Below are 115,343 nucleotides of genomic sequence, written 5' to 3'. Positions count from 1 at the left end.
CTTTTTAAAACCGTTACGATTAGGCAATCCCGTTAATTCATCAAAATAAGCCATATGTTCGATCGTCATTTCAGCACGTTTTCGTTCGGTAATGTCAATTAAAATCGAGTTAAAATCAATCAGTTCCTTTTGTTCATTTAAAAAAGGAATTCCTCGATCATGAATCCATCTGATTTCCCCATCAGGTCTGATGATTCTGTACTCGCTTGTTGCGACGATTCCGTTTTCAATTTCATGTGCCCTTTTAATAACTACCTCAATGTCTTCAGGATGTATGACCTTTTTCCATAAATCAGCGTCATCATAAAAAGCCTTTAATGGATAGCCATACAGTTTTTCAATGCCCGGAGTTATTAGCAGTTTGTTAGTCTGCAAGTTATGAGACCAGATGGCAACATCGATACTGTCAAAAATGTTTTGTAATTTCATGTTACTCGTTTCTAGCAGACTGAATGTTTTTTTATGTTTTTGAATTTCATCTTCCAGATTTACTGAATACACATCTTTACGGTTTAGTATTTTATAAACAAATATTGCTCCTGCAATAGATATGACAATATTGAGCATATAAAACATATAGAATTGGCTGTAGATTAACCCTATTGTACCCGCAATCTGAACGCTGAATAACATTGCAGAGATGCTTATCCATTTCTTCGTATTAGAGTGTCTTACTTCCATGTTGGCCTCCAGGGTTATAAAGGTATATCCTTTTTATCGGTTAACCACTCACATACTTTACTTTTCGTAACAAAAAAATCCCTTCTGCTCATTTAATGAACAGAAGGGATTTTCTTAATCCTGGTTATACTCCAGCATTCCGCCGGACATATTTATCACTTTATACCCTTTATCTTGCAGAAAAAGTGCTACATTCTCACTTCTTCTGCCTGATCGGCAAATGATAATATGTTCTTCATTTTTATCAATCTCATTCAATCGATCTGGAATTTCTCCCATTTTTATATGAGCTGCTTCTGGAATCTTTCCTTCTGCTATTTCCTCATCCTCACGCACATCAATCAATGAAATCTTTTTCCCATCTTTTAAAAGGCTTTTAACTTCAGATGGAGATATTTCTTTTAGTTCATAATCCATGAAATGTACCTCCTTTAGTTGGCTACAATATTTACAAGTTTGCCTGGAACAGTAATTACTTTTCGAATCGTTTTTCCTTCAATGCTTTGTCGAACAATCTCTTCTTTAAGTGCAGCTTGTTCCATTTCCTGACCGCTGATGTTTGCAGGAATTGTCATTTTTGATTTTAATTTACCATTCACTTGAACAACAATTTCAACTTCATTTTCAACTAACTGTGCCTCATCCCAAACTGGCCAAGATTCATAAGCGATACTCGACACTCCGCCTAGTTTCTCCCAAAGTTCTTCACAAATATGCGGAGCAATCGGAGAAAGCATTTTTACAAATCCTTGAATTAGAGTCTTAGGAAGTACTTCTTGTTTATTCGCATCGTTAATAAATACCATAAGCTGCGAGATTGCAGTATTAAATCGCAATGCCTCAAAGTCTTCCGTTACTTTTTTAACCGTAATATGGTATAGACGAGTAAATGCATCTGTGCCCTTTGCATCTTGAATAGCCGGATTCAAGCCATCACCGTTTTCAGCTGCTAACAATCTCCAAACACGGTCAAGAAATCTTCTAGCACCGTCAAGACCAGTTGTACTCCATGCAATAGAAGCATCCAGCGGTCCCATGAACATTTCATATAATCTTAATGTATCCGCACCATGGCTAGCTACAATTTCATCTGGATTAACAACGTTGCCTTTTGATTTACTCATCTTTTCATTGCCTTCACCAAGAATCATCCCTTGGTTGAACAAACGCTGAAACGGTTCTTTTGTCGGAACGACACCTAGATCGTAAAGTACTTTATGCCAGAAACGAGCATAAAGAAGGTGTAGTACTGCATGTTCAGCTCCGCCAATATAGATATCAACAGGAAGCCAGTGATTCAATTTCTCTTTTGAAGCCAGCTCTTCGTTGTTTTTTGGATCAATATATCTTAAGTAGTACCAACAGCTGCCTGCCCATTGAGGCATCGTATTCGTTTCACGGCGGCCCTTTTTACCTGTAATTGGATCAACGACATTTACCCAATCTTCTACATTCGCCAGTGGTGACTCACCTGTCCCTGATGGTTTAATTTCTTTAACAATCGGAAGAACAAGTGGAAGCTCATTTTCTGCAACTGCTGTCATTGTGCCATCTTCCCAATGAATGATCGGAATAGGTTCTCCCCAATAGCGCTGACGGGAGAACAGCCAGTCGCGAAGACGATAAGTGATCTTCTTCTCGCCTTTATTATTCTCAACAAGCCATGCATTCATTTTTTCAATTGCATCTATTTTTGACATTCCATTCAAGAAGTCAGAATTTACATGATCGCCGTCTCCCGTATAAGCCTCCTCAGCAACGTTACCGCCTGAAACAACTTCCACAATCGGAAGTTCGAATTTCACTGCAAACTCGTGATCTCTCTCATCATGTCCAGGAACAGCCATAATGGCTCCTGTTCCATAGCTTGCTAGTACATAATCTGCAATCCAGATCGGCAGTTTAGCACCTGTTACAGGGTGAATCGCATATGCACCTGTAAAGACGCCTGATTTTTCTTTATTCAATTCCGTTCTTTCTAGATCAGACTTTGTTTCGATTTGTTTTTTATAACTTGTTACTGCTTCATTCTGCTCATCAGAAACGATGGCTTCAACAAGCTTATTTTCAGGAGCAAGTACAAGGTACGTCGCTCCAAAAAGTGTATCAGGTCTTGTTGTAAAAACCGTGATTTTATCAGAGTGTCCATCAATATCAAAATGAACTTCTGCACCTTCAGAACGCCCGATCCAATTGCGCTGCATGTCTTTCAGGCTTTCCGGCCAATCCAGTTCATTTAGATCCTCAAGCAAACGATCAGCATAGGCAGTTATTTTAAGCATCCATTGTCTCATAGGCTTACGGACAACAGGATGACCTCCGCGTTCGCTTTTCCCGTCGATTACTTCTTCATTCGCAAGAACTGTACCTAATGCTTCACACCAGTTAACAGGTACTTCATCAACGTAAGCAAGTCCTTTTTTGTACAACTGAATAAAAATCCATTGGGTCCATTTGTAATAATCCGGATCTGTTGTATTCACTTCTCGGTCCCAGTCGTAAGAGAATCCAAGTTCTTTAATCTGTCTCTTAAACGTACTGATATTTTGTTTTGTAAACTCTGCAGGATCATTGCCTGTATCTAATGCGTATTGTTCAGCAGGAAGACCGAATGCGTCCCACCCCATCGGATGAAGGACATTGTAGCCTTGCATCCGTTTCATTCGTGATAGAATATCCGTTGCAGTGTATCCTTCTGGATGGCCGACATGAAGTCCAGCTCCTGATGGGTATGGAAACATATCTAGCGCATAAAATTTTTGTTTGTCGTATTCTTCTTTCGTTTGGAAAGTTTTATTTTCTTCCCAAAAATGCTGCCATTTTTTCTCGATCGTTTTGTGGTTATAATACATAACCGATCCTCCTTCATAGACCTTTAATCAATAAAAAATAAAAAAACCTTTCACCCCTAATAAAAATTAGGGACGAAAGGTTAGATCACAAAATTATGAACCTGCCGCGGTACCACCCTGATTAACGCAAGAAATCACGTTCTCTCAAAACAAACCTTAACGCGGCGGGACGGCAAGAATTACTTTATTCATACTTGCAACTAAAGGGTGAGTTCAAAAAAGTCCGGGTTGACTCGCAGCATCCGCCAACTCTCTAGTGCTCCATTCTTTTTCTACTAATCCCTATCATCGTTATTAACGAATAATAGATGTTAATTTGTATTTTATGAATTCTTTTTGAAAATGTCAAGGCTGTTCCAATAATTATATCCTATTTTTTCCTTTTTTTTAAACTTTTAAATCGATAATGGCTGGGCAGACTCTTTTTGAGCTTTGATTGTTTGACGGTTCTTGCTGTAGACTGTTGTCAATGCAAAGGCGATAACTAGTAATCCAATAGACGTCTTAAACAGGATATCCATGTTAAACAAATCAGTTATCATTCCACCAAACAATGGTCCTATCATTCTGCCTCCTGTTGCTGTACTGTTCACGACCCCTTGATAAAACCCTGCTCTTCCTGCAGGAGCCAGCTCCGATGCAATCGTAGGAACCCCTGGCCAGACAAGCATTTCTCCAATTGTCAATATAATCATTGAAACTAAGAAACCATTGAAGTTATGTGCATTCCCAACAATAACAAATGACACTACAAAAATAACATATCCAACGAGGATTTGAGAGGTTGTCGTTTTCAGCCACTTTTTCAATAACACGTGGATGACCGGCTGCCCAAGTACGATTAACAGTCCGTTTACGGTCCATAACAGACTATACATTTTCAAACTGACTCCTATATTTTGTGTGTACGTTGCGATTGTGGATTGCCACTGAACATAACTGATCCAGGCTAATAAGTAACCTCCGCATAAGATCAGTAATGCAATAAATGCCGGTTTGTTATGAATTCGTCGTTTTTGCGTAAATACAGTTTCAACACCCATTTCTTCATTTGTCCCAAGGTCTTTAAAACCAAAATAAACGATGATTAGAAAAGCAAATGACAAAACAGAACTGCTAATAAATGAGATTGTAAAAGAATAAGACGCAGCAAATCCACCAAGTGCTGCACCTAATGCAACTCCTGCATTTTGTGCAATATAAATACGGTTAAATGCTTTCCTGCCGCCTTCTTTCCACATCGTACCTGCAAGGGCATACATAGATGGAAAAACTATACCCATACCAAGTCCCATAAACACGAGCAAGATGCTGTAAGACCAAAAATCATGAAACCAAATAAGCAGTAAGGATGTGCTGAAAGAAAGGGTGACCCCAAGGAGAATCGTACGGTATCCCCCATATCGGTCAAACAATAAACCGCCTGCAAGATTTCCTATTACCCCAGCTCCAGAATTTAATAAAAGGACGATCCCCGCTATCGTTAAAGACTTACCTAGATGCTCGTGCATAAAAATTGTATTGATCGGCCAAAGAAAGCTTGAACCTGTTACATTAAGTGCCATTCCGATAATAAGCAGCCACACTTTCGCCGGCATATTAACTCCCCCGCTTACGATGATATCTATAATTCCTTCTGTATTTTAGTCCTTTTCCCTTAACTTTACAATCATAATAAACTTTAGTGCTCGATAGCGCGCCAGACTTGAAAATGCTACAATGCTATATGGTGCTCATCGCCGAAAAAAGGAGTGAAACTGATGGCACATTTAACTGATATCCCACCTTACTTCGGGGATAAACGATATTACACATGGAATCAGCATTTAAAAATGCACTTTAGCGAAAAGATTATAAAAGTACCACTAGATGGCGGATTCGATTGCCCGAACCGGGATGGAAAAGCAGCACACGGAGGCTGCACATTTTGCTCCCAAAGCGGATCAGGTGATTTTGCTGGTGATCGTCGCGACGACATCATCACACAGTTTAATACCGTAAAAGAGCGTATGCATTCAAAATGGAAAAAAGGAAAATATCTCGGTTATTTCCAAGCCTTTACGAATACTTATGCACCAGTCGAAAAGTTAAAAGAACTATATGAAACAGTACTTGAACAAGACGGAGTGGTTGGTCTTTCAATCGCAACACGTCCAGACTGCCTGCCTGATGATGTTGTGGAATATTTAGCCGATTTAAATAAACGGACCTATTTATGGGTTGAACTCGGTCTGCAAACTGTACATGAACGGACAGCCTTACTGATCAATCGTGCACATGACTATGAAACTTATGTAGAAGGTGTGAATAAGCTGCGCAAACACAACATTCGAGTGTGCTCACATATCATCAATGGCCTTCCTTTAGAAACACCTGAAATGATGATGGAAACTGCACGGGAAGTTGCAAAACTTGATGTTCAAGGGATCAAGATCCATTTATTGCACCTGTTAAAGAAAACACCAATGGTTAAGCAATACGAACAAGGAATGCTTGAATTTCTTGATTTTGATACGTATGTAAATCTCGTATGTGATCAATTAGAAGTCATCCCGCCGGATATGATGATCCACCGATTAACAGGTGACGGACCACCAGATTTATTGGTCGGTCCAATGTGGAGTTTAAATAAATGGAAAGTATTAAATTCGATCGAGGCAGAACTAAAGAGAAGAGACAGCTTCCAAGGCAAGTTTTATCAACCGTTAAAGGAGCAATCATTATGAAATTAGAAGGCGTCCTCCCTTTTGCCAGAACACTGCTGCAAACTTTTAGCAATGCAGGAGACTTTGTGATCGATGCTACATGCGGCAATGGGCATGATACTTTATTTTTATCAAGGCTGGTTGAAAAAGATGGCCGTGTCTTTGCTTTTGACATTCAGGAAACTGCGATTCAAAAGTCACAACAAAGATTATTGGATAATGAAGCTGATGATAATGTGACTTTTTTTCATTCCTCACACGACAATATGACTAACCTTCTGCCTGACAGTGTTTCTGGAAAAATAACCGCAGCTATTTTTAATCTTGGTTATTTGCCTGGAAGTGATAAAACGATCACAACGACTGGCACATCAACTATTCGTGCAATTGAACAACTGTTCGATTTGCTTAAAACAGGCGGTGTCATCATCCTTGTAATTTATCACGGCCATGAAGAAGGAAAACATGAAAAACATCTTGTGATGAATTATGTTGAAAACTTGGATCAAGCAAAGGCACACGTATTAAAATATGATTTTATCAATCAAAAAAACGATCCGCCATTTGTCGTTGCTATCGAAAAAAGAGGCTGAATTCAACTTAAAAGGTTGGTTCAGCCTCTTTTTATTAAGGATTATAGTTTTTAAATTGTTTTATCAGTAACAAAATTTACAAAAACAACTTTTATTTAAGTAAGTGATGGTTTAAATCTTTGATACAGTTTACGGTTTACGTAAAAAAAGTAACTCGTTGCCCCGCCTACTTTTACGAGCTTTGATGCCATCTGTTTAATGACAGGTGATTCAGACACTTTATTATCAGCTAGATAAATGCCTAAAAGTCCTCTCTGAATAAGACGATGGAATTTTGAATTTGGCAGCATAGCACAGCTTTTTTCCGCCTTCTTCGCAAAATAAATCATACGTTCGAGCATATGCTGTTCATTTTGGTAATACGTACAAAAATTCAAGTCGCCTTCAAGCTTGTCCTCATCTTGGTCAATAAAATAATCAAGTAAAATATGTAAACCTTGTAGCCAAGGAAAGTAGCCCTTTTTAATCTCTGCTGCTGATTCTTTTGTGAAATTCCCTTGAAAAGCATAACTAACTAAACAAAAGATACCCAATGTGGATCCTGCACATGCAGAAAACTCGTACCAAGTAATATCCGGCAAAATAGACTGATACTCCCCAAACCAACTCATTAACCGAGGTTCACGTTCATGTACAACGACATGCTTATGAACTTGAAGATCACAATAAATTTGAGCTAACCCGATCAGCTCCTTCGTAATATCGAGATATGATCTTATCTCAGATAAAACACGTTGACAAGTTAATACAAGACTTGCCAAATATCCGCCATCTTCTTGCTCTTCTCTATAGCGGTAATAATTATTTGGTACAGCTCCCGGTGATAGAGCATGGAACATACTTTCATGAAGGGCTCTAAAATCTTTTTCATTAAGCGACGTGCTGCGGTCGCAAAGGTTATCCAAATAATCACTTATCGTCTGATAAGCAACCACAAATTCAATCGCCTTTTTTTGGTGAGATCCTGCCAGTAAAGTTAAGATGGATCCGCCTTCACAGTGAAACATTTTATCAGAGATACTGTTAAGTGCTTGCTGTCTCAATTCAGGATTGGGGATTAATTTCGCTTTATCACGCCAGTCGTTGAGCAGCTGCCCAACTGTCGGAAAAACATTTTTATATACGGAATACATTAATCCCCAAGGGTGGACCGGAACTTTATTCATGTCAGGGCTCCTTTGTAACGTTCTTTACTTACCTTTTCCTTTATTGATTTCACTATGCAATAACAAAAATCTTTTTACATAATCAAAAACTTGATCGCGTTCTGGCTCATTAAGCACTTCATGGTATAGGGAAGGAAATTCTTTATACCATTTTTCTTCAAGGTTTACACCGTTAAACCATTGTTTTACCGATTCTTTATCCACAATTAAGTCATCGCCAGCTTGTAAAAGCAGCACCGGGATGTTCGGAAAGCTTTTATAGTGATCAAACACATACTTCATTGAGGCTGTTAGCTCTCTGTACCATCTCACTGATACCTTTTTCACAATAAGTTTATCTTCTTTATCACGTACCCGAATCTCTTCATTACGAGTTGCACTTCCTTCAGGTAAACCGGTAGCAAGACGAACTCCTGGGGCCAATTTATTTAATAACAAGGAAAGAACTTCTTTCCCTTTCGAAGTATGATGTGACAACCCGAGACATGGTGAAGACAAAATTAAAGCTTTTATGGAGAGTTTCTTTTCTATTAATGTTCTTATTACGGCCAAACCGCCCATGCTATGACCGAGAATGTATACGGGCAGACCAAACTTATGAGCTTCAGCTACCCAGTTTTCAATCGCGAAAATGTATTCATCGAACGCATCAATGTGCCCTCTGCGTCTTGTTGTTGTTCCTTGCCCAGGGAGATCGCCAGAGACACAATGAAAACCTGCTGCATTAAATTGATTGATAACCCAATCATATCTTCCATGATGTTCATTTGCGCCGTGGACAACCACTACTGTTCCTATGGCTTCCTGGCTTGTTGTCCATTTCCACATATAATCACCCTCTTTTTTAAAAATAGCTATTTTCGTAAACGTTGTTGCCATTGACCCTTGCAATTGGTTGATTTCCGTTCCAGGTGCTCGCTTTCCGCGGGGCAGGCGGTGAGCCACATTCGTAACGTTTCACTTTTAAGTGTCTCACCTGTCTAGCTACAGCGGTTAGCCCCTCGAGGTCAAAAGGTTAATGGTCCTTAAGGCAAAAAGCGCCTTCTTAGCCCCTTTCCCTTTTGCTTGTCGGGGCTGACCAAACCGCTTCCGCTTTTCGGACTGCCCGCCTGTCCCGGCAGGACAAGGAAAGCTCCGGCAGCAAGACATCGCACGAAGAAAATTGAATTTTATTTTCGAGGAGTCTCCCACCTTACACTACAACCAACTATTCAAAGAAGACATTAAAAAAGATTTAATAGCAACAATCTTTTAGAAAAGAGCATTTAAATTTCCATATAAAAAAAACGGAATAATTTGCTACACTATAGTTAACTAAAAGATAACAGGAAGTGAAACTATGATTTATCCTTATCAAGATAAAAAACCGAAAATTTCTGAAACTGCTTTTATTGCAGATTATGTAACGATAACCGGTGATGTTCAAATCGGTGAGTGCTCCTCGATTTGGTTCAACACATCGATTCGGGGAGATGTTTCCCCAACAATCATAGGAAAGTATGTTAACGTGCAAGATAATTCTGTTTTACATCAAAGCCCTAACAGGACCCTTCATATTAAAGATGGTGTAACAATTGGTCATAGTGTCATCCTTCACAGCTGTACGATTGAAGAGAACGCACTGATCGGAATGGGTTCTTTAGTACTTGATGGTGCACAAATCGGCAAAGGTGCTTTTATAGGGGCTGGCAGTCTTGTTCCTCCTGGAAAAGTCATCCCGCCAAACACATTAGCATTCGGAAGACCAGCAAAAGTAGTTCGTGAATTAAATGATGATGATATTAAAGATATGGATCGTATTCGCCGTGAATATTACGAAAAAGGGCAATACTATAAGTCTCTTCAACCTAAGCGTTGAATTCAATTAGATTACCGTCAGGGTCACTTACATAAACTTGATGCCAATCTGTCTTGTTTATTTCTTTATTGAGGTAAGGAATTTTATGATGGTCAAGAATTTGCAATAATTTCTCCATATCTTTTACTCGGACAGCAAAATGCCCGTCCCTGCTATCAATTTGAGTTGTGTTCCTTCGAGCTTTCCCATCAGGATATTGAATCAAATGCAATTGAGTATTCCCAATATCATACCAAACGCCCGGAAAATCAAACTGAGGGCGTTTTTTATTTTGTTTAAATCCTAAAATACCCTCGTAAAAATATAAAGATTCCTTCAAATTTGTCACTAAAACGGAGACATGATGGATCCCTTCATACATAAGTCGTTCACCTCATTTTTTTAGAATGATTTGCCCATTATTTTACCATAGTCAATAAGAAATTGAGATGATTAAGTCATGATAACCTGTTCATTAGGAATAGAATGGTTTAGAGACTCTTTTGAAAGGTGGTTTTATTTTGATGAATCGGAATTCTAGCACAAAATCATACGTCCCATACCACAGCCCTTTCGATCCTTGCCCACCGATTGGAGAAAAATTTTACTCAACTCCTCCTAATTTATATATGGGATTCCAACCTTATGACCTGCCGCAGTTTTCTCCAAAAGAAGCTTTAAAGAAAGGCACTCTCTGGCCTGCATTTTATGATTATTACGAAAATCCTTATGCAAGAAGGAGGTAATAACTTTGCAGCAAACATTGCCTGAAGAGTTTTATCAGTGGATGGAAGAACTTCAAGCGGTTGACTTCGTTCTTGTAGAACTAACCTTGTATTTAGACACACATCCTCAAGATTCAAATGCAGTACAACAATTTAACCAATATGCCCAGCAAAGAAAAAAGATAAAACGAGCAATCGAATCCAAATATGGTCCACTTCAGCAATACGGAAACAGCTATTCTGGAATGCCTTGGAACTGGAACAGCGGACCATGGCCTTGGCAGATATAAAATAGGAGGTATTCATAGATGTGGATCTACGAAAAAAAGCTTCAGTATCCAGTAAAAGTATCTACATGCAATCCTACACTTGCCAAATATTTAATTGAACAATATGGAGGTGCTGATGGAGAATTGGCGGCAGCGTTAAGATACTTAAATCAAAGGTACTCCATTCCCGACAAAGTAATCGGACTGCTGACGGATATTGGTACAGAAGAATTTGCACATCTTGAGATGATAGCTACAATGATTTATAAGCTGACAAAGGATGCTACTCCGGAACAGTTAAAGAATGCCGGAATTGATGCCCATTACGCCAATCACGATAGCGCTATTTTTTATCATAATGCAGCAGGTGTTCCGTTTACTGCGAGTTACATAGCAGCAAAAGGAGATCCAATCGCTGATTTGTATGAAGACATAGCTGCTGAAGAAAAGGCACGTGCAACCTATCAATGGATTATCAACCTGTCAGATGATACTGATTTAAATGATTCACTCCGTTTTTTAAGAGAAAGGGAAATTATTCACTCTCAGCGTTTTAGGGAAGCGGTAGAAATTTTAAAAGAAGAAAGAGACCGAAAAATTTTCTTTTAAAGGAAGTTACTATGAAGGCAGTATTTCAATTTTTTATAAATATTTACAATCCATTAATCTCCTCCTAACATTTAGCAACTATGATTATAGTAGCTACAATGAATAGGAGGGATTTTTAGTATGATAAAAGTTATGGGTTGGCTTTATGAAAAAGAATGCACAATTTTCCGTCAAATAAATGGTAGATCACACAACTACTCGTTAGACCGATTTTTTCATGTATGGACACATCTAGGCGGTGCGGCTTTTACCATTTCGACTACTCTTTTTCTTTTAATCGTTCTTCCTGATCCATTAAAATCTTGGGGATTCGTTTGTTTACTTTCATTAATCCTCAGTCACATACCTGTATCGATCGTCAAAAAAATATATCCGCGCAAACGGCCTTACTTATCGCTCCCAGATACAATCACTGGAGATAATCCATTAAAAGATCACTCGTTTCCTTCAGGTCACACTACTGCCATCTTCTCTATAGTGACGCCTTTAATCGTATTAGACCCTTTTATCGGCGTGTTTTTATTAGTTGGAGCTCTATTAGTAGCAATATCCCGTATGTATTTGGGATTGCATTATCCTACTGATGTCATTGCAGGTATGATTTTAGGGATAAGTTCAAGTTTTCTTTCCTTTTTCTTAGTAAATGAAGTTATACTGCCTTATTTTAATTAAAAAATGGATTATCCGCTTTTAATGAAGGATTGAAATTTAATAATTCCACTGTTAATCCGAATATTTCCACGTAATTTTGATTAATTCCACATTAAGTGCCAATAAATCCACATTTGGTCAAAATAAACTAAAAAAGCAGACACTCAGTTTGAGGTCTGCTTTTTGTATTATTAGATATTCGCTTGATTTTTAAGTTCTTCTGCTTTATCAGTTTGCTCCCAAGGAAGCGCGATGTCAGTACGTCCGAAGTGACCGTAAGCAGCTGTTTGCTTGTAGATTGGACGGCGAAGATCAAGCATTTTAATGATTCCTGCTGGACGAAGGTCAAAGTTGTTACGAACAAGCTCAACAAGAACTTCTTCAGATACTTTACCTGTTTCAAAAGTGTTAACAGCGATCGATACAGGTTGTGCAACACCGATTGCATAAGCAAGCTGAACTTCAACTTTGTCTGCCAGACCTGAAGCTACGATGTTTTTTGCAACGTAACGTGCAGCATAAGCAGCAGAGCGGTCAACTTTTGTAGCATCCTTACCAGAGAATGCACCGCCACCGTGACGAGCGTAGCCTCCGTAAGTATCAACGATGATTTTACGTCCTGTAAGACCAGCATCACCTTGTGGTCCGCCGATTACGAAACGGCCAGTCGGATTGATGAAATACTTCGTGTTCTCATCAATTAATTCAGCTGGAACTACTGGTAAAATAACTTTTTCTTTAACATCTTTTTGGATTTCTTCCAGTGTGTTTTCAGGATGGTGCTGAGTTGAAATAACGATTGTATCAATACGAACCGGTTTGTCGTTTTCATCGTATTCAACCGTTACTTGTGTTTTACCATCAGGACGTAAGTAAGGAATTTCTTCACTCTTACGTACTTCAGTTAAACGGCGAGAAAGCTTGTGCGCTAATGAGATTGGAAGAGGCATAAGCTCTTCAGTCTCGTTACAAGCAAAGCCGAACATTAACCCTTGGTCACCAGCACCAATTGCTTCGATCTCAGCATCTGTCATTGAACCTTCGCGTGCTTCAAGTGCTTGGTCTACACCCATAGCGATATCAGCAGATTGCTCATCGATAGACGTTAGAACTGCACATGTTTCAGAGTCAAAGCCGTATTTCGCACGATCATAACCGATTTCTTTAATCGTTTCACGTACGACTTTCGGAATGTCAACATATGTTGAAGTTGTGATTTCACCAGCAACAAGCACTAGACCTGTTGTAACTGAAGTTTCACAAGCTACACGAGCATTTGGATCATTTGCTAGGATTTCATCTAAGATGGCATCTGAAATTTGGTCACAAATTTTATCTGGATGCCCTTCTGTTACGGATTCAGATGTAAATAAACGACGACTTACTTTTTTGGACAATTGAATATCCTCCCTTTATCTACTTTCAATGATACGGTACTTTATTCTTATCTATTTGCATATTTTATGTTCTTCGCCTGTAAAATGGCATAAAAAAAGCCCTTCCCTGTTTGACGAATTCAATCACGAGGAAAAGGTTTAAATACATATGCCTTCAACCTCTTATTTTCCAAGGTATTACACCTTGCAGGTTAGCACCTTTTCATTCTTAAGGATGATGATCATCCACCGAAATGTCGGTTGCTGGGTTTCATAGGGCCTGTCCCTCCACCTACTCAGAATAAGAGTAGCCGTTCTCGAAATATGATAGCGTAATGATCTTAACCTGTCAATAGAAACTGGCTTTAAAACTGTATATTCCATATTATATAGAAAGAAGTGAAAAATTAAACAATTGGAACCGCATTCAATATTATGATGATTCGTACATTTTTCACAATTAATTATGAGTATGAAGAACTTTTTTGGAACGCTTTCATAAAATAGTATACATTATTTAAGTTAATGTGTTATACTAATTTTCGAATATATCACTCTAGAATAAAGGATGGTACTGTCTGATATGAATACATTGGAATTTACGACAACTTTAAATGAACTTGTGACTCGTCAAACGACTCACCAGAATTTACCTGTCCCGGTACTAGTTGAAAAATCGTTAAACCGTAATGAAGGCATTCTTACATCTACAGGTGCGCTTCGAGCAACTACTGGTAAATATACAGGACGGTCACCAGAAGACAAATTTATCGTTGAAGACGCCTCCGTGAAAGATCTAATTGATTGGGGAAAAGTAAATAAGCCTTTCTCACCCGAAAATTTCGATAAATTGTATAAAAAAGTACTTCAATACTTAGGCAGCAAAGAAGAGTTATTTTCATTTAAAGGATTCGCAGGTGCAGACAAAGAATACCGTCTTCCTATTCAAGTAGTTAATGAATACGCATGGCATAACTTATTTGCACATCAGATGTTCGTACGTCCTAACGAAAGCGAATTAGCTGGACACGAATCAGAATTCACAGTGGTTTCAGCACCTGGATTTCTAGCTAATCCTGCAGAAGATGGAACGAACTCTGAAACGTTTATTATTATATCATTTGAAAAACGCATCGTATTAATCGGTGGAACAGAATATGCTGGCGAAATCAAAAAGTCCATCTTCTCTGTTATGAACTTCTTGCTTCCTGAGAGAGGAATTCTATCCATGCATTGTTCTGCAAACGTTGGAAATGAAGGCGATGTGGCATTATTCTTTGGTCTTTCAGGAACTGGGAAAACAACATTATCGGCAGATCCTAACCGCAGACTAATTGGTGATGATGAGCATGGATGGGCGAATACTGGTGTTTTCAATATCGAAGGCGGATGTTATGCAAAAACAATCGATCTTTCATATGAAAAAGAGCCGCAAATCTGGAATGCAATCCGATTTGGAAGCGTTTTAGAGAATGTGATGATTGATGAGAATTCGCGAATCGCCGACTATAAAGATTCAACTTTAACTGAAAACACACGTGCTGCATACCCTGTAGACGCAATTCCAAATGTTATCCAGCCAAGTGTAGCTGGACATCCAAATACGATTGTATTCTTAACAGCTGATGCGTTTGGCGTATTGCCTCCAATCAGTAAGTTAACGAAAGAACAAGCGATGTATCATTTCCTTTCTGGATACACAAGTAAACTTGCAGGAACAGAAAGAGGAGTTACTTCACCGCAAGCTACTTTCTCAACATGTTTTGGAGCTCCATTCTTGCCGCTGCCAGCAACGGTTTATGCAGAAATGCTTGGTAAGAAAATCGACCAGCACAACGTTCAAGTATACCTTGTCAACACTGGATGGTCTGGCGGGGAATACGGTGTCGGAAAGCGTATGAACCTTGGCTATACGCGTGCAATGGTGCAAGCTGCGCTTGAAGGTGAACTTACATCTGTTGAAACTGTTGTAGATCCGGTATTCGGACTGCACATCCCAACTCATTGTCCTGGTGTACCCGATCAAGTTCTTCAACCGAAGAAAACATGGGAAAACCAAGATCAATACGACGTAAAAGCAAAAGAATTAGCAGCAAAGTTCAAAGCAAACTTTGAAAAATTTAAAGCTGTCTCGCCTGAAATTATGAACGCTGGTCCACTTTCATAATCTAATATCTAACTAACCTCCCATCTTAAACGGGAGGTTTTTTGGTATTTTTTAGAAAAATCAGTTGCAAAGTGACATCTATGTCAATTATAATAATGACATGGATGTCACTTTATAATTAGGAGCTGATTTTGTGGAACAAACATCAGAAAAACTGTTAAAAAGCAGACCTTATCAATTTTTAATATCTGCTCAATTAATTTCCAATCTCGGTGATTGGCTTTCCATTCTGGCTGTGTTCACCCTTGTTGGACTTAAATGGGAAGCTTCACCACTTCAAGTCTCATTTATCATGTTGTCATTAGCTTTACCAATGACGATTCTAGGACCAATATCTGGAGTATTTGCAGACCGGTGGGAAAGAAAGTACATTATGATTGTTGCAGATGCAGCTCGAAGCGTTATTATTTTTGGTCTCGTATTTGCAACAGAGCTTTGGCACATATATGCACTATTATTTGGTCTAGGGTTTTTTTCGACTGTTTTTAATCCTGCAAAAAATGGAAAATTAAAAGAAATTGTTCCGGATCATCACATGCAGCAGGCTGCTTCCATAAGCTCCGTAATTGAAAGCGGCACAAAAATTATCGGTCCTGCCTTGAGCGGTTTTCTTCTTACTTTATGGAGTTTCAATATTATTTTCATACTAGATGCTATTACATTCCTCCTCTCAGCACTTCTTTTACTTAACATTCCAGCAAATACATCAAGAACAATTAAAAATGAAGCGACAACTGAGAAAACAGAAAAGAACTTTATCAAAGAATTGCTCGAAGGGTTTACATTTATTAAAAGTCTCCCAATGATTTTTTATGGAACAATTTTAATGGCCATTACTATGTTTGTGATTCAAATGTCAGATTCACAGTTTGTTACTCTATTTAGAGAACTTGAAGGATCCTCTCCGAAAGTACTCGGTATTGTTATGACAGCATCTGGAGCTGGGTTCTTAGTTAGTGGACTCATCTTGAGTAAGTACGAAATTAAAAAAGCAATAAACGCAATGTCTGCAGGTATTTTTGTATTAGGATTAGGATTTTTAAGTCTTGCCCTCTTCACAGATATAGATCTATCTGCACCAATGATCTGGGCGCCTGCTGTCACTTTCTTAGCATGTATTGGGGCGGGTTTGGTTTTTATTCCGTTTCAATCAAATGTTATGAAAGAAACCCCTTCCGAAATGAGTGGACGAACACTTGGTACTATTGGAAGTGTCATGATGCTGGCTTCTCTAATTGGCCCGCTTGCTGGTGGAATCCTTGCAAACATATTCGGCGTAATCCCGATTTTCATTTGTACTTCTAGTGGATTGTGTCTAATTAGTGTGATAGCTTTTATTCAAAGAGGAAAGTTCGAAGCAAACAAAGGAGAAACATATGTCACCGAAAGTAAAGGACAGCCACAAAGAAGAGCGGAAGCGTAATATCCTTGAGGCAGCAAAAAAGATATTTAAAAAGAAAGGGTATGAAGCCTTTGTCATGCAGGATGTAATTGATGCAGTGGACTTAAGCAGAGGCGGAGTATACTCCTATTTTTCCAATAAAGAAGATTTATTTCTATCTATTTTAGAGTCTATGAACGAAGCTTATGAGAAGGAAGTAAAAATATTAACCGATAAGCCATCTATTTGGGAAGCATTAAAAGCGGAATTTAAAAGTTATAAAGACTTAAAAGACGACGAAGATGCATTTAGTGCTGTGCAAATCGAATATTTCTTAATAAAAAGACGCGAAAAAACAGCCTTCTTTAAAAATCGATATCAATTCGCGATTGAGCAATTGGTCAATATGATCGAACAAGGTGTTAAAAATGGAGAATTTCACCCGAAGTACTCACCTGAAACCATCGCCAAATACTATATTACGTTCAATGATGGACTGCACATCGCCGCTATTGTCATCTCCAAAAACGATCTAAATTACAATGAACAGATTGACCTTTTCTTACACCAGCTGGGAACGATGTTAGGTGTAGAGAACTTGTAGGGAGCTGAACAATTCAGCTCCTTTTCTTATATCCTTTCATCCACTCACACAATGCATATGTAATTCTCCTGTTTTCTTTTGGCGGGAAGTAATGTGTATAAGCAGGGTAAATCCATGTTTCGCAAGGTTTGTCTAACTCTTTTAATCTTTTTTCAATGTCGATTGTATGATGAACCAGTACATTCTCATCCTTCATTCCGTGTATCGCCAGCAATGGAATATGTAATTCATTACAATAAAACAACGGAGATCTCCACTCGTATTCTTCTGGATATTTATCAGGAGTTCCACCTATGACCCGCTTCATCATCCTGCGAAGGTCTTCTCTTTCCCGATAGGTTGCCGCCATATCGGTTACACCTCCCCAAGTTACGATCGATCGTATTTCTGGAAATTCAATAGCTGTAAATAAGGCCATGGGTCCTCCCCGCGAAAATCCAAACACATGAATCTCATCTTGATCTACCTTTGGAAATTGTTTTAATACATCAAAAGCAGCAAAAGCATCTGTTCTGTCTTTTCCAGCAAAATCTTCATTTCCTTCACCGCCTAAATTGCCTCGATAATAAGGTGCCATAACGACGAATCCTTGTGAGGCAAATTGAATGATTCTCGCAATTCTTACCATCCCAACCGATTTAATACCGCCTCTTAAATATAAAAAACCCGGAAAAGGACCTTTTCCGCCTGGAATAGCTGCTAGTCCTTTTATTTTTAAACCTTCGTTTAAATAGGTTACAACATATAGCCGAATCGTTGGATGTGGAGAAGGAAATCGCTGCCATTCTAGAATTTTTCCTCTTTTCATTCCTTCACTCCTTGTTAATTAGTGGGCAAACACACATTTTAGGCAATCACATACATTATTACATAAAAGTCATGACTTCATTCCGATGTGCAGGAGGACCATACATGAGACAGTTAAAACGAAAAATCACCGTACTCTTTGCTTGTTTACTCGCGTTTTCTTTTTTACTTGCCGGCTGTAACAGCAACTCCAAATCAAAACAAGAAACTGTAAGAATTGCTGAAGTTACCCGCTCTATTTTTTATGCCCCTCAATACGTTGCAATAGAAAAAGGATTTTTTAAAGAGGAAGGCTTAAACGTTAAGCTAACCACTACTTGGGGCGGAGACAAAACGATGACAGCATTATTATCAGATGGAGCAGATGTTGCCCTTGTCGGATCTGAAACGACAATCTATGTACATGCACAAGATTCGACTGATCCCGTAATCAATTTCGCACAGTTAACCCAAACGGACGGAACTTTTTTAGTTGCACGTGAAAAGCCAGAATTCTTTTCTTGGGAACAGTTAAAAGGCAGTACGTTCCTTGGTCAGCGTAAAGGCGGAATGCCGCAAATGGCTGGAGAATTCGGTCTGAAAAAACATGGCATCGATCCAAAAAAGGATTTAACCATGATTCAGAATATCGATTTTGCCAATATAGCTAACGCATTTGCTTCCGGAACTGGTGACTATGTTCAGTTGTTTGAACCACAAGCAAGCCAGTTTGAAGAAAAAGGAATTGGATATATCGTTGCATCGTTTGGTGAAGAATCAGGAAAAATTCCTTACACCACTTTCATGGCGAAAGAAAGCTACATGAAAGATAATAAAAAATCTCTTGAGAAATTCACAAAAGGATTATACAAAGCACAGCTATGGGTCGAAAACCATTCATCAAAAGAAATAGCAAAAGTAATCTCTCCATACTTTGAAGATACCCCTATTGAATTGATTGAAACGGTTGTTGAGCGTTATAAGAGTCAGCACAGTTATGCATTGAATCCAATTTTGGATGAAGAAGAATGGAACAATCTTCAGAAGATTATGGATGAGGCTGGAGAGCTTCCAAAGAAAGTAGATTATAACATTCTAGTCGATACATCTTTGGCTAAAAAAGCAATAAAATAAGTGTTTTAGGAGGGATCGTCGTGGCCTTTTTGCAGTTAAAATCAGTCGGTCAGACCTACTTTTCCAAAACCTCTGCCACAACGGCCTTAGAAGATATTTCGCTTTCCGTAAATGATGGAGAGTTCTTATCCTTACTAGGACCTAGTGGATGCGGAAAGTCAACTCTTTTATCAATCATTGCAGGTCTATTGATTCCTACTGCTGGATCAGTAATCGTCAATAATCAGAGTGTCAGCAAGCCTCATCCCAAAATTGGTTATATGCTCCAGCAGGATTATTTGTTTCCTTGGAAAACGATTGAAGAGAACATTATGATTGGTCTAAAACTAAGGCATCTAGATACGAAGGAACACATCCAAAATGCCTTTTCACTATTAAAAGAAATAGGGCTTGAACATACAAAAAGCAAATATCCCTCAGAGCTTTCTGGAGGGATGAGGCAAAGGGTGGCACTTGTCAGAACATTAGCCACCCAGCCTAAACTGCTTTTACTCGATGAACCCTTCTCTGCTCTAGATTATCAAACAAAACTCAAGCTGGAAGATCTTGTCTTATCCACTTTAAAAGAGCATGGTAAGACTGCGATTCTCGTAACGCATGATATCGGCGAAGCTATCGCGATGAGTGATACAGTGGTTTTATTATCTAATAATCCAGGACGCATTTTCCGTACGTTTAAAATGCCTGAAAGCCTTAGAAACCTCCTACCCTTCGAGGCAAGACAGCATCCAGATTTTTCAGCAACTTTTCAGCAAATATGGGAGGAGTTGGAGAACATTGAACAAAACGACCTTTAGTAAGAACCACATGGATTATCTCCTGTCTATTAAAAAAGAAAAACGAAACATCCTGCTCGTCCAGGTGTTCATTTTTCTTCTGTTTTTTTCAGTTTGGGAATTCTTTTCCAAACAAGGCTGGATAAATCCACTATTGTTTAGTTCACCATCTAAAATAGGAACTCTTTTTTTTGAAAAAGTAACAGATGGTTCACTTTACATCCATGTGGCAGTAACGCTCGGCGAGACTGTTTTAGGGTTTATTTTAGGAACATTACTAGGAACTTTAATTGCAGCTCTTCTCTGGTGGTCGCCATTTCTTTCTAAGGTACTGGATCCTTACCTTGTTATTTTGAATGCCATGCCTAAAGTAGCTCTAGGACCAATATTAATCGTTGCAATCGGACCTAATTTCGGATCGATTATTGCAATGGGAATCCTGATCTCTGTAATTATTACTACCCTTGTTGTTTACTCGGCTTTTCAAAACGTAGATGCCAATTATGTAAAAGTAGTTCGTTCATTTGGCGGCGGGAAAAAACATTGTTTTAAAGAAGTCATTCTCCCTGCGTGTTTCCCTACTATCATTTCTTGCCTTAAAGTAAATGTTGGGCTGTCCTGGGTCGGGGTAATCGTTGGCGAGTTTCTCGTTTCCAAACAAGGGCTGGGTTATATGATTATTTATGGGTTCCAAGTATTTAATTTTACTTTAGTCTTGTTAAGTCTCTTAATCATCGCCGTATTAGCCACTCTTATGTATCAGGTCGTCGGATATCTTGAGAAAAGATTGATCAAACATCACTCTTAAACTTATTATTAGACCAGGGAATGTTGCAGTGCATATTTCATGCTCTCTTCTAACACCTGGTCTTTCATCATAAAGCTAAATGATTTGTTCGTTGCAACATCCTCTGGAAGATCGCTCATTAATACAGGTCCATTGGTTTCAAAATAACGATGTTTCAACAATATTTTATCGACTTTTACCACATAAATATTTTTAATTATTTTTCCGCCTTTACCCTCAACATAATACTGTCCAATATACTTCAGTTCAGAAACACTGCCTCCTGTTTCTTCAAAAACTTCACGAATTGCAGCTTCATCAGCTGTTTCGCCTGGTTCGACTTTCCCGCCAGGAAATTCGATGCCTCGTCTCGGATGTTCAGTTAAGAGCCATTGATCTTTAAATTTACAGAGACACCACACATGTTTTGGAGATTCAGAAAAAGGGTGGTCTGAAAATGACAGCTGTACTGTGTTGTTATAAAAATCTTTGAATGTTATGATTTCCATCGCACTTCTCCATATCGATTGTTTCCTCTATTGTAAAGTCCATAACTTGTAAAGTCCAATCCTGTGTAATCGTGAAAAAACATGGGAAACTCCCATGTTTTAATCAACAGATGCATAAGTTATGATCCACTTGCCATCCATATATTCATAACCTAATGTTATTTTGTATGCCCCATAAAGTTCAGAAGAATTTTTCTGATATACTCTGTATGAAGTATCTGAAAGTTGTTTAATATCTACAGGCTGTTCTTGTTCCAGCCAAGGAGGAAGTTCTGTTGGTATGATATAAAGAGAACCTTCCCTTTCCTCATATAAACCATTCGTGTAATATTCAGCAAGATTATCTGAAACATAGTTCTTAAGATACGTTATATATTCTTCTTTTGTAGAATAGTTTATAACCTTATAGTTTTCATCGGATTCCTGTTTAAGTGCTTCCATGAATAGTGCTGCATTTTCTTTTGCTGTGCTTTCGTTAAATGCAGGCACTTGTTCATCTTGAGTCGCTGTTTCTTTGTTCTTTTCTTCAGCATTTACTGGCTGATTTATTATTTTATCAGAAGTTCCTGATTTTTCTTGAACATTTTCGGGAATATGAGGTACAAATAGTAATGATAGTAAAACAGTAAAACAAAGTGCTATAAAAGCCTTCACGAGGTCCACCACCCGTCATTGTTTTTGTTTCTATACTATAGATTATTCACGGTATCTTAAGTTCTGAAACCCTAAATCTGGTTAATAGGAAAATTGTACCCAATGAATTTAATCTTTCCTCAACATGTTCTTTTTGATTTTTTACCTTTTTTCCCGATTTCATACAAACCAGTTGCTGCCAATCCTGCAATGCCTCCCGACCACAGCCTTAGCTCTGCGCCCATATCTGTAAAGGGAGCGGCCATAAATCCAATGCACAATCCTACAAAGAAACTGCAGATCGGGATATACTTTTTAGGAATTGAAAAAGTTCTTTTTAACAGCTCCATAAATGCAGTGACAAGCGGAGCTAAAAGCGATGAAAACAAGAGAACTTGCTCCAAACGGACCACCTCCACATCTCATAGCTTCCATTTATGTAGTTAAAAGATTCAAGCTTCAAAACTTAAATCCTGCCTAATTAAAAAATTACTTTTTGTCCCAAACCGGGTAGCATTTCTTTGCATAATCTAAAGTGCCATGTTTTTTCGGTTATTTTATTTTAATCTGTCCATACTATTGGTAATGAGAGCAAGACAGGAGTGAGTTTGATGGTAAAAGGCGATGATCTGTATCTTATCCGTCTGGAGGCAAATGAAATTTCATGGTGGGAATACGCAAGAAATGTTTCTCCTGTCTCTAGACCGCAGCAATATTTGACGTACTGGTCTTTTTTGAAAAACAGAGGGAAACTGCCAAAGAGATTAGTAAAAGAAGCAGAATGGCGAATGGAAGCCAGAAGAAAAGGTTTATTGGATACTTAAAAAATAATTGGAACATATAAAAAAGCAAAAGAACCTATCACACTAGGATCTTTTGCTTTATTTTTTATTTTAACTATGTAATTTTTTAAGAAGCATGTTCAATTTTCTTACCTTAGATTCATAACCTGGTTTTAGATCATATTCTAAATCTTTTAATTCTGAATCAACGACCTCATATGCATATCCTTGATTTAATAATGTATCGATGAGTAAATCTTTTTCCTCTGCAGTGAAATTCTTTGGATCCTTGTGTTTCATTTGAAAGCCCCCTTCCATGTATAAAACCATTATATCGTGAGGCTAACGTGTGAATCCTTACTAAAAATTTGGTAATTTCCGATGGATACACTTACTTACTAGTAATCACAACCCAGGCAATTGCACCAATGATAATAAGTATGTTCGTAAAGATGTCAATCAGGTGTGTGTCTTTATTTTTCTTTTTCAAAGACAGGAATAAAAATAAACCAAAGCAAAAAATAAAGACGATAAATGGTCCTAAAACTGACCAGGATAGAAATAAAAACGGATTATGCATACTTCATATCCTCCTTAAATGGTACATAAATCGAAGGATTTTTTTTCGTAAGGTAGCTGGCTGGCATATTATAGAAATGAAGCCCCTTTAGCTTTGCGTCCCCATTTTTCAATGAGTTTGCCTTTATCAAACGATTTATGGCATATTTTTAGTTTTTTTGTCGTAAAAATAAATCAATATTCCTATAGTTAGGGATATTATACCAAATAAGGGAAAGCAGTGGAACAAAAACTATTTTCTTATTTAACTAATATGATCTTCATGTAAGCCCTGGGCAAATTTCCATTCAGATTCTAGTTCTGTTAATGTTAATTCTGTTAAGTGTCTATGATCTTCATATCCAAATAAACCTTTATGAATTAAATGCTGGATCAAGCGTTGTTTCCTGCCTTCAACTGCACGTCTCAACTGTCCTTTATGATGCTCCATTCACTGATCTTCTCCTTTTTGTTAATCATTTTAACCACCTAAAAGAAGAATTAAGCAGGTGCAGTTAAATAAAAATAAAGAGTCCCCTCATAAAAAAGAAGGAACTCAGGTAAATAAAATTATTAATGCAGGACAGATTTACTCCATTCTTCGTAAACAGCATTAGGCGCATTCCAGCATAGCCAGGACACCATAGTTTTAATTCCATGCTGGCTTACTTCCCAGTATTCCCAGCGTCTTTTGGAAAGATTTTTATAAATACCTGTTTCATTTACCCAACCATCCATATGGAACGCCTCCTAATATATATTACTTAAAAATTTCTTTATAAACATTAAATTTCCTTTTTTTTACGTTTGAGAAACTTCGACAAAAGGTAACATATTATTGCAAAACCTAATAGTAGTTTATATAGATGAGAGGTTTGTCATACATGCATGAAGAAAAAAAGTATCTATGGGATATGCCGACATTGGATCTGGCTCAAAAATTACTAGGTATGGAACTCATCCATGAGAGTGAGGAAGGAGTTACGTCAGGTTACATCGTGGAGACTGAAGCATATTTAGGCCCTGAAGATAGGGCCGCACATTCATTCGGTAACCGGAGAACCGCTAGAACAGAGGTCATGTTCCATGAAGCAGGTACGATTTATACGTACTTTATTTATGGTATGCACGTATGTTTTAACATAGTTTCCGGGCCAGTGGATAAACCAGAGGCGATTTTAATAAGGGCTATCGAACCTGTAAAAGGAATCGACATCATGAAGAAAAGAAGGTTAGGAATAAAAAAAGAGGCACAGCTTACGAACGGTCCTGGCAAACTTTCAAAAAGCATGAAATTTATGCTCGCACATAGCGGCTTACGAATTAACAACTGTGAAATTAGAATACAAGAAGGGATCAACGTCCATAAAAAAGAAATTTGTTCCGGTCCCAGAATAAATATTGCTTATGCAGAAGATGCTGTACATTATCCCTATCGTTTTTGGATAAAAAACAACCCTTACGTATCTCGTTAATACGAAGGGTTGATTTCATTTTCTACGGAAACTGCTGCATCAACATCCATTAAATCAATTGGAACCGTTCGATTTGTTTCCTGCATCCATGCAAGATGATGATAAGCTTGTTTTTTCATTGAAACATATTTTGTTTGCATAATAAAAAGCCAAACCAGTAAAAACAGCATGGTTTTCACTGTACTTTCTGCAGTAAATTTCATAGCATTAATTGGCAGAACACCTGCTAAAATACTTGAAATCAATCCTATAAATAATGCACTTAATAAAAAGAGTGGCTGATTGCTGCGCAAGAATTTCAACCTTTGCTGAAGATAGTTTTGAATAAATAGCCGCTCTTGAGCATTAAATTGAAGGTACTTGCTTTTCGCTGTTTTCGCGTTTCCTACTAACCCTTTGGAACGTTCTTTTTGCCATAATTTTTGAATGAAAAGAGTGTATTCGATATCTCTCGAATGTTCAAATGTTATTTTACGGTGAATAAAATTGTGTGATTGGTAAAAAGTTATCATTTTGCTTAACACTTCAAATAAGATGATTCCTGAAAGTATTGTGATTCCGAAAACAAACCAAAACGAGTTCATGCCGCTTTCTAAAAGCTCTTTAATTGGATAAACTGCTGTTTTTATTTGAACCCATATAATTTTGCTTGCCAGTAAGAATAAATCTAACCATTTTTCCAACGAAATCACTCCGACACATTAGTATGTATCTTCATATTTTAACATGAATTTTATCTTACCTTACATTTTTTTACTCAATTTCTTAAAAAAGCAGTTCTTAGTTTCTATTAAATTCGCCATTAATGTCATTACAAAAAGAAAAAGCTGCAGGGAATTTCACCCCGCAGCTTTCTTTTAAGCACTGACTTCAGAAGTTTTAGTTGAGACTGCATGTTTATCTTCGCCTTTATCAACGATGACTGCACAGGCTGCGTCTCCAGTAATATTAACTGCAGTTCTTAACATATCCAGCAAACGATCAACTCCAAGGATTAAGGCTATACCTTCTACAGGTAGACCAACAGAGTTAAGAACCATTGCAAGCATGATCAATCCTACACCAGGAACTCCAGCTGTACCAATACTTGCTAAAACAGCAGTCAGGATTACAGTAAGCAATGAACTGATACTCAAATCTACATTATAAACCTGGGCGATAAAAATCGTCGCAACCCCTTGCATGATGGCAGTTCCATCCATATTAATCGTTGCACCAAGAGGCTGAACAAATCCACTAACCGACTTACGTACGCCTAAATTTTCTTGAGCTGTTTTCATAGAAATCGGAAGTGTTGCGTTTGAACTCGAAGTACTGAATGCCACAGACATGGCAGGCGCAAATCCTTTAAAGAACCAAAGAGGATTTTTCTTAGCAAATAGGACAATCGAACCGCCATACGTGATAACAGAATGAAGAGCAAGTGCCGCAATTACGATAATCATATAAAGTCCCATTGCTTTTATAGCATTCATACCCTGGCTTCCGATAGCAGAAGCAATTAGCGCAAATGCGCCATATGGAGCAAATTTCATGACTACATTAACAAGGTACATCATAATCTCATTACCTTGTTCAATTAAGCTCATAACTCCTTTTGTCTTACTGCCTAGCATTGTTAATGCAAATCCTACAAAAACTGAAAACGCAATAATTTGGAGCATATTCCCTTCAGCCATCGCTTGAATAGGATTAGTAGGGATAATTCCTAATAAAGTATCTGTTACGGCAGGAGCTTTTTCAGCTGTGAATTTTGCTCCTTCTGTTTTGAAGTCACCAGCACCTGGTTTAAAAATAAGTGCTAACGCCATTGCGATGATAATAGCGATCGTTGTAGTAGCAAGGAAGTATCCAACTGTTTTCGCCCCAATACGTCCTAGCTTTTTAGGGTCACCAAGCCCGGCTGTTCCAAGAACGATTGAAAAAAACACAATAGGTACTACAAGCATTTTAATTAAGTTTAAGAATAATGTTCCAACCGGTTTTAATAAAAATTTATCCAATGTTGAGAATACATCGGGTGCTGCAATATTTAAAATTAGACCTGCAATAACCCCCAATGCCAGAGCAATCAAAATCTTCGTTGACAATTTCATGGACTCATCCCCTTTTTCGAATTTTTCTAACTATTATCCCTATAGTCATAGTACGGAGGATGCTCTTATACATGCTATAATCATGCCGGCAAATAAAAAACCACGAAAAAAAGAGACAAATTTTCCGTGGGAATATACCGCAATACACAGACTTAGCCCATGTATAAAGTCTCTCTCCAAAAACGCTTACGAGGTTAGCTGTCGGATTAGGAAATTGAGAGTTATCCCTTTTGTATATAACAAATTCATCCCAAGGCTAGATGCCAAAGTTGGTTCCCCCGTTTCTTCATGTTCAGAATAGAACAGAAGAATTCAGCGAATCATATTATTATGCTTTAATTCTATCAACATATATAAAAATTTGTCAAGATTTGTCGAATGCATAATTATGCCATTTTATACAATTAAGCCATTATGAATGTTTTTCCAAATTCTTTCTCTTACCCCATAAGCATGTAGAAAACAGCGAAATATGTAAAAGGTTTTATTTTCAGGGAGGTATAAATATGAAAATTGTATTTTATGAAAAAGGTGATTTAAGCATTATCGTTGGAGCTTCAAAATTAAAAGGTGAACTTACAATAGAACAAATAAAGAATGAAAGTGAAAAAAAAGCAAAAGAACTTGGGGAATTATTAGGCCGAGAAATTGGGTTCTTAATTGATATGAACGGTAAATTGGACGCTACATTTAAAAAATAACTCTGTTAACTAGTATTGTTAATTTTCCATAGGAAGTGACGCAACCTTCATTCCAAACAACAAAGCCGTTTAAAAGAGCTAATAAATAAAAAAAGCTGACTCACAAGACGTATATACAATGGTCTTAATAGAGTCAGCTATTTTTTTGGATAAGGTTTAGGTGAAATTACGGTTTCCATTGTTTATAAACCCAGTTCCCCATCCTTAAATAACCTCTTCTATTGGGATGGAGCGTGTCTGAAAAATACATTTCTTTCTCAATATTTTCATACAGCTCATAAGTTGATACGTATTTTGTTAATGTGCTTTCTTTGCTAACACTCAGTATTGTATCGTTCCATCCCCGGATGACATTAGGAGCATCTGGATCGTACTCTTCTCCAAAATATGGATTGTATAGACCCAGCACATAAATTTGAGCAAAAGAATTATTTTTTCTTACTGTCTTTAATGTTGTAGTGAGATTTTTTCTTAATTTTTCTTGACCAAGCAAAATCGGTTCTTTCGGAAGCTGTCTAAAATTCCAGCCTGCTGCACGCCTGAAATCATTTGTCCCAATAAATACAAAAACATAATCCGCTTGTTTTAATGCCTTAATAACAACACCGTTATTTAATTGATGCAGCAGCTGATCAGATCGCTGACCGCTTATACCAAAGTTATTTAAAATAACATTTCTTCCTGTTTGTTTTCGGATATTATTTCGAACCACTCCAATGTAACCTAACCTGGTTGGATCACCAACTCCATACGTTAACGAATCTCCTAGTGCGACAATTTTTATCGGCTGATTTCTTTCTTGTCCGCTTGTTTCATCAGTTTGTCCAAACACTTGGAAAACAATAAAGAGTATTACAGAGAGAGCTGCTCCGCCTAATAACCATTTTTTTGAAACCTTCCGCACGTTATGCCCTCAATTCTAGTTAATTGTTTTGTTTTATTACTTTTTACCATAACGAGGGAAAATATCAAGTGCTGAATGTGTTATTTCATATGATAATCCTCTGGTTCAAGATCAAAGTCTGACCATAAATTTTCTTTATCATAGTGATGTGTATCTTTTCTCGTTAAAGAATGTATGAGTAAAGCAACTCCTCCACATAATAGTCCTGCCGGTAACAAGGTAATTAAAAAACCAGTCAAATTAATCCCCTCCTATACCGAACTATATGAGAGAGGAAACATCTTTATGAAACGAGTTCAAACTTGTTTCATTGTTAATTCTTTAAGTCTAAGGGTATAAATGCAATAGCAGAAATTTATGGAGGTGTATAAATGGGGCTTTTATTTACTTTGCTCTATTTTGCAATCATTGCAATTGTTATTGAAATTAACGTTCTTTTATTTACTCTTACTGGTCTAAAAAAAGAGGTCGCCCGTTTCCAGGTTATATCTATGTTTACTGCTACTGGTTTTACTACAGGTGAGTCCGAGCTAATACTAGGACATCCGATCCGAAGACGCCTTAGTACTTTTCTTATTTTATTTGGTGTCTTCTCGTTAGCTGTCGTGATCTCCTCTATCAGTAATATATTATCTAACGAATTCCGCTCTATTGAACTAGGAATTATATTTTTAGTCTTAGTTGGTATTTATATTATCTTAACCATACCGGGTTTAAGGAAAAAGCTCCAAAAAAAGTTTAAAAAGCGTTTACATAAAAATTACAGTTTACGTGATCTGCCTATCCGTGAGGTCTTGTTTATGGAAGAAAATGATATCGTTTTGGAACTCCCTATCCATGATAATTCTTCTATAATCGGAAAAACATTAGGTGATGTAACCAAACAAGATGATGATTTAATTGCGTTATTTATTAAACGAGGGGATATCACAATCCGAAAAGACGCTTCTTCTACTTCAATCCAGGAAGGCGACATCGTTTTCTTATACGGCAGTGAAAAGGAGATTTCAAATCGGTTTAAGGATGAAATGGATGAACTAAATAATAACAATAAAGATTAAAGTATTATAACTAAAGAGGCAGACCTTATGCCTCTTTTTTAGTTTTAAACTGTGGTCTGCGTTTGTCGTATTTTTTCAATTCGGGAGTATTTAAGAAAAACTCGTTGAATTATCGGTAATTCTTGTTGGATTATTGGCAAAATCCGTTGGATTAAGTACAAAACCCGTTGGATTAATGTTAAAACTCGTTGGATTAGGTTATTTCTAAGTGAAAACTTAGTAAAAAAAACAAAAAGATCCAAAAAGTCTGCCAATCAGCGTCATTTTGGATCAACTCATTCGTTACAATCCTTCTCATCAATCTACTTTTTATCAAAAGTGTTCCTATTTTTTGAGATTAACACTTCAATTTTTGAAGCTTCCATCGGCCGGCATTTATAAAATCCTTGAATTTCATTACATAGCTGCTCTTTTAAATAAAGATATTGTTGTTCTGTTTCTACACCTTCAGCTACTACATTCATTTTCAATGAGTGAGCTAATGTGATTATCGCTGTTGCAATTGCAGAATCATCTGTTTCGGTTCCTATTCCCCTTACAAAAGACTGATCAATTTTTAATGTATCGATCCGAAACTTCTTTAGATACCCTAATGAAGAATAGCCCGTACCAAAGTCATCCAAGGCAAATTGCACACCCATTTCCTTCAATTGATCGATTGTAAAAAAGATTGTTTCCTCATATTTCATTAATGTACTTTCAGTTATTTCAAGTTCTAATAACTGTGGAGGGATACCTGTTTTTTGTATAACAGATTGTATGAATGCGACTAAATCTCTTTGTAAAAATTGACGTGCAGACAAGTTTACCGCCATTTTCACATTCGAAAATCCTTTTTCCATCCACTCTTTTGTTTGCTTGCAAGCTGTTTCGATAACCCATGCACCTATTTTAGTGATTAACCCTGTTTCTTCAGCTAGCGGAATAAATTCACCTGGAGAGATCATCCCCCAGCGCGGATGATTCCAGCGAATAAGTGCTTCTACTGCTAATATTTTGTCATTTTCAATGGAATAGCGAGGCTGGTAATGCAAAACCAGCTCATGATTTTCTATAGCATTATGCAGTTCATTTTCCATCAATAACCGTTCATAACTGTTATTGTTGAATCCACTTTGATAGTATTGGTATGTATTTTTCCCGTTTTCTTTTGCTCTGTACATGGCAAGGTCTGCATTTCTTAATAATACATTTGGATCATAACTGTCACACGGATAAACTGAAATGCCAATACTCGCTGTGATCCGAATCATTTCTTCCATAATATATATAGGTTCAGAAAAAAGATTTAATAGCTGATGCATGTTTTGGTTCATTTTTGAAAGATTTATATCCTCAAGAATAATGGTAAATTCATCACCGCTCATTCGATAAATTCTTCCAGAACCTTTTGTGAATTTCTTCAGCCTTAAAGAAACCTCTTTTAAGACAAGATCACCAAATGTATGGCCAAGAGAATCGTTAATAAATTTAAAACGGTCTATATCTAAGAACAATACGCCTACTTGCTGATTATTTTCCTCTGCCTTACTCAGGAAACTCTCAAACTCTTCTGAGAAGGACCTCCTATTTGGCAGTCCTGTCAGCTGGTCATAATACGCCATTTTTTTAATTACTTCTTCATGTTTGTTTCTTTTTGTAATATCCCTTGCTACAACCACTATATTTTCAATCTCTCCAGAACCTTTTAACACAGGCATGGCTCTTGCCTCAATCGTGATATATTCCCCATTTTCATGCATATATCGAAATTGTACTTCTAGTGGCTTTTTATCCCTTAAAAGCTTTAAAAACATTTTTGAAACAAAGTCAATGTCATCTGGATGCGTGTATGTAAGAAAAGAGTTTCCTAGATTCGCCTCAATACCAAAGATATGCCGATAAGAAGGGGATGTATATTTTACCTTTCCCGAAGTATCCAGCGTAACAATTAAATCTGTTACATTTTCAGTCATCGCTCTGAATTTCGCTTCACTTTTTCTTAAAGCCTCTTCTTTTTGTTTTTGCTCAATAGCAAGCCCCGCCAAATGAGTGAAGGCTTCCATCGTTCGCCATTCTTTTTCTTCAGGTGCAGCAGGATGATTAAAGTAAACAGCAAGAATTCCTAATAACTGATTTGACGAAGAGAGAATAGGATGACTCCAGCAAGCTTTTACTCCGTTCTTTAGTGCCATCTTTTTCTTCTTATCATTTTTCAGTTCGTTCGCAATGTCTTTTAAAATTACGGGTGTGTATGTATAAGCGGCTCGACCGCAGCTCTCTTCCACAGGACTTATCTCAATCTGATGTATTTCACGAATAAATGTTTCTGGTAACTTGCTAGAAAAGGCATATTCTAATTTCCGGTCTCGTTCATTCGCAAGGTGTATACACACTTCTGATTGCGGCATTGCCGCTTCAAAATTAAGTGAGATTGCAGTAAAGACATCTTGCAGATTACTGCCTTTCGCAATCATTTCTAATATCAATTTTTGGCCAATTAACTGGGATTCCACATTTTTTTGTTCAGCATATAGAAGCCGATACTGTTCTTCTGATTTTTCTAATTTCGCTGCCATCATTTTCGTTTCTGTAAGGTCCTTTACAGTGGCAAGCAGATAGGTACATTTTCCTTCTTTATTTTGAATGGGAGTAATGTATGTTTCAGCAACCTGCAAATTTCCATTGTTCATTGTTTCTGTTTGGAAATTCAGTGGTTTTTGTAAGAATAAGGTCTCTTCATAGAAACTTTGCAATTTATTAGCCAGTTCTTCATTTAGCACGTCTTGCATGCGCTTTCCCATTACATCCCGCGTAAGACCTGCAAATTGTAATGCAGAATCGTTGGCAGCAGCATATTGAAACTGGTTATGTTCATCTATCTTCATTAAAAACATCATATCGAGAAATCCATTAAATAATGTGTTAATCTCTACTCGATCTTCTATCTGAAACATAATAAGGTCTCCTCAACATTTCCATCATATAAATACTCAAAAATTCTGAATCTTAATACAAGTATAGTAAATTACTCCTTCTTTTTCCATAAAAATAAAAGAACCCCCATATACAAAATGAGAGCTCCGAAATGTAGTTAAGTATAAAAAGTTGTTTTCGCATTCTTAATCAATGATGAGAATGAGCAATAAGAGCAAAAGCAGCATAAAAAAAGAACCTCTCCCCAAGAGGTTCAGAATGGTTCCCGTCTTAAAGGCTTACCCTACTTCTTTTACGGTCATTGGAACAAATGATAATAATACAGCGACTATATTATTAATCTGCTCCGGGGTAATATGTATGCCATCATTCGCTACTAGTTCTTCTTTAAGACGGATTAACGTATCCACTTCCTCCAGCCTTGAATCCATTAAGCAATAATCAATGGTATTTAACAATTCAAGCAATTGATTATTTTTATTGGTAATAAAATATGTAGTGTTCACCAATAAACACCCCCTACTACCATTATTAACGATACTAAGGTCATTTTCCTACAAAAACAATTCGTCAAATGACGACATATCTTACTTTTTATGGTTATTAACCCATTATACCTATGCGTTTATGTCGAATAAGGTCGAATCAACAAGGAAAAAGTCCTAGTATGTTTTATTGTGTAATCGGGAAATATTCACAACTTTACAAAAAAATGAAAAAATACTTTAGTTAAATAACTTTTGTAATGAAGCAAATGGTGATACATCTTCTTCGGTTTTCGTTTTGTATACTAGCTTTTCAGGTTCAAAGAGTTTAGACTCTAAAAAAGATTTTGCATTCTTAATACACTCGATTTTATTAAAGATTTTCTTAAGAATGATTGCAGTATTAATAGCATCATCCAAAGCACGATGTTTAGAACCTTCGTATGTGAGCTGAATGGTTTGAAGTGCCCTTGACAAACCAAAACGAAATCCCTTTTCACTGTCATGCAGCATACTAAAGTGAAATTGGAGATCATTATGATTAACGATCCATTCAATATCTGATTTGTGAAAAGTACAATCTGTAATTAACGCCCACTTATCTTCTGGTCCCCAAGAACATAAATAGTATTCATCAGGTCCTATCCATGAACGGAAGCTTTGTATGGCATCGGTATAGGAAGGCGCAGATATTAAATCACGTTTCGTTATCCCTGTTAAGTTCGTGATCCGTGAATTCAACTTATCCATTTTAGGCTGTACAAATGATTGAAAAGTATCGATCTGAACCAATTCCCCATTGATGATACGCATTCGTACCGCACCAATTTCTATAATCTCCGACAGCCTGTTTGTCATCTCTAAATCATAAACAATATATTGCATCCTATTCACCCCTGCCTTTAAAATCATTTATGAACTTTAGAACGGATGGCTACTTAATATTGTAGATGATTTTTCATACGATTTGTTAATAAATTGAAATATTCCCTAAAATTTATTGTAACCACAGAATTCCATTTATTAATAACTTATGATATTACTGGGCTCTTAAATACCATACTATTCTTTCATCTCAATATGTTTCTTAAACTGTCAAACTTTTCATTATGAATTTAGTATTAATTTTGTTAACATTATTGTTATCTGCTTTTAAAAAAAGATTTACATAAAGAGGGATAATGATGAAAAAACTTATATTGCTTATGTGTTGTGCTGTATCATTAGTCATTTCTGCATGCTCTAAAGATGAGGCAAAGCCAAAAGACCAATCGGCTGTTCAAGCTGAAGATGGAAACAAAAAGGATTCTTCATCTTCTACTTCTTCTCAAAAAGAAGAAAAGACTGCTGAAGCTTCTGCCAATCAATCTGAGGAAACGGCTACAAACGAAGAGTCAGATACAACTAATGCTGATGGTGAAGAAGAAAAAGACTACTTAACAAATGATCACGAATTTGTAGCCAGCGAACTGGCTAATTTAACCGAAAAGCAAATTAGCGACAAATTAGGTCAGCCTCAAAAATCTGAGGATATTAAATTCCGTTATTCAGGAACATCTAATTTTGTTCCTGCTGTTGTACATTATTATGAAAATGAAAAGTATGCGGTCACTTTTGTCCAAGGTAAAGCTGCCCGACTCTTATATTCAGTTGCAGATCTGGAAATTCCTTTTGATGATGATGAGGAAAGAGTAAAGGCTCTTGAACTTGCAGGACTGCCAACAGATGCTGAAGAGACAACAGACACTGATACTGCTTATGTCTGGAATAATATCGGCGGCGTATATGAAGTGAAAATGTTTGCGAAAGCTAATTTAGTAGATTACTTATTCATCACGCTTGATGAAGCTTACAAATAATTTTCAGACAAAGAAAGAGACATTGTTTCAAGAAATCCGCTATTATCACCGTTTCTATGCTTATCCTACTTGCATAAGATAAGTTGAGGAGAGAAACCGGCTTCTCACAGTGCAAGAAGAGGAGTGAAACCATGTCTAGTTTTACGCTTATAGTAGTACTATTCGTCCTGCTCATTATTGTCGGAGCCGTTTCCTATGGAGGGAATGGATGCTGCTGTGTTTATCCATCTCCGTACGGGTATGCGTCTAACGCACCAATTAATGGGTACTGGAACGCATAATACTAGATTAAAAGAGGGAATCTCCCACCGGAGACTCCCTCTTTCTTTATAACTTCTCTCTCATACTATCAGCTATCGGTTCGACTTCTGAACCTACTACAACTTGAATGTTTTGGTTGTTTAATTTGATCAGCCCTTTTGATCCAGCTTTTTTAAGAGCATCTTCGTCTACTTTCGTTATATCGTTAATCTGCAAACGTAGCCGAGTGATACAGTTTTCTAACAATACGATGTTTTCTTTTCCGCCTAATGCAGCTAAATAGGCATTTGCCGCAGCATCATACTTTTCATTAGCAGTTGTAGTTGTTGCCGCCGCTTCTGCTTCAACGATATCCTCGTCTTCACGCCCTGGAGTCTTTAAATCTAGTTTTACAATTACATATCGGAACACAACATAATAGAGTACAAAATAAACAGCACCGATCGGCAGCAGAAGCCATCCGTTATGAGCCTTCTTAATATTTAAGAAGTAATCTAGTGCTCCTGCTGAGAATGTAAATCCATGATGAATATCAAACAATACGGCAACTGACATCGAAATCGCGGTTAATACTGCATGAATTACATAAAGAAGAGGTGATAAAAACATAAATGCGAATTCGATAGGTTCAGTAATACCTGTTACAAAAGAAGTAAGTGCCATACTTCCAAGCATTCCCGCTACTGCTGCTTTACGATGTTTTTTTGCTGTATGAATCATCGCTAAACATGCAGCTGGCAACCCAAACATCATTACAGGGAAGAACCCTGCCATATAGAATCCTGCCTTCGGATCATCGGCAAAGAAACGCCATAAATCTCCAGTTACTTTTCCGTTTTCTCCTGTAAATTCCCCATATACAAACCATAAGAAACTATTTAATACATGGTGAAGTCCTAACGGAATCAATAAGCGGTTAAAGAATCCAAAAATACCAGCACCTATAGCCCCGGCGCTTGTAATCCACTCACCGACATTCTCTAATCCCATTTGAATGTATGGCCAAACGACTCCAAACACTAATGCTAAAAGAACCATCGTTCCTGCCGTTATAATCGGTACAAAACGTTTGCCTCCAAAGAAAGAAAGCCAATCTGGGAGTTTTGTATTACTGTATTTATTATATAATAGCCCTGCAATTACACCTGCCAGAATTCCTCCGAGTACCGACATATCAAATTCTTTTGTTTTCATTACGGTTTCCGCGAATGATTTTCCGCCTTCAGTTAATACAAAATATCCAATAGCTCCAGAAAGTCCAGCTGCACCATTACTGTCTTTTGCTATACCTACAGCTACACCAATCGCAAAGATAAGTGCCAAATGACCAAATATTGCGTTACCCGCTGCCGCTAAAAATGGAATGTCCAGCAAGTCTGGCTGACCAAAACGCAGCAATAAACCAGCTGCAGGAAGAACAGCGATTGGAAGCATAAGCGCCCGGCCTATTCGTTGTAAGAACCCTAACATGACAACCTACCCCTTTCATTTTTGAGAATACATTTTTATCGCATCTTTCAATCTGCCATGATGCTGTTCTATATATCCTTTTGCTTCATCCGCTGAGACACCTGTAATCAGCTGAAAAATGGCTGCTTTCGTATTTCCGTTTTGATCTAACAGTGCTTTTTCAGCTTCATTTTCAGTGACACCCGTTGCCTCTATAATAATATTTCTTGCACGCTGCCTAAGCTTTTCATTCGTAGGCTGTACGTCAACCATAAGATTGCTGTACACTTTCCCCCACTTAATCATGCTTGTTGTAGATATCATGTTTAACACAAGCTTTTGAACCGTTCCTGCTTTCATACGCGTTGATCCCGTAACCACTTCAGGGCCTGGCACTACTACTAAACTTGTATCAGCCAGCTTTTCCATCGGCGAATTCATAGAACATACTAAAGCTGCTGTATGTGCTCCCTGCTGCTTTGCATATTCCATAGCTCCAAGACAATATGGCGTTCTTCCTGATGCTGCAATTGCAACTACCACATCTTTTTCAGTAATATTTTCATTTTGAAGGTCCCTTTTCCCTAAATCAGCATCATCTTCTGCACCTTCAATCGCATTTCGAAGCGCGTATTCGCCGCCTGCAATGAGACCTACGACCAACTTAGGATCGGTTCCATATGTCGGGGGACATTCTGATGCATCCAATACTCCAAGACGCCCGCTCGTTCCTGCACCGATATACAGCAATCTTCCGGCATTTTCAAACGCTTCGACTACTTTTTCGGCAACGATGCTGATTTCCTTTAAAACAGGTGTAATACAACTGGCTACTTGCAGGTCAGCTTCATGTATTTTTTTGACTACTTCTAAAGCAGAAAGTTCGTCGATATTCAACGTATCCGGATTTCTTCTCTCCGTAGCCAATTTTGTTAAATCCATTTTGATCTCCCTTCATGCTGCACTGTTTAAGTTACCGTTAACAATCTTTTGGTAAAAGGATAAACTTTCTCCCGCCACGTATAAATTTGAGCAATGGCTTACTTTCTTTACAAACCTTACCTGCACAATTTACCTTTTTGTTCGCAGGCAGCCTCTGTAAGCATATCTGGAGTTCACCAGAATACCTCCCATACAGCATGTTATCAACCGTAATATCGCCCTCGTTAAAATAGTCATCCGTATAGGATTCCGGTTTATACTGATTATTTTTTTCTCTCGATGTAGCAGATCGTATCACATATTGCGCCGCATCCAGGCGATTTGTGTGAACGGTATGATAGAAACTTTGGTAGTTTTTCCTAAACTTTACATAAATCAGGATAACTTGTTCTGTTAAATAATTTAGTTCCTGGACCGAATGATCGGATAGGCTAATATCTCCTGCACAAATCTTATCAGTTCCAAGTTCCTTTAATTCTAATGCTGACTCTAAAGGGGTTATGTTTCGATGATCTTCAATGGTCGGCAGCCTTTCCTGCAGTGGTCCTCTAAGTTTTTGATCACCCGGAATAAATGCCATCGTTTTCATTCCATAACGATGAAACATCTCATTACGTTCCCTAAGTGCAAGTTTAGAGATACCTGTAAAAGGCTTTGGATAAAAATTATGACACGCTTCAGCTTGGCTCGTATCAAGCCCTTCGTTAACAAGTTCTTTCAGCTGATCTGCATCAATGGTACTTGCATTCAGACCAACTTTTAGAAAATGGGACAGCCAAGCAATCTGCTTAGCTGTAAACCCATAATCCAATCTGACTCCTGTAATACCCCATTCCTTAAGAATCGGAAGTTCCTGAAACTCTAAACCCAAACGTTCAAGAGAAGCTGGTGATAGATCAGCCATTACATCCATGTGAACGGTTTGAGCTATATCACCTAGGTTTTTAACTTTTTTCGTAAACGTAATACGTTCATCTTTTTCTTCAGGAATGTGTAAAGAAGTGAAAATATATTGAAATCCATTTTTTGCACACTTCTCAATCCAGTTTGAGTTAAAAGATTCTGGTTCACTTAAATATATGGATATTCCTAAACACAAAGGCATTCAACTCCTGTTTAAATGTCTTTTGCCATACTTTCTTTAAATCCAAATGTCCATGTGAAGATAAATCCAAAGATATAAGCGATTACTAATCCTACAATATAAAGCAGCATCTGATTGGTATTAACTAAGAACACAAGCGGAATACCAGATACACCAATCGCAATTGTTGCTACTTTAAAGAAGGCTTGGAATGCTCCGCCAATAGCTGCTCCTAAACAAGCGGTTAAGAAAGGACGGCCAAGCGGCAGTGTTACCCCAAAAATTAATGGCTCACCAATTCCTAGCATACCTACAGGAAGACCACCTTTGATAACTTTGCGAAGTCTTTGATTTTTCGTTTTAAAGTAAATCGCGAATGCAGCACCAACTTGCCCTGCTCCACCCATTGCAAGGATTGGTAAGAGTGGGTCATCACCAATTGAGTTGATAAGCTCCATATGAACAGGAGTTAGCCCTTGGTGAAGTCCTGTTACAACCAGCGGCAAGAATGTACCTGCTAAAATAAGTCCAGAGAAAACACCGCCAATATCAATTAAGTTCAACAATCCTTTTGTGATTAGATCCGATAAGAATCCGCCTACAGGCTGAAGAATGTATAATGTAGCAAATCCTGTGATTAATAACGCAAGTGTTGGTGTAACGATAATATCAATAGCTGCGGGAACAAATTTACGAATTCGTTTTTCTAAAAAGGCTATTAAAATAGCTGCAAGCATAACACCAATTAATCCGCCCCGTCCAACTACTAAAGCCTCACCAAAAAGCTTGATGTTAGCAAGACCTGGGTTGATAAGCAGAATACCAGCAGCTCCCCCTAAAGCAGGAGTACCCCCAAATTCTTTTGCAGTGTTTATCCCTACAAATACTGCCAAATAACCAAATACTCCCCAACCAATCAAGCCTAACATTTGAATGAATGAAGATTCTGGGTTTGCATCCAGTCTTAATGCTACGTTCGTGATTCCTGCGATTAAACCAGAAGCTACGATTGCCGGAATTAACGGAATAAAGATACTCGCAATTTTACGTAAAAATTGCTTAAATGGTGTTGCGTTTTTCTTATTGAGGGCATCTTTGTTCATGCGTGCCATCTGCTCAAGGTCCATCGGGTTCGTTTCATCAACAGAATGAATATTCATGCCTGTTTCATCACTCATCGCCAGTGTTACTCTGTTCACAATTCCAGGACCAACGATAATTTGAAGCGTATCATCTTCTACAACACCTAACACGCCATCCACATCTTTTAATCCTGCTAAATTCACTTTAGATGAGTCATGTAGGTTTACCCTGATTCTTGTCATACAGTGCATCAACGTTTTAATGTTTGATGCGCCGCCGAGATTTTCTATGATGCTTGTCGCCATTTGCTGCTCTTTCCCCATTTTTTCCTTCCCCCTTTTGTAATCGCTTTCATTTTTATATAAAACGCTTGAGTTTAGCGCTTCATATCAATCATAAATTTGTAGCGGTCTCCACGGTATACGGAGTGAACTACTTCGAGAGGCTTGCCAGTTGTCAAATACGTCAGTCTTTGTATGAGCAAAACAGGTGCTCCTTTGGCAATCTCTAAAATTTCACTCTCTTTTTCTCGTGCAATAGAAGCCTCGAGACTTTGTGTCGCGTAATCGATATTAAATCCCGCTTGTTCAACTTGAGAATATAATGAGCCTTCTTGAAAATGACTCTCTTGCAGATGAATGAGCTGCACCGGAACAAAAGTGGTTTCAATCGCCATCGGCACATCATTTGCTAATCGAACTCGTTTTATTTCATAGATTTCGTCGTTATGGGATATTTCCAGCACTTTAGCAATCTGGTGGTTAGCTTGAATGATTTGAAAGGATACGAGTTTAGAAGCTGGATTATATCCTCTCGCTTTCATATCCTCAGTAAAACTTGTTAAACCTAATAATTTTTGTTCGATTTTTTTACCGGATACAAAAGTTCCCTTACCTTTTCTTCTCGTCAAATAACCGTCATTGACTAAGTTGTTGATTGCTTGACGAACTGTCATTCGGCTCACTTCGTAGTTTTCTGCAAACTCTCTTTCAGAGGAGATCATTGAGCCTGGTTCCCATTCTCCTTTATCAATCTTATTTTTGATCGCCTCTTCAATTTGATAATAAAGAGGTACTGGTGATGTTTTATCTATAATCATAAAAATGATTCAACTCTCCTTATCTAGAAGCATTCTTGCACCTTTGTCTGCAAGCACAGTCACATTTGGATGCATAGTCAAAACTGTAGCAGGAATTTCTTCATTTAATGAACCTTGCAATAGTTCCCTTACAGCTCTTGCTTTGCGTTCCCCGATCGCCAGTAAAAGGATTTCCTTACTGTCCAATATCGATCCAATACCCATCGTAATAGCGTGAGTGGGCTGCTCTTCATCGGTAAAATATTTTGCATTTGCTTGAAGTGTCGATTCTGTTAGCTTTACGACATGCGTTCTAGAGTCAAAATTTGTTCCAGGTTCATTAAAACCGATATGTCCATTTTCACCGATACCTAAAACCTGTACATCAATACCGCCAAGCTTTTTAATTAATTCTTCGTATTGGATACATTCATTTTCCAGATTCTCTGCTTTACCATTAGGAAGATGTGTATGATGAGAAGGGATATCAACATTTTGAAAAAAATGTTTTTCCATATAATTATGATAAGTTTCAGACCCAGCGTATTCATCCAAATTCACCGTATACACGTGATGAAAAGATTGCTTATATTCATTACTATATTTCGAAAGGTATCGGTACATGCCTAATGGAGTATTGCCAGTTGGGAGGCCAAGCACCAACCTGTCTGCGGTTTTTATTTTCAAAAATAAAATCTCCGCAGCTGTCCTGCTTAATTCTTGTTCATCAGTAACGGAAATAAGCTTCAAACCTAACCCTCCTTCCGATGATATGAAAGCTCTCCGCGGCAAAAGGTCATAAGAATTTGGTGATCCTTGGACATCACTGTTATATCCGCATCCTTCCCTTTTGAGAGGCTGCCTTTTCGATCGAAAATTTTCAATTCCTTTGCTGCATTCGTACTCGTCATTTTGACAATATCCGATAGTGAACACCCTGTGTATTCCATCATGTTCCTAACTGCATCATCCATGCTTAAAATACTTCCTGCGAGTGTTCCGTCCTCTAGCATGGCTTTGCCGTTCTTGACCGTTACATGCTGACCCCCTAAAGTATACTCTCCATCACCCAACCCTTTGGCACGCATGGAATCCGTAATCAAAATGGTTCGATCTGCTCCTGTAGAATGATACGCAAGCTTAATCATTTCTGGACTTGCATGAACACCGTCAACAATCATTTCTACCATCAATTCATCTTGAATGAGAGCTGCTCCCGCTACTCCAGGATCGCGATGGTGCATACCTCTCATACCATTAAACAAATGTGTTACATGGGAAACACCTGCTTCGATTCCTTCTTTAACTTCAATAAAAGTGCTGTCACTATGTCCAATCGATGCAATACAGCCATTCTTCTTTAAATAGTTTGCAAGACTATGGCCACCTTCTACTTCCGGTGCTAGTGTTACAAGTTTAATATGACTTTGAGATTGCTGCTGCAACTCTATAAAGAGGTCTACATCCGGTTGTTGTATAAACTCTTTTGGCTGAGCCCCTGCACGTTTCTCTGAAATAAAAGGACCTTCCAGATGAATGCCTATAATCTCCGCAGCCCCTGGCTTTTGTTTCTTTATAAAAGAAGCAGTTTGGGTCAATGCTTTCTTAATATGATCGATATTTTCAGTCATCGTCGTGGCAAGAAAAGAAGTAGTTCCTTCAGCAGGAAGAGCTTGCGCCATCTTCCCGAGTACTTCTTCAGTCCCGTCCATCACATCTGCACCGACAGCTCCATGAATATGTATGTCGATCATTCCTGGCAGCATGACGGCTCCTTCGGCTATTTTATATGTTTTTGTTTCTTCTTCGTTGCCAAGTGGATTTACTTCACCGATGTATTCGATTTTGCCCTCTTTGATAAAGAGGTAGCCATTTTCTACGAATGACCCATGTTCATTAATAAAGGCTCCATTCAATAAGATATCTTGACTCATGTCCACTCCCCTTTATCACTTTATGTCAAGAGTATCATTAGTATAACTAGTTGTCTATACCAGTCAGAAAATTCAAATAAAAATAGCTAAGGTGATTTTACCCTAGCTATTTTTTCAAATTAATAGAGTAAATATTTCTTTCTCAATTCTTTAAATTGATACAGCTCTTCCTCATAGCGAGAAACAATATCCTCTACTGAACTCCCGGATTCAATTGCTTCTCGTACCCAGCCATTCCCGATTAATAGATCAAAGTAAGATTTTCCTGCACTGTCTTCTGCACGGAACGCAAAATCGGCAGGATACATATCATGGATTGTTTTAACTAAAGCTATTCCAGTTAATACAGGCTGGAATAACTTCTCGTCTGTTACATGTATTTCGATACCATGCGATAGTTTTCCAACATGCTTTGAAGTCGATGGTATAAAAGATGCAGAACGGAACTTCACACCAGGCAGAGCTTGTTCGTTTAGTGCAGAAGCTAAGTGATCTCCATTAATAAAAGGGGCGCCGATTAGCTCAAACGGTTTCGTAGTCCCTCTTCCTTCTGATACATTTGTACCCTCGATCAATGCGCTTCCAGGATAAACAAGGGCCGTGTCTTTTGTTGGCATATTAGGTGAAGGAAGGACCCAATCCAGTCCGCTTTCTTCATAAGTCCACGATCTTTTCCATCCCTTCATTTCTACCACTTCTAAGTCAGCATCAATATGAAATTCTTTATTAAATAATTTTGCGAGTTCACCAACCGTCATACCATGTCTTAAAGGAATCGGGTACATCCCTACAAATGATGAATAATCCGGATCTAATACCGGTCCTTCTACCTGCGTACCCCCGAGTGGATTTGGACGATCCAAGACGACAAATGGAATGTTATTTTCTTTTGCTGCCTCCATCGCGTATGCCATTGTATAAATGTACGTATAGAAACGAGTTCCCACATCTTGAATATCAAAAACTAACACATCTATTCCTTCAAGCATTTCAGGAGTAGGCTTTTTCGTTGGTCCATATAAGCTGTAAACAGGAAGACCTGTTTTAGGATCTGTATAGAATTCCACATATTGTCCAGCTTGCGCACTTCCACGTACCCCATGTTCGGGACCGAATAAAGCTTTTAGCTCGATATCAGGATTATTGTATAAGACATCTACTATGCTGTTTAAATTCCGGTCAACTCCAGTTGGGTTTGTTATTAATCCGACTTTTTTTCCTTCTAACAAAGATAGATTGTCCTTCAGAAGCATTTCTAAGCCCGTTTTAAAATTTTGCCTATGATAATTATCATATTTGCTTCTTGTTGCATTGAGTGTTTGTGTACTCGGGAGCACTACTGATAAGACGAGCAAGACAGCTAATAAAAATCCCCATTTTTTCATTGCGCTTTCCCTCCTTCTTTTAATATCCTAAACCGTGTCCAAACGGATATAGTACAGTATCATCTTGATAAATCGTAACTGGAAGCTTTCCTGACGGGTTGTTCATACCAAAAATGGTTTCAGCCGTTGCTTTGAAACTGGCATCTCTGAATCCATATTGGGCAAGATAAGCAGTAACATCAGGGAACGCCATAATGTCATAAGGATTTCGAATTCCTACTGCTACCGTTTTATTTGGAGCCGCTTGAATCACTTGGTTTACCATCTGCATTTGGCTGCTTGATGGTAATCGTCCTGATACGTTAAATGTGTAAGTGCCTAACACAACTAAATCTGCATTTCGTACTTTCATTAGCTGTTCTTCTGTTAGCTTTTGGGCTGATAGAATTAACTCCACAGATGGAATATAGGCGGATAAAGCTTGCTGAAGAGATTGACTATAGGTGTTTCCTACAACAACAACAGAATCGATGCTTTCTTTATTTACTGGCAGCAGCCCGCTGTTTTTCACCAATGTAATAGATTTGCGTGCAACTTCTTTTTCTACTTCTTTATGTGCAATGTTCCCTACAACATTTTGTGCATTTTCTACTTTTTCTTCGACTGGTGTATCTGTCATTTGTTTAAAAATTCCGCGTTTCGCTTTTAATGTCAGTAGTCTCTCTACTGATTCATTCACTCTATCTTCTTTAATATCTCCTCTTTCTACGGCATCATAAAGTCCATTTGCTACTTCTTCTAGACCAACAGGCATCAGAACAATATCTGTTCCTGCATTAACTGCACGAATAGCAGCATCCACTGGTCCGAAATGATCAACGATCGCTTGCATGTTGAGCGCATCTGTTGAGATTACACCTTTAAAGCCCATTTCTTTTCTCATCAAATTCGTTAATACTTCATAAGACAAAGTAGCTGGAAGGTTAATCTCTGTTCCATCTTTTTTCGAAATAACAGTTGTGGGATCAATCTTCGGGAACGTTACATGTGCAGTCATAATTGCATCGATCCCCTGATTCATCGCTTGCTGGAACGGATAAAGTTCTACTTCCTTTAATCGCTCTTTATCATGTGGGACTGAAGGTAAACCAAGATGTGAATCAACAGCAGTATCACCATGTCCTGGGAAGTGTTTTGCTGTAGCAGCCATCCCCGCACTTTGTAATCCTTTTGTATAAGCAGTCCCTAACTCTGCAACTAACTTTGGATCTTCACCAAAGGAACGCACACCGATAACAGGGTTATCAGGATTGTTGTTTACATCAAGTACTGGAGCCAGATTCATGTTGATTCCTAGCGAATCGAGTTCAGAACCAATAGATTTTCCGACTGATTTTGCCAATTCTGCTGATCTTGTTGCACCAAGCGCCATATTTCCTGGGAAATCGGTACCACTCTGCAAACGTGTCACAATTCCGCCTTCTTGGTCGATTGATATGAGAAGACCATATTCCTCATTTGCCTTCTTATACTCATCTACTAATCTTACAGTTTGCTCAGTTGTAACTACATTCTCACGGAATAAAATGACTCCGCCTAAATAGTATTTTTTCACTAACTCCTTTATTTCATCGTTCATTTCAGTAACCGGTTTCCCATTCCAGTTACGGAAATCTGGCATTAGCATCTGTCCAATTTTTTCTTCAACTGACATTGATTTGATCGCTTTTGAAATCAGATCGTATTTTTCACCTTTTTGTTTTTCGAACGCAGCTTTTCCATGCTTAACAAGTATTCCAATTCTGTCGAATGATTTTCCATCTGTAACAAAAATAAATGTTTTGCCGTTGTGACCGCTTAATGTAACGGTACCTTCCTGAACGGAAGCCACATTTTTATTCGTGGATCCCCACTTCAGATGTTCTTTAACTTCGGAATAAGCACCATCATTATCAGCTTTCAATGCAGAAAGTTTAATTGTATCGCCATTAAGTTCTGTACTTAATTGCGGCATATTTTGAGCGATAATTAACGATTCGCTATCCCATTGTTTAGCAAAAACTTTAGATTGTCCTGTTCCTGCAAACAAAGGAATAATCAAAAATGCAGTTAAAAATAAAGACCCTATCATTCTTAAAGCTTTCAATACATCCAACCTCCTCAAATTGGTAGCGCTTTCTTTCTTTGACACTTTTCGGTAGAAAAAGGAAGGTTCCTGTCACATGGTGTAAAAACAGAACTTAAGTCCTTTTATGTGCTAGGACTAGTTGTCTATACCAATCTTAAAACAGTCTTCATATCAGTAAGAAAGACTCAAAAAAACTTTTCCGAGATTTCAGATAACATTTTAGTTTTAATAACTTTTGAGGAAGGGGAATGAAATATACAAAATAAAGAAAAAAAGCTTGCGGCGATAATTTTAAATCGATATAATTCATTATGTTACAGAAAAAATACGGGGGCTTAGCTCAGCTGGGAGAGCGTTTGGCTGGCAGCCAAAAGGTCAGCGGTTCGATCCCGCTAGTCTCCACCATACATAACAGTCAAAACCCTTGAGGAATCAAGGGTTTTGTTTTTTATAAAAGCCAATGTAAAATCGCACCTTTAGTTTACTTATGTGAATGATAAGTTAAAAAACGCAATATAAAATTATTTTCACTTATTTTTTAATGGCAGATTTATCGTAAAGCATGTTCCTTTGTTTAACTCACTCTTAATCAAAATTTGTCCGCCCATTTGTTTTACGATTTGATGGCATACGGTTAATCCTAAGCCAGTTCCCTTTTCCTTTGTTGAGTAATACGGGCTTCCTAGTTTTTTCAATTGCGCTTCGGTCATTCCTACACCGTTATCTTTAATTTGAATGGATACGAAGCCATTTGAATTTTTTGCAGCCGATAGCCAGATTTCCCCTTCGCTTTTAATCGCTTCAATCGCATTTTTGATGATGTTTATCAACACTTGCTGAATTTCTAGTTTAAGCCCCTCGATTTCGAGAGATGATTCCACTTGCTGTGTAATATGAATACTGTTCAGAATGGCATACGAATGCATCACGTCAATCGATTGTTGTATGATAGAAGTCAAATCAATGATTTCATATTGATCAGTTTGCGGCTTTGCGAGAGCTAAATATTGATTGATGATTTCCTGTGCCCGATCTAATTCCTCAATCGAGATTCTTATGTATAAATGCTGTTCCTTCGTTAAATTTTCTTTTTGCATTAACTGCATGAACCCGCGCACAGATGTCATCGGATTACGGATTTCGTGTGCAACCGAAGCAGCCAGCTGGCTGACGACATTCATTTTTTCCGTTCGGATCAGTTCTTGTTTCATTTCCATTTGCTCATTCATGTTTTCAATTAAATATATGATTGCAATCAAAGTTGCCAAAACAATAAGAGAGGAGCTTACTTCAAAAAAGGTTTGCCGGTAGTCTCCTTTTAAGGTAAGAAAAATCCCTCTTGTGATCGGAATCGTCATATAAAACAAACTGATCACGATAACTTTTCCTTTTATTTGATAACGGTGAAACCTACTGCTTACTGGGAGTAACAATAGACAAAACACCGTATAATTGCCTAATAAGATCAATAACCTCTGGTCTGTAAAATACCCTGTTATAAGCAGTGCAAAAAAGGTTGCAAATCCAGCTCTTTTGCCTCCGTATAAAAAGGACAGTATGATAGCGACAGCTTTAAAGTCATACTTATAGATTTCGGAATAAAGGACAGGTTGGCTCATTGTAAAAACTAATATGATCAGTATGAACAGAAAAAATTTCGAGCAAATTTTTTTCCGTTTCTCTTCTCTTTCTATAAAAAAGACTTGATAGATTAGGATTGTAAAAAGAATAAAGACCACGTGCAAGCACATGCTTTGGATAGACTCCCACATATCGTTCCCTACTTCCTAGATTTACCTGCCTTTTTTGATTTTCGACAAAATCTAGGAAAATCCTTGTCTACTAAACAATAGTTTGCATAAAAATATGCGATACCAATACACACAATAGGATGGATGAAACTTGAATATAAAAATACACAGCTATTTCCTAATTCAATTACCTCGTTTTCAATCGTTCACAGTAAACACCATGCATATACCAAGACTTTGTAATTCATCACAATAAGAAAGCCACCTTCCAGAGGGGAAGGTGACCAAGACATTAATTTATAACTGGTTTTAATCCGCGTCGGTTTATTTCTTCTTTGAGGTGTTTAGCAATCTCACTGTTTTTTTCATGTTTTAAAACTTCTCGATAAGAAATAATCAATTGTTCGTCACTCATGATCTTGTTCAAATGCATTCCTCCTCAAGTTGGTTTTTGTTAGATTACAAATCTAACATATCTACAGTCTAAGTCAAAAATTTCGATAAAAAAAGACAAAAAAGTGCTAAAATTCAAAAATTTTATATAGTACTTTAAAACCATACCTGTTGATTGAGCTTGTGTGAAGAATACATTCCTGAGTCTCTAATCTTGTAAGACAATCAGCTTTTCAATAAAGACTCTTTACGATATGTACTAAAAGCACCAATTTTTAAGAAAAGAGCTTTTAATAAAGAAAAGCTGCCTAAGTTGGCAGCTAAAATTTGAATTACTTAAAATTTTTTTATCAATCTACTTTTATGGATTCACTATATTTCTTAAAATTATCCATAAACGCCTGCCATCCTGCTTCTTGCATTTCTATGGGATTGGTAGATTCCGCTTCAAATGTTTCAATTACTTTAGTGTCGTTTTCTTGGTTAATAAAAGAAATCGTAACTTTTCTTCCATCATCAAGAATGTAAGAAATAAACTCATTTTCTTTTACATCATCATAAACACCACCAAAATCGAATCCAAAACTCCCGTCCTTAGCTTCCATTCTTGTAAGAAATCTCCCGCCAATTCTTAAATCATTTTCTGCATTTGGCGCATGCCAATCATCAGAAGCAAAACTCCATTTTGTTATATGCTGTGGCTCTGTCCAATATTTCCAAACTTCTGCAACCGGCTTATGAACTGTGGTTTCTACCGTAATTGTTACTTTATTACTTGTCTCCATTTTACTTATCCACCTCACCATAATAAATTCGTTGACTTCTTAATCTTTTAAATTCAATAAAAACATCCATTTTTCCTTCTTAAAAACGTGCACCTGATGAATATCAATTAATAACAATTACACATTTCTTTTACTGTTGATAGGATAGTAATTTTTTTCGCTTGCATCCAAAAGATCGGCTTTCAATCCTACATACAAACAAAAACCCTTGAGGATTCAAGGGTTTTTATGTTTAAAAAATCATATTCCACGTAGTTTGTCCGACGATTCCGTCTGCGGTTAATTTTTTTCTCCTCTGATAAGCTTTTACGGCTGCTCCTGTTTTTGTTCCAAAGACGCCGTCCACAGTTATACCGAGTGCTTTTTGAATTCTTTTTATATTCTCAGTATCTTTAGATCCTTTTTTTATCACATAGCGTGGGTATGGGATGACAGCTTGCGGCTGTGGTTTTAAAGCTGCTTCTAGTTTAGCCATAGTTTCTTTTCCGGCTAACCCATCTACCGTAAGCTTGTTCATCCGCTGAAAAGTCCTTACAGTAGTGTAAGTCTTTTCACCAAACATTCCATCTACCACTAACTTAAATCCGACAGCATTTAACTTTCTTTGAAGATCTTTTATATCTTCGCCGCTGTCACCTTTTTTGAGATATCCCTTATTCGTGTCTTTTACAACAGAAGGTTTGGATATTGCTTCTGTATCCATTTCTTTTCTCACATCATTAAGGAATTGATTAAAGGTTATCCCATATTGGTTGAGTGCATTATCAGGGTCTGTTCGCCGGTTTGTGTCCAGTTGTTTATGACTTGCAATCTTGCTGAATGGATCCCATTTATTCTTTTTACAAAACCATGACCAAAACCAAACATAACGTTTATATGCTTCTTGAAATTGAATAGATCCCCCAAAGCAAATTTTTACTTCTATAGCAGAATCGTTAGCATCTGCCCCAAAAAGAAGATTATCCATTTGTGTTGCATATTGAACATGATAGGCAATCTCATCTAGTGGAACAATCACTAAAATTTCTTTATCGTCAATAAATACATGTGTACTCGCACTAGGCTGCTGATTATTTAAATAAGTACGATTCTCACGTGCGGTTGTTCCTGGATTCTCTGTATCGTGCGCTACTCCAAAAACAAGGCTTTTGAGTTTCTTTCCAGGTCTTGCATTACCGACTTTAATATAATCGTACGTAATTACATATGACATTCATATCCCTCCCTCCTATAATCTATGAAAATGAGAGAGAATTGCTTGTACACAAGTAAAAACGAAAAAAATAGTGCCTCTATGAGCACTATCTCTATTAAAACTATTTTTTCTTTTTTGGATCAGGATCTGTTTCTTCAGCAAACTCTGTCGCATATCTTAGATTTGGTCTTAGCCTGCTGACACGTCTTCTTTCCGTTTTTACAGCTGGTACATTTTTGATTAAATAACGATGCACGAATACCTCGGCTGCTATGAGGAGAATCGCTGAAATTGCACTTCCCCAAGCAATTTGAAGATAACCATTCAAGAGTACTGAACCAAACAGCCACACGATTGCATATACAATCATAAATTCAGCCATTAGCGTGTTTCTATTTCCGATCCGAGGCAGCAGTATTCGATCTGCAAGAATATATGTTACAGCCGTTGTTGTGATACTAAATGAAATAATTTCACGTATAGATGCATCAAAAACCAAATCCAAGCCTATTGAAAATGCAATTAAACAAACAATAAATTTTAATAGAAGAGCTTTAATTATTTCCAAGTCGAAAACCTCCTTTTCCTACTATAGTTTGATACAAAAAATGAAGGTTCATACTTGTTCTATTATTTTTATTCGAATCTAAATAATAACAAATCTGCGAAATATTTTTGGAATATTTTTGTAATAATTGAAACCAATCCCTCCTTTTCCTCGTCTAATATGTAAGTGGATGTTATTGAGGGGGTTTTTATTTTGAAGAAAAGAAATCGAGTTGTTCTTTTTGCACTATCTTCAGTGTTAGCAATTGGTGTGTACACTTTTAACGACTATAAAGATAAAGCAAATGCAACCGAAAATACGAAACACCACATAAATACTGACCAAATCATTGATAAAGCCAAGTCTAAGTATGAGCCATTACCTGCAGCTGAAAAGCAAGTTGCTGCTGCGGAAAAAATAGAAACAGTTAAACAAAGCCCTTCTATTAGCCAAACCGAAAAGTCTCAAACTGTTACGGATCGTTCACCTTCGAAACAAGTCAATAAACAACCTGTTAAAGAGATTACAGAGGTTACAAAGCAAGAAAATCAAAATTCCATAATAAGCGAAGAAGGTTACACATACGTAAATCTTATGAAAATGGAGAACCTGTCCAATTTAATAAATATTGCTAAAAAACATAGTGCCTTATTGTATGGAATGGAAAACAGTGATTGTTTTGCGATGTTTTCAAAGGACCATATGGAACAGCCCATAATAATGTTCAGTACTGGTTCTCGATCTGTTCCGATTGAACACGTTAGTATTTTATATGACATGCATCCCGCTATAAAAGATCAAATTAAGCAAGTTGTCGATACAGGTAAAGAAATGACTGTAGAAGTTGGAGAATACGAGAGTTATTTTATCTCTAAAGAGGATGGGGAAATCAAACTTTCCTATTAAATTAAGAAGAAGGCTAACCTCGAATGGGTCAGCCTTCTTTTTATCTTTTTAATCCTTCTTAATTTCTTTAAGTGCCACTACTTTTAGAGCGAGTAATTCATCATTTGAAAATTTTTTCTGAAATTCTTTATACATGGCTACTTGTCCTTTTTCATCCAATCCAGCAGTTATTTTGTTTTTTACTTTTAGAAAATCATTTAGTGTGTATTTATTAGAAATGAGCTTAACAGCTTCCTTCTTTGTTGTGAAAAGTAAGTTTCCTGGAGGAGTTTCGCCTGATTCGATGTATTTTCTAATCTCCGGGTCTTCTAGCAATTGATTGATCTCATCTTCATTGATGACCAGCTGATTTGAAATTTCGTTCATTGCTGTATCTGATGCATAGTCTTTCACAAAAAAGTAGCCGCCAACACCGATCACCAATAATAGAGTGAGGAAAATTCCTAGTATCCATTTCACCATTTTTTCACCACACCACCTCAAAAGTTTTATGCTCAATATCATTCCCATCTGCTGGGAATAAAAGATTTGTCTGCTATTTTATCAAAAATTCTTCTTAAGTTCACTCAATAACTATTTTTATTATGTTATTATTTACCATGTATTGCAACGAACAATCTATTTTACATAAGCAGGAGGTTCATATGGCTCGTTTAACCGATCACTTAATCGTGATTTCTTTTGATTGTTTATCTTCCTTAGATTTCCCTATGCTGAAAGAGCTTCCTCATTTTAAGAATCTTTTGCAGAGAGCAGCGTATTGCACACAAGTAAATTCAATATATCCTTCTGTTACTTACCCCTGTCATACGTCTATCATTACTGGAAATTATCCGAATCGCCATGGGATCGTGAATAATACATTATTACAGCCAGGCAGATCTTCCCCTGACTGGTATTGGCACCGTAAACATGTGAAAGGGACGACTTTATATGATGAAGCAAAAAAAGCAGGAATGAAAACTGCTGCATTGCTTTGGCCCGTTACGGCCCGTGCAAATATTGATTACCATATGCCTGAGATTTTCGCCAATCGTTCATGGCACCATCAAATCCCTGTCTCTCTTTTTAATGGCAGTATGCTCTACCAACTGGATATGAATCGTCGATTTGGTCATCTAAGAAGTGGTCTTAATCAGCCTGAGCTGGATGATTTTGTTTTAGAGTCGGCTGTACATACGATTAAAACAAAAAAGCCAGAACTTATGCTCGTTCATTTAGTAGATTTGGATTCTCAGCGCCATTACCATGGTTTTTCCTCAGAGGAAGCTTTGGCTGCTATTCGCCGGCACGATGTTCGTCTTGGCAGAATTGTTGAGGCTCTAAAAGAAGGGGGGATCTATGATCAATCGACGATTATAGCATTAGGCGATCATAGTGCTCTCGATGAATCAAAAGCTGTTAAGCTCAATGTTTTACTTCAAAAAAACGGTCTTATTCAAGTAAATGAACAAGGGGTTGTAACCCATTGGAAAGCTTACTGCAAAAGTTGTGATGGATCTGCATATATTTATGTAAATGATCCGTCAGATTTAAACACAAAGGAGGTAGCAAGCCAGCTTTTGAAGAATCTATTACTTGATGAATCCAACGGCATAGAAAAGGTTTATAGCCAAGAGGAAGCTGCTGCAATGGGAGCAGATGATCAATGTACGTTCATGATTGAAGCCAGACTTGGGTTTTATATTAAGGAGAATCTGGATGGTGAATTTATTGATCATATTTCAGAAAGGGATGTACGAGAAAAACGGTATACTTTTGCATCACACGGTTATTCTCCCGAAAAAGAAAACTATAAAACAATCTTTATGGCTGCCGGAAAGGGTATTCGTCAAAACACAGTCGTTCCGTCGATGAACTTGGTCGATGAAGGACCAACATTTGCAAAGCTGCTCGGTCTCGATTTAGGAGACACAGATGGAAGAGTAGTAGAAGAACTGATAACTGATTTTGCAAAATAAATCGTTACAGAAAGGAAAGAGCCAATGAAACGGTTTACGAAAGAAGAAAATAGCTGGATGTATTATGATTGGGCAAATTCTGCTTATTCCATCATTATTACTACAGCCGTGTTCCCCTTGTTTTATAAAGCGGCGGCTACGGATGCCGGAGTGAGTGCATCAAACTCGACAGCTTATTTAGGTTATACCATCGCCATATCCACATTTATTTTAGCGATGCTCAGCCCGATTTTAGGGACAATTGCGGACTACAAAGGGTTAAAAAAACGGTTTTTCACATTCTTTTTTTCATTAGGGATTGTATCGACTGCCGTCCTAGCATTTATACCTAGTGATCAGTGGCTGCTATTATTAATTTTTTATACGTTTACGGCAATAGGATCCAGCGGTTCGAACGTCTTTTACGATGCTTTTCTAACGGATGTAACAACAGAAGAACGGATGAACAGAATATCAGCTCGTGGATATGGATTAGGTTATATCGGCAGTACGATACCTTTCATTATAAGTATCGCAATTATTGTTTTAGCTCAAAAGGAGATTCTTCCAATTTCCACGACAGTCGGGAGTAAGATTGCCTTTTTGATTACAGCTGTTTGGTGGGGATTGTTCAGTATTCCGCTTTTAAAGAATGTTTATCAGCGCTATGGAATCGAACGAGAACCTAAGCTTGTATACAATAGCTTTAAGAGACTTGGTGCAACGTTAAAGGAAATTCAAAAATATCGTGCTTTGTTTTTATTCTTGCTGGCCTATTTCTTCTATATTGATGGTGTCGGTACGATCATTACGATGTCTACAGCTTACGGTTCTGATTTAGGAATCAGCTCTACGAATCTACTGATTATTCTTTTCGCTACACAAGTTGTTGCAGCGCCATTTGCTATTTTATACGGCAGGCTTGCCGAAAAATTCACAGGCAAAAAAATGCTTTATGTGGGAATCAGTGTCTATATTATCGTTTGTATTTATGCTTATTTCTTAAAAACAACAACAGATTTCTGGATTTTGGCTATGCTTGTCGCTACATCCCAAGGTGGTATTCAGGCATTAAGCCGCGCTTATTTTGCAAAGCTAGTACCAAAGAAAAATGCTAACGAGTTTTTCGGTTTTTATAACATTTTTGGTAAATTCGCGTCCATTATGGGACCCTTATTAATTGCAATAACTGCTCAAATTACAGGTAACTCTGCAAGTGCTGTGTTCAGCCTGGTGATTCTATTTATCATCGGGATAACTATACTTGTATTCGTTCCTGAACCAAAAGTAGATTCATCGCACACGATAAGCGCATAATTGATATTAAAAATGGCATAACTCAAAGGATGATTTATCGTCTTTTGAGTCTTTTTATTGTTTATTTTATTGTTCTGTATAAAGAAGGGGTCTGTCCCGGGACAGACCCCTCTCTTCCTAGTAATTTAAGCCATGGCTTCCCTGTCTGCTTTTTGTACGTTTTTCTTTTTAAAGTTGAAAACGGCAAATGATAATAAAGCAAAGATGACAAGATAAGATAAAAGAATGAACATGTTCGAGAATGCTGCACCTATATCATTGAGTGAGATAACAGCTTTAAAACCAGCGATCGAATAGGTAAATGGAAGGTATTCGCTTAGGTTTCTTAAATTTTCAGGCAGCATTTCAATTGGCAGGTTCGCTCCTGTAATAGACAGCTGCAAGATTACAAATCCTAAGGCGACAAATCGTCCGATGTTTCCTCCAAGTGCTGCTAGGAAAAGAACAATCGCCGAAAAGACAACGCTTACAACGATCGCAAATATAATTAATCCAAATGGATTACTGACATCAACCTTGAGAATTAGAAGAACAACAGCTAAAAGCAAGATAGCTTGTGCAATAGCAAGTGCTGCCAAGTTCATAAATTTCACGGCAAACCAATTAAAACTTGATATAAATGATGGTCTCTTAAAATCAATGAACAGAGACATGATCAAGATCCCTGCAAAGAGACCAAGAGTAAGAACGTATGGAGCCGTCGAATCACGATAATGATGATATTCGTTTACAGACTCACTTTTTAGTTTTACTGGAGCTGCAAACATTTTAATGTTTTCGTTTGTATTATTAAGTCCCCCCGTTTTTTCTGCTCCTGTTTTTAAACCGGATGATAGCTTTTCGCTTCCATCATTAATTTTTCCGGCTCCGTCATTCAGCTTAGTTGCACCTGCTGAAAGTCTTTTCCATCCTTCATCTACTTTTTGATTTCCATCAGATATTTTTCCTGCACCAGCATCTAATTTTGTTACACCAGCGGTTAGATTCCCCCAACCCTTGTTCACTTTTGCGTTTCCATCTGCAATTTTACCAGCCCCAGCTTCAAGCTTACCGGCACCTGCTTCAAGCTTACCAGCTCCTGCATCAACTTTTGTCTGGCCAGCAACCAGTTTGTTCAGCCCGTCGTTAAGTGCAACAGTACCTGGCGCAATTTTCGTAGAGATCCCATCTGCTACAGCAACTGCTCCGTCATTTAGTGCTACTGACTTTGTAGATAAGCTCGTTAACCCAGCGGATATTTCTTCCGCTCCATCGATAATCTGCTGATAATAGGGTCCAACATTAACTGTCGGATTGGCCTTCTTATATTCTTTTAGTCCAGCTACTAGTTTTTGTGCCCCGGTTGCGAGTTTTGCAGAACCTACTTTTAGTCTGCCTGTCCCATCTGCAACCTTTCTGCTACCTGGAACTAGTTTTTGTGATACACCGTCACTAAGAGTTTGACTGCCTGCTTGCGCTTTCTGCAGACCAGCTAAAATTTGAGACGTTCCATCCTTTAGGCTCAACGTACCATCATGAAGAGTTACTGTTCCATCATGAAGCTGTCCCGATCCATCTGATAATTTTTGTATATCACCTGATTTTGCGTTCAGATTATTTAACAGCAGCCCTGTACCGCTTTTCAATTCTTTTGTCCCGTTAGCTAACTTTGTGATATCTGATTGCTTAGAAGAAACAGAGCTTACAAGGTCGCTTGTTCCTTTATGCAGTTTCGTCGTTCCATCTGCAAGCTGAGAAGAACCATCTGCAGCCTTGCCAAATCCGGTCGAAACATCTCCAAGACTAGAGAACACTTTGGCAACATACTGTTCAGTAATTGTATCTCCCAATTTTTCACGAATTCTTTGAGTAGCGGTTTCAGTTACTTTTGATGCTAAAAAATTAAGCCCTTCATTTTGAATATATTCTAACTCAAGTTTTTTTGGATTTGGATCCAAAACGGTCGTTACACGATGAGAAAAATCTTCAGGTATAATAATGGCCATATAATAGTCGTTCTTTTGAAGTCCTTTCATAGCTTCTGTTGAGTTTACAAATTTCCATCCCAGATCCTTTCCGGACTTCAAGTTTGTTACTAAATCATCTCCTACGTTAATAGCTTGATCTCCAGATACCGCTCCTTTATCGTTGTTCACAACCGCAACAGGTAAGTTTGATAGATTATCATACGGTCCCCATGTTGCAGATAAAAGGATCCCCCCATACACAACAGGCACAAGCAATGCTGCGATCACGGAGAATAGTATGGCCTTATTGGCTGCCAATTTTGCGAATTCCGCGGAAAGTAAATTAAAAATGGTCATTCAGATTCCCTCCAAATGTGTAAGACTTTTAAAAATGAATGGCTGCTCATTCATTCGCTAATTATCATAATATTCAAATAACATATAGAAAGCTAGTCCATCTGAAAAAACACATATATCTTACTACTTGGTCTATACATAAAGTAGTATTGTAAGATATCGAGGGATCGGGACCATATCATCACGATTAGTAATAGTGCCTTAACTAACTAATCAAACAATAAGCCTTATTCACAGATCATGAACAAGGCTAGAATTCTACTTATTGTGTTGGACCGTGCTGAGGCATTTGAGTCATATAGTTTGAAAACTGCTGATACGTCTGCTGAATCTTCTGAGGATCTTCTGCTTCAAGAGCGTACCACCCTTTTTTAAACATCATTTCATATAATTCACGCTGCATATTTTGAGTTTCATTAAAAACAGATAAAAGGTCTCGATAAAGAGCTTCATGACTTGCCTCATTTAAAGCTGTCGAATAAGAATCAGTCATGTATTTTTCATAAGAAAGAAGGTCATTTATATAATCACGATCATTCATTTGCGGTGTTTTTGGAACCGTTGATTCCGGGTTTTGCATTTTGTTCGTTTGATTCATTTTATCTTTCTCCTTTCTAATTTCGGGTACTGTTTTGAGGCTGATTCATCGCTGCTTGCTGAGCCGAAATATGTCCTAGAATGCGGTTATAATGGCTTTCATGCATTTTACAAGCCTTTTCAAGTGTTGATTTAATTTCGAAATCCTGACATTGAGAAGCCATAGAATGTGCCTTTTTGGCTCCAAGCAAGTTCCAAGAAAGCATATCCTTAATATAATTTAGATCTTTTCCAGTGATCACTTTAGGGGGATTTTGATAAATTAGCTGCTGATTTTGAATCTGATTTTGATTTTGACTCTGATTTTGCATCTGCATAACATTTCCTCCTTTAAGAATTTCTATCCTAGTTTCTCTAACTTTATTGTGATTATTCTTGAGTGCCAATAAAAAAAGGACCCAAAAGGTTTGGCTGCCTTCTGAGTCATTTCAATTTTTCATTTGTTATTTTATTGTACGATCCATTTCGGTCCTAGTATTGTTTGGATGCGATAAAAGTTTCCATAAACTGCATTAATGGTATATGTTCCTGGATAAAGACTTGCCGCTGCCATTTTATGCCTTGTATCCGGTCGATCATATAATGGAACTTTTGCTGTTAACTTAATCGTTTTAGTCGTGTGAGTGATTCGTTTCTCCCAGCGCTTATCTCCTTCTAGTGCCATGTATAGACCAGCTTTTTTATTTCGTGCCCACTCATCATTAAAAACAGAAATCGGTACATTCGTTTCACCAGAATAAGGAGCTAATTCAAAAGTGAACCCAGGACGTTTATAGGTTTGAATGAACCAGTCTTTATAACCGCCGCCGTTTGATAAATTTGTGTCAGGCGGAATTAATCTGTAACCTGTCATATTCGCAAGTGTACTTCCTAACGCCTTATCCCCTCCATAAGTACCGCTTCCATAATTAAAATGATAATAAAGAATTCTTCCTGCTGTATGATACGAAGTTGTAAGTTCTGGACTTACTAGAGAAGTAAGTGTTGTTAGTACTTTTGCTTCTGTCGTTTCTAGTGGCGCTTTTCCTTTGTAATCCTTATAGGATGGTGCAGTTGCATTATTAGAAATTTCTTTCCAGCGTGCTGGGTATTGTCTATTTAGATCGATACCTTGAGCATTGGATTTCCACCTTTTAAAATCTTTGCTGCCGGCGTTCATTTTTATTAAATTTGCTTGTGAAGTGGCTGGAAAAGCTGAAAGTCCTTTTTGTTGAAGAGTTACTCCATCAGGGTTCGTCATGGGTACAAACCAAATTGACGTATTATTCAATACTTGTGCAACATTATAACCATCCATCGTACCGTTTAAAGAGTATTTTTCACTGTACTGATCAATCATTTCCATTAAGATATTTGTTGTGATCCACTCTCTAGCATGATGTGAACCGTTATATAAAACAGTTGCATCACCTCTTCCTAGTTTAACTGCCCAAATATCACGTCCGTAAGCAGTCTTCCCCAATGAACGGTATTGAACCAATCCCGGATATTTTTGTGCGAGTGTTTTTATGTTGTTTGTTAATGTTTCATATGTATAGGTTTGATTTGGATTTACATAACTTGTTGCTTCCGCCTTACTCCCCAGACTTGTAATTGCGAGCATAACTATCGTTGTGAAAATTACTAGTCCTTTTTTCACCACATTTTCTCCTTCCAAATTTTAATATTATTTGAATATATTAAAATTATATATAGGAAAGAAAAGAGAAGCGCATGAGTTTAGTAGCTATTATTATTTCATTTTGTTTACCTAATTTGAGTCAAACCTCATAGGTTTTTGGTAATCCTCACACAAATGAATCGTTCAATTAACTTATAGTCCAAGAAAGTATAATTCTACGATAACAGTTAAAAATAAACTTTATTTTTGTCATACAAAAACTATACAAAATGTTTAATATTATGGAAAAAGTGGAATAAAATGTTTGTAATTGCATGTTTGTAATTATAAAAATTTAAGGAGGGTTTTGGATGGCAAGTAAATTTGTAAAAGTTTTAGGAATCGTATTTATTATTTTAGGTGTTGTCGGTTTCTTTCTTCCAATGGAAGGCATTTTTCATCTCACAACTTCTCATAACATCGTCCATTTAGCTTCAGGTATTATTGCATTAATTATGAGTTCTAGTGAAGCAAAAAGTATTCTATTTGCAAAGGTTTTTGGATCAGTTTATTTACTGGTTGCCATACTAGGATTATTCATGCACGATTTTGCCGGTATTATGTTTATGGCTGCTACTAATATCTTGCATTTTATTATCGCCTTTGCAACTCTTTATGTTGGGTTCGCGTCAACCTCTTCAAAAGAAGCAACAAATACAATATCGCGATAGTCTTTTATCAGCATGAAAGAGCATTCCAAATTTAATCTCGGAATGCTCTTTTTACTTTTTGACTGCCATTTATTTTTTACTTCCTTCAAATTCTTCTTCAAAATAAAACGTATTTGGCTGTTCTTGCACTTTATAACAATATTTCTTCATATGTTTTACAAATTGAAATTTCGAGATCGTCAAAGACTCACCTGTTTTTAAAACGGTTACGCTATCACCTTCGCTAAATAAGTTGCCTGTTTTCAAGTGGCCACTTCCCTTCATACTTCATTTTAACACATTTTAAGTATTCATATTTGATTACAATTACAATACTTCATTCGTTATGGTTTTGTGTGGCCATTATTATGGGAAGAGTAATAAAGTACGCAAGACAAAACATGAGGGATTTCAGATGAAAAAAAACGAAAACCAAACAATGGATATTCCAGATCGTCAGTACTTTTTCCCGGCACAGATTGTTGAATACTTCATAGAAGAAGGTAAAGCTTCTCTTCAAATTACAACCCTTGCCCAATTTATTCTTTCGTTTATGGCAGGTTCCTTTATTGCTTTTGGCGCATTAGGATCCGTCCTGTTATCAATGAATGTACATTCATCAGGTGTATACAACCTTCTCTCCGGTATAGGTTTCGCTATTGGATATGCGATGATCTTCTTATCCGGATCAATCCTTTTTACAGAGATCAATATCCTGCTTCCGAGCTACATATTACAGAGTAAATATTGGATCAGCAAAAAAGTTTTGCACTTTTGGGGCATTTGTTATGCAGGTAACTTTTTAGGAGCTTTGTTTGTAGGTTTTTTACTAAATATGTCCGGATCTCTTGATAAAGAGTTTTACGACGGTCTCTTAAAATTCATGGAAAAAAAGATGGAATTTACTGACAGGGGTGTATGGGGCTGGTTTCAAGTTTTATTCTCAGGAATCCTTGCAAACTGGCTGATTGGGATCGCAGCCGTATTGGCAACGGCCGCTAGAGATGTTATGGGTAAAATCTTCGGGATCTTAATGCCAGTTATCATCTTTGAAGCTGGTAATTTCCAGCATGCCGTAGCGAATATGGGGTACTTTAGCATAACTGTCTTAGAGGGCTTTCAATACAGCTGGTGGGAATTTATATTACTTAATCTTATCCCAGCAACAATCGGTAATTTAATTGGAGGAGGAATTCTTGTTTCTCTCTTATTATCATTTGCATTTAAAGAAGACATTGATGATGATATCATAAAGGAAGAGGAAGAAGTTTTTGAAGATGGACAAGGAAACAGCAAAAAAAATATATGAAATGCATGTACATCTCTATTGTCATATACAGTAGAGGTGTTTTTTGTTACAGTTCATGTATATACCTGCATTACGTGATCACGAAAATAAAGGATGACAACATATGCCTTATGAAACAAAGATGGCTTATATCCATATTGTAATCGGTGCTTCTCTTTGGGGAATTATCGGTTATTTTGTAAAAGAACTTGCACTTATAGGATTCACTCCGTTACAAATCGTCTTTTTAAGAGCGATTAGTGCCTTGTTTTTTTTCTTCATTTGGATTTTAATGTACCGCCCCCAATTATTAAAAATTCAATGGAAAGATTGCTGGTACTTTATTGGTACAGGAATTTTAAGCATCACTTTTTTTAACTGGTGTTATTTTACGACGATCCAGAATGCTTCATTAGCTATTGCTGCCATTCTTTTGTACACAGCACCTGCATTTGTTTTATTGATTTCCATTTTCGTATTTAAAGAAACACTTACCTTCCAAAAACTTATTGCCTTATTCCTTACATTTTTAGGATGCACGTTCGTTTCTGGTCTGTTATCTGGTCAATTTGCTGAGTTATCTTGGGCAGGTCTGTTTACGGGATTAGGAGCTGGATTTGGCTATTCTCTATATAGTATCTTTGGAAAACTTGCAGGAAAGAAATACGAAACACTTACGATTAGCTTTTATACCTTTTTGTTTGCTCTTATTGTTTTATTTCCACTCAGTCATATTTCTGCTTCGAATATTGAACTTACGAACATAAAAGTACTGGGATATACTGCTGGATTAGGATTGCTTCCAACAGTTCTTGCTTACTGGTTTTATACAAATGGCTTAAAACAAGTCGAAGCAAGTAAAGCATCTATCATGTCGACAGTCGAACCTGTAGTGGCTACTATAATGGGGCTGTTTCTCTATAGGGAAGCTATTTCGATTATTCAAATGCTCGGAATTATTTTCGTATTAGGGGCTGTATTGCTCATTCAAGAACGAAAGAAGACATTCCAACTCGATTCTTCTTTAAAAAGAACATAAGAAAAAGGGTGCATAATCTGCACCCTTTTCTTTATAAAATAGACCGCAAGAAATCTTGTGTGCGCTCTTCTTTCGGATTGTCGAACAGTTCTTGGGGATTTCCTTTTTCCCAAATTTGCCCATCATGCATATAAACGACTTCATCTGCTACTTCTTTGGCAAATCCCATTTCGTGCGTGACGACGACCATCGTCATTCCTTCTTGAGCTAACTCTTTCATTGTCGACAGCACTTCGCCTACTAGTTCCGGATCTAGTGCTGAGGTTGGTTCATCAAAAAGCATTATATCAGGCTTCATAGCAAGAGCCCGAGCAATCGCAACACGCTGCTTTTGACCGCCTGAAAGTTTAGCTGGATATACATCAGCTTTGTCGGACAATCCTACTTTTCTTAAAAGCTCGATCGCGTCCTTTTTAACTTCTGCTTTGTTCTCTTTTTTCACCATAAGCGGTGCTTCCATTACGTTTTCAAGCACTGTTTTGTGAGGAAACAAATTAAAATGCTGAAACACCATTCCTACCTTCTGCCTAACTTCATTCAGATTGTGTGTTTTAGGATCAACTTCTTCTCCTTCAATAAAGACTTTTCCCGCATTTTTTATCTCCAGAAAGTTAATGCAGCGAAGAAGTGTACTCTTTCCTGATCCACTTGCTCCGATTAAAACAACAACCTCACTCTCTTGTACATCTAAATTTACTTCTTTCAGAACTTCAAGATCTCCAAAGCTTTTTTTCAAGTTTTCTATTCTTATCATTTCTTTTTTCATTATGATACCTCCCTATTCACCAGCTGAAAGTTTCTTTTCCAATAAATTTACGAGCAGTGTGAAAAGAAGGACTAAGACTAAATAATACATACCTACAATGATTAAATAGGTCATTTCGTCAAATGTTCTGGAACCTTGAGTTGTTGCAACGTTGAATAGTTCAGTAAGGGCGATAAACGAGGCTAATGAAGAATCTTTCAGCCCGATAATAAATTGATTGCCTAATGGCGGTAGTGCTCGTTTAAAAGCTTGCGGTAGTATAATTCTTCTCATTGTTAAACCATAAGGCATTCCTAAAGAGCGCCCTGCTTCCATCTGCCCTCTATCAATTGATTGTATCGATCCTCTAAAAATTTCTGCTATATATGCACCATTATGCATGGCAAGACCGTAAACCGCACACCAGAATGCCGGAATTCCGAGTTGGGCTAAACCAAAATAAAAGATAAATATTTGAACAATTAAAGGTGTTCCCCTAATGATTGCGATATAGATGTTAGCGATCCAATTTAAGATTTTAATACCGGAAATTTTGAATAAGGCAAAAATGAGACCAATACCTGTTCCAATTAAGATAGATACGACTGTTAGCCTTAAAGTCATCCATAAACCTTTCATAAACAGCGGATAACTTTCAGCTAATACATCAAGAATATGAGCAATATCAAACATACTGGGTGCCTCCCTTTTTTCTCTCTCAAACTAGTCATAAGTGCAAAAAGAAAACCGCCGGCATTCTGAACATGCGGGCGGCTCACACGTGTTATTCAGGCTTTTTTGTGATATCTGCACCGATGTATTTTTTGCTCAATTCTTCAAGAGTTCCATCTTCTTTTAGTTTTTTCAAAGCTTTATTGACTGCTTTTAATAATTCTTTATCTTCTTTTTTAACAGCAATTGCCTGTTCGCTCGTACCTAATTGCTCTCGCTCAACAATTTTAAAACCTTTTTCAATCGCTTGTTTTCCAGTAATAGCATCTGTAATAACTGCATCGTGCTTCCCTTCACTCAATGCACGCAATGCTGTTGCATCACTATCGTAGTTTTTGATTGTATTTGTATAATCCTGTGCGGATTTTTCATAGGTAGAACCTTTTGAAACAGCAACTTCTTTTCCTTTTAAGTCTTCTTTTGTCTTAATATCACTATCTGGTCTTGTGAAAATAACAGGACCTGAGTAGTAGTATGGCTCGCTGAAATTTACTGCTTTTTTACGATCATCAGTAATCGTATGGCTTGCCACTGCTGCGTCAAAACGATCTGCCTTTATCGCGGAAATCGCTCCATGGAATTTGAATTTTTCTGGTTTTGGTTTCAAACCAAGTTCTTTAGCTACTGCTTTACCAACAGCTACATCAAAACCTGTAAGTTTACCGTCTTTATCAACGGAACTAAATGGAGGGAATTCACCCGAAACGATAAAATTAAATTCTCCTTCATTTTTCAGTTCTGGACCCCCGTCACTTGAACCGCTGCTGCCGCATGCTGCTAAAATGAACATCGATAAAACCACTACTAAAATACTAACCCTCTTTTTTAAATCCTTCATTCTTATCCTCCTTGAAATCCCATTTAGTAGTTTAAGACTACGTGACAAGGTTAACATGAATTAAAATTTTTCTCAATTTTCAACAAATTTAAAAAGCAGAAAATTGTCTGTTTTTTCATGTTCCTGTCCTTTTAATACCCCGTTATAAAATGATATAAACACCAAGTTACCAAGCAAAAAAAAACACTTCTTTATCTTTACGACAAAGAAGTGCTTTTATCTAGGGCAAAAGTTTTGTTGGCAGGAGCAAGGTGACGGTTGTTCCGAAGTCTAATTTACTTTCAAACGTTATATTTCCATGATGGTTTTCAATGATTTTAAGGCTGACCATTAATCCTAAGCCAATACCTTTTTCTTTATTCGAATAAAATGGTTCTCCTAATCGTGCCAGCCGGTCCTCACCAATGCCAACACCTTGATCGGTTACTTTAATAAACACGTAGCCTTCATCGTATACACCAGTTTCTACAGTGATGTTTCCGCCATATAACATCGACTCAATTGCGTTTTTTATCACATTAATAATGACTTGTTTAATCTGATTCCCTTCACACAAAATATCGGGTACTTGCCGTAAATTTGTCTCAAATTGTACATTGTTCAGGTTTGCTTCCGAATCCAGTAAAGTTATCGTTTGTTTAATAAACTCATTTACGTTTCGATGTTGAAAAACAGTGTCTTGATGAGGTTTTGCCAGCACCAGAAATTCGGTTATAATCGATTCTATCCGGTCCATTTCAGATAAAATAATCTCACTATGAAGATCATCCATATCTGGTTTCATTAGCTGAACAAACCCTTTTATACTTGTAAGCGGATTTCTGATTTCATGAGCAATTCCAGCAGCCAATTCACCTACAACTGTTAATTTATCTGATTTTCTAAGAAGTTCTTCTTTTTCCTTTAAGTCCGTAATATCTTCCGTTATACCTGCTATACGATAGATCTCACCTTCGTCATTTGTAATAGGAAAAGCACGTGTACGAATCCAGCGAATTCTCTTGTTTTTATTTTGAATGCGATATTCAATCACCGATTCACCGAAAGTGATTGATGTTAGAAATTTTTGTACATTCTGCATATCATCATGTACTACTTCTGAGAACACAGAGGTAAAAGGAGTATCACTATTCAGATTCCATATTTTCTTATAAGCCTTAGATATATAGATTAATTCTCTTGTCTTATAGTCTTCCATCCAAAATACATCTTTGGCATGTTCAGCAAATTGACGGAATCTCTCTTCGCTTTCCTTGTGGCCGATTTCCATCTTTTTATTTTTTGTTATATCTCTCGAGACTCCTACAATTCCTTCTATTAGTCCTTGATTATCCCGAATTGGAGAAAGAATCGCCTGATAGTAAACACGTTCTCCATCTCGTATATTGCTCCATTCATAAAGCTGAGATTTACCTTGAAGAACTAAGTCACATGCTTTCCCCTGTCCTTCTGCAATCTCATCTCCAAATACTTCGCTCAAGTTTTTCCCAAGAAAATAGGCAGGGGTTATGTTATGCTTTTCCATCCATTTTCCGTAAATTCCCGTATGTACTAAATTTTTATCGAGGGTAAATACAGTATCGTCCATCGAATCAACTAAAGAGCGAAATCGCTCTTCGCTTTTACTAAGTGCTTGTTCTGTCTCTTTTCGGCTCGTAATGTCAACAAAAGTCAGTACAATTTTATCTAATTCGTTGTTGCTATTGAGGATTGGTTTCGAACTTATGACAATCCAGCGTAGTTCATTTAATTGGCCACTTATTAATCCTAGCTCATAATCACTTACTTCAATTCCACTAGTTAGTGTTATTTGAGAAGGAAGTTCTTGAAAAGATAACTCTCTTTTGTTTTGATCAATCATTTTGTAAGGCATATCATGTAAAAAATGCCCCTCTAATTCTTTTTTAGAAAGGCCGAGAATCGCACATGCTTTTTTATTAGCCAGCATCACTCTGTTGGAACAATCCAATACCATAATTCCACTTGATACTGCTTCGTATAATGTATCCATTATTTCTTTGTTTTCTTGTATTTCAAACGATGATTCACGCATAGGTTACATCCTTGCCGATTTATTTTTATGTACAATATTTTTTTACAAGAATTGTATATTACCTATTTTTCTATGAAATACAAAAAATTACAAGACTTATTTTTTTTGGTTAAACAAATAAAAAATGCGTTCAGCTATTATTCAGAACGCGGCTGCAGTTCTTTTTTCAATTCAGCAGCATCTGATATACTTCTTTTATCGTTAAAAATTTCATCTGGAGCATTTGCGTTTCCGATGAGATATCCTGTAAACTCGGTTCCTAAAAAATCAAAAATGTATTGAAATTGTTGAATTAACGGCAATGCCTTCATTCTAGGCTGATCACCGCCGACAGTAATTACAAATGCCTTTTTCTCACCCATACGTTTTTTGAAATTCAGCGATTCATTTCGTAGACTTTGGGAAAACCGGTCTACAAAGTTCTTCATTATCCCGCTCATTCCATACCAATAAACCGGAGTAGAAAAGATTAAAATATCATGATTTAATATATCATTTATCAATGTTTCATAGTCGTCATCTACTTTTACAAATCCTCCTGGTGCATGACGCAAATCATCTATTGGATTTATTTTATAGTTTTTGAGGTAAAAAGAAGTATGTACTATTTCTTCGTGTACTTTTTTCGTTAACGCTTCTGTATTTCCATTTTCTCTTGAACTACCGTAAATTACAGCAATTTTCAAATGAACCAGCTCCTTTCCGTACTAGTATATCCAAATGAAAGTTCGAAAAGCTATCGAAAGGAATTCACGCTCTACATAAGAATTGATCATGAAAAAGCATTATGAGTAATAGTTTAATAGTGATACTTTTAGGAGGGATAACGATGTTGTTATTTTCTATATTTGCCATCATTGCTTTTTACTTATTAACAAGAAAAGATACGAACAATTTCAAAAAGATCTCCTGGTCCGTCTATGGCGTAATAGCTCTTACTTTTATCATTGGCTTTCTCGTTTTGGGGCGTGAGACAACCACTTATCTGATATGGTCACAGCTCTTTTTTCTGCTATTACTCATTCCTATTTTCGCTTTAGTGATACGTGAAATTTGGCAGATGAACTGCAGCAATCCAGATTGGTTAAAATATCTCATTTCAATTCCTGTATCTTTGCTTTTCATTTTTACACTCTGGGCATGCTGGAATGCATTCCCGGTTATGATGTATATTTTTTGAGAGATGTTAGAAAACGGAATCGCCAAAAGCTCTGGCAATCCCGTTTTTGTTTAGGTGGTTTTCGTAACAATTATTGCTATTAGAAGTCCCCGCACCTTGCATTCCAATCCCTTGTCTACGAAGATTCTTTACGAAAATTAACTAAGAGCAACAATCTTTTAGAATAGAGCCTTTGTTTAAGATTGAACGTTGTTAGATGCCGTATGATAATTGTGATAAAGTTTGCTGCTTTCATCTTTCATTTTTTCAATGAGCTCCTGCGGGTGGATCACCTTCGCCTGATCACCCCAAGCCAGCAGCCATCGGACAAGTCCGTCACTTACAGCGGCTTGTGTTTTAACGATAAAATTATGTTCATCCATCGGCCGGATATCTGCGTCGAGCCCGAACCTGTCGATCATAACGTTGATGAGATCGTTCGTAAACTGCAGTGTTATTGCTGCTTTTTCCCCAGAATACATATTAAAAGATTGGTTTATACGTTCAGGCAGATTTATTTGCAGTGGTTGAAAAGATTCATCTTCTAATTTCACGTTTCTCATTCGATCGATTCGATAGTGACGGACTTCCCCGTATTTCTTATATTCACCGATTAAGTAATAATAATCATTTTTCCACACAACACCATATGGTTTTACAAAATAATATTCTCCATCTCGATGTAATTTGAAGTCTTTTTGGGTATCGTATGTACCGTATTGAAACCTGATCACTCGGCGTTCCGTTATCGCTGTATGCAAAGCATCAATGTAGTAGCGCATCTTGCTATTTTCAGACTTGATCATTCCGTCGAGGTAGATTTGGTTTTGAAGTTTTTTCGCGAGAGACTGGCTTGTGAGTCTTTTAATCTTGCCGATTAATTTTTTTGTTTCTTCTTTTGTAATAAAGCGGGCTGAACTCACCGCGTCAATCAACAACCGCAGTTCATGGACCTCAAACAACCGATCCTGCAGACTGTAAAATTTCTGGCCATATTTTCCGTCATTTTCTAGAATATCGAATTCCATAGAACGCAGCTCTTCAATATCATCTTTAATTGCTCTAGGCTTCACACTGTAATGGTCACCAAAAGATTGCTGCAGCTTCTTCACCAAATCATTGATAGATAATTCACTCTCGCTATCCGTTTCTTCCTGAAAAATCTGCAATATCTTTAAAAGACGCTGTTTTGTAGAAATATCCCCCATACAATCACCTTTATCATTTGTCCTGTTAAATAAAATCGTATAAAAGAAAAGACCTTATGGCAACCCATAAGACCATTTCTTTACAAGTAATGTTGTACACCTGAAAAAGACAAATAAGTTATTTGTCTTTTTCGGGGGTCTGTCCCCCCATCAGGGAGAGGACTTCTTTGACGATGGTATTTATTTTTTGGTTGATGAAATCATCACCAAACTTCTCTTTAGCTTGAATGATAGCTCTCATTACTTCTTCATCATATCGAATAATATCTTTGTCATCTTCTGCTTCATTATATAAATCGATCATCCGATCTAAACCTTCTTGCATGCGGTCAATAGCTTCACTGTATTTTTCGCGATCCTCTTTATTATATTTCAAGTTCATCACCCTTCATTAGCTTTTCCATCTCTTTTCGCTATCAAACTCTTCAAACTTACAATGCGTGACTATTTTCACTATGTTTTCAACTGAATGTATACTATAATGATTTGGATATTATTATCTTGATATATATTTTTTTACATATTTGAAGAAAGGAGGGGGAAACATGATTCGCCGATGGTTTTCAAATAAACGAAAACAACCACGTTTATTACTTGAACAAAATGCTTCAAATTCTGCAGTAGGTTTATGTACAAATGAAATAACCACGATAGATCCTGTTAAAGAAATCTCTCATTTCAAATGCCGTTTAAAAGAGTTTGGAATAGAGTTTAGACATTTAACAGCGAGTTCACCTCACGATGTTAAACAAAGATTACAAGCCATAAAAGTGGCAGAGGAAATCGCAGGAGACCCTGAAATGAGAAACTATTTTTTAACATGGAAACGTTTGCCCCTTCTTCATGATCAAAAATCGCAGCAACAAAAACTGACCATGAAAAGGCAGCGTGAATACATAACCGCCCTAACCTTAATTTTTATAGAGAATTATCAGGTACTACTGCAGTATGTGCCTGGACCGGGAGGAAATTTCGAATGAACAAAGCGATCATTGTAGAGGTTAGTAACCGTCACCTCATCGTGCTGGCAGAAGGCGGAGAATTTAAAAAGATTAAGAATACCAATCCCAAACATCAAGTTGGACAAGAAATCATCCTGCCAACTAAAAATTTAAATCTTGGTTCTTTTATGACTGTCATGTTTAATTGGAAAACAGGTACTGCAGCTGCTCTTGCTATTATTCTATTGTTCTTTCAAGTGTTATCCCCAATTACCGGACAAGGTGCTTATGCCTATGTTGGAATGGATATGGACCCGAGCCTCGAATTAAAAATTAACGGTGAGATGCAAGTGCTGAACATTGTTTCTTTTAATGAAGAAGGAAAAAATGTTTTACAGCGATTAGATGGATGGAAGAAACAAAATATCTCCAAAGTGACAAATGATATATTCGAAATCAGTAAGAAACTTGGCTACTTGGAACCAGATGAAGAAGTTCTTATTACGACTACGCTTTCTGAAGAAATTCCTGAGAATAAAGAACAGGAACTGAAAGAACGTGTCAATGAAGTGATGAATAAAACAGCCAAAGAAAAGTCTGTTGAAATGACAACCATCGTCATAAGTTCTAAAGAACGTGAAGAAGCGAAGAAAATGAAAATCTCGCCGGGCCAATATGCAATCTATACGGCAGCAAAAAAATCGGGAATCAACATTACAGCAAAAGAAGTTTCAGGTAAAACAATAGAAGAAATATCAGAAAAAGTAGGACCAATTAAAGAGTTATTGGAACAAAATAAAGAAACAGCTTCAACTAAAAAAGAAAATCACGTTTATGACCCACCTCTTCCCGTATTAGATCAAAAAGAAGACAAGGTTTCTAATACAGAGGAAGAAAACAGCATAAAAGAAATTTCTCCAGCACCTGCTAAAGCTGAAAAACCAGCAGTTGCTTTTACAGAGCCGAAAATTATTGAAAATAAGAATACTTCTTCGTTAACTAAAACAGAAAAAAATAATGATAAAGAAAAGGTACTGTCAAAGGAAAAAGAGAAGCCAAAAGCCGCACCGACTGCAAAGTCTCCAACCACCGAAAATGAGACAGAATTTCCGGATAAAAAAGCAGATGCTGTTGCTCACCCTTCAAAATCAAAAGAAGAAAAACCAAAAGCTGAGCTGCCTATAGAGGAGCCACAAGTAGAAGCTCCTAAAGCTCCCGTGGAAACTCCTGTGAATGAAACGGAGCAACAAGCAGAACAAGAAGAACCTGCTCATTCAACCGATAATGATAAGGATAACTGGATTATCATAGAAATTATTCTGGATGGTACTTTATTAACTGTTCATATAAATGCTGATTCAAATGTGATCAAAGAAAATTTATCAATAAACGCTTTAGCACATGTCAATCAAAACCTATTAACAATAAATGAAACTGTGCCTTCACCAGAAATTAAACAAAATGCTGCATACGAAATATCTTCTACAGATACAAAAATGACAGAGTTGAAAGAACACATTGAAAAAGTTACTAGTACGAATGAAACAAATCTACAACAGACTGATCAGAAAGCCTCTTAAATTACGAAAACTCCAGAAAATTTCTGGAGTTTTTTTATTTATGCCTCTTTCGTATAAGCATCTATCTATTATGGCAATAGTGCTAATAGGAGGATGAGGTACATGCGCGGTATATATCATAAATATTTACGTTTACCGATGCTGATTCGGGTTGGTCTGATTCTTTTTATCATTCTAATATCCAGTGCGGTTATAGCTCATCACTTGGAAAAAAAAACTTTCCATACCCTTTTTGAAGGTTTCTATTGGGCAGTAATAACAGCCGGGACGGTGGGCTTCGGAGACATTGCACCAAAAACACAAGCCGTTCGTGTACTAGCTATTATACTTGTCTTTTTAGGAGGAGGATACTTAGCCTTCTTGACTGCACACTTTGCTGCTACGGTAATAAAAAATGAAAATCGTTTTTTTGAAGGGAAAAATATGTATAAAAATGAAGAACATATTATCATAGTTGGCTGGAATGAACGATCACGTAATACCTTGAAAACTTTGGTAAACGAAATGACAGCTTATCACTTAGTTTTAATCGATCATTCACTAAAAGAAAACCCTTTATACCAAAAGGGTATTCATTATATTCAAGGAAAACCTTCTGAGGATGGAACTTGGATAAAAGCTAATATTACAAAAGCAAAATTGGTATTGATCACAGCGGATTCTAACTTAAAGGAACCTGAAGCAGATATGAATACCATTTTATCTATTTTGACAGCACGCGGACTAAATGAAAAAGTACTGATTCATGCAGAAATCCTAACAAAGGAACAATCAACAAATGCGAAAAGAGCTGGAGCCGACTACATCATTCATACTTCTAATTTGGCAGCGATTGAGATGGTAAAGCACTTAAAATATAAATAAATGATGCAGCAATCAATTGGGTCATTTTTTTAGTTCTAAAATCGAATAAATTAATATAGCGTGGATATATTGGGCATTACCGTGGAATTAACGAAATTAACGTGGATATATCAGACATTATCATGGGATTATTGAGATTACCGTGGAATTAAATGAAATATAAGTATCAAAAGTAGAGTAACAACGAAAGATTTAACCGGAGTCGATCTATCTAGGCGTTCTAACTTGTATTTTCAAGAAAATAATGCGAAATAATGAAAAAACAAGTACCTGAATTACAAAAAACGACTCAAAAGTGATTCGTTTCACTTTCGAGTCTTCTTTTTCTCATTTCATTAATTCTGTTTCTACTTTCTTTACGAGATCTTTTGCAATATCAATCCATTTCTTATCGATCGTCGCATCTGGATCTTGCGGCTCTGAAAATTGATTGAAACTTCCTGTAACACTTACTGCTCCAACATTGTCATCAAGCCCAATCTGATATTTATGCGCTAATAAGAATGGCTCTCCGATTTGAATGACAGTGTTTCTTTTGTCCAGTTCTCCTTCAGCAGCTTTAAAAGGAATTCGGAGAAACGTATATCCGACTTCATCATCTAATTTATAATCAAAATATCCATGGTCATAGTCCCAATTGCCGCCGTAAGAAAAGCCTAGGCTTTTCAATGCGTCTTCTGCCTCATTCAAAGCTATGTATTCATTCTCAATCTTACTTTTAATCGGCTTCATGTTAGGCCTCCTTTATCATTCCTAATGATTAGCCTTTCCATTTTGCGGTTTTTTATTTCTTCTTTAAGATATATGAGGCTTATACGCTAGAAAGCCACCCGTCTCACAAAAAAGCGTGAATCCTGCAACGTAAATCAGCTTCACTTTTTTCGGTTTAAAATTCACAAAAAAAGCCCGATCAAATTGATCAGGCTTCATACTTCTATAGTCGTTTTTCAAGTTCTTCTTTTTCTTTTTCAAATCCTGGCTTGCCAAGAAGAGCAAACATATTCTTCTTATATGCTTCAACACCAGGCTGATCGAACGGGTTAACTCCTAATAAGTAACCACTGATCGCACATGCTTTTTCAAAGAAATACACCAAATATCCAAAATGATAAGCATTCATTCCTGGTATCGTTACGATTAGATTTGGCACGCCGCCGTCAGAATGAGCGAGCAATGTTCCTTGAAACGCTTTTTTGTTAACAAAATCCATTGTTTCACCAGCTAGGAAATTCAGCTTGTCCAAGTTTTTATCGTCTTCTTCGATCGTTATTTCTTCACGGGCTTGATCAACATACAATACTGTTTCAAAAAGATCTCTACGTCCTTCTTGAACATACTGTCCCATAGAATGCAAGTCCGTTGTAAAATCAACGGAAGCAGGATAGATTCCTTTGTAGTCTTTTCCTTCACTCTCTCCATAAAGCTGTTTCCACCATTCAGATACATAGTGAAGTCCAGGTTCATAGTTCACCATTAATTCAATTGTTTTGCCTTTATTATAAAGGGCATTACGAACAGCAGCATATTGATAAGCTCCATTTTCAGAAAGGTTAGGATTGTTGAAGTCGTTAGCTGCATCCTTAGCACCATTCATCATATCTTCAATGTTAACACCGCTTACTGCGATTGGAAGAAGACCAACTGCTGTAAGAACAGAATAACGTCCGCCTACATCATCAGGAATAATAAATGATTCGTATCCTTCTTCATTCGCTAATGTTTTTAGAGCACCTTGTGCTTTATCTGTTGTTGCATATATGCGTTTACGTGCTTCTTCTTTTCCATACTTTTCTTCTAAAAACTTTCTAAAAATACGGAAAGCAATCGCAGGCTCTGTAGTTGTACCTGATTTTGAGATTACATTGACTGAAACATCTCTGTCTTTCAATACATCGAATAATTCTTTTACATAAGTTGATGATATGTTCTGTCCTGCAAAGAAAACTTGAGGTGTTTTACGATCTTCTTTTGCTAACAAATTGTAAAAAGAATGATTCAACATTTCAATTGCAGCACGTGCTCCAAGGTATGAACCGCCTATACCGACTACGATTAGAACATCTGAATCACTTTTAATTTTTTCTGCACTCTTCATAATTCTGCTGAATTCTTCACGGTCGTAGTTTTCCGGAAGATCTACCCATCCTAAAAAGTCGTTGCCTGCACCTGTTTTATTATGAATGGCGCTATGTGCAGCTTTCACAGCATCTGTAAAATAATCAACTTCATGCTGTCCAATAAAAGAAAGCGCTTTGCTATAATCAAAACTCAGCTTCTTTGTCATATGTAATCCTCCTAAAAAGTCCTTTATTCTATCACTTTATACAAAGCATTCGTTCAAATCAAGAAAGCCTGTCCATGTAAACGGTTTCTTAAAAATATACGGAATATTCTTAATTTGGTATTGTTTAATGAAAAAGAAGGGAGTTACCCCTTCTTTATAATGACATTTGTAATATTTTTAATACATCATCTTTATTTTGTTTATTGAAGTTTCCAAACTCTCCTCTTGCCATCGCTTTCTCTGCAATCAAATCGAGTTTTGAATCATCGATTTTGTAGTCTGCTAATGCATTAGGTGCACCAAGTGATGTCCAAAATGCTGATAAACGATCAATCCCTTCCATTGCCACCTCTTTATCAGACTTGCCTTCAGTTTCTACTCCAAAAACTCTAGTTGCAAGCTGCTTAAATCGAGCAACGTCAATATCTACACTATGACGCATCCAGTTCGGGAAAAGAATAGCCAAACCGCCTGCATGCGGTATATCATATACCGCTGATACAGCGTGTTCTACGTTATGACTGCCCCAATCTCCTCGAAGACCCATTTGTAATGTGCCGTTTAAAGCCATCGTTCCGCTATAAAGAATCGTTTCACGAAGGTCATAATTTTCAAGATCATCTAAAAGTTTCGGTGCAGTTTCCATAACCGTCAATAAAATGGACTCTGCAAACCGGTCTTGTAACGGTGTATTTTCAGCATTATTAAAGTATTGTTCTAAGACGTGTGTCATCATGTCTACAATTCCGTAGATTGTCTGATCTTTTGGAACCGTAAAAGTATATGTTGGATCCAGAATCGAAAACTTAGGAAATACGAGCGGGCTTCCCCAGCCATACTTTTCTTGCGTTTCCCAGTTTGTAATAACAGAGCCTGAGTTCATCTCTGAACCAGTTGCAGCAAGGGTTAAAACGGTCCCAAAAGGCAGAGCTTCCTTAGGAGCAGCTTTTAATGTGATAAGATCCCAAACATCACCATCATATTTCGCTCCTGCTGCAATTGCTTTTGTACAATCGATTACACTTCCTCCGCCAACTGCGAGCAAGGACTCTATACCCTTCTCTTTACAGATTTCTACACCCTTTTTAACAGTTGATAGTCTTGGGTTTGGTTCAACGCCTGACAGCTCACTTACTTCTGCTCCCATATTGTTCAATTCGTTCAAAACTGCATCATATAATCCACTTCTTTTAATGCTGCCTCCGCCATATACGAGCAATACTTTTTTACCGTAAGTGCCCAGTTCTTCTTTTAATGAAGACAGCTGTCCTTTTCCGAAAACGAGTCGAGTTGGATTAAAATATATATACGAATTCATTGCAATCTCTCCTTTTATACTTCATGTAATCCGTATTATGTGGGACATAATTCATGAAGTAAAGTAATTAGCTTAGCCCAGCTTTTAGCGTTTGTATATCAAGCCTTCTTCATGCTAAGAAAATAAATAAATGTATAAAAACATCATGATTTAGTGAAAGCTCTCATCGGAGGACCAATAGTATGTTTGCTAAGATTAGGTAATCTACCAAGATGAAGGGTAGATCTACCAAAGCAGATTGGGGATTTCGAGTCTATATTGTTTAACACTCTTATTTAAGCATTCAGAAGAACTTAGCCTAGAAGGACATGCAGAACCTGATCGAACTTTATTTTCAACCAAATAAAAAAACCTCTCCAACGAGAGGTTTTCTTTATTTTTTAAGACGCTTGTTAAGTTGAGCTTGACGATCTGAAGACTCTTTTAACCATTCTTTTAACTTAGTTTCAAGCGTGTTGAAACCTTTGTTAGCGTCTTGTGTATTGTTGTTGCTTTTCTTGTTGTTGTTGTTGAATCCGCCAGCAGGACGACGCTCTTTTTTAGGTGCCGGTGCTGGAGCTTCCTGTGTTTGACGGATTGAAAGTGAAATTTTCTTGCTGTCTTCGTCAATAGATAATACTTTTACTGACACAACATCCCCTACACTTAATGTGTCGTTAATATCTTTAACGAAACCATGAGAAACTTCAGAAATATGCACAAGACCTTGTACATTATCATCTAATGCAACAAACGCGCCAAAAGGCTTAATGCCTGTAACTTTTCCTTCAACAATGCTACCAACTTCAAAATTCATGAAAACACTCCTAACTATTTTTTAACCTGTTTAGTATAACATAACTAGACAACATTGCAAAACTTAAAAAAGGAGTGTTAAAGGCTTGTAACTAACATTTCTTTCTCGCTTTTTGCATTTTGAATCGACTCATTGCCAAAATCATAAATTCCCTCAATATTCACTTGATGCCAAAGCATAAACATAAGAACGGTCCAGATTTTTCTGCTGTAATCCCCTTTTCCGTCTTTATGTGCATCTAAAAGTTGAAGCACTACATCTTTATTTAAGTATTTATCTGTTTCACTTGTTAAAATTAATTGTTTAGCCCAGCTATACATTTCATTTTTCAGCCAATGGCGGATCGGAACCGGGAAGCCTAACTTCTTACGATATAATACGGATTCAGGCACGATTCCTTTCATCGCTTCTCGTAAAGCATACTTTGTTGTTCCGTTAGTGACAGTCAATTCCGGATGTAATTTCGAAGCTATTTTGAACACTTCCTTATCCAGGAAAGGAACCCTTAATTCCAAGGAGTGAGCCATCGTCATTTTATCCGCTTTAACAAGAATGTCACCTCTCATCCATGTGTGCAGATCAATGTATTGCATCTTATGGACGTCATGAAAATCTTTAGCCTTTTCATATAAAGGTTTTGTAATGTTTTTATAATTATAAGCAGAACGATATTCTTTCAGCAGTTTGCTTTTTTCTGCTTCTGAGAACATTTTTGCATTTCCGATGTAACGCTCTTCAATTGTCATACTCCCTCGTTCTAAAAAGCTTTTACCTTTAATTCCTTCTGGAAGAACGCTGGCGATTGCCGCAAGACCTTTTGTAATTCCTTTTGGCATCGAAGATAAATGACGAAGTGAATGAGGTTCATGATAAATATTGTATCCACCAAACAGCTCATCGGCACCTTCACCAGACAATACAACAGTCACATGCTTAGCAGCTTCTCTTGCTACAAAATATAACGGCACGGCTGCCGGGTCTGCGACTGGATCATCCATATGCCAGATGATCTTCGGAAGCTCCCTCATGAATTCATCAGGTTTCACAAGATAATGAATGTTTTCAACATTAAGTGCAGCTGCTGTCTGAACGGCAACATCAATCTCACTAAAGCCTTCTCTTTCAAAACCGACTGTGAACGTTTTCAAAGCAGGGTGAAGTTCACTTGCAAGAGCAACAATTGTACTGGAGTCAATTCCGCCAGACAAGAAGGCTCCAACAGGAACATCCGAACGCATATGCATTTTTACAGAATCGCGCATCACTGATCGGATTTCATCCTTTGCTTCTTCAAAGGTCATTTTTTTCGGTTCAAAAGAAGGTTTCCAATACGGTTTGATCTCCATTGGTCTTCCCGCTTTTTTAATAAAATAATGACCTGGTTCTAATTTTTTTATATCCTTCGTCATCGTCATCGGCTCTGGTACAAATTGATAAGTTAAATAATGATGAAGTGCCTCGGTATCTACCTTTTGATTCTCTTTTGCAAGAGTAATACTCTTCTTTTCAGAGGCACAGTACAGTACATCTTCATCATCTAAATAAAAGAAAGGCTTAATTCCAAAAGGATCCCTTGCACCATAAAGCTCTTTCGTTTCTTTATCCCAGATCAAAAATCCAAACATTCCCCGAAGGACTTTCATAGCTTCTTCACGTCGATCACTGAAAAGAGCTAATATAACTTCTGTATCAGAGTGAGTCTTGAATTCATATCCCTTTTCTTCTAGGTCTTTCCTTATTTCAACATAATTATATATTTCACCGTTAAAGATTATCCAATAACGGTCATCTTCATAGGATAGTGGCTGCTTTCCGCTCTCTATATCTATAATACTTAAACGACGAAACCCAAATCGAACATACTGGTCTACAAAGTGACCACTGTCATCAGGTCCGCGGTGGGTAATAATACTCGTCATATTAATAAGCTGTTCTGTTTCTTTTTGTTCAACCGACTCCGGAGTGTTTAACATATACCCGATAAAGCCACACATTTTCTATTTCCTCCCATAATATAGCTCAAAGTTCACTTTCATCCCATTTCGATCAAACCGTTAAATAGTTTTCCAATATATCTATTTAATCCCTTAATCTGAGAATGAACCTCTCTATTATAACGCTTAATTTACAGACTTTACTATATTTTTGTCAAAAAAATGAAAAACAAGGAATCTGTACTATATTTGTCGAGGAAAGTAATATGAATGTTACAACAAATTATTTTATATCATGTTTTTAGGATCTAATATTTTTTCAGCTTCTTCAGAAGTAAAGATTCCTTTCTCCACTAAAAGTTGTTTTAGCATTTTCCCCGTTTCAAAGCTTTCCTTTGCAATTGATGCTGCTTTTTCATAACCAATATGAGGATTCAGCGCCGTTACAAGAGATAAGCTTTGATCTAGCCAATTTGTTATATTTTCTTCATTTGCTCCAATGCCTTTTAAACATTTTTCTGTAAAAACAGACATGCCATTACTGATGATTGTGATCGATTGCAAAACATTGTAGCCGATTACTGGCATCATTGGGTTAATTTCCAGCTGACTTCCGATTGCAGCAGTCGTAACACATGTGTCGTTACCGATTACTTGAGAACAAATCATATATAAATTTTCAAGGATAACGGGGTTAATCTTGCCTGGCATGATAGAAGACCCCGGTTGAACGGCTGGCAAGCTGATTTCAGCGAGCCCTGTTCTCGGTCCGCTGCTTAACAAACGTAAATCACTTGAGATTTTAATAAGATGGACAGCCAGTTCTTTTAAATGCCCGCTGATTCTAATCGCAGCATTTGTATTCTGCATAAAAGTAAACGTGTTGTCACTTTGTACATAAGGAAGTCCCGTACGATGTGCAATCTCTTCAATCGCGAGCTTTGCATAATTCTCGTGCGCATTGATCCCAGTGCCCACAGCATTTCCGCCGAGTCCGAGTTCATAAAGTGATCCTTCAGCATGTTCCAGTGATTTTTTAACTGATTGGATAGCCCCTTTATAGCCTTTAAACTCGCTTCCTAATCGAATGGGAACGGCATCCTGCAGATGTGTTCTGCCAGCCTTTACGATAGCGTCGAATTCTTTTTCTTTTTCATATAATTCAGCAATCAAATGGTCAATTGCCGGATATAAAATTTCATGCATCTGAGCCGCTATTGAAATCTGTATAGCAGTTGGAATCGTATCATTGGTAGATTGAGACATATTAACATCATCATTAGGATGAACGATTGAAAAATCCCCTTTTTCTCCATCCATTATTTCAGCAGCACGCGATGCAAGAACCTCATTCATATTCATATTTTGAGATGTACCCGCCCCAGCTTGATAGGCATCCACCACGAATTGATCTTGCCACTTGCCTTCTAAAATTTCCTCTGCAGCCTGAATAATACTCTCCGCTTTTTTTGAATCCAAAACACCGCATTGTTTGTTGGAATGAGCTGCACTAGCTTTAATGATTGCTTGTGCTTTTATAAAGGCAGGCGGTAATCGAAGTCCGCTTATTGGAAAATTCTCAACTGCTCTTTGTGTTTGTGCACCATAATAAGCATCAACAGGCACTTGTATCTCACCTAATGTATCTTTTGCCGTTCTATATTTTTTCATTGTTTTCACTCCTTGTATTAGAAAGTCCATAATACTTGTATTCCCTCTTACAAAATATATGTAATCATTTCATTTCAATTTGATTTTTTTAATCTATATAAAAAACCGCCTAAAAAGACGGTTTTGATAGTTTCGGTAAAGTTATTACTTTCGCTGGTTCTTTTTTGATGAACTTGTACTCGGTTTTAAAGCCAGCTTTTTTTTGTTTTAAAAAGGTTTTTCGTGAAATTGGACGGGGACTTGACCAGGAAAGGGAGTCAAGGTTTTTCCAATTATCATGGGTAATAATTTCACTTTTATAATAGTAACAGTTCCCGCTTATATACTCTTCACAAATATAGCGGACTGTTTGCCGACTATGCATATCATCTCTCCATTTTTTCTTTCATTATCCCCGCAACGCTATCCAATCATACAATCTTTAAAAGTAAAAAAGGCTTGAAGACCCTACCTCCAAGCCCCTTCTTTTAACCTCTAGTGGTCCACCACCACCAGCCGCCGAATATCAAGATGAGAATAAACAAAATTATAAATACAGCCCAGATCCAACCGTAGCCATATCCGCCGTATCCTCCATACGGATAACAGTACGGGTAGTAATATGGATATGCCATCCTGCCTACCTCCTTCATTTCTTTATGCGTTCTTTCTCCATATTAAAATATGTCCGAAGTAAGCAAAGAGGAATAGAGACAAACGCACATTTATGGTCCGAAGTGCTGAAACGGCTCGTTAAAAAGCGACCAGCACTTAACTCTTGACTGAAGACACGCTCTTTGTGTCACAAGGTAAGAGGAAAGTGACCTCGAGCTTTAAGCCGTTGAAGCTGGACAAGGAAAAGCTGAAACAACCGATAAGACACGACAAAGAAAACACAGTTTGTGTTGTTAGCAAATTGATTTTGCATTTTTGCCCGTGGTGCTAGCATTTTACCTTGACTGAAGACCCGCCACAAGGAAAGAGGAAAGTGACCTCGAGTTTTAAGCCGCTAAAGCTTGACGATGAAATGCTGAAGCAGCCCGTATTTTTCGTATTTCACTTGTATTTTCCTACCACGATCGTTTTTCAGAAAACACGGACAGTTTTTTTAATTTTCAATCATAGAAAGGAAATAATTGCACATTGTATCCTTCGTTTCATTGGGAAAAATAATCCATAGGAATTTTACTAGAACGGAGGGAGCGATTAAATGGCCGTAAATGAGCAGAATACATATGCACCCGGATTTAAGATCCAAGTAAGCGGCGTAACAATTTATTATGAATATTACGAACATGAGAATCCTGATGCCAAAGTCGTTGTACTCGTACACGGATTCTTATCTTCTACTATCAGTTTTCGAAAATTGCTGCCGTATTTAACAGAATATTATAATGTTATTGCCTTAGACCTCCCTGGGTTTGGTCAAAGCGAAAAATCGACAACGTTTATTTATCGCCTATGTAACTATGGTCAGCTCATTATAGATTTTTTAGACAAACTCAACATTAAAGATGCCATCCTTATCGGACATTCGATGGGTGGTCAAATTAGCATGCATGCAGCAAAAAAAGCGCCAGCCCGAATTGGAAAGCTCATACTGCTCGGCTGCTGTTCTTATGTGAAAAAAGCAAGTCATCCTTTAATCGTCTGCTCATACCTGCCTTTGTTCACATGGGGGATGCGAAATTGGATACAAAAAAAAGACGTTAAAAAAAACCTGACGGCCGTTTTGCATGATACTGCCCTTGTCACTCAGGAGTTGATTGACGGATACAAGAAACCCATAAGTGAAGCCGCCTTTATCGATTCTCTAATAAGATTATTAAGGCAGCGTGAAGGTGATATGACTTCACAAGAACTAAAGGAAATTACACAGCCGGTACTTATGATTTGGGGAAAGGAAGACAAAGTAATGCCTGTGAAAACGGGATATAGACTGAAGAGAGATCTCCCAAACGCAGAGCTGATTGTTTATGAAAAGTGCGGTCATTTATTAATGGAAGAAAAGCCCGATGAAATATCAAACGAAATCATTCGTTTTATAGAGGCGGAATAAGAATGCGATTTTTTAATACAGGAAAATCTATTAAGTCTAATCCAATCGAACAACAAAATGAGAACAAAGCACTCGATAATAATATACTTTGGCAAGAGATTGGTATGTCTGATTGGATTTCTGGCTTTATTGAATCATTAATTGATCAAGAACGATTTAACAAAGAAGTTCTTTGTTTTATGCAAAAAAATCAATCGTTGAAATGCAAGGAAATGTTTGAACAACTTCCTTTTAGCAATAAACATTATGAAGAAGACCCTGATAAACAAACGATTAATTCAATGATACTTCAAGGATGCGTAGCGTTAAAAAAACGATCTTCCAATGACATGGTATTTGTTCATGTTGAAAAGGCTCCGAATTTGCGGCCTATTTCTGTTCCTGAAGTGGAGTTTAGCGTTATTGGACCGAAAGAAGCATTCAATGAAAATTTAGAGACGAATTTACTCTTAATCCAAAAGAGGCTGCCTACGTCTGCTCTGAATATAGAATTTATTGAGATCGGACAGCGAACGAAAACGAAAGTTGCGATTCTATACCTTAAAGATATAGCGAACGAATCAAATGTAAAGACTTTAAAAAATCGATTAGCTGGAATTGACTATGATCATATTTTAGACAGCAGCTACCTTATTCAAATGATAGAAGATAATAAGATGTCTTTATTCCCGCAATTGATCGATTCAGAACGCCCCGATCGAATTGTTGCCGCCTTAATTGAAGGTAAAATTGCTTTTTTAACACAAGGTTCACCACATGGTGTGTATGGACCGGCTTCTTTAGTTGAATTTTTTTCCGCTTTTGATGATTATTTTGTATCTTGGCCCATCGCATCTATGTTTCGAATCATGCGGATGATTGCCGTGCTGTTTTCGATTTTTGCTACTCCACTATATGTTTCTGTAATCACGTATCATCCTGAATTGATTCCTGATGACCTTTTGTCGACGTTAACGACTTCACGTACAGACATTCCTTTTCCGCCAGTCCTTGAAGCTCTTTTTTTAGAATTAACGATTGAATTATTACGTGAGGCAGGTGCCCGGCTACCCACAAAAGTTGGTCAAACGATCGGTATCGTAGGAGGTATCGTCATCGGAACAGCTTCAGTTGAAGCAGGTCTAACGAGTAATGTTTTGTTAATTATTGTAGCGTTATCTGCACTTGCCTCATTTACTACACCTGTATATAGGATGAGTAATGCTATTCGAATTGTCCGTTTTCCCATGATTATTCTTTCACAGTTTTGGGGACTTCTAAGTTTGACGCTCGGATTAATGTTTATCATTACACATTTATTAGGGCTAACTTCGTTGAACAGACCTTATTTAGCTCCTATATATCCGCCCAGAATTTCAGATTGGAAGGATTCATTCGTAAGGCTGCCATTTTACGTTCAAAAAAATAGACCAGATCAATTAATGGTTAAAGAAAAGAAGAAAATAAGCTGGTGGAAAAAGAGGGATATCGATGAATTTGAATAAAAGCAAATTACCTCCTTCTGTTCATAAAAATGCGAAGATCGCTCCAAAGCTAGTATATTTTCTTATTGTCGGTGGTCAAATAGGAGTAGGGGTTCTCGGTTTTGTCAGATACATTGCCAAGTTTGTTCATCAAGATAGCTGGCTTGTTGTAATTTTCGGCGGGGTAGTCATTCATATTGTCATTTGGATGATGTTTAAAATATTAAACAAACACGGAGGGGATATTTTTAACATTCATCATCAGTTTTTCGGGAAGTGGCTTTCCCTGCTTTTGAGTTCCATTTTCACCTTTTATTATTTAGTAACGGGAGTCGTTATTTTACGAACGTACATTGAAGCGATCCAAAACTGGATGTTTCCGGGTATACCCATTTGGACCTTGTCTTTTATCTTTACGGCTTTAACTTACTATATAGTCATTAAAGGGTTTAGAGTGGTAACCGGTATTGCCTATTTCTGTTTTGTTTTAACGATTTGGATTATCCTCACTCACTATTTCCCTATCAAATATGGACACGTAATTAATTTGCTGCCGATCATGGACTATAGCTTTAATAATTATTATCAAGCGTTCAAAGTCATGGCATTGAGTTTTCTTGGGATTGAATATTTGTTCGCTTATTATCCATATTTGGAAGAAACTGAGAAAGCACAAAAATGGGCACATTTTGGAGCAGCTACTACAACCTTTATTTATCTGCTGACGACGATTTCTACCCTTATGTATTTTAGTCCGAAGCAATTACAAGGTTTAACATGGCCAACTCTTCAAGAATGGAAAATTGTTACTCTCCCGGTCTTGGAACGATTTGAATATATTGGAATCGCATTTTTTGCAATCGTTGTTTTAATTAATCTTGCTTTGGCACTTTGGACGTCTAGCAGAGGCCTAAATAGAATGTTTGATATCAAGCAAAGAATTGCATTAATCCCTTTGTCTTTCATTTTATTTATTACGCCTGCTGTTTTTACGACTCGCTTTAAAGTTGATGAACTTAATAATATAATCGGTAAGTTTGGGTTTTATTTGTTATATGCCTATATCCCCCTTCTCTTTATCATTAGCTTAATGAAAAAAGGAGAGAAACAATGAAGAAATACCTCTCTATATTATTGTGTTTGTTCTTCTTAACCGCTTGTAATACAGAAAAAGAAGTATTAGATGATATTACGATGGTCCGCTCACTCGGATTTGATAAATATTCACAAAAAGCCAATATTTCAGGAACTATCCTCTATCCCATCTATATTGATGAGCAAACGTTTAAAATGAAAGATCTCACCGCTGCGGGTGAAACCGCAAAGGAGGTAAGAGCAGAATTAAATGAAATGGTAGCAAGACCTATCTTCGTAGGAAAATTGAATACGGTTTTGTTCAGTGAGGAAATCGCTAAAGAGGGAATAATGGATACGCTGGATATGATTCAGAGGGATCCGGGCGTGGGCAGAGCCATCTACCTCGCCATCACGAAAGAAAACACAAAAGAAATTTTAACGGTAGATAACAATCTGTCAAATCATGATGGGAACTTTTATAGCAGCCTCATAAAGCAAAATGAGGACTATTCAAACTTACCGCATTTAAATTTCCATAATTTTTTATATGCTTATTTTTCAGATTGCATGGATCCCATCCTTCCCTTTTTGTCTCGTAGAAAAGACTCTGTAAAAATCAAAGGTTTAGCTCTCTTTCAAAAGGATAAAATGGTTGGAACAATAGATGAAGAACATCTTCTTCCATTCAAAACTTTGTATCAAAATTTAAATGAGGGCAGTTATCAATTTACTTCTAAAAAGTATAAAGGGAATCTAGAAATCCTTAAAAGTAAGGTCCGTTATGACATCCGCTCTAAGCCGCATCATCATGTAACGCTAAATATTAATGTAAAAGGAAGACTTACTGAATATACAAAAGTGAATGCTGGAGATCCAAAAGTAATTAAAGGAATTGAAAGAAATATCGAAAAAAAATTAAATAGAGATGGCCAGAAGCTTATCGCCAAATTTCAAAAACTAAATATTGATCCGATTGGAGTTGGAGAACATGTTCGTTCGAGAACACGTGCATTTGATCAAAAAGGATGGAAAAATAATTATCAAGACTTAGATATCAAAGTAAAATATAATGTAACTATTACCGAGTCAGGTATTTCTCAATAAAAAAAGCCGCGTTTATTCGCGGCTTTTTGTCATTTGCTGCCATACTGTTCCTGCGGCTTCTTCGCCGCTTTGAATTCGTTCTAGTGCTATTTTTATTTGCAGAGAAACTTCAAATTCAGGGTCATCTTGTGCTGCTTTTAATGCGGGAACTGCAGATTCGTCCCCTACTTCGAAGAGAAAACGAGCAGCGCGCCAGCGGACAAGTTTATTTTTATCTGAAAGGGCATCACACATTACTGGAATAGCTTTAGCATTACCGATATCTGAGAGCGCATCCCCCGCCGTTCGTCTAACCGAAACATTTTTATCTGATAAGGCTAAGTATAGAAGCGGAAGCACCGCTTCTTCCTCAATCATCCCTAAATAAACAACTGCAAGTCTTCTAATTGAAGGCTTTTCGTCTTTTAGAGCTTGTTTTAGAATCATAATATCTTCTATAGCAGGATTCATACGTTCCAATGCGGCATATCGTGTTTGCCAGTCACTGTCCTGCAGTTTTTCAGCTACTTCCGATTTTGAAACTTGTTCCTCATCTTCAACTGTCTGGTTTTTATTAAAAGCCTGTTCGACTAATTGGTCCAGTCTTTCTTGCGGAAAAACAGCTGCTAGTTCTTCTGCTACTTCATTCCCAACTTGCTCAAAAGTGCCATAGCGAACACCTTGCTCTTCCCATTGCCGCTCCATCACTAAGTTATCAGAAGCTTCTTGTGCTTTTAATGCTGCTTTCGTAAATCTTTCAGGCAGCCCCACTCGTCTTTCTTCTTTTTCTGTCTTTAATTTAATTTGCATAGGAAGTCCTCTGAACATTTGGATAAGAACCATGATCTCAGTGATTTCATCCTCTTTTTCGGTAACTGTATCAGCATCTGAGTGTTCTTCTTCCTGACCAAAAACCTTTCTGACACCAGCTAAAACATCTTCCCATTTTGATCTTGGATTTCGATCGAGCGCTATAAAGTCAGCAACATGGTAGATGCTTTTTACACCTTCTATCTTTAACATTTCACGTATGAATTCAGGAGCACCTTTTGCATTATCTTTTGTATAGTTATAGCGTTCAGTTCCAGGCAATGTTTCATCGAGATTAATCTTCATTGAATTGGGGCTTGGCGTCGGTTCAATTCCTGTGATTTTCATTCACCTTCACTCCTTTACAATGTATTGGTTCACATTTATCTTCTGTAAAAAGGCAACGATTTGGTCCTTTTCTTGATCCGTAAATTTATATTCACAATCTACACCTTCATCGTGAGCAATGATTTCTTGCATTTCTCCATCTTTATCGAACACGATAAGGGCACTCGGTTCACTAATTCCTTCAGGAAGGATTTCGATATTCGTTATATCAAAAGAAAGGTATACGTTATACCACGGGCCAACTTGTGCAATGTCATAGTGATTAAACTCCAGCTGTCCTTCAAAATAATTCATAAATCCATATTGATACATAGTTTTCCTCCAAAAAGCTTCATATACCCTATTATAAGGAACGTTTATTAAAATCTCAAAAAAGCAGATTTAATGGAGTGGTTATAGATTTTGGGATGAAGTTGCGGCATTGTCGAATTTTGGTGGTTCGTGGTTATATCTAGCATTTGTGTGGGATTAAAGTCAATATTTCTGGGTTTCATGATTAAAAGTCTGGGTAAATCAGAAAAAGTCTGGATATTTCAACCAAATATGTAGGATAAGGTGTTTAAACCTTCCTGTCTTACTTAAAAGACAGGAAGGAAAACCGTCATTTAGCGTAATTCTCTTAAAATGGCCCGAACCGGACTTCCATCCGCTTCTTTTAATGCTAGAGGGAGCGCAATAAGTTCATACTCTCCTTCAGCTACATCATCGAGAACCAATCCTTCTAAAATGTGAATGTGATGTTCATGAAGAGTGTGATGCGCATCTAGTTCTTTACTGTCCAAGTGATCAACAGACGGCATGTCTACACCGAGCAGTCCCACACCGCAGTCTTTTAGAAAAGGCACAATCTCAGGCATGACAGGTACTATTTTCTCTGGAAATGTGGTTCGGTCACTCCAGCAGTTTGTTTTAAAAAGGACACGCTTTGTACCTGTCTTTAGTTTTTCTTTTATGCTGTTTAACGTGATTTCCTGTTCCCCAGAAACGTCGATCACGATTGCAGGACCTGAATATAGTTCAATCGGAAGATCGAATACGCGTTTGCCATCACCATCAAAATGAAAAGGCGCATCGATATGTGTTCCGGTATGTGTGCTCATTTCAAGCTTCCCTACGTTAACTGATCCCGATTGTTCTTTTGTCCACGCGAGTTCGAACGAAAATGGGGTGTCTCCTGGCCACCCAGGAACACCGTTATAGAGCGGCATCGAAATATCAATGAATCTCATTTTTTCTCCACCCCTTAAGCGATTACTTCTCGCTTATTTTCATATTTTTCGTATTCTTTGTTTTTCATAATCTTGTTCAAAATTTGAACAGCATTATACACATCATTAAAAGAATTATAAAGTGCAACTGGTGCCAATCGAATGATATTGGGCGCGCGGAAATCCGGTACAATTCCATTCTCTTTTAAAGCTTTACAAATCCGGGCAGCATCACTGTGCATCAAAGCGACATGGCCTCCTCTTCTCTCATCGTCCAGTGGATTGACGATTTGAAATTCCCCCTTTATTTCTTGATTAATCAAATCCATCAACATTCGTGTAAGATTTAATGATTTGGTACGGATTTTTTCTATCGCTGCCTCTTCAAAAAGGGAAAGCGATCCGATTAATGGAGCAGTGCTTAACAGATGGGGAGTGCCGATTTGGAAACCTCCCGCTGACTCTTCTCCGTCAAATGTATGATCCATATCAAACTGCGACTCTTTTTTGCTTCCGAACCATCCAGATAGACCTGCTGTTTTTGTAAAATGATTTTGATTTACATAAAGACCGCCAACTCCGCCTGGACCTGCATTTACATATTTGTAATTGCACCAAAATGCAAAATCCACACCCCATTTGCTTAATTCGTGGGGGATTGCACCTATTGAATGACAGAGGTCGAATCCGATTGGAATATTTCGTTTATGCGCCTCTTTTGTCAAACGCTCAATATCCAAGAGCTGACCGCTCCGATAAAGAACAGAAGGAAGCAAAATCAAAGCTACATCATCAGTCATAGCTGCAATGATATCGTCTTCTTCTAATGTCAATCCATTTTGGCTCTTTACTTGAATCAGCTCAGTTTCAGGATTTAATCCCTTTAATTTAAGCTGGCTTTGCAGTGCATAAATATCTGAAGGAAATGTGAGTTCATCTGCTAAAATTTTTGTCTTCCCTGGCTTTGGTTCAAAAAAAGTAGCAGCAAGCTGATGCAAGTTTACTGTAGTGGAACCTGTTACGATTACTTCGTTTGCATTTGCTCCTACTAGTACTGACAGCTTTTCTGCAAGCTGTTCGCTGAGTGTAAACCATGGATATTTTCCGCCCATCCACCCATCGATTCCTTGTTCTTTCCAATCATTCAATACATCTATTACCGATTGCTCGGCTCTTTTCGAAAGTAGACCTAAAGAATTTCCATCTAAGTAAATGGTATTAGTTTTCAAATGAAACTCTTCTTTAAAAGCAGCAAGCGGGTCATTCTGATCTAAAAGACTTAACGTTTCTCGCGTTATTTCGATCATTTTTATCATCCTCCGAGCCTTTCGTCTTGTAATCGTTTTCATTTCCGTGTAATTTGTCGTATACTTTCCCTGTCTTTTTCCATTATGATAGTGAGAAGGGGGTGTTGCCAGTGAAACGCCTATGGTGGTTAACCGGCATTGTTTCTGTTTTCGTATTCACCATCGCACTTTTATATTTGTATCATAACTCAGAAAGACAAACGGTTGAAGAAAAAACGGAACTCGTACAAGAAAATAAAGAAGTTAAACAAATAACTTCACCAAAACCAGCGGCTGAAAACCCGAAGCCTGTAGAAAAAACAACCAGTATTACTCTTGCTGCGGTTGGAGACATATTAATACATGACACAGTTTACAATAAAGCAAGACAATCAACTGGAAAGTATGATTTTAATTCTAACTTTGGTCCTGTAAAATCTTTTCTCTCACAGCCAAATATAACAATGGCCAATCAAGAGACAATGATTGGCGGAACAGAATTAGGGCTGTCTTCTTATCCATCTTTTAATTCCCCGCATGAAGTTGGAAACGCTTTAAAAGACAATGGTGTTGATCTTGTTACGTTGGCCAACAATCATACACTGGACCGTGGAGAAAAAGTTATATTAAGTGCATTAAATTATTGGAATGAAATTGGCGTTATGTATACGGGGGCTTTTTCCTCTGATGAAGATCGGGCAAATATCCGATTCATGAAAAAGAACGATATTACCGTATCTTTTTTGAGTTATACATACGGTACTAACGGGATACCTATACCTAGCGGAAAAGAACATCTCGTTAATTTAATCGATACAGAAAAAATCAAAAAAGAGATTGGTGAAGCAAAGAAAATCTCGGATATCGCTGTAGTTTCTCTTCATTTTGGAAATGAATATGAAAGAATGCCGAACGATTTTCAAAAGGAGATCGTAAAAGTAGTGACAGAAGCTGGCGGAGACATTATTATCGGCCACCATCCTCACGTTCTTCAACCGGTAAAATGGGAAACGGCAAGTGATGGTTCAAAGACTTTTGTTATTTATTCGCTAGGGAATTTCCTGTCTGGACAGCGACGTGATTATAAAGATATTGGCGGTATGGTTCAGCTTACGATTACAAAACATATAAAAGGTGAAGAAACAGCCTTGGCATTAACTGAACCAAAATTTCTGCCAACTTATGTAGACCGTTCCTTTATCATTCATCCGATGAAAGACCTTCCGGATATGAAGAGCAAATATGAAGAAATTAAAGCTCATATGAATCAATGGGTACCTGAGCTGAATTTTTTTGAGTAAAGAAGAGCTGACTCCTTTTATGCAGGCTGCATTAGGAGTCAGCTCGTTTTTTGTATGGCGGGCATATTTCTCGTATGGCGCGCGTATTTTCCGTTTGGCACGCGTTCCGTAGTCATAAATGCCGTTGAAAGGGCTTCAAAAACAATTTTGTTTAGCAATAGAGCAAAAAAAGGGCTTCCCAAGTACTTTTATCCCTAAACAGCCAGTTTTTTATTTCACCGTTGCTATGCCTAACGACAAGCTTATACCTTACCAGCTTTTATTATTTCCCTTTAGAACGCGGGCTTTGCGTGTCTCTTTTCGGTATTTCATCTGCAAAAGTTTCATTAGAAAACTCAACATTTGTCATGCTTTCAGTAGGTGTTTGGTTGTTTCTTTTAGCTGCATCTACGGCATGTTTTCTTTTAGCCATTTACAATCCCTCCTTACCATTAGGATGTGTAATTTTTTCTAAAAAAATAGGCTGGTTTCAACTCACTAATTTTAACAAATTGATGCTTCACCCTTTATTATTTTCCCGCTTTTATCATCTACATAGTAAGTACCGCTCTCACAATTTTCTTTATTGTCCCATTTTATCTGATACTCACCATTTTCATGATTAACTGATATGATTTTTATCTTACCTATATTATTGTAGTGATGTTTAACTACAATAGCTCTCGCCTGCTCTTCTGATATTTTCGATTTGGAAAGGTCACAGCCGCTTGCTGCAAAAATCAGTAATAAAATCAGGACAATTTTATTCATTTCATCCCTCCTCATTACTTTGACGCCAAGGATTTGAATAAAGTTTCAAATCACATTTTAAATGAGCTAAAACAAAACGCCGCTTCATCAGCTTAGCTGTTGAAACGGCACACGTTTTTTTATAAAACCATTGCTGCTATAAATCCAAAAACAATTAGAGGTATGTTGTAATGCAGAAAAGTTGGAACACATGTATCCCAAATATGATTGTGCTGGTTATCAACATTCAATCCTGATGTTGGCCCAAGCGTTGAATCTGATGCGGGAGAACCTGCATCACCAAGTGCCGCTGCCGTTCCTATTACTGCGATTGTTGCCATGGCACTTAACCCAAGTTCAGCTGATAAGGGAACAAAGATTGTCGTGATTATTGGAATCGTAGAAAAAGAAGAACCGATTCCCATCGTAACAAGCAACCCAATTACTAGCATTAATAGTACTCCGAGAGCAGTTGAGTTACCGATAAAAGCAGCACTGTTTTCTACTAATGACTTCACGTCACCTGTTTTGCGCATAACAGCTGCAAAACCTGCTGCAGAAATCATAACAAACCCAATAAACGACATCATCTTCATACCTTCAGTTAAGACATGATCAGATGAAGAGAGCTTTAAAGATCCGCTAAAATAAAGAACGATAATCCCTGAAAGAGCTCCGAAGATCATGGAGTCTGTTTGCAGCTGAACAATAAGTGTTGCAGCAATCCCTAAAACAGCTACGATGATGGATCGTTTTGTATAAGTTGCTTTTTGTATATTTGGTGTCCCGATTGTTTGATTTTCATATTTTCTCGGTTTTCGGTATGAGATGAATATGGCAATCAATAAACCAACAATCATTCCCATAGACGGTATAGTCATTGCTGAAGGAATTTGATCCAATTTTACGGATAAACCGCTATCTTTCATATTAGTTTGAAGAATTTCGTGAAAAATACTTCCGAAGCCAACCGGAAACCACATGTAAGGTGTGATTAAACCAAACGTAATAACTGTGGCGACAAGACGTCTATCAATTTCCAGTTCATTTAATACGGTCAATAGCGGTGGAATAAAAATAGGTATAATAGCAATATGAACCGGTATTAAGTTTTGTGAGAAACTAGATATCATTAAAATGACTAATAAGATCAATACTTTCGATAATGATTTCTTTCTAGCTTCTCCTTCTTTTCCTACAAGCAGAATAGCTTTACTAACCATTAATTCCGGAAGTCCAGTTCGTGATAATGCTACTGCAAAACTTCCTAATAAGGCATAGCTTAACGCAATTACTGCATTTGAACCTAATCCTTCTGTAAATACTTCAATCGTTTCTGTTAACCCCATACCTGCAACTAAACCACCTGTTACAGATCCTACGAGCAAGGCAATCACGACATGTATACGTAAAAGGCTTAGTACTAGCATAACGGCAACCGCTAATACTACGGCATTCATTTTGTTTCCCCCTCAAAATCTTTAACGCTTTATTTCGCTAAATCACTAATTTGTTAAACCTTTAACAAATTACCATGTAACATTATGAGTGTCAAGCAACCTATTTGAATAAATCCAATGGAATACGCCTTCATAATAGATATTTCGGGATGATCTTACTAACGATAATGTTAAATGTAAATGAGGGGAGCCCTAATCCTACCAACGAGAGGCTTAATTCTCTAAAAGCTCCTCCAGTCAACAAAAAAAGATGATCCGAATCATCGGATCACCTCCCCAAGCATTTCAATCTATTCTGCTTTAAAGTTTCTGACAAAGTTTGTTAGCGTGCGCACCATCACACCAGTTGCTCCCCTTGGACCCAATTCAGAGCCTCTGGAGCTATAAGCTGTGCCGGCGATATCTAAATGAACCCACGGTGTTTTTTCAGCGAATTCACCAACGAAAAGACCGCCAGTAATAGCATGGCCAAGTCTGCCCGTTGAGTTGTTAAGATCGGCTACATCACTTGACTTGAGCATGTCTTTATAAGGCTGAAAGCTAGGGAGCAGCCATAAGAGCTCTGCTTCCTCTTCGGCGGACTGCTTCACCTTGTCATAAAAGCCTCCGTCATTTGTCAGTGCACCAGTTGTACAATCACCAAGTGCAACTAATACACCGCCTGTTAATGTGGCTACATCAACGATAAATTCGGCTCCTTGTTCTTTTGCATAGGTAATCGCATCTGCTAAAATAAGACGCCCCTCTGCATCCGTATTTCTCACTTCAATCGTTTTACCGCTTAATGAAGTGATTACATCTCCAGGTTTCATCGCAGCTCCGTTAATTAAGTTTTCAGATGAAGGGATCACAAACAATAAGTTTACTTCCGGCTTAAGACGGCCGACTGCTTCCATTGCTCCTAATACAGCAGCACTGCCGCCCATATCACTTTTCATTTCATGCATGTTTGCCGCAGGCTTGATCGAATAACCACCCGCATCGAATGTTAATCCTTTTCCAACTAAAGCAACAACCGAATCCCAAGTTTCTCTACCTTGGTATTTTACCGTTATCATTTTTGGAGGTTGATCAGATCCTTGACTCACTGCAAGAATGGCTCCCATTCCGAGTCTTTCCATGTCTTCTTTTTCAAGAATCTCGTATTCCATTCCATATTCGAGAGCAGTATCAATGGCTTCGGCTGCAAGATCTGTTGGGGTCAACAGATTCCCTGGAACATTTACAAGATCACGAGCAAAATTAATGCCCTTCGCATAGGCAAAGCCACTTGTTAATCCAGCTTCAGCTTCACTTTTTTCTGTATAAACCGTTACTTGTTCTATCTTTTTATCAGGTTCATTTGATTTCTTTTTATAATTTTCGAATTGATAGACAGCTGTACCTGCTGCTTCACTGAATGCATGAGCCACTTTTTCGGTAGAAAGATGATCGGTCAAGAATGTATCGAATAAGACCGAGAAATGTGTTTTCTTCTCTTTAGAAATTTCCTGAACGGCTCTTCCGAATGTATTTCGGATTTTTTCGTAAGTCAAGTCTTCCCGTTTGCCTAAACCGGCAAAATAAATTCGCTTTGTTCCAATTTTATTAAATGTATTCAGCTTTTTAATGCTTTTAGGTTTGTTTGAAATATCCCCATCTTTAATAAGCTCCAGTAAATTTCCTTGCAAACCTTGATCTATGTCAGCTAATACTCCTGAAAATTTTGGTTCTTGAAATAAACCGACCAGTAGGACTTCTTGTTGTTCTTTTGTATCCCAATGTTGTTTAATCGTAAACATAAAAGTTCCCCCTTTATTTTCCTCATCAACAATAATTATACTCTTTCTATTAGAATATTTCGAATTCAATCGCACTTATTCCTCTAAATTGATAAATAGTCTTGGCAAAGAAGGTAATTGGTGAGCTTCTGAAAAATCGACTTTATCAATATGTAATGGAATTAAAGATAAGCATTGTTCAATAAAATGAAGAACAGGTATTAGATCTAAATGCCAGTGGCGAGGCTTGTAAGGAGTTAAGTAGTTTTCGGCCACTCTCATCATTTGACGGGCACCTTTCACATTTCCATACTCGTAATGATACAAAGCAACCGTCATCTGCAGTAATCCTTTAATGAATAAGTTACTGCGATCGGTTAGCCACACTGCTTCTAACAAATCATGACCCGTATAATAATCACCATCATTAAACACAACAAAGAACTCATAATAATCTTGAGGAAAAAATTCCATGTGAGATAAACTCCCCCCCTTTTTTCATGTTACCAAAGATTGAAGCTCTTTCAAATCGGGTAACAACTAGTTAAAATAGCCATACTAAAAACCACCATAATGAGAGGAAGTCATTCATGTCTGATCTTATATTCAACTTCCCATTAATCGCTGCATTATTGGGCGTTTTCACCGCACAATTTATAAAAATACCTATTCATTATATTCAAACTAAAAAAATGAGATGGGAACTTTTTTTCAGTACAGGAGGAATGCCCAGCTCACATTCAGCTTCTGTAACTTCACTAGCGACAGCTGTTGGAGCTGAGCACGGGATAAACTCTACACTTTTTGCGATTGCTACGATGTTTGCTATTATCGTTATGTATGATGCTAAAGGAATTCGCTGGCATGCAGGAGAACAAGCCGCTGTATTGAATGACTTAGTAGAAGAATTCAGAAACCATGTTAGAGAGTCCGATGAATTTCAGCAAAAAAAGGTTGAAGAACAAAGAAAAGAATTAAAAGAGCTTCTTGGTCACCGTCCGAGCGAAGTCTTCTTTGGAGGATTGCTTGGTATTCTTCAAACCTTGCTCCTTTCGTGGTTATTGTTAGCTTAGGAGGTTCGATTATTGAAACTCATCTCAATCTGTCCGAGCAATACTGAACTTATACATTTTTTAGGATTAACAAACCATTTAATAGCCGTTGATGATTTTTCTGATTGGCCACATGAAATTCAGCACCTTCCAAGGCTAGGTCCAGATTTATCTATTGATATGGATAAAGTAGAATCCATGAAACCGGACTTAGTTTTAGCTTCATTGAGTGTACCTGGAATGGAGAAGAATGTTGATGAACTAAAATTACGAAACATCCCGCATGTCGTCTACAATCCACAATCATTAAAGAATATTCAGAATGATTTGTTGGATCTCGGTGAAAGAACGAAAACAATACAACAAGCAGAACATACTGTTCATTGGATGAAAAACGAAATGATTCAATACAAAAAAATAAGTCAAACTATAAAAGACCGAAAGAAGATTTATTTCGAATGGTGGCCAAAGCCGGTTTTCACACCCGGAAAAACGAATTGGTTAACTGAAATAGCAGAACTGGCAGGCTGTACGAACGTGTTTCAGGATGTTGAACTGGCAAGTCTTCAAACAACATGGGAAGATGTTGTGAGCCGCAAACCCGAAGTAATTGGAATGGTGTGGGTTGGTGTAAAAACGTCAAAAATGCGGCCTGATCACATCCAAAAACGGCCCGGATGGGATGATCTGTATAACGAAATGAATACTGAAATTATAAAGCTGGAGGAATCACTCTTTTGCCGTCCTTCTCCTCGGCTGATTTTCGGATTAAAAAGGCTTGCTGCTCTTGTTCATCCAGACCAATATCCTGCGTTTTTACCATCGGATGAAGATCGTTGGTTAACGAAGACGTGGCAGACGACAAGCCCTTCCCGTCTTCTTTAGCTTCACTGCTGCATCAAGATTTATCCTTTTGAAAGTGTAAAAAAAAGCTTCAGGATACGTACTCGTCCTGAAGCTTTTTTGCTTTTATCAATATGTAGCTTTTAAGTTATAAAAGCTGCTGTCTGAACACTTGCAATGATTTTGTGTCATTGAGCTGTTTAAGTTCTGACTCAGTAAAATGACCATCACCGCGTTCAATAATGTACACCTTTAGTGTTTTTTTGCCCCATTTTTCATATACTTCATCTACTGTATTGTAATACAGATCAATTCGATTTCCTTTAATCGCTGAGCCCGTATCTGCGACAACTCCATAACCATAATCCGGAATAAAAAGAACGGTCCCGATAGGAAAAACGGATGTGTCAGCGGCAATTGTTGAATACAGATCCCGCTTCACTTTAACGCCTGATTTCGTAATGCCGTATGCTGGATGGGATTTTAATTTTCCTGTACTTTCCTTCCCCGCTGTATAACCAGTAGCTGTTACTCTCATAGAAGGATATTTATTTTTATCAATTGTATCTTCAAGATTTTTAGGCAGTTCGATTTCTGCGGATGTCAGCTTAATGTTTTCCAGGGATGGCAGTGACTTCAAAGTATTTGAGATTGTCTTTAATGCAACATCTACCATATTGTTGTTATGGGACTGTTTATGATCTAACCAATTTGCGATATCTTCTGCTTCAACTCCAGATATAGAGCGAAACGTTGTAAAGATGGCACAAATAAATAGCATGGTGAAAGCCGTTCTTTTTGCAAACGTTCTAATTTTCAGCAAAAAATGTACACTCCTCTCCTATCTATTCCTTCCCAGAGAAGAAAACTTGTATACATTTTTTATGAAAGATGAAATTTAACAAAATCGGTAATGAAAACTTGGCTGATAGAAGAAAAGCCTTATCCGTCAGTCTTAGCTGCGCTTATACGTTTATCTACTTTAACTTGTTGCTGCGCAATAATCATTCAGTTAAAAAGTTATACTTTTTTTGATAGTAAAAATCCAGCAAAATTCTATTTGGCCATCTACTACTAACAAGTGAAACATTGCCAAATAGATGGTGGAAGATCAGATTGCCGTCGAATGATGTCGTTTCGTGGTTATGCAGAAATTAACGTGCGTGGATAAATGGTTTGCAGAACCTTATTAAGGCTTTAAAAAGAACTTATTTATTAGGTTTGAAGATGAAATGGCCGATCTTCTTCCATATTGGTTTTATTTTTGGTCGTTTTTCTCCTTTTTTGACCGGAATCTTGCTTTAATTTCCTAAATTGTTATGGTAAATTCCGTATGATGTTATTCCCCATTTCGTTCTCCAAAAATGATACGATCATTTTGACGAACAACTATTCACAGGTCTAGTTTTTTATATTCCTAAACAATAAAAAAAGCCCCTTGTCGAGGGCTTTCTAAAACATTTGGTAACCGCGGACACGAAGCATTTTAATAGCTACCCCTGCAAGGAGAGCACCGATAAATCCGCAAGTTAATATTGTGATATCCGATATCGATAGTTTCAATAAATCGTGCCCCAGTAAATTGAAGCTTGAACCCGGTTTTGTAAAATACTCAAAAAACCTGATCTTATCTACGATTAATACGACGACTATCGGATATAAAATAGCCATAAACCATGTGGCGCGTAGAAGCATATTAAACAAGAATCCGATTCCAAAAAACAGAACCATAAAAAGCAACATAGAAATGATTACTTGTGGTAAAAGTAAATCCATGATGTTGACCCCCCCATTTATCTTTCGTTAGTTTACTAAATGGGGGGATTTCCGTCAATTCCTGTGAGAGCGTTATGACATGTTCTAAGCTCTTTTCTTACCGCTTCCTGAGCACTCCACACACGTTTCAGAACCTCCAAGCAAAAGTTGAAAATACCCTTTACCTTCACAATATGGACATTGATCGTGTTTTTTCTGAATCGCATGTTTTCTCATGTTGTAACACTCCCTTGTTTATTAGTTTAAATTTTCAGATAATAATAACAAGGATTTGAGATATTGAAAAACCGATTTTCAGGCGAAATAACCTCATGTAAGCGTAAACATTGAGCACATTCTTAAATTATCAGAATATTTCGTACTTTTTCATCTAGTATCAAATATTTTATATGAAGTGTAACCAAATATATCTCCGGGGTTAATTCCATCATGAATATCTTTGTCTTTTTGATTCATAAAGAAGTGAATCATCAAAGAGGTTGCAGGGTCATTCCTTAGTTCTTCGGGAGTTAAGAAAGACGCACATTCTATTTCTCCCTCTGCTGGCATTAACGCACCGCTTTTCTTATTCAGTAAAAAAACAATCATGTTATCGCTCGTTGTTTCTTTAATTACACCTGTTCGAATACCTAATACAGATACGACCTCACCTAATATTCCTGTTTCTTCAAAAACTTCTCTGACCGCTGCCTCATCCACAGTTTCACCTGCTTCTACAAAACCTGCAGGAATAGACCACTTTCCTTTTAAGCCGCCGTATTTCTTTTTCACAACGAGCCACTTTCCGTCTTCATCTATTAAAAGACCAGCAGCAGCTAGCCAAACTGTTCCTCTGTCTTTTTTAGTCATGGATTTTGCCCGCTCCTTCTATTTAAGTAAAAGTCTATTTTCTAAAAGATTGTTGCTTATAGGTACATTGTTCATTCTCAACACTGACAAGTTGATTGGAGTGCAAGGTACGAGACTCCTGTGGGAGAAGCGGGACAGTCCGAAAAGCGGAAACGGCTTGTTCAGCTCCGACAAGCAAAAGGGAAATGGTCTAAGAAGGCGCTTTTTGCCTTCAGGACCATTTAACTTTTGACCTCGAGGAGCTAGCCGCTGCAGCTAGACAGGTGAGACCCCGCAGGTGCGAAGTGCCGAGGGGGCTCACCGCACGCCCCACGGAAAGCGAGTATCCTGTAACGGAAATCAACTACTTCCAAGAGCAACAAAGATTACGAAAACAGCTAAATAAAAAAATAAGAACAGAAGCTCTACGCCCTGTCCTTAGTGTATCATTTTTGATTAAAATAGTTTTAATTTACCTTTTTTTATAACCATTGGCACGCCGCCGATTAAGAAGAGGTAACGGTTGTCGATTACTTTTTTCATCGCTGATGCAGTTGCACCAAATAGCTTTTTGTTACCAACTTTACCGATCGCTTCACCCTTACCAAGTGATGCAACAGTACCTTTAATGTCTGGCTTGAACTCTTCCATTTTCCCACCGTTCATTAATGCTTTAATGTTGCGTCCAATTGTGTAAGCTTGTTGAATCGCAATTTGTGCTGTTGGAGGATATGGTCTGTTTGCTGCTTCGTCAATGATAAGTGCACAGTCACCTGCAACAAAAATATAATCGTAACCTGGCATACGAAGATCTTTGTCAACTTTCACACGTCCACGCATTGTTTCGAATCCTGCTTCTTCCACTAAGTGGTTTCCGCGAACCCCACCAGTCCAAACGATTGTAGATGCTTTAATTTCATCTCCATTCGCTAAAACAACTCCATCAGGATGACACTCTTTAATTGGAGTGTTTACAAGGAATTCGATTCCACGGCGCTCAAGATTGTTAATAGCATATTCAACTAATTCTTCATCAAAACCTGGAAGAACTGTCGGTGCTGCCTCGATATTAACTACGCGTACTTTTTCGCGAGGAATATCGTACTCACGGCAAAGTTCAGGAACACGGTCAGCAAGCTCACCAACAAATTCAATTCCTGTAAATCCTGCTCCACCAACGATAATTGTGATAAGCTCATCTTTTTGACCTTCATTGTTGTAACGAGCGAAAGAATAATCGATGTGCTCACGGATTTTACGAACAGAGTTAATGCTGCGGATGCTAAATGCATTCTCTTTTAATCCTTGAATTCCGAATGTTTCAGGATCAGAACCTAATGCGATGATCAGGTAATCATATGTTAATTCAGCGTTTTCTAAAATAACACGCTTTTCATCTTTCTTGATCTCAACAACAGAATCTTGAACAAAATTAACTTTGTTCATATCGATGATGTTATCAATCATGATACGTGTTTTGTCGTGATGAAGCGTTCCTGCTGCATTTTCATGAAGCCATGTTGTTTGGTAGTGGTAATTATGTTTGTTTACCAATGTTATTTCTGCTTCATCAGATCCTAGCTCTTTTTGTAAACGAACAGCTGACATAATACCGCCATATCCGCCGCCTAGTATAAGAATTTTTGGCTTGCTCATCTAATTTCACTTCCAGTTCTAATTTTTTTTAGTTTGACCTTTTCTTTAATTAAATATGAAGAAAAGGAAAAGATTGTGATGTATTTCACGTAATAAGGCATAGAATGAGGACAAAAATGTTCGAAATATCGACATTTTTTTTCATACACAAACATCTTATTCCTTTTTCCTTGTTTTTTCAACCTTTTTTTCGTTATGATAGTATTCAAATTTATAATGATTAATTGCCTTTTATGTATATTTTCTAATGGTATTTCTCATATTCTGCAAGGTGAGTCTTTCTGTCAAATTATACTAATGAAAAGAAGGACTTTTTATCTTTATCAAGAATCTAAAATGAGAGATAGCAAGGTGTTCTTAGTCTGAACATATACATGTTTATCAGCCACAGAAAACAGAAGAGGTGAGAAGTTTATGTCAAAAGAAGTTTATGATATTACCATTATCGGGGGTGGCCCTTCAGGTTTGTTCGCTGCTTTTTACGGCGGAATGCGACAAATGAAAGTCAAGATTATTGAAAGTATGCCGCAGCTTGGCGGACAGCTTTCCGCATTATATCCTGAAAAATACATATATGATGTAGCAGGTTTCCCGAAAGTTCTTGCTCAAGATCTTGTGAATAATCTAAAAGAACAAGCGATGCAGTTTAATCCTGCTATTGTATTAGAAGAATCTGTTCAAAATGTAGCAAAAACAGAGGACATCTTTGAACTTACAACGGATAAAACCGTTCATTATAGTAAAGCTGTATTGATAACCGCTGGAGTTGGCGCTTTCCAGCCGCGCCGTCTAGAATTAGATGCTGCAAAACAATATGAAGGAAAAAACCTGCATTATTTTGTAGATGATCTTAACTCTTTTGCTGGGAAAAGAGTCTTGGTTTGCGGCGGAGGAGATTCAGCTCTCGATTGGTCATTAATGCTAGAGCCAATTGCTCCAGAAGTTACATTAACACACCGTCGTGACAAGTTCCGCGCTCATGAACATAGTGTTGAACAATTAATGAACTCAAAAGTAGCTGTAAAAACGCCATATCAGATTACAGAACTGATTGGCGACGGCGAAAACATATCAGCAGTAGTTTTAGAAAATGGTGATCTAAAAGAAACGATTGAAGTAGATGCAGTAATTGTAAACTACGGCTTCGTCTCTTCTCTCGGACCGATTAAAACATGGGGCTTAGATATCGAGAAAAACTCTATCGTAGTAAACTCCAGAATGGAAACGAATATTAAGGGAATCTACGCAGCTGGTGATGTTTGTTCTTATGATGGGAAAGTAAAACTAATCGCCTCAGGATTTGGCGAAGCACCAACTGCTGTAAACAATGCCAAAACATACATTGATCCAAAGGCAAAAACACAGCCTATGCATAGTACGAGTATGTTTTAAACGTGTGTAGTATAGTAGGAAGCCGGATGATTTCCGGCTTTTTTGATTGCACAAATGAAAGGAGTTTATAAATTGAACAGACAGTTTACGGAAGAAGAAATGCATGCCGCTGATTGCTTAAATGAGATCAACCAGATTATAGGACAACTGCATATTACGGATGAATCTTTTCTAGAGGATACAAAAATGAAGCTGCCGCGTCTTAAAAAACTTTTAATTGAGTTGGAAAAGAATACATTGGAATAATTTCCATATGGATTATCTTTTCAATGTTTGTTACAATCATTTGTGAGGCGGACAAGTGCCGCTGAAACCTTAAAGCATTTACCCGGTGTTGGCGCATCGGGTTTTATTTTTGTCATTTATGAAGGAGTTAACCATTATGGAATGGAACTTGATATTGGGCATATTATTCTTTATTATAGGAACTGTTTTAATGCCATTAGGTTTAAAACAAACAGGCAAACAAAAATACTTAATCATAGGGGCATCCATACTTTCAGATTTAATTGGAGTATACGTGCTGTTTAAATAAAAACGTTAACTAAGGAGGCTGATCCAAAAGTATAAACTTTTGGATCAGCCTCCCTTTATTTGAGGGCAGCCTTCTACTTTTGTCGTTTTCTGTCAACTCGGGAGTATTTAAGGAAAATCCGTTGGAATAATAGTAAATCTCGTTGGATTAAAGCGAAAACCCGTTGGATTATGCTCGAAACTCGTTGGATTATTTTAAAATCTAGGAATTCATCATAAAAGAACTATAAAAAGCCTAAAAAAAAGAAAAGAATGACCCAAAAAATCCGCTAATTCGCGTCTTTCTGGGTCATTCTCTTTTAAATTCGATTTTTTTAGCACTCTTCCGGCGCACCGGCGTTTGTTGCTGTTCGGAAAGATGATCCGCAGCCGCATGATGCGATTGCATTTGGATTCGTGATGGTGAATCCGCCGCCCATCATGTTTTGTTTGAAATCGACTACAGTCCCTTTTAATACTTTAGCACTTTCTTCATCCACGATTACTTGAATGCCTTCTATCGTAAACTCTTGGTCTTTTTCATTTTTATCACTATCAAAACCTAGTCCATAAGATAATCCGCTGCATCCTCCGCCTTTTACAGCGACTCGCAGAAACTGGTTTTGGTCTTCTTCCGCAGCAAGCATCTCTTTGATTTTACTGGCTGCTGATTCTGTAATTTCAACGATCATTTTGTTCACTCCTTTTTAGTAAACTTGGCTGGTGATTTATCAATCAGCCTTAGTCGCACTTATACTTCAAACTTAAACTTGTCACTGCGTCGTTTATCATCAAGTAGACAAGTTATACGTAATGACAGTATATATAAGGATTATAATATTAGTATATCTTGTGCCGTGTTTCTTCTCAAGAAATAGGCTTCACTGAATCTTATTCCTCCATTTGCTGGAGTTTCATAATAGTATTATGTGTTTCATCAATTTTTCTGCTGTAACTAAGTACCATTGGGTGATGAATCCCAAATGTATTAGCTGTTTGAATCATTTTATTGCGTAAAGATTCCAGTTGTTCGATATTTTGAATTTTCTTTGCTTCTGATGTGGCTTTCATATCATGTCACTCCACTCTGCATTCTAAAACTTCATATTCCTATTTTACATTTATTTCAATTAACAAACAATAAACCATTTATTATTTGGATAATATTATCAAAAAAGCGACTTTCCTTGTCCTTATTAACTATAAGGATTATAATGATATAGGCGCTTTGGTGCTTAACATGATGTAATATTTTTATTTAAAAGCAACTTCCCTATTTTACATAGTATTCGTGTAAAAATGGTAAAAGGAGAGCGTGATTTACGCTTAACATTTAAAATGACCACTGAAAAATTAGGGGGATTAGAAATGGCGAACATTTTAACTTTAGATACGAGAATGGAAGCAATTGCTGAGAAACTTAAGCACGGTGAACGGTTATCGATTGAAGACGGCTTGTTCCTGTATGAAACGGACGATTTACTAAGTATTGCCCGTCTTGCAAATGAAGTAAACAAACAAAAAAATGGCGATCATGTCTATTTTATTGAAAATTTGTACATCAACCCTACAAATGTTTGTGAAGCAACCTGCAGCTTCTGCGGATTCAAACGCAAGCCTGGTGAAGATGGCGCATATACAATGAATGACGAGCAGCTTTTGGAATATGTACAAAAAAGATGGAATGACAACATTCGTGAGTTCCATATTGTTGGCGGACATAACCATGAAGTTCCTTTTGACTATTATTTAAATACAATCAAAACTCTTAAAAAACATTTTCCGCAAGTGACGGTAAAAGCATATACTGGTGCTGAAATTGAATTCTTCTCCAGAATTGCCGGCATCTCGATGAAGGAAGTTTTACAAGAACTGATCAAAGCTGGATTAGACACATTGCCTGGCGGGGGTGCAGAAATCTTAACAGAACGTTATCGTGCAAAAATGAGTCCTGACAAAGCTTCAACAGACCAATGGCTTGAAGCACATGAAATTGCTCATGGTCTTGGACTTAAAACACACGCTACGATGCTTTATGGTTCGATTGAAACGAAAGAAGAACGTTTAATCCACATGGATCGATTGCGTCAGCTTCAAGATTCAACAAATGGCTTTATGGTATTTATCCCGCTTGCTATGCAGCCTCGAACACAATCGATGGGGATAATGAGAAGAACTTCTGCATTTGACGATATGAGAACTATTGCAATCAGCCGTCTGATGCTTGATAATTTTGATCACATTAAAGCTTATTGGATCAATATCGGTGTTCAACTAACACAAATGGCCCTAACATTTGGTTCAGATGACATTCATGGAACATTGATCGAAGAACGAATCTCACATGCTGTAGGCGCACTAACATCTGCGGGTATTACAAGAAAAGAACTCGTTCATTTAATAAAAACAGCAAATAAAGTACCGGTAGAACGCGATACGTTTTATAACATCGTGCAAAAATACTAGGAAAATCATTAAAAAAGTGCAGGCTCAAAGGCCTGCACTTTCTTTTTTATCTTATGATAAATTCACCTGTACAAATGACTTCAGCTGGACCTGTCATATAAACATCGCCATTCGAATGCCAATTGATAATCAGGTCTCCGCCAGCTAAATGGACAGTGATATCTGTATTTCGCTCTGCTTTTTTATTTAATATGGCAGCAACTGCTGCTGCACAAGCTCCTGTTCCACAGGCTTGTGTGATTCCCGATCCTCTTTCCCACACACGGAAATGCATTTCTTCTGCTGAAACGATCTCAATAAATTCTGCATTAACCCAATCTGGAAACATCGGATCTTTTTCAATAATGGGACCTAATGAATGTAATGGTGCGTCTTCAATATTGTCTACAAAAAAGACCACATGAGGATTTCCCATCGAAACTGCTGTCATTTGGAGCTCATTTTCAGCGAATATAACGGTCTCATCAATAAGGGAGTCATACTCTGAGAACCCTTTAACAGGAATTTGATCAGGTTTTAAAATGGGCTGACCCATATTAACAGTAACTAGTGATACGTTATCCTCGTCATCTATTATCAGCTTAGCTGTAACCAGACCACCGAGCGTTTCAATCTTGAATTCAGTCTCTTTGACGATGCCGTTTTCATAAGCATACTTTGCAACACAACGGAGTCCATTTCCACAATTTTTTGCTTCAGAACCATCATTATTAAAAATCCTCATTTTTACAGGTGCTGTTTCAGAAGGACAAATTAAAATCATTCCATCCGATCCAATCCCGGTATATGGATTAGAAACGGCTATTGCCAGGCTTGCTAAATCAGCTTCTGGAATTTTTTCTTGAAACATGTTTACGTAGATATAATTATTTCCTAGTCCATGCATTTTTGTAAATCTCAAAGTTTTCATGCTCGGTATTTACTCCTTATGATCGGGCTCTTAGTTTTTCATCTGTATAAAAATAATCGTCGTCAGCATTTAAAATCGTCATTTTACCATGACAACAAGGCATGATTAATCGTTGTTTAACTCCTTCTTTAGCAAGAGTTAATTGTTCTTCTTTAAAGCTCGTCAATACGTTGGAAGCTTTGCAAAACGGGCATTCGAAAATATAGATATCATTCATCATTCTTTCATATGGCCATGTATATTCAAAGGTTAATTTCATGTGTTTCATCCTCTATTTGGAAGGTTAGACATTGCTCTTTTATTCACATTCTTTATTTTTTAAAGTATAATAGGTGGTGTAATAAAATACAATAGCGATCCATCTTCGGGGCAGGGTGAAATTCCCGACCGGCGGTAATTGAAGATTCCCTCTTCATCAGCCCGTGAGCGAATGAGAAATGTAGAAACAATTTTGTTGAAACTGGACATCACGTCGATGTCATCTCTTTGCTGATCTGGTGTAACTCCAGAGCCGACAGTACAGTCTGGATGGGAGAAGATGTTGGTACAGCGGTTCATTCTTAATGAGTGAGCTTATGTTTGAGTGTGCATTTTTAAATAAAAAATGCTTCTTTCATACGCTGTTTTTCAACAAACTCCCTTAGTCCTCTTCTATTTGAGACTAAGGTTTTTTTGTGTGAAATAGCCTGTACCGCATTTGAAATCATAGATGGCGCACGACAAAAGAGGAGAGATTTCAATGCAAAAGGGAAAAGTTAAACAAATGGTAGCTGTATCGATGTTGAGCACGATTGCCTATCTGCTTATGATGCTCGATTTTCCGTTTCCAGGACTGCCGGCATTTTTAAAAATTGATTTTAGTGAAGTACCAGCCTTACTGGCAGCTATTATTTTTGGACCAGCTGCAGGGATTATGGTTGAGGCGATTAAGAATATGCTTCATTACGGTATTGTAGGAAGCTTTACTGGTGTACCTGTTGGCGAATTAGCAAACTTTATCGCTGGCACCCTGTTCATTCTTCCAGTATCTTATATGTTCCGGAAACAACATACGGTAAAGCAGCTTTCTATTGGATTAATTACCGGTACTATTTTAATGACAACTATGATGGGATTCTTGAATTATGTGATTATCCTGCCTGCCTATACTTGGTTTCTTGGAGCACAACAAATGTCCAGCCAAATGATGCTTGACTTTGTGTTAAAAGGGGTAACACCGTTTAATTTAATCAAAAGCACAATTATTGCATTATTATTTATAGCTCTATTTACCCGTTTAAAGCCATGGGTAATGAAGCAGATGAGAAGCCAACAAGCATAAATATTGAAACCGCTGGGATGAATGTTCGTCCTGGCGGTTTTTTTTATTATTTAGACTCTGTTAAACATCGTTGTTAAAATTGCAGAGAAAATCTCCGACACTCCTGCGGAAAAACGGGCTGCTGGGACTAACGTGAAATTATCGTAATTAACGTGGATATATTGGTCATTACCGTGGAATTAAATACAAATGCTGGCTCAAAAACATTAGAAACAAAAAGGATTTTAGGATAAGATGCCCTGGTTAACATTTATGTATTGTTTTTAGAGTAAAATAGCAGAAAAAAATGGAAAAACAGGCTTTAAAACAACAAAAAACGACTCAAAGAGTTTAATACTCTTTTGAGTCGTCTTCATCTAGTTTTATAAGAATAGTCCTACGATTGTTCCTGTTAATACAGAACCCATCGTTGCAACTAACAATACTTTTAAGCCCATTTTTGCAAGGAGTGAAGCTTTTTCACCATTGATTGCTTGAACTGTACCTAAGATAATCCCGATTGATGAAAAGTTAGCAAATGAAATCAAGAATGATGAAACAATACCTACAGTTTTATGATCCATCTTTGGAATCATTTTCATGAAGTCAAGCATCGCTACGAACTCATTAGCCGCAACTTTAGTTCCCATTACTGAACCAGCTCGGACAATTTCATTAGCAGGAATACCCATAATGAAAGCGATAGGCGCAAAAACATATCCTAATACTCTTTGGAACGTCATACCGAATGCTGCATCAAAAGCAAAGTTAACCATTGAAAGTAAACCAATATAAGTAATTAGCATGGCACCAACGATTAAGGCAACTTTACCTCCATCTAATGCACCATTTCCAATTGCTTCGAACAATGACTTTTCAGGAATCATTTCTTTAACATCAATCTCTTCATCTTCGTCCGAAGTTACAGGAGACACAATAGAAGAAAGAATAAGTCCAGAGAATACGTTAATCGGAAGTGCTACTAAAACATATTCAGCAGGTACCATTTGCATATAAGCACCTAAGATTGAACAGCTTACTGCTACTAGAGAAGAAGTTACAACTACAAATAAACGGTTTGCTGATAGTTTGTGCAATTGTGATTTAACAGAGATGATTGCTGTTGTATCACCGAACACCATTGAGTTTACAGCTACGAAAGATTCGATCTTTGGAAGACCAGTGATTTTAGCAACTGCACCACCAATGTATTTAATAGCTAAAGGCAAGATTCTTGTATACGTTAAGATTGAAAGCAATGCTGAAACGAATACAATCATCATAAGTACATTTATGAAGAAATAGTTTTTATCACTTAAATCTCCGAATACGAATGCGATACCATCATGACCAAAAGATAGAACTTTATTGAATGCGTTTACTATTTTATTCAATACTGTTTTACCTATTGAAGTATTTAGCATGAAGTAAGCAATACCTAATTGTACTGCCATCATAATAACAACCGCTTTAATGTTAATATTCTTTTTGTCATTTGACATAATAAAAGCGATTGCAAGCATCAATATGATACCCAGTATTCCAAATAAAATTGTCATTTTGATTTTCCCCCTATAATCCTAAAAAAATGTATTTCGAATTTCTCCGTATGGCGAAACTTGATTGCGCTTTCAAGTAAGACGTCAGACATCGAATGACTGACCCTATAATAATGTAACAAATTTCGACAAAATTGCAATCCTTTTTCAAGATTTTCATTCTAGTTATTTTTTACAATAAATTTTTCTCTATACACTTTTATATTGTTTGTCCATTCAATAGCAAGGAAAACTTTTATAATAACTATGTACTGCAATCATAGGCGATATTGTGATGAATAAGAGATTCACCAATTAATCTTGAACAAAAAAACAGCTCTCCTTTTAATTGGAAAGCTGTTTAGAAATTAAAATTTTCTTCTATATGAGTGTAAATATTTTTAACGAGCTCATCTGATGTATCTCCATGTATGATATCTCCATTTACTAATGCAAATAAAGATTTAGCGCATTGTCCGCAATAACCGAGACATCCATATTCGATCACATCCAGATCATAATCTTTCTCCAGCTCTTCAAGTGCTTTTTGTGCGCCACTCGCTAAATTGCTTACACAAAATTCAATTATTGGTCTCATCTTTTCACCTCTTGATGAATACATCCTAACTTTTTATAAAACGCTAGTCAATGTATACAGTTTTTTCAATTGGTTTTTTCCACAAAAGAGTTGTGAATTTATAGCAAAGTGCTATACTTAAACATGTTAAAAACGTGAAATCGTTTACTTCGTGCATGAAAAATTTTCAACAATTATAGATAAGAATTGTCTTGATAGAAAAGGGGAAATGACAAATGAAGCACCTCGTTTTACTTGGCGGAGGATATGGAAATATGCGTGTGTTAAAGAGGCTTCTAAATTCCTCAGACCTCCCAGAAGATATTCAGCTTACACTGATTGACCGTGTACCATATCATTGTTTAAAAACAGAATACTATGCATTAGCTGCAGGTACAATTTCTGACCATCATGTGCGTGTAACTTTTCCTGACCACCCGCGCTTGTCCATCAAATATGGTGAAGTAACGGGCATCGATGTTAATGAAAAGAAAGTCTTATTAAAAGATCAAGATGCTGTTTCATATGATGACCTTGTTATAGGCTTAGGCTGTGAAGACAAATATCATAATGTTCCAGGCGCTGATCAATTTACATTGAGTATTCAAACGATTGATAAATCGCGACAGACGTACCAAATCCTTAATAACTTGCATGCAAATGCTGTAGTTGCGGTTGTCGGGGCAGGATTGTCAGGAGTTGAGCTTGCTTCTGAACTGCGTGAAAGCCGCCCTGATTTAAACATCAAACTTTTTGACCGCGGAGAAATGATTCTTTCTGCTTATAAGAAAAGATTAAGCAACTATGTACAAAACTGGTTTGAAGAGCATGGTGTTGAAGTCATCAACAATTCGAACGTAACAAAAGTTGAAGAAGGCGCTCTATACAACCACGATGAAAAAGTAGAATGTGATGCAATTGTATGGACAGCCGGAATTCAGCCTAGTCACATCGTTCGTGCTATGGATGTTGAGAAAGACAGCCAAGGCCGTGTTGTACTTAGTGAATATCACTACCTTCCTTCTAACGAGCATGTGTATGTCGTTGGTGATTGCGCAAGTCTTCCATATGCACCAAGCGCACAGCTTGCTGAAGAACAAGCAGAACAAATATCACAAGTATTGTTAGCGCGCTGGAACGAACAGCCGCTTCCTGAAATGCACGAAATTAAACTTAAAGGCGTTATGGGATCATTAGGTAAGAAAAGCGGATTCGGAACAATGGGCAGCACTGCATTAATCGGCCGAGTTCCGAGACTATTGAAATCCGGAATCTTATGGCTCTATAAATATCAAGTGTAATATGATACTGAAAGGTGATTTGGCTAATAGCTGGGTCACCTTTTTATGTGCAAGTTGAGTAAGACTAGACACGCATTTTTGTATAAAAATGTAGGATTATTGCGAAAAAGTGTGGGATTTAACAAAAAAATTCTGGGAATTACGTTAAAAAGTCTGAGTATCTGCTCAACAATTCTGGGAATAACACTTTTCAACCTAAAAAAACCCCCTGTTCGCTTCTGCAAAAATGCGTTTTTCAATTAAAAAAAGCCTTGCGTACTGCAAGACTTTCATATTAAACCGATTCGTCCATGTAAGTTGACCTACATTAAACAGGAGAATCAGATAACAATAAAATTACCACCAAGGACGGAATGGACGAAAACGGCGTATACGAAAAAATGGAAATCCGAACAAGCCGAAGCCCGGAAAGAATGGACCTACGAATATGATTCGGCTGTTGCGTTGTTCACCTTCACCAGCAGTGATTAAATACATATTGTTGTTATCATAGCTGTGAAGCTTTCCATGATACTCGTTGCCATCATTCAGCTCAATCGTTACGTGCTGTCCCATGTACATCTCGCAAAGATCATGAAAATGCTTATGATGGCACCCACAGTGGGATGAAGATTCGTCTTTAAAAAATTTACCTTTTAAAGGGTTCAACAATTTTATTTGCCTCCTTTTAATTCCATACATCATATTCCGTGGTGTATATAGAGGCATGTGTACAAACCCAAAAGAAAAAAAATAGGCGCTTTAACTTACAGCGCCATATCCGTTCTGTTCAATTATGCTATAAATGGTTTTTAGATTCGGGTTTCCTTCTGCTGCGATCTCCCCATTGATAACGACAACTGGGTAAAAAAGATCTTCTTCAATAATTCTTTCTGAAAATAATCGATCATCTTCATGATCTGGTTTTTCCATATCTATATACAAAACTTGAAACAAACTGTTCGGAAACTTTCTGGATATCGCTGCTTCCAGCCATTCTGCGGTCTCTTTTGCAGAAGGCAAATGCACACAGCTTGCACACTTTTGCTCTGCTCCGTATACTTTAATAATAAGAGAATTTTGCATAAGAATTCACCTCTATAGATGCGCTTATTTGCTTTCATCATACCTTATTTCTCCGAAAAGAAAAAGGAGCAAATATCATGATGCTTGCTCATGGATTTTTTATTCCATATCCCGTATACTAAAGATAAGTTCTTTTTATGAAAGGAGCCTGATAGATATGGCTGAAACTCAAAACTTAGAAATGCGTGAACAAGTAGAAGAAGTTCTTGATAAATTACGCCCGTTCCTACTTCGTGATGGTGGTGACGTGGAATTAGTGGATATTGAAGAAGGCGTTGTAAAAGTACGTCTAATGGGAGCTTGCGGAAGCTGCCCAAGTTCAACAATTACACTAAAAGCTGGTATTGAACGTGCACTTCTTGAAGAAGTACCTGGCGTTGTTGAATTAGAACAAGTATTTTAAGTTTAATAATGCGAAAGCCGCTCAAGTTTGTGAGCGGCTTTTTTTATTCGTTTTTATGACATCAAATGAACAAGCAATGCTTTTTGAGCATGCAGTCTGTTTTCCGCTTCTGGGAAAACGACAGAGTGATCTCCATCAATAATCTCAGCGGTAACTTCTTCTCCACGATGTGCCGGTAAACAGTGCATGAAGATAAAGTCCTTTTTTGCGTGTGATACGAGTTCCTGATTCACTTGGAAAGATTCAAAATGATTCATTCTTTCCTCTGCTTCACTCTCCTGCCCCATGCTCGCCCATACATCTGTGTAGATGACATCACTATTTTTTATCCCTTTTACCGGATCATTCGTAACATGAATCACCGCACCAGTTTGTTTCGCAATTTGCTGTGCGTATGAAACAATAGATTTCTTTGGTCCATACTTCTCTGGAGCAATAACCGTGCAATCCATTCCAACCTTTGCTGCACCAATCATTAAGGAATGAGCCATGTTGTTTCCGTCTCCGATATAAGTAAGCTTTTTACCTTTAAATGATCCTTTATATTCCAATATTGTTAACAAGTCTGCAAGTATTTGACAAGGGTGAAACTCGTCTGTCAGACCATTAATGACTGGAATGGTACTGTTTGATGCGAGTTCTTCTACTGTTGATTGGTGGAACGTGCGGATCATTATGCCATCCAAGTAACCAGATAATACTTTCGCTGTATCTGATATAGACTCCCCTCTGCCCATCTGAATATCTCGCGTACTCAAATGAATCGCATGACCGCCTAACTGGAGCATAGCCGCTTCAAAGGAAACACGCGTACGTGTCGAAGATTTTTCAAAAATCATTCCTAGAATTTTCCCTTTTAACAATGGCGGTGTGGCTGGTCCTTGTTTTTTTAATTCTTTTGCTAAATTTAATAAATCAATGATCTCATTCGTCGTATAATCCATTAATGTCAGAAGATCTTTTTTTGTTCTCGTTGTGAGTAAGGGATGAGCAATTGACATCAGATCAACACTTCCTTTCTTGTATTTCGCATATGCGATACAGCTTGTAAGAAGCTTTGTGCTGTCTCTTTTCTGCTGAAAACATGAATTCTTTCAAGAACTGCATTTTTTGCAGATGTGCTGTCGGTTTCGGCTGCAAAATTCATATAAGCGATTTTTTCATCTGACTTCAACCATTCATCAAAAGGCATGTTTTCTTTCGTTACTATGCTGTAGCCTAATTTACTCCAGTTTTCAGCTTCTGATTTTGCAGACTCACCTTCTGCAAAAATACTTCCTTTAAAATTCCATAGATCACTCAGCTGCAATGTTGATCCTTTCAACGCTTTAAGAAGCGCTTCCGTATAATCAGTATCTGTGCCAATCGCTTCCCCAGTTGAAGTCATCATCGGACATAATACAGGCGACACCCCAGGCAACTTAATCGTAGAATAAACAGGCGCTTTTACAGTAATGAACGGCTGACCATTATGCTCTTTTTCAAGCTTCAACTCACTTAACGGTGTTCCTAGCAATAATTCAGTCGCTTTTTGAACGAGATTTACATTTGTGATCTTGCTCATGATCGGAGCTGTTCGAGAAGCCCGCGGATTCACTTCGATTACATACACATCATCGTCTTTAATCGCAAACTGAATGTTAAATAAGCCTTTGTAATTTATATTTACAGCGATTTTTTTGGATAAGGCTATTAAATGATCTTGAATGTGTTTGGAAAGAGTCTGTGGAGGCGTTACGGTCAAGCTGTCTCCTGAGTGGACTCCTGTACCTTCAATATGTTCAAAGATTCCCGGGATGAAAATCTCATCTCCATCAGTTAGCACATCGACTTCCGCTTCTTTCCCTTGCAGGAAGGTATCAATTAAGATTGGATAGCTTACAGGCTCGTTCTGTAAGAAAGTACTTAGTTCTTGATGTGAATAAAATACTTTCATTCCGCTTCCGCCAATTACATAAGACGGACGTACAAGTACCGGGAATCCTAGTGTTTCTGCAAAGCTTTTCGTTTCCTCTTCATTATGAGCCGTGTAGCCTTCGAGTTTAGGAATGCTGATTTTATCTAAAAATTGATAAAAACGATCTCGATCTTCCATTTGATCAACTGTATCGGCTGGACTCCCCAGAACATGAATTCCCGCCTTCTCTAATTCATTAGCTAAGTTGATGGAAGTCTGTCCGCCAAACTGAAGAATAACTTCAGATATGCCTTCAAATTGCAAAACATTATAAATATCCTCAAACGTTAATGGTTCAAAGTATAAGGAATCTGAAACTTCATAGTCTGTACTCACCGTTTCCGGGT

General features: G+C 37.4%; 123 protein-coding genes, 1 tRNA gene, 4 riboswitches and 1 other annotated feature (2 of these 129 cut by a window edge). Of the genes, 44 read left to right on the top strand and 80 right to left on the bottom strand.

Translation table 11 applies throughout. The features are described from left to right. The 4 genes from RGB74_RS05250 to RGB74_RS05235 form a co-directional block, all read right to left on the bottom strand. Positions 1-681, bottom strand: partial view of a putative bifunctional diguanylate cyclase/phosphodiesterase gene (locus RGB74_RS05250; RefSeq protein ID WP_310761946.1) — the 5' portion only. Its footprint begins 1,239 nt before the window's first position; the window shows 681 of its 1,920 coding nt (coding positions 1-681); the start codon lies at positions 679-681; its stop codon lies beyond the left edge, outside the window. A gap of 114 nt (positions 682-795) precedes the next feature. Further along, entirely contained in the window at positions 796-1,098 is a 303-nt protein-coding gene (locus RGB74_RS05245; protein ID WP_310761945.1) for a rhodanese-like domain-containing protein, read from the bottom strand. A 14-nt stretch (positions 1,099-1,112) separates the two neighbouring features. Then, positions 1,113-3,533, bottom strand: a complete 2,421-nt coding sequence (gene leuS, locus RGB74_RS05240) for a leucine--tRNA ligase (protein WP_310761944.1) — start codon at positions 3,531-3,533, stop codon at positions 1,113-1,115. A 65-nt stretch (positions 3,534-3,598) separates the two neighbouring features. Then, positions 3,599-3,831, bottom strand: a binding site (T-box leader). A gap of 97 nt (positions 3,832-3,928) precedes the next feature. Further along, entirely contained in the window at positions 3,929-5,131 is a 1,203-nt protein-coding gene (locus RGB74_RS05235) for an MDR family MFS transporter (RefSeq protein WP_310761943.1), read from the bottom strand. A gap of 162 nt (positions 5,132-5,293) precedes the next feature. On the opposite strand from RGB74_RS05235, the gene RGB74_RS05230 reads away from it, so the two are divergent. Then, positions 5,294-6,259 carry a tRNA modification radical SAM protein MnmL/YtqA gene (locus RGB74_RS05230; RefSeq protein WP_310761942.1) on the top strand — a complete coding sequence of 322 codons (966 nt, stop codon included), beginning with the start codon at positions 5,294-5,296 and terminating at the stop codon, positions 6,257-6,259. Continuing rightward, complete coding sequence (locus RGB74_RS05225) at positions 6,256-6,831, top strand: tRNA 5-(aminomethyl)-2-thiouridylate-methyltransferase MnmM (RefSeq protein WP_310761941.1); 576 nt, start codon at positions 6,256-6,258, stop codon at positions 6,829-6,831. Before RGB74_RS05230 ends, RGB74_RS05225 begins: the two co-directional genes overlap by 4 nt. Positions 6,832-6,926: 95 nt before the next feature. Here RGB74_RS05225 and RGB74_RS05220 read toward each other — a convergent pair whose 3' ends face one another. Together RGB74_RS05220 and RGB74_RS05215 are read right to left on the bottom strand one after the other, a co-directional pair. Continuing rightward, entirely contained in the window at positions 6,927-7,997 is a 1,071-nt protein-coding gene (locus RGB74_RS05220) for a tetraprenyl-beta-curcumene synthase family protein (protein ID WP_310761940.1), read from the bottom strand. Between the two features lie 24 nt (positions 7,998-8,021). Then, a complete protein-coding gene (locus tag RGB74_RS05215) occupies positions 8,022-8,825 on the bottom strand; it encodes an alpha/beta hydrolase (protein ID WP_310761939.1) in 804 nt (267 codons plus the stop codon). A gap of 511 nt (positions 8,826-9,336) precedes the next feature. On the opposite strand from RGB74_RS05215, the gene RGB74_RS05210 reads away from it, so the two are divergent. Then, a complete protein-coding gene (locus RGB74_RS05210; RefSeq protein ID WP_310761938.1) occupies positions 9,337-9,855 on the top strand; it encodes a gamma carbonic anhydrase in 519 nt (172 codons plus the stop codon). On the opposite strand, the gene RGB74_RS05205 is transcribed toward RGB74_RS05210, so the two are convergent. After that, positions 9,845-10,216: a VOC family protein gene (locus tag RGB74_RS05205; RefSeq protein WP_310761937.1), complete on the bottom strand. Its 372-nt coding sequence runs from the start codon at positions 10,214-10,216 to the stop codon at positions 9,845-9,847. The two genes, RGB74_RS05210 and RGB74_RS05205, sit on opposite strands and share 11 nt — an antisense overlap. A gap of 142 nt (positions 10,217-10,358) precedes the next feature. Here RGB74_RS05205 and RGB74_RS05200 point away from each other — a divergent pair, with 142 nt between their 5' ends. The 4 genes from RGB74_RS05200 to RGB74_RS05185 all read left to right on the top strand — a co-directional run bounded on the left by RGB74_RS05200 (position 10,359) and on the right by RGB74_RS05185 (position 12,109). Further along, on the top strand, positions 10,359-10,580 hold the full coding sequence (locus RGB74_RS05200; RefSeq protein WP_310761936.1) for a spore coat associated protein CotJA: 222 nt from the start codon (positions 10,359-10,361) through the stop codon (positions 10,578-10,580). Positions 10,581-10,621: 41 nt separating this feature from the next. Further along, positions 10,622-10,849 carry a spore coat protein CotJB gene (locus tag RGB74_RS05195; RefSeq protein ID WP_310762798.1) on the top strand — a complete coding sequence of 76 codons (228 nt, stop codon included), beginning with the start codon at positions 10,622-10,624 and terminating at the stop codon, positions 10,847-10,849. A gap of 18 nt (positions 10,850-10,867) precedes the next feature. Next, entirely contained in the window at positions 10,868-11,437 is a 570-nt protein-coding gene (locus RGB74_RS05190) for a manganese catalase family protein (protein WP_310260536.1), read from the top strand. Between the two features lie 120 nt (positions 11,438-11,557). Beyond that, entirely contained in the window at positions 11,558-12,109 is a 552-nt protein-coding gene (locus RGB74_RS05185; RefSeq protein ID WP_310761935.1) for a phosphatase PAP2 family protein, read from the top strand. Positions 12,110-12,279: 170 nt separating this feature from the next. On the opposite strand, the gene metK is transcribed toward RGB74_RS05185, so the two are convergent. Beyond that, a complete protein-coding gene (gene metK, locus RGB74_RS05180; protein ID WP_310761934.1) occupies positions 12,280-13,485 on the bottom strand; it encodes a methionine adenosyltransferase in 1,206 nt (401 codons plus the stop codon). A 159-nt stretch (positions 13,486-13,644) separates the two neighbouring features. Next, positions 13,645-13,772, bottom strand: a riboswitch (SAM riboswitch). 275 nt (positions 13,773-14,047) lie between these two features. Here metK and pckA point away from each other — a divergent pair. From pckA to RGB74_RS05165, 3 genes are all read left to right on the top strand, one after another. Next, positions 14,048-15,631 (top strand): phosphoenolpyruvate carboxykinase (ATP), encoded by a 1,584-nt coding sequence (pckA, locus tag RGB74_RS05175; protein WP_310761933.1) that lies wholly within the window; start codon positions 14,048-14,050, stop codon positions 15,629-15,631. Positions 15,632-15,764: 133 nt separating this feature from the next. Beyond that, the gene (locus RGB74_RS05170) at positions 15,765-17,054 is read left to right on the top strand and encodes an MFS transporter (protein WP_310761932.1); all 1,290 of its coding nucleotides are present in this window, start codon (positions 15,765-15,767) and stop codon (positions 17,052-17,054) included. Further along, positions 17,008-17,616 (top strand): TetR/AcrR family transcriptional regulator, encoded by a 609-nt coding sequence (locus RGB74_RS05165; RefSeq protein ID WP_310761931.1) that lies wholly within the window; start codon positions 17,008-17,010, stop codon positions 17,614-17,616. The genes RGB74_RS05170 and RGB74_RS05165 overlap by 47 nt, the downstream gene beginning before the upstream one ends. 13 nt (positions 17,617-17,629) lie before the next feature. On the opposite strand, the gene RGB74_RS05160 is transcribed toward RGB74_RS05165, so the two are convergent. After that, the gene (locus RGB74_RS05160) at positions 17,630-18,424 is read right to left on the bottom strand and encodes an alpha/beta hydrolase family protein (RefSeq protein WP_310761930.1); all 795 of its coding nucleotides are present in this window, start codon (positions 18,422-18,424) and stop codon (positions 17,630-17,632) included. Positions 18,425-18,528: 104 nt separating this feature from the next. On the opposite strand from RGB74_RS05160, the gene RGB74_RS05155 reads away from it, so the two are divergent. From RGB74_RS05155 to RGB74_RS05145, 3 genes are read left to right on the top strand one after another with little or no spacing between them, the layout of a single operon-like run. Then, the gene (locus RGB74_RS05155) at positions 18,529-19,536 is read left to right on the top strand and encodes an ABC transporter substrate-binding protein (protein WP_310761929.1); all 1,008 of its coding nucleotides are present in this window, start codon (positions 18,529-18,531) and stop codon (positions 19,534-19,536) included. 20 nt (positions 19,537-19,556) lie between these two features. Further along, positions 19,557-20,333: an ABC transporter ATP-binding protein gene (locus RGB74_RS05150; RefSeq protein ID WP_310761928.1), complete on the top strand. Its 777-nt coding sequence runs from the start codon at positions 19,557-19,559 to the stop codon at positions 20,331-20,333. A gap of 10 nt (positions 20,334-20,343) precedes the next feature. After that, positions 20,344-21,120, top strand: a complete 777-nt coding sequence (locus RGB74_RS05145; RefSeq protein WP_310762797.1) for an ABC transporter permease — start codon at positions 20,344-20,346, stop codon at positions 21,118-21,120. Between the two features lie 8 nt (positions 21,121-21,128). Here RGB74_RS05145 and ytkD read toward each other — a convergent pair whose 3' ends face one another. The 3 genes from ytkD to RGB74_RS05130 form a co-directional block, all read right to left on the bottom strand. Then, the gene (gene ytkD / locus RGB74_RS05140; protein ID WP_310762796.1) at positions 21,129-21,602 is read right to left on the bottom strand and encodes an RNA deprotection pyrophosphohydrolase; all 474 of its coding nucleotides are present in this window, start codon (positions 21,600-21,602) and stop codon (positions 21,129-21,131) included. A gap of 105 nt (positions 21,603-21,707) precedes the next feature. After that, positions 21,708-22,262 (bottom strand): hypothetical protein, encoded by a 555-nt coding sequence (locus RGB74_RS05135; protein ID WP_310761927.1) that lies wholly within the window; start codon positions 22,260-22,262, stop codon positions 21,708-21,710. A gap of 119 nt (positions 22,263-22,381) precedes the next feature. Further along, complete coding sequence (locus RGB74_RS05130; RefSeq protein ID WP_310761926.1) at positions 22,382-22,645, bottom strand: holin; 264 nt, start codon at positions 22,643-22,645, stop codon at positions 22,382-22,384. A gap of 207 nt (positions 22,646-22,852) precedes the next feature. Here RGB74_RS05130 and RGB74_RS05125 point away from each other — a divergent pair, with 207 nt between their 5' ends. Next, positions 22,853-23,065, top strand: coding sequence for a hypothetical protein (locus tag RGB74_RS05125; RefSeq protein ID WP_310260569.1), 213 nt, complete (start codon positions 22,853-22,855; stop codon positions 23,063-23,065). Between the two features lie 69 nt (positions 23,066-23,134). On the opposite strand, the gene abbA is transcribed toward RGB74_RS05125, so the two are convergent. The 4 genes from abbA to RGB74_RS05105 all read right to left on the bottom strand — a co-directional run bounded on the left by abbA (position 23,135) and on the right by RGB74_RS05105 (position 24,319). After that, on the bottom strand, positions 23,135-23,323 hold the full coding sequence (abbA, locus tag RGB74_RS05120) for an antirepressor AbbA (protein WP_310761925.1): 189 nt from the start codon (positions 23,321-23,323) through the stop codon (positions 23,135-23,137). A 91-nt stretch (positions 23,324-23,414) separates the two neighbouring features. Then, a complete protein-coding gene (locus tag RGB74_RS05115) occupies positions 23,415-23,603 on the bottom strand; it encodes a hypothetical protein (protein ID WP_310761924.1) in 189 nt (62 codons plus the stop codon). A gap of 48 nt (positions 23,604-23,651) precedes the next feature. Further along, positions 23,652-23,735: riboswitch (cyclic di-GMP riboswitch) on the bottom strand. A 111-nt stretch (positions 23,736-23,846) separates the two neighbouring features. Further along, the gene (gene fbpA, locus RGB74_RS05110; RefSeq protein WP_310761923.1) at positions 23,847-24,032 is read right to left on the bottom strand and encodes a Fur-regulated basic protein FbpA; all 186 of its coding nucleotides are present in this window, start codon (positions 24,030-24,032) and stop codon (positions 23,847-23,849) included. A 122-nt stretch (positions 24,033-24,154) separates the two neighbouring features. Beyond that, positions 24,155-24,319: a hypothetical protein gene (locus RGB74_RS05105; RefSeq protein ID WP_310761922.1), complete on the bottom strand. Its 165-nt coding sequence runs from the start codon at positions 24,317-24,319 to the stop codon at positions 24,155-24,157. A 146-nt stretch (positions 24,320-24,465) separates the two neighbouring features. Between RGB74_RS05105 and RGB74_RS05100 the strand changes: the two genes are divergently transcribed. Continuing rightward, positions 24,466-25,056: a DNA-3-methyladenine glycosylase gene (locus RGB74_RS05100; RefSeq protein ID WP_310761921.1), complete on the top strand. Its 591-nt coding sequence runs from the start codon at positions 24,466-24,468 to the stop codon at positions 25,054-25,056. Here the strand turns inward: RGB74_RS05100 and RGB74_RS05095 are convergent. Then, the gene (locus RGB74_RS05095; RefSeq protein ID WP_310761920.1) at positions 25,053-25,739 is read right to left on the bottom strand and encodes a hypothetical protein; all 687 of its coding nucleotides are present in this window, start codon (positions 25,737-25,739) and stop codon (positions 25,053-25,055) included. The two genes, RGB74_RS05100 and RGB74_RS05095, sit on opposite strands and share 4 nt — an antisense overlap. Positions 25,740-25,913: 174 nt before the next feature. Continuing rightward, the gene (locus tag RGB74_RS05090) at positions 25,914-27,152 is read right to left on the bottom strand and encodes a dicarboxylate/amino acid:cation symporter (RefSeq protein ID WP_310761919.1); all 1,239 of its coding nucleotides are present in this window, start codon (positions 27,150-27,152) and stop codon (positions 25,914-25,916) included. A 167-nt stretch (positions 27,153-27,319) separates the two neighbouring features. Next, positions 27,320-27,480: riboswitch (cyclic di-AMP (ydaO/yuaA leader) on the bottom strand. Positions 27,481-27,658: 178 nt separating this feature from the next. On the opposite strand from RGB74_RS05090, the gene RGB74_RS05085 reads away from it, so the two are divergent. After that, the gene (locus RGB74_RS05085; RefSeq protein ID WP_310260588.1) at positions 27,659-27,853 is read left to right on the top strand and encodes a hypothetical protein; all 195 of its coding nucleotides are present in this window, start codon (positions 27,659-27,661) and stop codon (positions 27,851-27,853) included. A gap of 166 nt (positions 27,854-28,019) precedes the next feature. Here RGB74_RS05085 and RGB74_RS05080 read toward each other — a convergent pair whose 3' ends face one another. Together RGB74_RS05080 and RGB74_RS05075 are read right to left on the bottom strand one after the other, a co-directional pair. Then, entirely contained in the window at positions 28,020-28,757 is a 738-nt protein-coding gene (locus RGB74_RS05080) for a GDSL-type esterase/lipase family protein (protein ID WP_310761918.1), read from the bottom strand. An 80-nt stretch (positions 28,758-28,837) separates the two neighbouring features. Then, a complete protein-coding gene (locus tag RGB74_RS05075) occupies positions 28,838-28,996 on the bottom strand; it encodes a hypothetical protein (RefSeq protein ID WP_310761917.1) in 159 nt (52 codons plus the stop codon). 132 nt (positions 28,997-29,128) lie between these two features. Here RGB74_RS05075 and RGB74_RS05070 point away from each other — a divergent pair, with 132 nt between their 5' ends. After that, the gene (locus RGB74_RS05070; protein WP_310761916.1) at positions 29,129-29,818 is read left to right on the top strand and encodes a TrkA C-terminal domain-containing protein; all 690 of its coding nucleotides are present in this window, start codon (positions 29,129-29,131) and stop codon (positions 29,816-29,818) included. A gap of 302 nt (positions 29,819-30,120) precedes the next feature. Here RGB74_RS05070 and RGB74_RS05065 read toward each other — a convergent pair whose 3' ends face one another. The 3 genes from RGB74_RS05065 to RGB74_RS05055 all read right to left on the bottom strand — a co-directional run bounded on the left by RGB74_RS05065 (position 30,121) and on the right by RGB74_RS05055 (position 34,104). Further along, positions 30,121-32,754: an EAL domain-containing protein gene (locus RGB74_RS05065; protein WP_310761915.1), complete on the bottom strand. Its 2,634-nt coding sequence runs from the start codon at positions 32,752-32,754 to the stop codon at positions 30,121-30,123. A gap of 258 nt (positions 32,755-33,012) precedes the next feature. After that, positions 33,013-33,240 carry a BTB/POZ domain-containing protein gene (locus RGB74_RS05060; RefSeq protein WP_310761914.1) on the bottom strand — a complete coding sequence of 76 codons (228 nt, stop codon included), beginning with the start codon at positions 33,238-33,240 and terminating at the stop codon, positions 33,013-33,015. Positions 33,241-33,459: 219 nt separating this feature from the next. After that, on the bottom strand, positions 33,460-34,104 hold the full coding sequence (locus RGB74_RS05055) for a 3'-5' exonuclease (RefSeq protein WP_310761913.1): 645 nt from the start codon (positions 34,102-34,104) through the stop codon (positions 33,460-33,462). Positions 34,105-34,403: 299 nt separating this feature from the next. Between RGB74_RS05055 and RGB74_RS05050 the strand changes: the two genes are divergently transcribed. Next, positions 34,404-35,078: a hypothetical protein gene (locus RGB74_RS05050; protein ID WP_310761912.1), complete on the top strand. Its 675-nt coding sequence runs from the start codon at positions 34,404-34,406 to the stop codon at positions 35,076-35,078. Between the two features lie 131 nt (positions 35,079-35,209). Beyond that, on the top strand, positions 35,210-35,359 hold the full coding sequence (locus tag RGB74_RS05045) for a YjcZ family sporulation protein (protein ID WP_310761911.1): 150 nt from the start codon (positions 35,210-35,212) through the stop codon (positions 35,357-35,359). A gap of 46 nt (positions 35,360-35,405) precedes the next feature. On the opposite strand, the gene nagE is transcribed toward RGB74_RS05045, so the two are convergent. From nagE to nagZ, 9 genes are all read right to left on the bottom strand, one after another. After that, the gene (gene nagE / locus RGB74_RS05040; protein WP_310761910.1) at positions 35,406-36,809 is read right to left on the bottom strand and encodes an N-acetylglucosamine-specific PTS transporter subunit IIBC; all 1,404 of its coding nucleotides are present in this window, start codon (positions 36,807-36,809) and stop codon (positions 35,406-35,408) included. Positions 36,810-36,824: 15 nt separating this feature from the next. Then, the gene (murQ, locus tag RGB74_RS05035) at positions 36,825-37,730 is read right to left on the bottom strand and encodes an N-acetylmuramic acid 6-phosphate etherase (protein WP_310761909.1); all 906 of its coding nucleotides are present in this window, start codon (positions 37,728-37,730) and stop codon (positions 36,825-36,827) included. A 37-nt stretch (positions 37,731-37,767) separates the two neighbouring features. Next, positions 37,768-38,829: a DUF871 domain-containing protein gene (locus RGB74_RS05030; protein WP_310761908.1), complete on the bottom strand. Its 1,062-nt coding sequence runs from the start codon at positions 38,827-38,829 to the stop codon at positions 37,768-37,770. Positions 38,830-38,846: 17 nt separating this feature from the next. After that, positions 38,847-40,220, bottom strand: coding sequence for a PTS transporter subunit EIIC (locus tag RGB74_RS05025; protein WP_310761907.1), 1,374 nt, complete (start codon positions 40,218-40,220; stop codon positions 38,847-38,849). Between the two features lie 53 nt (positions 40,221-40,273). After that, positions 40,274-40,993, bottom strand: coding sequence for a GntR family transcriptional regulator (locus RGB74_RS05020; protein WP_310762795.1), 720 nt, complete (start codon positions 40,991-40,993; stop codon positions 40,274-40,276). Between the two features lie 12 nt (positions 40,994-41,005). Further along, positions 41,006-41,725 carry a glucosamine-6-phosphate deaminase gene (gene nagB, locus RGB74_RS05015; RefSeq protein WP_310761906.1) on the bottom strand — a complete coding sequence of 240 codons (720 nt, stop codon included), beginning with the start codon at positions 41,723-41,725 and terminating at the stop codon, positions 41,006-41,008. A 2-nt stretch (positions 41,726-41,727) separates the two neighbouring features. Further along, complete coding sequence (gene nagA / locus RGB74_RS05010) at positions 41,728-42,909, bottom strand: N-acetylglucosamine-6-phosphate deacetylase (RefSeq protein WP_310761905.1); 1,182 nt, start codon at positions 42,907-42,909, stop codon at positions 41,728-41,730. A gap of 119 nt (positions 42,910-43,028) precedes the next feature. Beyond that, a complete protein-coding gene (locus RGB74_RS05005) occupies positions 43,029-44,294 on the bottom strand; it encodes an exo-beta-N-acetylmuramidase NamZ family protein (RefSeq protein ID WP_310761904.1) in 1,266 nt (421 codons plus the stop codon). 19 nt (positions 44,295-44,313) lie between these two features. Continuing rightward, positions 44,314-46,365, bottom strand: coding sequence for a beta-N-acetylhexosaminidase (gene nagZ / locus RGB74_RS05000; RefSeq protein ID WP_396136048.1), 2,052 nt, complete (start codon positions 46,363-46,365; stop codon positions 44,314-44,316). Between the two features lie 326 nt (positions 46,366-46,691). Here nagZ and RGB74_RS04995 point away from each other — a divergent pair. Continuing rightward, positions 46,692-46,767 (top strand) — tRNA-Ala (locus RGB74_RS04995). Between the two features lie 122 nt (positions 46,768-46,889). Here the strand turns inward: RGB74_RS04995 and RGB74_RS04990 are convergent. The 5 genes from RGB74_RS04990 to RGB74_RS04970 form a co-directional block, all read right to left on the bottom strand. Continuing rightward, positions 46,890-47,981: an ATP-binding protein gene (locus tag RGB74_RS04990; protein WP_310761902.1), complete on the bottom strand. Its 1,092-nt coding sequence runs from the start codon at positions 47,979-47,981 to the stop codon at positions 46,890-46,892. Positions 47,982-48,405: 424 nt separating this feature from the next. After that, complete coding sequence (locus RGB74_RS04985) at positions 48,406-48,540, bottom strand: sporulation histidine kinase inhibitor Sda (RefSeq protein ID WP_310761901.1); 135 nt, start codon at positions 48,538-48,540, stop codon at positions 48,406-48,408. A 316-nt stretch (positions 48,541-48,856) separates the two neighbouring features. Further along, entirely contained in the window at positions 48,857-49,291 is a 435-nt protein-coding gene (locus tag RGB74_RS04980) for an SRPBCC family protein (protein WP_310761900.1), read from the bottom strand. Between the two features lie 232 nt (positions 49,292-49,523). Continuing rightward, positions 49,524-50,504 (bottom strand): peptidoglycan recognition protein family protein, encoded by a 981-nt coding sequence (locus RGB74_RS04975; protein ID WP_310761899.1) that lies wholly within the window; start codon positions 50,502-50,504, stop codon positions 49,524-49,526. Positions 50,505-50,607: 103 nt separating this feature from the next. Then, the gene (locus tag RGB74_RS04970; RefSeq protein WP_310761898.1) at positions 50,608-51,054 is read right to left on the bottom strand and encodes a YndM family protein; all 447 of its coding nucleotides are present in this window, start codon (positions 51,052-51,054) and stop codon (positions 50,608-50,610) included. Between the two features lie 192 nt (positions 51,055-51,246). Here RGB74_RS04970 and RGB74_RS04965 point away from each other — a divergent pair, with 192 nt between their 5' ends. Beyond that, the gene (locus tag RGB74_RS04965; RefSeq protein ID WP_310761897.1) at positions 51,247-51,939 is read left to right on the top strand and encodes a hypothetical protein; all 693 of its coding nucleotides are present in this window, start codon (positions 51,247-51,249) and stop codon (positions 51,937-51,939) included. Between the two features lie 48 nt (positions 51,940-51,987). On the opposite strand, the gene RGB74_RS04960 is transcribed toward RGB74_RS04965, so the two are convergent. Next, the gene (locus RGB74_RS04960) at positions 51,988-52,401 is read right to left on the bottom strand and encodes a hypothetical protein (RefSeq protein WP_310761896.1); all 414 of its coding nucleotides are present in this window, start codon (positions 52,399-52,401) and stop codon (positions 51,988-51,990) included. A gap of 182 nt (positions 52,402-52,583) precedes the next feature. Here RGB74_RS04960 and RGB74_RS04955 point away from each other — a divergent pair, with 182 nt between their 5' ends. Then, entirely contained in the window at positions 52,584-53,900 is a 1,317-nt protein-coding gene (locus RGB74_RS04955; protein WP_310761895.1) for an alkaline phosphatase family protein, read from the top strand. A 24-nt stretch (positions 53,901-53,924) separates the two neighbouring features. After that, a complete protein-coding gene (locus RGB74_RS04950) occupies positions 53,925-55,196 on the top strand; it encodes an MFS transporter (RefSeq protein ID WP_310761894.1) in 1,272 nt (423 codons plus the stop codon). 125 nt (positions 55,197-55,321) lie between these two features. Here RGB74_RS04950 and RGB74_RS04945 read toward each other — a convergent pair whose 3' ends face one another. The 4 genes from RGB74_RS04945 to RGB74_RS04930 all read right to left on the bottom strand — a co-directional run bounded on the left by RGB74_RS04945 (position 55,322) and on the right by RGB74_RS04930 (position 59,735). Continuing rightward, positions 55,322-57,499, bottom strand: a complete 2,178-nt coding sequence (locus tag RGB74_RS04945) for a YhgE/Pip domain-containing protein (RefSeq protein ID WP_310761893.1) — start codon at positions 57,497-57,499, stop codon at positions 55,322-55,324. Positions 57,500-57,761: 262 nt separating this feature from the next. Next, positions 57,762-58,097 (bottom strand): spore coat protein, encoded by a 336-nt coding sequence (locus tag RGB74_RS04940; protein WP_310761892.1) that lies wholly within the window; start codon positions 58,095-58,097, stop codon positions 57,762-57,764. Positions 58,098-58,113: 16 nt separating this feature from the next. Beyond that, entirely contained in the window at positions 58,114-58,413 is a 300-nt protein-coding gene (locus RGB74_RS04935) for a hypothetical protein (protein ID WP_310761891.1), read from the bottom strand. 131 nt (positions 58,414-58,544) lie between these two features. Next, positions 58,545-59,735 carry a M14 family zinc carboxypeptidase gene (locus RGB74_RS04930; RefSeq protein WP_310761890.1) on the bottom strand — a complete coding sequence of 397 codons (1,191 nt, stop codon included), beginning with the start codon at positions 59,733-59,735 and terminating at the stop codon, positions 58,545-58,547. A 332-nt stretch (positions 59,736-60,067) separates the two neighbouring features. Between RGB74_RS04930 and RGB74_RS04925 the strand changes: the two genes are divergently transcribed. Then, on the top strand, positions 60,068-60,427 hold the full coding sequence (locus RGB74_RS04925) for a DUF4383 domain-containing protein (protein WP_310761889.1): 360 nt from the start codon (positions 60,068-60,070) through the stop codon (positions 60,425-60,427). Positions 60,428-60,496: 69 nt separating this feature from the next. Here the strand turns inward: RGB74_RS04925 and RGB74_RS04920 are convergent, their stop codons facing one another. Continuing rightward, positions 60,497-60,673, bottom strand: a complete 177-nt coding sequence (locus RGB74_RS04920; RefSeq protein ID WP_310761888.1) for a hypothetical protein — start codon at positions 60,671-60,673, stop codon at positions 60,497-60,499. A gap of 148 nt (positions 60,674-60,821) precedes the next feature. On the opposite strand from RGB74_RS04920, the gene RGB74_RS04915 reads away from it, so the two are divergent. Then, positions 60,822-61,715 carry a formate/nitrite transporter family protein gene (locus RGB74_RS04915; RefSeq protein ID WP_310761887.1) on the top strand — a complete coding sequence of 298 codons (894 nt, stop codon included), beginning with the start codon at positions 60,822-60,824 and terminating at the stop codon, positions 61,713-61,715. 103 nt (positions 61,716-61,818) lie between these two features. After that, positions 61,819-62,733 carry a DMT family transporter gene (locus RGB74_RS04910; protein ID WP_310761886.1) on the top strand — a complete coding sequence of 305 codons (915 nt, stop codon included), beginning with the start codon at positions 61,819-61,821 and terminating at the stop codon, positions 62,731-62,733. Positions 62,734-62,764: 31 nt separating this feature from the next. Here RGB74_RS04910 and RGB74_RS04905 read toward each other — a convergent pair whose 3' ends face one another. The 5 genes from RGB74_RS04905 to RGB74_RS04885 all read right to left on the bottom strand — a co-directional run bounded on the left by RGB74_RS04905 (position 62,765) and on the right by RGB74_RS04885 (position 67,781). Beyond that, positions 62,765-63,487, bottom strand: a complete 723-nt coding sequence (locus RGB74_RS04905; protein ID WP_396136047.1) for an amino acid ABC transporter ATP-binding protein — start codon at positions 63,485-63,487, stop codon at positions 62,765-62,767. 24 nt (positions 63,488-63,511) lie between these two features. Then, positions 63,512-64,171 (bottom strand): amino acid ABC transporter permease, encoded by a 660-nt coding sequence (locus RGB74_RS04900; RefSeq protein WP_310761885.1) that lies wholly within the window; start codon positions 64,169-64,171, stop codon positions 63,512-63,514. A 91-nt stretch (positions 64,172-64,262) separates the two neighbouring features. Beyond that, positions 64,263-65,048, bottom strand: coding sequence for a transporter substrate-binding domain-containing protein (locus tag RGB74_RS04895; RefSeq protein ID WP_310761884.1), 786 nt, complete (start codon positions 65,046-65,048; stop codon positions 64,263-64,265). A gap of 220 nt (positions 65,049-65,268) precedes the next feature. Next, positions 65,269-67,101: a PAS domain S-box protein gene (locus RGB74_RS04890; protein ID WP_310761883.1), complete on the bottom strand. Its 1,833-nt coding sequence runs from the start codon at positions 67,099-67,101 to the stop codon at positions 65,269-65,271. A 137-nt stretch (positions 67,102-67,238) separates the two neighbouring features. Beyond that, positions 67,239-67,781, bottom strand: coding sequence for a flavodoxin family protein (locus RGB74_RS04885; protein ID WP_310762793.1), 543 nt, complete (start codon positions 67,779-67,781; stop codon positions 67,239-67,241). Positions 67,782-67,930: 149 nt separating this feature from the next. On the opposite strand from RGB74_RS04885, the gene RGB74_RS04880 reads away from it, so the two are divergent. After that, positions 67,931-68,281 carry a hypothetical protein gene (locus tag RGB74_RS04880; protein ID WP_310761882.1) on the top strand — a complete coding sequence of 117 codons (351 nt, stop codon included), beginning with the start codon at positions 67,931-67,933 and terminating at the stop codon, positions 68,279-68,281. 176 nt (positions 68,282-68,457) lie between these two features. Here RGB74_RS04880 and RGB74_RS04875 read toward each other — a convergent pair whose 3' ends face one another. Beyond that, a complete protein-coding gene (locus RGB74_RS04875; protein WP_310761881.1) occupies positions 68,458-69,468 on the bottom strand; it encodes a helix-turn-helix transcriptional regulator in 1,011 nt (336 codons plus the stop codon). A gap of 118 nt (positions 69,469-69,586) precedes the next feature. Continuing rightward, complete coding sequence (locus tag RGB74_RS04870) at positions 69,587-69,844, bottom strand: atypical membrane-integrating protein (Mistic protein) (protein WP_310761880.1); 258 nt, start codon at positions 69,842-69,844, stop codon at positions 69,587-69,589. 169 nt (positions 69,845-70,013) lie between these two features. Here RGB74_RS04870 and RGB74_RS04865 point away from each other — a divergent pair, with 169 nt between their 5' ends. The 3 genes from RGB74_RS04865 to RGB74_RS04855 all read left to right on the top strand — a co-directional run bounded on the left by RGB74_RS04865 (position 70,014) and on the right by RGB74_RS04855 (position 72,853). Next, positions 70,014-70,448, top strand: a complete 435-nt coding sequence (locus RGB74_RS04865; RefSeq protein ID WP_310761879.1) for a hypothetical protein — start codon at positions 70,014-70,016, stop codon at positions 70,446-70,448. Continuing rightward, complete coding sequence (locus RGB74_RS04860) at positions 70,445-71,989, top strand: anti-sigma-I factor RsgI family protein (protein WP_310761878.1); 1,545 nt, start codon at positions 70,445-70,447, stop codon at positions 71,987-71,989. Before RGB74_RS04865 ends, RGB74_RS04860 begins: the two co-directional genes overlap by 4 nt. Positions 71,990-72,091: 102 nt before the next feature. Next, positions 72,092-72,853, top strand: coding sequence for a potassium channel family protein (locus tag RGB74_RS04855; RefSeq protein WP_310761877.1), 762 nt, complete (start codon positions 72,092-72,094; stop codon positions 72,851-72,853). A gap of 327 nt (positions 72,854-73,180) precedes the next feature. On the opposite strand, the gene RGB74_RS04850 is transcribed toward RGB74_RS04855, so the two are convergent. From RGB74_RS04850 to RGB74_RS04825, 6 genes are all read right to left on the bottom strand, one after another. Then, positions 73,181-73,585, bottom strand: a complete 405-nt coding sequence (locus RGB74_RS04850; RefSeq protein ID WP_310761876.1) for a YugN-like family protein — start codon at positions 73,583-73,585, stop codon at positions 73,181-73,183. Positions 73,586-73,787: 202 nt separating this feature from the next. Then, positions 73,788-75,137, bottom strand: a complete 1,350-nt coding sequence (locus tag RGB74_RS04845) for a glucose-6-phosphate isomerase (RefSeq protein WP_310761875.1) — start codon at positions 75,135-75,137, stop codon at positions 73,788-73,790. A gap of 154 nt (positions 75,138-75,291) precedes the next feature. Beyond that, positions 75,292-76,455: an iron-containing alcohol dehydrogenase gene (locus RGB74_RS04840; protein WP_310761874.1), complete on the bottom strand. Its 1,164-nt coding sequence runs from the start codon at positions 76,453-76,455 to the stop codon at positions 75,292-75,294. A gap of 373 nt (positions 76,456-76,828) precedes the next feature. Next, positions 76,829-77,251, bottom strand: a complete 423-nt coding sequence (gene yugI, locus RGB74_RS04835; protein WP_310761873.1) for a S1 domain-containing post-transcriptional regulator GSP13 — start codon at positions 77,249-77,251, stop codon at positions 76,829-76,831. 77 nt (positions 77,252-77,328) lie between these two features. Further along, complete coding sequence (asnB, locus tag RGB74_RS04830; RefSeq protein ID WP_310761872.1) at positions 77,329-79,245, bottom strand: asparagine synthase (glutamine-hydrolyzing); 1,917 nt, start codon at positions 79,243-79,245, stop codon at positions 77,329-77,331. A gap of 228 nt (positions 79,246-79,473) precedes the next feature. Next, positions 79,474-80,856: a class II fumarate hydratase gene (locus RGB74_RS04825; protein WP_310761871.1), complete on the bottom strand. Its 1,383-nt coding sequence runs from the start codon at positions 80,854-80,856 to the stop codon at positions 79,474-79,476. Between the two features lie 1,189 nt (positions 80,857-82,045). On the opposite strand from RGB74_RS04825, the gene RGB74_RS04820 reads away from it, so the two are divergent. From RGB74_RS04820 to RGB74_RS04805, 4 genes are read left to right on the top strand one after another with little or no spacing between them, the layout of a single operon-like run. Beyond that, entirely contained in the window at positions 82,046-82,894 is an 849-nt protein-coding gene (locus tag RGB74_RS04820; RefSeq protein ID WP_310761870.1) for an alpha/beta fold hydrolase, read from the top strand. Positions 82,895-82,896: 2 nt separating this feature from the next. Next, on the top strand, positions 82,897-84,378 hold the full coding sequence (locus RGB74_RS04815; RefSeq protein WP_310761869.1) for a spore germination protein: 1,482 nt from the start codon (positions 82,897-82,899) through the stop codon (positions 84,376-84,378). Continuing rightward, positions 84,365-85,471, top strand: a complete 1,107-nt coding sequence (locus tag RGB74_RS04810; RefSeq protein ID WP_310761868.1) for a GerAB/ArcD/ProY family transporter — start codon at positions 84,365-84,367, stop codon at positions 85,469-85,471. The genes RGB74_RS04815 and RGB74_RS04810 overlap by 14 nt, the downstream gene beginning before the upstream one ends. Then, positions 85,468-86,538 (top strand): Ger(x)C family spore germination protein, encoded by a 1,071-nt coding sequence (locus tag RGB74_RS04805; RefSeq protein WP_310761867.1) that lies wholly within the window; start codon positions 85,468-85,470, stop codon positions 86,536-86,538. Before RGB74_RS04810 ends, RGB74_RS04805 begins: the two co-directional genes overlap by 4 nt. 12 nt (positions 86,539-86,550) lie before the next feature. On the opposite strand, the gene RGB74_RS04800 is transcribed toward RGB74_RS04805, so the two are convergent. The 4 genes from RGB74_RS04800 to kynU form a co-directional block, all read right to left on the bottom strand. Next, the gene (locus RGB74_RS04800) at positions 86,551-87,675 is read right to left on the bottom strand and encodes a conserved virulence factor C family protein (RefSeq protein ID WP_310761866.1); all 1,125 of its coding nucleotides are present in this window, start codon (positions 87,673-87,675) and stop codon (positions 86,551-86,553) included. Between the two features lie 6 nt (positions 87,676-87,681). Next, positions 87,682-87,987, bottom strand: coding sequence for a hypothetical protein (locus tag RGB74_RS04795; RefSeq protein ID WP_310761865.1), 306 nt, complete (start codon positions 87,985-87,987; stop codon positions 87,682-87,684). 293 nt (positions 87,988-88,280) lie between these two features. Further along, a complete protein-coding gene (gene kynB, locus RGB74_RS04790; protein ID WP_310761864.1) occupies positions 88,281-88,904 on the bottom strand; it encodes an arylformamidase in 624 nt (207 codons plus the stop codon). A 14-nt stretch (positions 88,905-88,918) separates the two neighbouring features. Then, the gene (kynU, locus tag RGB74_RS04785; RefSeq protein WP_310761863.1) at positions 88,919-90,190 is read right to left on the bottom strand and encodes a kynureninase; all 1,272 of its coding nucleotides are present in this window, start codon (positions 90,188-90,190) and stop codon (positions 88,919-88,921) included. 110 nt (positions 90,191-90,300) lie between these two features. Between kynU and RGB74_RS04780 the strand changes: the two genes are divergently transcribed. Next, the gene (locus RGB74_RS04780) at positions 90,301-91,470 is read left to right on the top strand and encodes a CapA family protein (protein ID WP_310761862.1); all 1,170 of its coding nucleotides are present in this window, start codon (positions 90,301-90,303) and stop codon (positions 91,468-91,470) included. A 262-nt stretch (positions 91,471-91,732) separates the two neighbouring features. Here RGB74_RS04780 and RGB74_RS04775 read toward each other — a convergent pair whose 3' ends face one another. The 5 genes from RGB74_RS04775 to RGB74_RS04755 all read right to left on the bottom strand — a co-directional run bounded on the left by RGB74_RS04775 (position 91,733) and on the right by RGB74_RS04755 (position 95,893). Continuing rightward, positions 91,733-91,882 (bottom strand): hypothetical protein, encoded by a 150-nt coding sequence (locus tag RGB74_RS04775; RefSeq protein WP_310761861.1) that lies wholly within the window; start codon positions 91,880-91,882, stop codon positions 91,733-91,735. A 71-nt stretch (positions 91,883-91,953) separates the two neighbouring features. Then, positions 91,954-92,220 (bottom strand): PepSY domain-containing protein, encoded by a 267-nt coding sequence (locus RGB74_RS04770; RefSeq protein ID WP_310761860.1) that lies wholly within the window; start codon positions 92,218-92,220, stop codon positions 91,954-91,956. A gap of 119 nt (positions 92,221-92,339) precedes the next feature. Further along, positions 92,340-93,659: a Na+/H+ antiporter family protein gene (locus RGB74_RS04765; protein ID WP_310761859.1), complete on the bottom strand. Its 1,320-nt coding sequence runs from the start codon at positions 93,657-93,659 to the stop codon at positions 92,340-92,342. A gap of 290 nt (positions 93,660-93,949) precedes the next feature. Next, positions 93,950-95,440: a leucyl aminopeptidase gene (locus RGB74_RS04760; RefSeq protein WP_310761858.1), complete on the bottom strand. Its 1,491-nt coding sequence runs from the start codon at positions 95,438-95,440 to the stop codon at positions 93,950-93,952. Positions 95,441-95,515: 75 nt separating this feature from the next. Further along, on the bottom strand, positions 95,516-95,893 hold the full coding sequence (locus tag RGB74_RS04755; RefSeq protein WP_310761857.1) for a DUF309 domain-containing protein: 378 nt from the start codon (positions 95,891-95,893) through the stop codon (positions 95,516-95,518). Between the two features lie 116 nt (positions 95,894-96,009). On the opposite strand from RGB74_RS04755, the gene RGB74_RS04750 reads away from it, so the two are divergent. Further along, positions 96,010-96,492, top strand: a complete 483-nt coding sequence (locus RGB74_RS04750; protein WP_310761856.1) for a divergent PAP2 family protein — start codon at positions 96,010-96,012, stop codon at positions 96,490-96,492. Between the two features lie 12 nt (positions 96,493-96,504). Then, positions 96,505-97,356, top strand: a complete 852-nt coding sequence (locus RGB74_RS04745; RefSeq protein WP_310761855.1) for a cobalamin-binding protein — start codon at positions 96,505-96,507, stop codon at positions 97,354-97,356. Positions 97,357-97,462: 106 nt separating this feature from the next. Here RGB74_RS04745 and RGB74_RS04740 read toward each other — a convergent pair whose 3' ends face one another. The 5 genes from RGB74_RS04740 to RGB74_RS04720 form a co-directional block, all read right to left on the bottom strand. Further along, a complete protein-coding gene (locus tag RGB74_RS04740; protein ID WP_396136046.1) occupies positions 97,463-98,128 on the bottom strand; it encodes a 3D domain-containing protein in 666 nt (221 codons plus the stop codon). A 638-nt stretch (positions 98,129-98,766) separates the two neighbouring features. Further along, positions 98,767-99,090, bottom strand: coding sequence for a YuiB family protein (locus tag RGB74_RS04735; protein ID WP_310761854.1), 324 nt, complete (start codon positions 99,088-99,090; stop codon positions 98,767-98,769). Positions 99,091-99,174: 84 nt separating this feature from the next. Beyond that, positions 99,175-99,306, bottom strand: coding sequence for a YuiA family protein (locus RGB74_RS04730; RefSeq protein WP_310761853.1), 132 nt, complete (start codon positions 99,304-99,306; stop codon positions 99,175-99,177). Positions 99,307-99,456: 150 nt separating this feature from the next. After that, positions 99,457-99,939, bottom strand: coding sequence for an NUDIX hydrolase (locus tag RGB74_RS04725; RefSeq protein WP_310761852.1), 483 nt, complete (start codon positions 99,937-99,939; stop codon positions 99,457-99,459). A 435-nt stretch (positions 99,940-100,374) separates the two neighbouring features. Further along, positions 100,375-101,574, bottom strand: a complete 1,200-nt coding sequence (locus tag RGB74_RS04720; RefSeq protein WP_310258224.1) for an NAD(P)/FAD-dependent oxidoreductase — start codon at positions 101,572-101,574, stop codon at positions 100,375-100,377. 414 nt (positions 101,575-101,988) lie between these two features. On the opposite strand from RGB74_RS04720, the gene RGB74_RS04715 reads away from it, so the two are divergent. The 3 genes from RGB74_RS04715 to RGB74_RS04705 all read left to right on the top strand — a co-directional run bounded on the left by RGB74_RS04715 (position 101,989) and on the right by RGB74_RS04705 (position 103,501). Continuing rightward, positions 101,989-102,966 (top strand): NAD(P)/FAD-dependent oxidoreductase, encoded by a 978-nt coding sequence (locus RGB74_RS04715; RefSeq protein ID WP_310761849.1) that lies wholly within the window; start codon positions 101,989-101,991, stop codon positions 102,964-102,966. 72 nt (positions 102,967-103,038) lie between these two features. Then, positions 103,039-103,212, top strand: a complete 174-nt coding sequence (locus tag RGB74_RS04710) for a hypothetical protein (RefSeq protein WP_310761847.1) — start codon at positions 103,039-103,041, stop codon at positions 103,210-103,212. A 136-nt stretch (positions 103,213-103,348) separates the two neighbouring features. Continuing rightward, on the top strand, positions 103,349-103,501 hold the full coding sequence (locus tag RGB74_RS04705; RefSeq protein ID WP_310761845.1) for a hypothetical protein: 153 nt from the start codon (positions 103,349-103,351) through the stop codon (positions 103,499-103,501). Between the two features lie 313 nt (positions 103,502-103,814). On the opposite strand, the gene RGB74_RS04700 is transcribed toward RGB74_RS04705, so the two are convergent. Continuing rightward, positions 103,815-104,171 (bottom strand): HesB/IscA family protein, encoded by a 357-nt coding sequence (locus RGB74_RS04700; protein ID WP_310761844.1) that lies wholly within the window; start codon positions 104,169-104,171, stop codon positions 103,815-103,817. 199 nt (positions 104,172-104,370) lie between these two features. Then, on the bottom strand, positions 104,371-104,550 hold the full coding sequence (locus RGB74_RS04695) for an aspartyl-phosphate phosphatase Spo0E family protein (protein WP_310761843.1): 180 nt from the start codon (positions 104,548-104,550) through the stop codon (positions 104,371-104,373). 297 nt (positions 104,551-104,847) lie between these two features. On the opposite strand from RGB74_RS04695, the gene mqnE reads away from it, so the two are divergent. Beyond that, positions 104,848-105,945, top strand: a complete 1,098-nt coding sequence (mqnE, locus tag RGB74_RS04690) for an aminofutalosine synthase MqnE (RefSeq protein ID WP_310761842.1) — start codon at positions 104,848-104,850, stop codon at positions 105,943-105,945. Between the two features lie 46 nt (positions 105,946-105,991). Here mqnE and dapF read toward each other — a convergent pair whose 3' ends face one another. Beyond that, positions 105,992-106,855, bottom strand: a complete 864-nt coding sequence (gene dapF / locus RGB74_RS04685) for a diaminopimelate epimerase (RefSeq protein ID WP_310761841.1) — start codon at positions 106,853-106,855, stop codon at positions 105,992-105,994. Between the two features lie 16 nt (positions 106,856-106,871). Next, positions 106,872-107,114: a hypothetical protein gene (locus RGB74_RS04680; RefSeq protein WP_310761840.1), complete on the bottom strand. Its 243-nt coding sequence runs from the start codon at positions 107,112-107,114 to the stop codon at positions 106,872-106,874. 97 nt (positions 107,115-107,211) lie between these two features. Next, positions 107,212-107,399: riboswitch (FMN riboswitch) on the top strand. 195 nt (positions 107,400-107,594) lie between these two features. On the opposite strand from RGB74_RS04680, the gene RGB74_RS04675 reads away from it, so the two are divergent. Next, positions 107,595-108,176 (top strand): ECF transporter S component, encoded by a 582-nt coding sequence (locus RGB74_RS04675; protein ID WP_310761839.1) that lies wholly within the window; start codon positions 107,595-107,597, stop codon positions 108,174-108,176. A 362-nt stretch (positions 108,177-108,538) separates the two neighbouring features. Here the strand turns inward: RGB74_RS04675 and RGB74_RS04670 are convergent, their stop codons facing one another. Further along, positions 108,539-109,714, bottom strand: a complete 1,176-nt coding sequence (locus RGB74_RS04670; protein WP_310761838.1) for a NupC/NupG family nucleoside CNT transporter — start codon at positions 109,712-109,714, stop codon at positions 108,539-108,541. 340 nt (positions 109,715-110,054) lie between these two features. Then, positions 110,055-110,291 carry a YuzB family protein gene (locus RGB74_RS04665; protein ID WP_310761837.1) on the bottom strand — a complete coding sequence of 79 codons (237 nt, stop codon included), beginning with the start codon at positions 110,289-110,291 and terminating at the stop codon, positions 110,055-110,057. 215 nt (positions 110,292-110,506) lie between these two features. Between RGB74_RS04665 and RGB74_RS04660 the strand changes: the two genes are divergently transcribed. Further along, positions 110,507-111,571 (top strand): NAD(P)/FAD-dependent oxidoreductase, encoded by a 1,065-nt coding sequence (locus tag RGB74_RS04660; RefSeq protein ID WP_310761836.1) that lies wholly within the window; start codon positions 110,507-110,509, stop codon positions 111,569-111,571. Positions 111,572-111,907: 336 nt separating this feature from the next. Here RGB74_RS04660 and RGB74_RS04655 read toward each other — a convergent pair whose 3' ends face one another. Both RGB74_RS04655 and RGB74_RS04650 read right to left on the bottom strand, forming a co-directional pair. Further along, entirely contained in the window at positions 111,908-112,222 is a 315-nt protein-coding gene (locus RGB74_RS04655) for an LSM domain-containing protein (RefSeq protein ID WP_310761835.1), read from the bottom strand. A gap of 90 nt (positions 112,223-112,312) precedes the next feature. Next, a complete protein-coding gene (locus RGB74_RS04650; RefSeq protein ID WP_310761834.1) occupies positions 112,313-112,636 on the bottom strand; it encodes a YuzD family protein in 324 nt (107 codons plus the stop codon). Positions 112,637-112,793: 157 nt separating this feature from the next. Here RGB74_RS04650 and RGB74_RS04645 point away from each other — a divergent pair, with 157 nt between their 5' ends. Continuing rightward, complete coding sequence (locus RGB74_RS04645) at positions 112,794-113,039, top strand: NifU family protein (protein ID WP_066238880.1); 246 nt, start codon at positions 112,794-112,796, stop codon at positions 113,037-113,039. A 53-nt stretch (positions 113,040-113,092) separates the two neighbouring features. On the opposite strand, the gene argF is transcribed toward RGB74_RS04645, so the two are convergent. Further along, the gene (gene argF, locus RGB74_RS04640; RefSeq protein ID WP_310761833.1) at positions 113,093-114,040 is read right to left on the bottom strand and encodes an ornithine carbamoyltransferase; all 948 of its coding nucleotides are present in this window, start codon (positions 114,038-114,040) and stop codon (positions 113,093-113,095) included. Further along, positions 114,040-115,343, bottom strand: the end of a protein-coding gene (locus RGB74_RS04635; protein WP_310761831.1) for a carbamoyl-phosphate synthase (glutamine-hydrolyzing) large subunit. 1,789 nt of this gene lie beyond the right edge of the window; only the last 1,304 of its 3,093 coding nucleotides appear in the window; its start codon lies off the right edge, out of view — the gene reads right to left on this strand; it ends in the stop codon at positions 114,040-114,042. The genes argF and RGB74_RS04635 overlap by 1 nt, the downstream gene beginning before the upstream one ends.

The sequence above is a fragment of the Bacillus sp. NEB1478 genome, from assembly GCF_031582965.1.
Classification (GTDB): domain Bacteria; phylum Bacillota; class Bacilli; order Bacillales; family Fictibacillaceae; genus Fictibacillus.
Note: the sequence above shows the minus strand (reverse complement) of the source record. Positions and strands in the feature narration are given on the sequence as shown.

What these genes read in the sequence shown, in the direction of transcription:
- RGB74_RS05245 (WP_310761945.1), bottom strand. Translation starts at nt 1,098, where the DNA reads ATGGATTATGAACTAAAAGAAATATCTCCATCTGAAGTTAAAAGCCTT.
- leuS (WP_310761944.1), bottom strand. Translation starts at nt 3,533, where the DNA reads ATGTATTATAACCACAAAACGATCGAGAAAAAATGGCAGCATTTTTGG.
- RGB74_RS05235 (WP_310761943.1), bottom strand. Translation starts at nt 5,131, where the DNA reads ATGCCGGCGAAAGTGTGGCTGCTTATTATCGGAATGGCACTTAATGTA.
- RGB74_RS05230 (WP_310761942.1), top strand. Translation starts at nt 5,294, where the DNA reads ATGGCACATTTAACTGATATCCCACCTTACTTCGGGGATAAACGATAT.
- RGB74_RS05225 (WP_310761941.1), top strand. Translation starts at nt 6,256, where the DNA reads ATGAAATTAGAAGGCGTCCTCCCTTTTGCCAGAACACTGCTGCAAACT.
- RGB74_RS05220 (WP_310761940.1), bottom strand. Translation starts at nt 7,997, where the DNA reads ATGAATAAAGTTCCGGTCCACCCTTGGGGATTAATGTATTCCGTATAT.
- RGB74_RS05215 (WP_310761939.1), bottom strand. Translation starts at nt 8,825, where the DNA reads ATGTGGAAATGGACAACAAGCCAGGAAGCCATAGGAACAGTAGTGGTT.
- RGB74_RS05210 (WP_310761938.1), top strand. Translation starts at nt 9,337, where the DNA reads ATGATTTATCCTTATCAAGATAAAAAACCGAAAATTTCTGAAACTGCT.
- RGB74_RS05205 (WP_310761937.1), bottom strand. Translation starts at nt 10,216, where the DNA reads ATGTATGAAGGGATCCATCATGTCTCCGTTTTAGTGACAAATTTGAAG.
- RGB74_RS05200 (WP_310761936.1), top strand. Translation starts at nt 10,359, where the DNA reads ATGAATCGGAATTCTAGCACAAAATCATACGTCCCATACCACAGCCCT.
- RGB74_RS05195 (WP_310762798.1), top strand. Translation starts at nt 10,622, where the DNA reads ATGGAAGAACTTCAAGCGGTTGACTTCGTTCTTGTAGAACTAACCTTG.
- RGB74_RS05190 (WP_310260536.1), top strand. Translation starts at nt 10,868, where the DNA reads ATGTGGATCTACGAAAAAAAGCTTCAGTATCCAGTAAAAGTATCTACA.
- RGB74_RS05185 (WP_310761935.1), top strand. Translation starts at nt 11,558, where the DNA reads ATGATAAAAGTTATGGGTTGGCTTTATGAAAAAGAATGCACAATTTTC.
- pckA (WP_310761933.1), top strand. Translation starts at nt 14,048, where the DNA reads ATGAATACATTGGAATTTACGACAACTTTAAATGAACTTGTGACTCGT.
- RGB74_RS05165 (WP_310761931.1), top strand. Translation starts at nt 17,008, where the DNA reads ATGTCACCGAAAGTAAAGGACAGCCACAAAGAAGAGCGGAAGCGTAAT.
- RGB74_RS05160 (WP_310761930.1), bottom strand. Translation starts at nt 18,424, where the DNA reads ATGAAAAGAGGAAAAATTCTAGAATGGCAGCGATTTCCTTCTCCACAT.
- RGB74_RS05155 (WP_310761929.1), top strand. Translation starts at nt 18,529, where the DNA reads ATGAGACAGTTAAAACGAAAAATCACCGTACTCTTTGCTTGTTTACTC.
- RGB74_RS05145 (WP_310762797.1), top strand. Translation starts at nt 20,344, where the DNA reads ATGGATTATCTCCTGTCTATTAAAAAAGAAAAACGAAACATCCTGCTC.
- RGB74_RS05125 (WP_310260569.1), top strand. Translation starts at nt 22,853, where the DNA reads ATGGTAAAAGGCGATGATCTGTATCTTATCCGTCTGGAGGCAAATGAA.
- abbA (WP_310761925.1), bottom strand. Translation starts at nt 23,323, where the DNA reads ATGAAACACAAGGATCCAAAGAATTTCACTGCAGAGGAAAAAGATTTA.
- RGB74_RS05115 (WP_310761924.1), bottom strand. Translation starts at nt 23,603, where the DNA reads ATGCATAATCCGTTTTTATTTCTATCCTGGTCAGTTTTAGGACCATTT.
- fbpA (WP_310761923.1), bottom strand. Translation starts at nt 24,032, where the DNA reads ATGGAGCATCATAAAGGACAGTTGAGACGTGCAGTTGAAGGCAGGAAA.
- RGB74_RS05105 (WP_310761922.1), bottom strand. Translation starts at nt 24,319, where the DNA reads ATGGATGGTTGGGTAAATGAAACAGGTATTTATAAAAATCTTTCCAAA.
- RGB74_RS05100 (WP_310761921.1), top strand. Translation starts at nt 24,466, where the DNA reads ATGCATGAAGAAAAAAAGTATCTATGGGATATGCCGACATTGGATCTG.
- RGB74_RS05090 (WP_310761919.1), bottom strand. Translation starts at nt 27,152, where the DNA reads ATGAAATTGTCAACGAAGATTTTGATTGCTCTGGCATTGGGGGTTATT.
- RGB74_RS05085 (WP_310260588.1), top strand. Translation starts at nt 27,659, where the DNA reads ATGAAAATTGTATTTTATGAAAAAGGTGATTTAAGCATTATCGTTGGA.
- RGB74_RS05070 (WP_310761916.1), top strand. Translation starts at nt 29,129, where the DNA reads ATGGGGCTTTTATTTACTTTGCTCTATTTTGCAATCATTGCAATTGTT.
- RGB74_RS05065 (WP_310761915.1), bottom strand. Translation starts at nt 32,754, where the DNA reads ATGTTTCAGATAGAAGATCGAGTAGAGATTAACACATTATTTAATGGA.
- RGB74_RS05055 (WP_310761913.1), bottom strand. Translation starts at nt 34,104, where the DNA reads ATGCAATATATTGTTTATGATTTAGAGATGACAAACAGGCTGTCGGAG.
- RGB74_RS05050 (WP_310761912.1), top strand. Translation starts at nt 34,404, where the DNA reads ATGAAAAAACTTATATTGCTTATGTGTTGTGCTGTATCATTAGTCATT.
- RGB74_RS05045 (WP_310761911.1), top strand. Translation starts at nt 35,210, where the DNA reads ATGTCTAGTTTTACGCTTATAGTAGTACTATTCGTCCTGCTCATTATT.
- nagE (WP_310761910.1), bottom strand. Translation starts at nt 36,809, where the DNA reads ATGTTAGGGTTCTTACAACGAATAGGCCGGGCGCTTATGCTTCCAATC.
- murQ (WP_310761909.1), bottom strand. Translation starts at nt 37,730, where the DNA reads ATGGATTTAACAAAATTGGCTACGGAGAGAAGAAATCCGGATACGTTG.
- RGB74_RS05025 (WP_310761907.1), bottom strand. Translation starts at nt 40,220, where the DNA reads ATGGGGAAAGAGCAGCAAATGGCGACAAGCATCATAGAAAATCTCGGC.
- nagA (WP_310761905.1), bottom strand. Translation starts at nt 42,909, where the DNA reads ATGAGTCAAGATATCTTATTGAATGGAGCCTTTATTAATGAACATGGG.
- RGB74_RS05005 (WP_310761904.1), bottom strand. Translation starts at nt 44,294, where the DNA reads ATGAAAAAATGGGGATTTTTATTAGCTGTCTTGCTCGTCTTATCAGTA.
- nagZ (WP_396136048.1), bottom strand. Translation starts at nt 46,365, where the DNA reads ATGATAGGGTCTTTATTTTTAACTGCATTTTTGATTATTCCTTTGTTT.
- RGB74_RS04990 (WP_310761902.1), bottom strand. Translation starts at nt 47,981, where the DNA reads ATGAGCCAACCTGTCCTTTATTCCGAAATCTATAAGTATGACTTTAAA.
- RGB74_RS04980 (WP_310761900.1), bottom strand. Translation starts at nt 49,291, where the DNA reads ATGGAGACAAGTAATAAAGTAACAATTACGGTAGAAACCACAGTTCAT.
- RGB74_RS04975 (WP_310761899.1), bottom strand. Translation starts at nt 50,504, where the DNA reads ATGTCATATGTAATTACGTACGATTATATTAAAGTCGGTAATGCAAGA.
- RGB74_RS04960 (WP_310761896.1), bottom strand. Translation starts at nt 52,401, where the DNA reads ATGGTGAAATGGATACTAGGAATTTTCCTCACTCTATTATTGGTGATC.
- RGB74_RS04955 (WP_310761895.1), top strand. Translation starts at nt 52,584, where the DNA reads ATGGCTCGTTTAACCGATCACTTAATCGTGATTTCTTTTGATTGTTTA.
- RGB74_RS04950 (WP_310761894.1), top strand. Translation starts at nt 53,925, where the DNA reads ATGAAACGGTTTACGAAAGAAGAAAATAGCTGGATGTATTATGATTGG.
- RGB74_RS04945 (WP_310761893.1), bottom strand. Translation starts at nt 57,499, where the DNA reads ATGACCATTTTTAATTTACTTTCCGCGGAATTCGCAAAATTGGCAGCC.
- RGB74_RS04940 (WP_310761892.1), bottom strand. Translation starts at nt 58,097, where the DNA reads ATGAATCAAACGAACAAAATGCAAAACCCGGAATCAACGGTTCCAAAA.
- RGB74_RS04935 (WP_310761891.1), bottom strand. Translation starts at nt 58,413, where the DNA reads ATGCAGATGCAAAATCAGAGTCAAAATCAAAATCAGATTCAAAATCAG.
- RGB74_RS04925 (WP_310761889.1), top strand. Translation starts at nt 60,068, where the DNA reads ATGGCAAGTAAATTTGTAAAAGTTTTAGGAATCGTATTTATTATTTTA.
- RGB74_RS04915 (WP_310761887.1), top strand. Translation starts at nt 60,822, where the DNA reads ATGAAAAAAAACGAAAACCAAACAATGGATATTCCAGATCGTCAGTAC.
- RGB74_RS04910 (WP_310761886.1), top strand. Translation starts at nt 61,819, where the DNA reads ATGCCTTATGAAACAAAGATGGCTTATATCCATATTGTAATCGGTGCT.
- RGB74_RS04905 (WP_396136047.1), bottom strand. Translation starts at nt 63,487, where the DNA reads ATGATAAGAATAGAAAACTTGAAAAAAAGCTTTGGAGATCTTGAAGTT.
- RGB74_RS04900 (WP_310761885.1), bottom strand. Translation starts at nt 64,171, where the DNA reads ATGTTTGATATTGCTCATATTCTTGATGTATTAGCTGAAAGTTATCCG.
- RGB74_RS04895 (WP_310761884.1), bottom strand. Translation starts at nt 65,048, where the DNA reads ATGAAGGATTTAAAAAAGAGGGTTAGTATTTTAGTAGTGGTTTTATCG.
- RGB74_RS04890 (WP_310761883.1), bottom strand. Translation starts at nt 67,101, where the DNA reads ATGCGTGAATCATCGTTTGAAATACAAGAAAACAAAGAAATAATGGAT.
- RGB74_RS04880 (WP_310761882.1), top strand. Translation starts at nt 67,931, where the DNA reads ATGTTGTTATTTTCTATATTTGCCATCATTGCTTTTTACTTATTAACA.
- RGB74_RS04875 (WP_310761881.1), bottom strand. Translation starts at nt 69,468, where the DNA reads ATGGGGGATATTTCTACAAAACAGCGTCTTTTAAAGATATTGCAGATT.
- RGB74_RS04865 (WP_310761879.1), top strand. Translation starts at nt 70,014, where the DNA reads ATGATTCGCCGATGGTTTTCAAATAAACGAAAACAACCACGTTTATTA.
- RGB74_RS04860 (WP_310761878.1), top strand. Translation starts at nt 70,445, where the DNA reads ATGAACAAAGCGATCATTGTAGAGGTTAGTAACCGTCACCTCATCGTG.
- RGB74_RS04855 (WP_310761877.1), top strand. Translation starts at nt 72,092, where the DNA reads ATGCGCGGTATATATCATAAATATTTACGTTTACCGATGCTGATTCGG.
- RGB74_RS04850 (WP_310761876.1), bottom strand. Translation starts at nt 73,585, where the DNA reads ATGAAGCCGATTAAAAGTAAGATTGAGAATGAATACATAGCTTTGAAT.
- RGB74_RS04845 (WP_310761875.1), bottom strand. Translation starts at nt 75,137, where the DNA reads ATGACAAAGAAGCTGAGTTTTGATTATAGCAAAGCGCTTTCTTTTATT.
- RGB74_RS04840 (WP_310761874.1), bottom strand. Translation starts at nt 76,455, where the DNA reads ATGAATTCGTATATATATTTTAATCCAACTCGACTCGTTTTCGGAAAA.
- yugI (WP_310761873.1), bottom strand. Translation starts at nt 77,251, where the DNA reads ATGAATTTTGAAGTTGGTAGCATTGTTGAAGGAAAAGTTACAGGCATT.
- asnB (WP_310761872.1), bottom strand. Translation starts at nt 79,245, where the DNA reads ATGTGTGGCTTTATCGGGTATATGTTAAACACTCCGGAGTCGGTTGAA.
- RGB74_RS04825 (WP_310761871.1), bottom strand. Translation starts at nt 80,856, where the DNA reads ATGAAAAAATATAGAACGGCAAAAGATACATTAGGTGAGATACAAGTG.
- RGB74_RS04820 (WP_310761870.1), top strand. Translation starts at nt 82,046, where the DNA reads ATGGCCGTAAATGAGCAGAATACATATGCACCCGGATTTAAGATCCAA.
- RGB74_RS04815 (WP_310761869.1), top strand. Translation starts at nt 82,897, where the DNA reads ATGCGATTTTTTAATACAGGAAAATCTATTAAGTCTAATCCAATCGAA.
- RGB74_RS04810 (WP_310761868.1), top strand. Translation starts at nt 84,365, where the DNA reads ATGAATTTGAATAAAAGCAAATTACCTCCTTCTGTTCATAAAAATGCG.
- RGB74_RS04805 (WP_310761867.1), top strand. Translation starts at nt 85,468, where the DNA reads ATGAAGAAATACCTCTCTATATTATTGTGTTTGTTCTTCTTAACCGCT.
- RGB74_RS04800 (WP_310761866.1), bottom strand. Translation starts at nt 87,675, where the DNA reads ATGAAAATCACAGGAATTGAACCGACGCCAAGCCCCAATTCAATGAAG.
- RGB74_RS04795 (WP_310761865.1), bottom strand. Translation starts at nt 87,987, where the DNA reads ATGTATCAATATGGATTTATGAATTATTTTGAAGGACAGCTGGAGTTT.
- kynB (WP_310761864.1), bottom strand. Translation starts at nt 88,904, where the DNA reads ATGAGATTCATTGATATTTCGATGCCGCTCTATAACGGTGTTCCTGGG.
- kynU (WP_310761863.1), bottom strand. Translation starts at nt 90,190, where the DNA reads ATGATCGAAATAACGCGAGAAACGTTAAGTCTTTTAGATCAGAATGAC.
- RGB74_RS04775 (WP_310761861.1), bottom strand. Translation starts at nt 91,882, where the DNA reads ATGGCTAAAAGAAAACATGCCGTAGATGCAGCTAAAAGAAACAACCAA.
- RGB74_RS04770 (WP_310761860.1), bottom strand. Translation starts at nt 92,220, where the DNA reads ATGAATAAAATTGTCCTGATTTTATTACTGATTTTTGCAGCAAGCGGC.
- RGB74_RS04765 (WP_310761859.1), bottom strand. Translation starts at nt 93,659, where the DNA reads ATGAATGCCGTAGTATTAGCGGTTGCCGTTATGCTAGTACTAAGCCTT.
- RGB74_RS04760 (WP_310761858.1), bottom strand. Translation starts at nt 95,440, where the DNA reads ATGTTTACGATTAAACAACATTGGGATACAAAAGAACAACAAGAAGTC.
- RGB74_RS04755 (WP_310761857.1), bottom strand. Translation starts at nt 95,893, where the DNA reads ATGGAATTTTTTCCTCAAGATTATTATGAGTTCTTTGTTGTGTTTAAT.
- RGB74_RS04750 (WP_310761856.1), top strand. Translation starts at nt 96,010, where the DNA reads ATGTCTGATCTTATATTCAACTTCCCATTAATCGCTGCATTATTGGGC.
- RGB74_RS04735 (WP_310761854.1), bottom strand. Translation starts at nt 99,090, where the DNA reads ATGGATTTACTTTTACCACAAGTAATCATTTCTATGTTGCTTTTTATG.
- RGB74_RS04730 (WP_310761853.1), bottom strand. Translation starts at nt 99,306, where the DNA reads ATGAGAAAACATGCGATTCAGAAAAAACACGATCAATGTCCATATTGT.
- RGB74_RS04725 (WP_310761852.1), bottom strand. Translation starts at nt 99,939, where the DNA reads ATGACTAAAAAAGACAGAGGAACAGTTTGGCTAGCTGCTGCTGGTCTT.
- RGB74_RS04720 (WP_310258224.1), bottom strand. Translation starts at nt 101,574, where the DNA reads ATGAGCAAGCCAAAAATTCTTATACTAGGCGGCGGATATGGCGGTATT.
- RGB74_RS04715 (WP_310761849.1), top strand. Translation starts at nt 101,989, where the DNA reads ATGTCAAAAGAAGTTTATGATATTACCATTATCGGGGGTGGCCCTTCA.
- RGB74_RS04705 (WP_310761845.1), top strand. Translation starts at nt 103,349, where the DNA reads ATGGAATGGAACTTGATATTGGGCATATTATTCTTTATTATAGGAACT.
- RGB74_RS04700 (WP_310761844.1), bottom strand. Translation starts at nt 104,171, where the DNA reads ATGATCGTTGAAATTACAGAATCAGCAGCCAGTAAAATCAAAGAGATG.
- RGB74_RS04695 (WP_310761843.1), bottom strand. Translation starts at nt 104,550, where the DNA reads ATGAAAGCCACATCAGAAGCAAAGAAAATTCAAAATATCGAACAACTG.
- mqnE (WP_310761842.1), top strand. Translation starts at nt 104,848, where the DNA reads ATGGCGAACATTTTAACTTTAGATACGAGAATGGAAGCAATTGCTGAG.
- dapF (WP_310761841.1), bottom strand. Translation starts at nt 106,855, where the DNA reads ATGAAAACTTTGAGATTTACAAAAATGCATGGACTAGGAAATAATTAT.
- RGB74_RS04680 (WP_310761840.1), bottom strand. Translation starts at nt 107,114, where the DNA reads ATGAAATTAACCTTTGAATATACATGGCCATATGAAAGAATGATGAAT.
- RGB74_RS04675 (WP_310761839.1), top strand. Translation starts at nt 107,595, where the DNA reads ATGCAAAAGGGAAAAGTTAAACAAATGGTAGCTGTATCGATGTTGAGC.
- RGB74_RS04670 (WP_310761838.1), bottom strand. Translation starts at nt 109,714, where the DNA reads ATGACAATTTTATTTGGAATACTGGGTATCATATTGATGCTTGCAATC.
- RGB74_RS04665 (WP_310761837.1), bottom strand. Translation starts at nt 110,291, where the DNA reads ATGAGACCAATAATTGAATTTTGTGTAAGCAATTTAGCGAGTGGCGCA.
- RGB74_RS04660 (WP_310761836.1), top strand. Translation starts at nt 110,507, where the DNA reads ATGAAGCACCTCGTTTTACTTGGCGGAGGATATGGAAATATGCGTGTG.
- RGB74_RS04650 (WP_310761834.1), bottom strand. Translation starts at nt 112,636, where the DNA reads ATGCAAAATTCTCTTATTATTAAAGTATACGGAGCAGAGCAAAAGTGT.
- RGB74_RS04645 (WP_066238880.1), top strand. Translation starts at nt 112,794, where the DNA reads ATGGCTGAAACTCAAAACTTAGAAATGCGTGAACAAGTAGAAGAAGTT.
- argF (WP_310761833.1), bottom strand. Translation starts at nt 114,040, where the DNA reads ATGTCAATTGCTCATCCCTTACTCACAACGAGAACAAAAAAAGATCTT.